This window comes from Streptomyces griseus (assembly GCF_001715295.1).
In the GTDB taxonomy this organism is placed as follows: Bacteria; Actinomycetota; Actinomycetes; order Streptomycetales; family Streptomycetaceae; genus Streptomyces; species Streptomyces griseus_G.
Genome location: NZ_MDKB01000001.1, coordinates 645,712 through 761,054 on the forward strand (window position 1 = coordinate 645,712; position 115,343 = coordinate 761,054).

Annotated in this window: 95 protein-coding genes and 3 pseudogenes (2 of these 98 only partly in view); 59 read left to right on the plus strand and 39 right to left on the minus strand. The window is 71.6% G+C overall.

Going from position 1 to position 115,343, the window contains the following annotated elements; genetic code table 11:
• Nucleotides 1-2,578 carry the 3' portion of a S8 family serine peptidase gene (locus BA175_RS02355; RefSeq protein WP_079159343.1) on the plus strand. Its footprint begins 1,175 nt before the window's first position, so only the last 2,578 of its 3,753 coding nucleotides appear in the window; its start codon lies off the left edge, out of view; its stop codon occupies nt 2,576-2,578.
• Nucleotides 2,579-2,786: 208 nt separating this feature from the next.
• Here the strand turns inward: BA175_RS02355 and BA175_RS02360 are convergent, their stop codons facing one another.
• Nucleotides 2,787-4,346 (minus strand): peptidoglycan-binding protein, encoded by a 1,560-nt coding sequence (locus BA175_RS02360; protein ID WP_069169503.1) that lies wholly within the window; start codon nt 4,344-4,346, stop codon nt 2,787-2,789.
• A 215-nt stretch (nt 4,347-4,561) separates the two neighbouring features.
• Complete coding sequence (locus tag BA175_RS02365; RefSeq protein WP_069169504.1) at nt 4,562-5,308, minus strand: nitroreductase family protein; 747 nt, start codon at nt 5,306-5,308, stop codon at nt 4,562-4,564.
• Between the two features lie 330 nt (nt 5,309-5,638).
• On the opposite strand from BA175_RS02365, the gene BA175_RS02370 reads away from it, so the two are divergent.
• From BA175_RS02370 to BA175_RS02380, 3 genes are read left to right on the plus strand one after another with little or no spacing between them, the layout of a single operon-like run.
• Nucleotides 5,639-5,872, plus strand: coding sequence for an acyl carrier protein (locus BA175_RS02370; RefSeq protein ID WP_069169505.1), 234 nt, complete (start codon nt 5,639-5,641; stop codon nt 5,870-5,872).
• A complete protein-coding gene (locus BA175_RS02375) occupies nt 5,869-7,143 on the plus strand; it encodes a beta-ketoacyl-[acyl-carrier-protein] synthase family protein (RefSeq protein ID WP_069169506.1) in 1,275 nt (424 codons plus the stop codon). The genes BA175_RS02370 and BA175_RS02375 overlap by 4 nt, the downstream gene beginning before the upstream one ends.
• A gap of 17 nt (nt 7,144-7,160) precedes the next feature.
• Nucleotides 7,161-8,066: an alpha/beta fold hydrolase gene (locus tag BA175_RS02380; protein WP_069169507.1), complete on the plus strand. Its 906-nt coding sequence runs from the start codon at nt 7,161-7,163 to the stop codon at nt 8,064-8,066.
• 13 nt (nt 8,067-8,079) lie between these two features.
• On the opposite strand, the gene BA175_RS02385 is transcribed toward BA175_RS02380, so the two are convergent.
• On the minus strand, nt 8,080-10,494 hold the full coding sequence (locus BA175_RS02385) for an endonuclease/exonuclease/phosphatase family protein (RefSeq protein ID WP_069169508.1): 2,415 nt from the start codon (nt 10,492-10,494) through the stop codon (nt 8,080-8,082).
• A gap of 637 nt (nt 10,495-11,131) precedes the next feature.
• A complete protein-coding gene (locus BA175_RS02390) occupies nt 11,132-11,578 on the minus strand; it encodes a VOC family protein (protein ID WP_069169509.1) in 447 nt (148 codons plus the stop codon).
• A gap of 391 nt (nt 11,579-11,969) precedes the next feature.
• Between BA175_RS02390 and BA175_RS02395 the strand changes: the two genes are divergently transcribed.
• Both BA175_RS02395 and BA175_RS02400 read left to right on the plus strand, forming a co-directional pair.
• Nucleotides 11,970-13,466, plus strand: a complete 1,497-nt coding sequence (locus BA175_RS02395; RefSeq protein ID WP_069169510.1) for an MFS transporter — start codon at nt 11,970-11,972, stop codon at nt 13,464-13,466.
• The gene (locus BA175_RS02400) at nt 13,463-14,506 is read left to right on the plus strand and encodes a glutathione S-transferase family protein (RefSeq protein WP_069169511.1); all 1,044 of its coding nucleotides are present in this window, start codon (nt 13,463-13,465) and stop codon (nt 14,504-14,506) included. The genes BA175_RS02395 and BA175_RS02400 overlap by 4 nt, the downstream gene beginning before the upstream one ends.
• 44 nt (nt 14,507-14,550) lie before the next feature.
• Here BA175_RS02400 and BA175_RS02405 read toward each other — a convergent pair whose 3' ends face one another.
• Nucleotides 14,551-15,423 carry a DMT family transporter gene (locus BA175_RS02405; RefSeq protein WP_069169512.1) on the minus strand — a complete coding sequence of 291 codons (873 nt, stop codon included), beginning with the start codon at nt 15,421-15,423 and terminating at the stop codon, nt 14,551-14,553.
• A 95-nt stretch (nt 15,424-15,518) separates the two neighbouring features.
• On the opposite strand from BA175_RS02405, the gene BA175_RS02410 reads away from it, so the two are divergent.
• A complete protein-coding gene (locus BA175_RS02410; RefSeq protein WP_069169513.1) occupies nt 15,519-16,646 on the plus strand; it encodes a winged helix DNA-binding domain-containing protein in 1,128 nt (375 codons plus the stop codon).
• Nucleotides 16,647-16,650: 4 nt separating this feature from the next.
• Here the strand turns inward: BA175_RS02410 and BA175_RS02415 are convergent, their stop codons facing one another.
• Entirely contained in the window at nt 16,651-17,436 is a 786-nt protein-coding gene (locus tag BA175_RS02415) for a response regulator transcription factor (RefSeq protein ID WP_438947313.1), read from the minus strand.
• Nucleotides 17,437-17,613: 177 nt separating this feature from the next.
• Here BA175_RS02415 and BA175_RS02420 point away from each other — a divergent pair, with 177 nt between their 5' ends.
• Together BA175_RS02420 and BA175_RS02425 are read left to right on the plus strand one after the other, a co-directional pair.
• Nucleotides 17,614-19,290, plus strand: a complete 1,677-nt coding sequence (locus tag BA175_RS02420; RefSeq protein ID WP_069169515.1) for an AMP-binding protein — start codon at nt 17,614-17,616, stop codon at nt 19,288-19,290.
• The gene (locus BA175_RS02425; protein ID WP_069169516.1) at nt 19,287-20,894 is read left to right on the plus strand and encodes an AMP-binding protein; all 1,608 of its coding nucleotides are present in this window, start codon (nt 19,287-19,289) and stop codon (nt 20,892-20,894) included. Before BA175_RS02420 ends, BA175_RS02425 begins: the two co-directional genes overlap by 4 nt.
• Before the next feature lie 40 nt (nt 20,895-20,934).
• Here the strand turns inward: BA175_RS02425 and BA175_RS30840 are convergent, their stop codons facing one another.
• The 3 genes from BA175_RS30840 to BA175_RS02440 all read right to left on the minus strand — a co-directional run bounded on the left by BA175_RS30840 (nt 20,935) and on the right by BA175_RS02440 (nt 22,490).
• A complete protein-coding gene (locus BA175_RS30840; protein WP_069169517.1) occupies nt 20,935-21,156 on the minus strand; it encodes a hypothetical protein in 222 nt (73 codons plus the stop codon).
• A gap of 72 nt (nt 21,157-21,228) precedes the next feature.
• Complete coding sequence (locus BA175_RS02435; protein WP_069169518.1) at nt 21,229-21,756, minus strand: GNAT family N-acetyltransferase; 528 nt, start codon at nt 21,754-21,756, stop codon at nt 21,229-21,231.
• 20 nt (nt 21,757-21,776) lie between these two features.
• Entirely contained in the window at nt 21,777-22,490 is a 714-nt protein-coding gene (locus BA175_RS02440) for a hypothetical protein (RefSeq protein ID WP_069169519.1), read from the minus strand.
• 265 nt (nt 22,491-22,755) lie between these two features.
• Between BA175_RS02440 and gcl the strand changes: the two genes are divergently transcribed.
• The gene (gene gcl, locus BA175_RS02445; protein ID WP_069169520.1) at nt 22,756-24,540 is read left to right on the plus strand and encodes a glyoxylate carboligase; all 1,785 of its coding nucleotides are present in this window, start codon (nt 22,756-22,758) and stop codon (nt 24,538-24,540) included.
• 407 nt (nt 24,541-24,947) lie between these two features.
• Here gcl and BA175_RS02450 read toward each other — a convergent pair whose 3' ends face one another.
• The 3 genes from BA175_RS02450 to BA175_RS02460 form a co-directional block, all read right to left on the minus strand.
• Nucleotides 24,948-26,405 carry a catalase gene (locus BA175_RS02450; protein WP_069169521.1) on the minus strand — a complete coding sequence of 486 codons (1,458 nt, stop codon included), beginning with the start codon at nt 26,403-26,405 and terminating at the stop codon, nt 24,948-24,950.
• A 184-nt stretch (nt 26,406-26,589) separates the two neighbouring features.
• Entirely contained in the window at nt 26,590-27,483 is an 894-nt protein-coding gene (locus BA175_RS02455; protein WP_069169522.1) for a 2-hydroxy-3-oxopropionate reductase, read from the minus strand.
• Nucleotides 27,484-27,534: 51 nt separating this feature from the next.
• A complete protein-coding gene (locus BA175_RS02460) occupies nt 27,535-28,377 on the minus strand; it encodes a TIM barrel protein (protein WP_069169523.1) in 843 nt (280 codons plus the stop codon).
• A gap of 289 nt (nt 28,378-28,666) precedes the next feature.
• On the opposite strand from BA175_RS02460, the gene BA175_RS02465 reads away from it, so the two are divergent.
• From BA175_RS02465 to BA175_RS02495, 7 genes are all read left to right on the plus strand, one after another.
• Nucleotides 28,667-28,918, plus strand: a complete 252-nt coding sequence (locus BA175_RS02465; RefSeq protein ID WP_069169524.1) for a thiamine-binding protein — start codon at nt 28,667-28,669, stop codon at nt 28,916-28,918.
• Nucleotides 28,915-29,316, plus strand: a complete 402-nt coding sequence (locus tag BA175_RS02470; RefSeq protein WP_069169525.1) for a helix-turn-helix domain-containing protein — start codon at nt 28,915-28,917, stop codon at nt 29,314-29,316. Before BA175_RS02465 ends, BA175_RS02470 begins: the two co-directional genes overlap by 4 nt.
• A 256-nt stretch (nt 29,317-29,572) precedes the next feature.
• The gene (gene uraD / locus BA175_RS02475) at nt 29,573-30,079 is read left to right on the plus strand and encodes a 2-oxo-4-hydroxy-4-carboxy-5-ureidoimidazoline decarboxylase (RefSeq protein WP_069169526.1); all 507 of its coding nucleotides are present in this window, start codon (nt 29,573-29,575) and stop codon (nt 30,077-30,079) included.
• A 93-nt stretch (nt 30,080-30,172) separates the two neighbouring features.
• Nucleotides 30,173-30,565 (plus strand): hydroxyisourate hydrolase, encoded by a 393-nt coding sequence (uraH, locus tag BA175_RS02480; RefSeq protein ID WP_069169527.1) that lies wholly within the window; start codon nt 30,173-30,175, stop codon nt 30,563-30,565.
• A gap of 6 nt (nt 30,566-30,571) precedes the next feature.
• Complete coding sequence (gene pucL / locus BA175_RS02485) at nt 30,572-31,495, plus strand: factor-independent urate hydroxylase (protein ID WP_069169528.1); 924 nt, start codon at nt 30,572-30,574, stop codon at nt 31,493-31,495.
• A gap of 246 nt (nt 31,496-31,741) precedes the next feature.
• Nucleotides 31,742-33,130 (plus strand): 8-oxoguanine deaminase, encoded by a 1,389-nt coding sequence (locus BA175_RS02490; protein WP_069169529.1) that lies wholly within the window; start codon nt 31,742-31,744, stop codon nt 33,128-33,130.
• Nucleotides 33,131-33,349: 219 nt separating this feature from the next.
• A complete protein-coding gene (locus tag BA175_RS02495; RefSeq protein WP_069169530.1) occupies nt 33,350-34,816 on the plus strand; it encodes a nucleobase:cation symporter-2 family protein in 1,467 nt (488 codons plus the stop codon).
• A gap of 63 nt (nt 34,817-34,879) precedes the next feature.
• On the opposite strand, the gene BA175_RS02500 is transcribed toward BA175_RS02495, so the two are convergent.
• Entirely contained in the window at nt 34,880-35,758 is an 879-nt protein-coding gene (locus BA175_RS02500; protein WP_069169531.1) for a chitosanase, read from the minus strand.
• 193 nt (nt 35,759-35,951) lie between these two features.
• Between BA175_RS02500 and BA175_RS02505 the strand changes: the two genes are divergently transcribed.
• Nucleotides 35,952-36,635, plus strand: coding sequence for an alpha/beta fold hydrolase (locus BA175_RS02505; protein ID WP_069169532.1), 684 nt, complete (start codon nt 35,952-35,954; stop codon nt 36,633-36,635).
• A gap of 171 nt (nt 36,636-36,806) precedes the next feature.
• On the opposite strand, the gene BA175_RS02510 is transcribed toward BA175_RS02505, so the two are convergent.
• On the minus strand, nt 36,807-37,418 hold the full coding sequence (locus tag BA175_RS02510) for a TIGR03086 family metal-binding protein (protein ID WP_069169533.1): 612 nt from the start codon (nt 37,416-37,418) through the stop codon (nt 36,807-36,809).
• A 123-nt stretch (nt 37,419-37,541) separates the two neighbouring features.
• On the opposite strand from BA175_RS02510, the gene BA175_RS02515 reads away from it, so the two are divergent.
• Nucleotides 37,542-38,534 (plus strand): fibronectin type III domain-containing protein, encoded by a 993-nt coding sequence (locus BA175_RS02515; RefSeq protein WP_069169534.1) that lies wholly within the window; start codon nt 37,542-37,544, stop codon nt 38,532-38,534.
• A 255-nt stretch (nt 38,535-38,789) separates the two neighbouring features.
• Here BA175_RS02515 and BA175_RS02520 read toward each other — a convergent pair whose 3' ends face one another.
• Nucleotides 38,790-40,079: a M48 family metallopeptidase gene (locus BA175_RS02520; protein WP_069169535.1), complete on the minus strand. Its 1,290-nt coding sequence runs from the start codon at nt 40,077-40,079 to the stop codon at nt 38,790-38,792.
• Between the two features lie 186 nt (nt 40,080-40,265).
• On the opposite strand from BA175_RS02520, the gene BA175_RS02525 reads away from it, so the two are divergent.
• On the plus strand, nt 40,266-40,700 hold the full coding sequence (locus BA175_RS02525) for a DUF2267 domain-containing protein (protein ID WP_069169536.1): 435 nt from the start codon (nt 40,266-40,268) through the stop codon (nt 40,698-40,700).
• 579 nt (nt 40,701-41,279) lie between these two features.
• On the opposite strand, the gene BA175_RS29185 is transcribed toward BA175_RS02525, so the two are convergent.
• A complete protein-coding gene (locus BA175_RS29185; protein ID WP_079159345.1) occupies nt 41,280-41,486 on the minus strand; it encodes a DUF397 domain-containing protein in 207 nt (68 codons plus the stop codon).
• Nucleotides 41,487-41,527: 41 nt separating this feature from the next.
• Nucleotides 41,528-41,914 (minus strand): annotated as a pseudogene (locus tag BA175_RS02530) (Scr1 family TA system antitoxin-like transcriptional regulator); the annotation flags it as partial.
• Nucleotides 41,915-42,634: 720 nt separating this feature from the next.
• On the opposite strand from BA175_RS02530, the gene BA175_RS02535 reads away from it, so the two are divergent.
• Nucleotides 42,635-46,102 (plus strand): DEAD/DEAH box helicase, encoded by a 3,468-nt coding sequence (locus BA175_RS02535; protein WP_069169537.1) that lies wholly within the window; start codon nt 42,635-42,637, stop codon nt 46,100-46,102.
• Between the two features lie 218 nt (nt 46,103-46,320).
• Here BA175_RS02535 and aceB read toward each other — a convergent pair whose 3' ends face one another.
• Both aceB and BA175_RS02545 read right to left on the minus strand, forming a co-directional pair.
• Complete coding sequence (gene aceB / locus BA175_RS02540; RefSeq protein ID WP_069169538.1) at nt 46,321-47,943, minus strand: malate synthase A; 1,623 nt, start codon at nt 47,941-47,943, stop codon at nt 46,321-46,323.
• 264 nt (nt 47,944-48,207) lie between these two features.
• Nucleotides 48,208-48,813: a nucleotidyltransferase family protein gene (locus BA175_RS02545; RefSeq protein ID WP_069169539.1), complete on the minus strand. Its 606-nt coding sequence runs from the start codon at nt 48,811-48,813 to the stop codon at nt 48,208-48,210.
• A 252-nt stretch (nt 48,814-49,065) separates the two neighbouring features.
• On the opposite strand from BA175_RS02545, the gene BA175_RS02550 reads away from it, so the two are divergent.
• The gene (locus tag BA175_RS02550; RefSeq protein ID WP_079159347.1) at nt 49,066-49,380 is read left to right on the plus strand and encodes a DUF5955 family protein; all 315 of its coding nucleotides are present in this window, start codon (nt 49,066-49,068) and stop codon (nt 49,378-49,380) included.
• 51 nt (nt 49,381-49,431) lie between these two features.
• Here the strand turns inward: BA175_RS02550 and BA175_RS02555 are convergent, their stop codons facing one another.
• Together BA175_RS02555 and BA175_RS02560 are read right to left on the minus strand one after the other, a co-directional pair.
• Nucleotides 49,432-50,064, minus strand: coding sequence for a response regulator (locus tag BA175_RS02555; RefSeq protein ID WP_069169541.1), 633 nt, complete (start codon nt 50,062-50,064; stop codon nt 49,432-49,434).
• Nucleotides 50,061-51,359, minus strand: a complete 1,299-nt coding sequence (locus BA175_RS02560) for a sensor histidine kinase (RefSeq protein ID WP_079159348.1) — start codon at nt 51,357-51,359, stop codon at nt 50,061-50,063. Before BA175_RS02560 ends, BA175_RS02555 begins: the two co-directional genes overlap by 4 nt.
• A gap of 110 nt (nt 51,360-51,469) precedes the next feature.
• On the opposite strand from BA175_RS02560, the gene BA175_RS02565 reads away from it, so the two are divergent.
• Both BA175_RS02565 and BA175_RS02570 read left to right on the plus strand, forming a co-directional pair.
• The gene (locus BA175_RS02565) at nt 51,470-52,552 is read left to right on the plus strand and encodes an ABC transporter permease (protein ID WP_069169542.1); all 1,083 of its coding nucleotides are present in this window, start codon (nt 51,470-51,472) and stop codon (nt 52,550-52,552) included.
• Nucleotides 52,549-53,229 carry an ABC transporter ATP-binding protein gene (locus BA175_RS02570; RefSeq protein WP_069169543.1) on the plus strand — a complete coding sequence of 227 codons (681 nt, stop codon included), beginning with the start codon at nt 52,549-52,551 and terminating at the stop codon, nt 53,227-53,229. Before BA175_RS02565 ends, BA175_RS02570 begins: the two co-directional genes overlap by 4 nt.
• Before the next feature lie 417 nt (nt 53,230-53,646).
• Here the strand turns inward: BA175_RS02570 and BA175_RS02575 are convergent, their stop codons facing one another.
• Nucleotides 53,647-54,450 carry an IclR family transcriptional regulator gene (locus BA175_RS02575; protein WP_069169544.1) on the minus strand — a complete coding sequence of 268 codons (804 nt, stop codon included), beginning with the start codon at nt 54,448-54,450 and terminating at the stop codon, nt 53,647-53,649.
• Nucleotides 54,451-54,830: 380 nt separating this feature from the next.
• Between BA175_RS02575 and allB the strand changes: the two genes are divergently transcribed.
• The 3 genes from allB to BA175_RS02590 all read left to right on the plus strand — a co-directional run bounded on the left by allB (nt 54,831) and on the right by BA175_RS02590 (nt 57,757).
• Nucleotides 54,831-56,207 carry an allantoinase AllB gene (allB, locus tag BA175_RS02580; protein ID WP_438947314.1) on the plus strand — a complete coding sequence of 459 codons (1,377 nt, stop codon included), beginning with the start codon at nt 54,831-54,833 and terminating at the stop codon, nt 56,205-56,207.
• Nucleotides 56,208-56,209: 2 nt separating this feature from the next.
• On the plus strand, nt 56,210-57,325 hold the full coding sequence (gene alc / locus BA175_RS02585; protein WP_069169545.1) for an allantoicase: 1,116 nt from the start codon (nt 56,210-56,212) through the stop codon (nt 57,323-57,325).
• A 102-nt stretch (nt 57,326-57,427) separates the two neighbouring features.
• Nucleotides 57,428-57,757: a putative quinol monooxygenase gene (locus BA175_RS02590; protein ID WP_069169546.1), complete on the plus strand. Its 330-nt coding sequence runs from the start codon at nt 57,428-57,430 to the stop codon at nt 57,755-57,757.
• Between the two features lie 52 nt (nt 57,758-57,809).
• On the opposite strand, the gene BA175_RS02595 is transcribed toward BA175_RS02590, so the two are convergent.
• From BA175_RS02595 to BA175_RS02605, 3 genes are all read right to left on the minus strand, one after another.
• A complete protein-coding gene (locus BA175_RS02595; protein ID WP_069169547.1) occupies nt 57,810-58,646 on the minus strand; it encodes an aldo/keto reductase in 837 nt (278 codons plus the stop codon).
• Nucleotides 58,647-58,726: 80 nt separating this feature from the next.
• Entirely contained in the window at nt 58,727-59,464 is a 738-nt protein-coding gene (locus tag BA175_RS02600; protein ID WP_069169548.1) for an SDR family oxidoreductase, read from the minus strand.
• A 276-nt stretch (nt 59,465-59,740) separates the two neighbouring features.
• A complete protein-coding gene (locus tag BA175_RS02605; protein WP_069169549.1) occupies nt 59,741-60,385 on the minus strand; it encodes a TetR/AcrR family transcriptional regulator in 645 nt (214 codons plus the stop codon).
• A gap of 220 nt (nt 60,386-60,605) precedes the next feature.
• On the opposite strand from BA175_RS02605, the gene BA175_RS02610 reads away from it, so the two are divergent.
• The 3 genes and pseudogenes from BA175_RS02610 to BA175_RS02620 all read left to right on the plus strand — a co-directional run bounded on the left by BA175_RS02610 (nt 60,606) and on the right by BA175_RS02620 (nt 63,494).
• Nucleotides 60,606-61,526, plus strand: coding sequence for a DMT family transporter (locus tag BA175_RS02610; protein WP_069169550.1), 921 nt, complete (start codon nt 60,606-60,608; stop codon nt 61,524-61,526).
• A 341-nt stretch (nt 61,527-61,867) separates the two neighbouring features.
• A pseudogene (locus BA175_RS02615) lies at nt 61,868-62,286 on the plus strand (PaaI family thioesterase).
• 11 nt (nt 62,287-62,297) lie between these two features.
• Nucleotides 62,298-63,494 (plus strand): cytochrome P450 family protein, encoded by a 1,197-nt coding sequence (locus tag BA175_RS02620; RefSeq protein ID WP_069169551.1) that lies wholly within the window; start codon nt 62,298-62,300, stop codon nt 63,492-63,494.
• A gap of 43 nt (nt 63,495-63,537) precedes the next feature.
• Here BA175_RS02620 and BA175_RS02625 read toward each other — a convergent pair whose 3' ends face one another.
• Nucleotides 63,538-64,542, minus strand: coding sequence for a Gfo/Idh/MocA family protein (locus BA175_RS02625; RefSeq protein ID WP_069169552.1), 1,005 nt, complete (start codon nt 64,540-64,542; stop codon nt 63,538-63,540).
• Nucleotides 64,543-64,890: 348 nt separating this feature from the next.
• Here BA175_RS02625 and BA175_RS02630 point away from each other — a divergent pair, with 348 nt between their 5' ends.
• The 6 genes from BA175_RS02630 (at nt 64,891) to BA175_RS02655 (ending at nt 71,396) form a co-directional block, all read left to right on the plus strand.
• Nucleotides 64,891-65,874: a sugar ABC transporter substrate-binding protein gene (locus BA175_RS02630; protein WP_069169553.1), complete on the plus strand. Its 984-nt coding sequence runs from the start codon at nt 64,891-64,893 to the stop codon at nt 65,872-65,874.
• Nucleotides 65,871-66,923, plus strand: a complete 1,053-nt coding sequence (locus BA175_RS02635; RefSeq protein WP_069169554.1) for an ABC transporter permease — start codon at nt 65,871-65,873, stop codon at nt 66,921-66,923. The genes BA175_RS02630 and BA175_RS02635 overlap by 4 nt, the downstream gene beginning before the upstream one ends.
• A complete protein-coding gene (locus BA175_RS02640; RefSeq protein WP_069169555.1) occupies nt 66,920-67,783 on the plus strand; it encodes an ATP-binding cassette domain-containing protein in 864 nt (287 codons plus the stop codon). Before BA175_RS02635 ends, BA175_RS02640 begins: the two co-directional genes overlap by 4 nt.
• 131 nt (nt 67,784-67,914) lie before the next feature.
• Entirely contained in the window at nt 67,915-69,081 is a 1,167-nt protein-coding gene (locus BA175_RS02645; RefSeq protein ID WP_069169556.1) for an ROK family glucokinase, read from the plus strand.
• A 71-nt stretch (nt 69,082-69,152) separates the two neighbouring features.
• Entirely contained in the window at nt 69,153-69,770 is a 618-nt protein-coding gene (locus BA175_RS02650; RefSeq protein ID WP_069169557.1) for a hypothetical protein, read from the plus strand.
• Between the two features lie 456 nt (nt 69,771-70,226).
• The gene (locus tag BA175_RS02655) at nt 70,227-71,396 is read left to right on the plus strand and encodes a PP2C family protein-serine/threonine phosphatase (RefSeq protein WP_069169558.1); all 1,170 of its coding nucleotides are present in this window, start codon (nt 70,227-70,229) and stop codon (nt 71,394-71,396) included.
• Between the two features lie 170 nt (nt 71,397-71,566).
• Here BA175_RS02655 and BA175_RS02660 read toward each other — a convergent pair whose 3' ends face one another.
• The 4 genes from BA175_RS02660 to BA175_RS02675 all read right to left on the minus strand — a co-directional run bounded on the left by BA175_RS02660 (nt 71,567) and on the right by BA175_RS02675 (nt 76,333).
• Nucleotides 71,567-73,108 carry an alpha/beta hydrolase gene (locus BA175_RS02660; RefSeq protein ID WP_069169559.1) on the minus strand — a complete coding sequence of 514 codons (1,542 nt, stop codon included), beginning with the start codon at nt 73,106-73,108 and terminating at the stop codon, nt 71,567-71,569.
• Nucleotides 73,109-74,061: 953 nt separating this feature from the next.
• On the minus strand, nt 74,062-74,217 hold the full coding sequence (locus tag BA175_RS02665; RefSeq protein ID WP_107407525.1) for a hypothetical protein: 156 nt from the start codon (nt 74,215-74,217) through the stop codon (nt 74,062-74,064).
• Between the two features lie 251 nt (nt 74,218-74,468).
• The gene (locus BA175_RS02670) at nt 74,469-75,113 is read right to left on the minus strand and encodes a pyridoxamine 5'-phosphate oxidase family protein (protein ID WP_069169561.1); all 645 of its coding nucleotides are present in this window, start codon (nt 75,111-75,113) and stop codon (nt 74,469-74,471) included.
• Between the two features lie 35 nt (nt 75,114-75,148).
• Nucleotides 75,149-76,333, minus strand: coding sequence for a globin domain-containing protein (locus BA175_RS02675; RefSeq protein WP_069169562.1), 1,185 nt, complete (start codon nt 76,331-76,333; stop codon nt 75,149-75,151).
• 1,143 nt (nt 76,334-77,476) lie between these two features.
• Between BA175_RS02675 and BA175_RS02680 the strand changes: the two genes are divergently transcribed.
• Both BA175_RS02680 and BA175_RS30995 read left to right on the plus strand, forming a co-directional pair.
• Nucleotides 77,477-83,722 carry a DNRLRE domain-containing protein gene (locus BA175_RS02680; protein WP_079159350.1) on the plus strand — a complete coding sequence of 2,082 codons (6,246 nt, stop codon included), beginning with the start codon at nt 77,477-77,479 and terminating at the stop codon, nt 83,720-83,722.
• Nucleotides 83,723-83,736: 14 nt separating this feature from the next.
• A complete protein-coding gene (locus BA175_RS30995) occupies nt 83,737-83,907 on the plus strand; it encodes a hypothetical protein (RefSeq protein ID WP_175420728.1) in 171 nt (56 codons plus the stop codon).
• A 382-nt stretch (nt 83,908-84,289) separates the two neighbouring features.
• Here the strand turns inward: BA175_RS30995 and BA175_RS02685 are convergent, their stop codons facing one another.
• A complete protein-coding gene (locus tag BA175_RS02685) occupies nt 84,290-85,117 on the minus strand; it encodes a glycoside hydrolase domain-containing protein (RefSeq protein ID WP_069169563.1) in 828 nt (275 codons plus the stop codon).
• A 469-nt stretch (nt 85,118-85,586) separates the two neighbouring features.
• Nucleotides 85,587-87,527, minus strand: coding sequence for an ATP-binding cassette domain-containing protein (locus BA175_RS02690; protein WP_069169564.1), 1,941 nt, complete (start codon nt 87,525-87,527; stop codon nt 85,587-85,589).
• Nucleotides 87,528-88,068: 541 nt separating this feature from the next.
• Between BA175_RS02690 and pcaDC the strand changes: the two genes are divergently transcribed.
• The 3 genes from pcaDC to BA175_RS02705 are packed head-to-tail and all read left to right on the plus strand — an operon-like array spanning nt 88,069 to nt 90,865.
• Nucleotides 88,069-89,370, plus strand: coding sequence for a bifunctional 3-oxoadipate enol-lactonase/4-carboxymuconolactone decarboxylase PcaDC (gene pcaDC / locus BA175_RS02695; protein WP_438947305.1), 1,302 nt, complete (start codon nt 88,069-88,071; stop codon nt 89,368-89,370).
• 12 nt (nt 89,371-89,382) lie between these two features.
• Nucleotides 89,383-90,030: an MBL fold metallo-hydrolase gene (locus tag BA175_RS02700; RefSeq protein ID WP_069169565.1), complete on the plus strand. Its 648-nt coding sequence runs from the start codon at nt 89,383-89,385 to the stop codon at nt 90,028-90,030.
• A gap of 55 nt (nt 90,031-90,085) precedes the next feature.
• Nucleotides 90,086-90,865, plus strand: a complete 780-nt coding sequence (locus BA175_RS02705; protein WP_069169566.1) for an exodeoxyribonuclease III — start codon at nt 90,086-90,088, stop codon at nt 90,863-90,865.
• 180 nt (nt 90,866-91,045) lie between these two features.
• On the opposite strand, the gene BA175_RS02710 is transcribed toward BA175_RS02705, so the two are convergent.
• The gene (locus tag BA175_RS02710; RefSeq protein ID WP_069169567.1) at nt 91,046-91,825 is read right to left on the minus strand and encodes an SDR family NAD(P)-dependent oxidoreductase; all 780 of its coding nucleotides are present in this window, start codon (nt 91,823-91,825) and stop codon (nt 91,046-91,048) included.
• Between the two features lie 104 nt (nt 91,826-91,929).
• Between BA175_RS02710 and BA175_RS02715 the strand changes: the two genes are divergently transcribed.
• The 5 genes from BA175_RS02715 (at nt 91,930) to BA175_RS02735 (ending at nt 95,688) form a co-directional block, all read left to right on the plus strand.
• Entirely contained in the window at nt 91,930-92,391 is a 462-nt protein-coding gene (locus BA175_RS02715) for a DUF6278 family protein (RefSeq protein ID WP_069169568.1), read from the plus strand.
• 101 nt (nt 92,392-92,492) lie between these two features.
• Nucleotides 92,493-93,236 carry an amino acid ABC transporter ATP-binding protein gene (locus tag BA175_RS02720; protein WP_069169569.1) on the plus strand — a complete coding sequence of 248 codons (744 nt, stop codon included), beginning with the start codon at nt 92,493-92,495 and terminating at the stop codon, nt 93,234-93,236.
• 10 nt (nt 93,237-93,246) lie between these two features.
• Nucleotides 93,247-94,161: a glutamate ABC transporter substrate-binding protein gene (locus tag BA175_RS02725; protein ID WP_079159351.1), complete on the plus strand. Its 915-nt coding sequence runs from the start codon at nt 93,247-93,249 to the stop codon at nt 94,159-94,161.
• A 13-nt stretch (nt 94,162-94,174) separates the two neighbouring features.
• Nucleotides 94,175-94,819 carry an amino acid ABC transporter permease gene (locus BA175_RS02730; protein WP_069169571.1) on the plus strand — a complete coding sequence of 215 codons (645 nt, stop codon included), beginning with the start codon at nt 94,175-94,177 and terminating at the stop codon, nt 94,817-94,819.
• The gene (locus BA175_RS02735) at nt 94,816-95,688 is read left to right on the plus strand and encodes an amino acid ABC transporter permease (RefSeq protein WP_069169572.1); all 873 of its coding nucleotides are present in this window, start codon (nt 94,816-94,818) and stop codon (nt 95,686-95,688) included. Before BA175_RS02730 ends, BA175_RS02735 begins: the two co-directional genes overlap by 4 nt.
• Before the next feature lie 142 nt (nt 95,689-95,830).
• Here the strand turns inward: BA175_RS02735 and BA175_RS31000 are convergent, their stop codons facing one another.
• The 3 genes from BA175_RS31000 to BA175_RS02745 all read right to left on the minus strand — a co-directional run bounded on the left by BA175_RS31000 (nt 95,831) and on the right by BA175_RS02745 (nt 97,708).
• Nucleotides 95,831-95,986, minus strand: coding sequence for a hypothetical protein (locus BA175_RS31000; RefSeq protein WP_175420729.1), 156 nt, complete (start codon nt 95,984-95,986; stop codon nt 95,831-95,833).
• Between the two features lie 89 nt (nt 95,987-96,075).
• Nucleotides 96,076-96,861: an SAM-dependent methyltransferase gene (locus BA175_RS02740; RefSeq protein ID WP_069169573.1), complete on the minus strand. Its 786-nt coding sequence runs from the start codon at nt 96,859-96,861 to the stop codon at nt 96,076-96,078.
• A 292-nt stretch (nt 96,862-97,153) separates the two neighbouring features.
• Complete coding sequence (locus BA175_RS02745; RefSeq protein WP_069169574.1) at nt 97,154-97,708, minus strand: M23 family metallopeptidase; 555 nt, start codon at nt 97,706-97,708, stop codon at nt 97,154-97,156.
• Nucleotides 97,709-98,030: 322 nt separating this feature from the next.
• Between BA175_RS02745 and ggt the strand changes: the two genes are divergently transcribed.
• The gene (ggt, locus tag BA175_RS02750; RefSeq protein ID WP_069169575.1) at nt 98,031-99,836 is read left to right on the plus strand and encodes a gamma-glutamyltransferase; all 1,806 of its coding nucleotides are present in this window, start codon (nt 98,031-98,033) and stop codon (nt 99,834-99,836) included.
• A 201-nt stretch (nt 99,837-100,037) separates the two neighbouring features.
• The gene (locus BA175_RS02755) at nt 100,038-100,418 is read left to right on the plus strand and encodes a PPOX class F420-dependent oxidoreductase (protein ID WP_069169576.1); all 381 of its coding nucleotides are present in this window, start codon (nt 100,038-100,040) and stop codon (nt 100,416-100,418) included.
• Nucleotides 100,419-100,508: 90 nt separating this feature from the next.
• Here BA175_RS02755 and BA175_RS02760 read toward each other — a convergent pair whose 3' ends face one another.
• On the minus strand, nt 100,509-100,922 hold the full coding sequence (locus BA175_RS02760; protein ID WP_069169577.1) for an arsenate reductase ArsC: 414 nt from the start codon (nt 100,920-100,922) through the stop codon (nt 100,509-100,511).
• A gap of 95 nt (nt 100,923-101,017) precedes the next feature.
• On the opposite strand from BA175_RS02760, the gene BA175_RS02765 reads away from it, so the two are divergent.
• From BA175_RS02765 to BA175_RS29200, 3 genes and pseudogenes are all read left to right on the plus strand, one after another.
• On the plus strand, nt 101,018-101,326 hold the full coding sequence (locus BA175_RS02765; RefSeq protein ID WP_069169578.1) for an ArsR/SmtB family transcription factor: 309 nt from the start codon (nt 101,018-101,020) through the stop codon (nt 101,324-101,326).
• Nucleotides 101,323-102,441, plus strand: coding sequence for an ACR3 family arsenite efflux transporter (gene arsB / locus BA175_RS02770; protein WP_069170296.1), 1,119 nt, complete (start codon nt 101,323-101,325; stop codon nt 102,439-102,441). Before BA175_RS02765 ends, arsB begins: the two co-directional genes overlap by 4 nt.
• Nucleotides 102,438-102,772, plus strand: a pseudogene (locus BA175_RS29200) (NAD(P)-binding domain-containing protein); the annotation flags it as partial. The gene arsB and the pseudogene BA175_RS29200, both read left to right, overlap by 4 nt.
• 8 nt (nt 102,773-102,780) lie before the next feature.
• On the opposite strand, the gene BA175_RS02780 reads toward BA175_RS29200, so the two are convergent.
• Nucleotides 102,781-103,155 carry an ArsR/SmtB family transcription factor gene (locus BA175_RS02780; protein WP_069169580.1) on the minus strand — a complete coding sequence of 125 codons (375 nt, stop codon included), beginning with the start codon at nt 103,153-103,155 and terminating at the stop codon, nt 102,781-102,783.
• 163 nt (nt 103,156-103,318) lie between these two features.
• On the opposite strand from BA175_RS02780, the gene BA175_RS02785 reads away from it, so the two are divergent.
• The 8 genes from BA175_RS02785 (at nt 103,319) to BA175_RS02820 (ending at nt 114,903) form a co-directional block, all read left to right on the plus strand.
• Entirely contained in the window at nt 103,319-104,719 is a 1,401-nt protein-coding gene (locus tag BA175_RS02785; protein WP_069169581.1) for an NAD(P)-binding domain-containing protein, read from the plus strand.
• Nucleotides 104,720-105,000: 281 nt separating this feature from the next.
• Nucleotides 105,001-105,843 carry a nitrilase-related carbon-nitrogen hydrolase gene (locus BA175_RS02790; protein ID WP_069169582.1) on the plus strand — a complete coding sequence of 281 codons (843 nt, stop codon included), beginning with the start codon at nt 105,001-105,003 and terminating at the stop codon, nt 105,841-105,843.
• Entirely contained in the window at nt 105,840-107,123 is a 1,284-nt protein-coding gene (locus BA175_RS02795; RefSeq protein WP_069169583.1) for an aspartate aminotransferase family protein, read from the plus strand. Before BA175_RS02790 ends, BA175_RS02795 begins: the two co-directional genes overlap by 4 nt.
• Before the next feature lie 64 nt (nt 107,124-107,187).
• Nucleotides 107,188-108,576 (plus strand): dihydropyrimidinase, encoded by a 1,389-nt coding sequence (hydA, locus tag BA175_RS02800; protein ID WP_069169584.1) that lies wholly within the window; start codon nt 107,188-107,190, stop codon nt 108,574-108,576.
• Nucleotides 108,577-108,769: 193 nt separating this feature from the next.
• Nucleotides 108,770-109,771, plus strand: a complete 1,002-nt coding sequence (locus tag BA175_RS02805; RefSeq protein WP_069169585.1) for a TIGR03842 family LLM class F420-dependent oxidoreductase — start codon at nt 108,770-108,772, stop codon at nt 109,769-109,771.
• Between the two features lie 481 nt (nt 109,772-110,252).
• Nucleotides 110,253-110,672, plus strand: a complete 420-nt coding sequence (locus BA175_RS02810; protein WP_438947306.1) for a hypothetical protein — start codon at nt 110,253-110,255, stop codon at nt 110,670-110,672.
• Nucleotides 110,673-110,913: 241 nt separating this feature from the next.
• A complete protein-coding gene (locus BA175_RS02815; protein WP_069169586.1) occupies nt 110,914-112,386 on the plus strand; it encodes an amidase in 1,473 nt (490 codons plus the stop codon).
• 294 nt (nt 112,387-112,680) lie between these two features.
• Nucleotides 112,681-114,903, plus strand: a complete 2,223-nt coding sequence (locus tag BA175_RS02820; RefSeq protein WP_069169587.1) for an NADP-dependent isocitrate dehydrogenase — start codon at nt 112,681-112,683, stop codon at nt 114,901-114,903.
• 133 nt (nt 114,904-115,036) lie between these two features.
• Here the strand turns inward: BA175_RS02820 and BA175_RS02825 are convergent, their stop codons facing one another.
• Nucleotides 115,037-115,343 carry the final stretch of a heavy metal translocating P-type ATPase gene (locus BA175_RS02825; protein WP_069169588.1) on the minus strand. 1,949 nt of this gene lie beyond the right edge of the window, so the window shows 307 of its 2,256 coding nt (coding positions 1,950-2,256); its start codon lies off the right edge, out of view; the stop codon is at nt 115,037-115,039.

Sequence of the window (115,343 nt, forward strand, 5' to 3'; positions counted from 1 at the left end):
CACCGTCGCCGCCGTCGACAAGCACGACGACCGCGCGGACTTCTCCTCCATGGGCCCGCTCGTCAGGTCGCAGGGACTGAAGCCCGACCTCTCCGCCCCGGGCGTCGGCATCGAGGCCGCCGCCTCCCAGGCGGTCCCCGGCATCGAGGGCATGTACCAGGCGATGTCCGGTACCTCGATGGCCACTCCGCACGTCGCGGGCGCCGCCGCCATCCTGAAGCAGCGTCACCCCGACTGGTCCGGCCGGCGCGTCAAGGACGCGCTGATGGCCTCCTCGAAGCTGCTGCCCTCCTACACACCGTACGAGCAGGGCACCGGCCGGCTCGACGTGAAGGCGGCGGTCGACACGACGGTCGAGGCCACCGGCTCCGTCGAGGTGGCGTCCTACGCCTGGCCGCACAGCGCGTCCGACCCGGTCGCCGAGCGCACCCTCACCTACCGCAACACCGGCGCGCGGGACGTCACCCTCGGCCTGGCCACCGACACGGACTCCGCGGCGTACACCCTGTCCACGTCCACGCTGACCGTCCCGGCGGGCTCCACCGCCGAGGCGGTGCTGTCGCTGGATCCCTCCCGGGTCCCGAACGGCACCCGGTTCTCCGGCCAGGTCATCGCCGAGGACGCGGCCGGCACCGTCGTCGCGCACACCGGCTTCGCCATGGACAAGGAGCGGGAGCTCCACGACCTCACGCTCCGCCTCCGCGACCGGTCCGGCGACCCGATGACCGGCAACGTCGTCATCGCCGCGCTCGGCGACCCGGAACTGAACGTCGTCGCGGTCCAGGGGGACACCACCCTGCGACTGCCGCCGGGCAACTACACCGCGTGGACCACGGTCGACGTCGACGGTGACCGCGCCGACTCCAGGGCCGTGGCCTTCCTCGCCGCCCCCGAGACCGTCCTCGACGAGCCCACCACCGTCACCCTCGACGCGTCGAAGGCCCGCAAGGTCAGCGTGCGCACGCCCCGGGAGACCGAGAACCGTCAGCTGCGCTACGACATGGCGCGCACCGCCCCGGACGGCACCGTCCAGCGTGACGCCTACCAGATCCCGGCCGTGTACGACCAGGTGTGGGCCAGCCCCACGAAGAAGGTGACCGAGGGCGGCTTCAGCTTCCTCACGCGGTGGCGGCAGGGCGAGGAGATGATCGACGTGACGGCCGGCGGCCGTGACGTCCCGGTCACCGTGCAGGGCGGATCCCCCGTCGCCGGGGACAGCCGCCGCACGCTGGCCGGCGTGTACGCCGGCAACGGCGCGGCCTCGGACTACGCGGGCCTGCGCGTCAAGGGCAGGGCCGTCGTCATCGACCGCAGCGACGCCGTGGCCCCCGCCGACCGGCTGGCCAACGCCCTCGCCGCGGGCGCGTCGGCGCTCCTCGTCGTCCACGACGGGCGGGGCGTCCTGCTGGAGGGGTACGCCCCGTACGGCACCGAGACCACCATTCCGGTCGTCTCCGCGCAGCGTCTCGCCGGGCGGCAGCTCGTGGAGACCGCCCGGCGAGGCGGCCCGATCTCCGTGGAGCAGCGCAGGTTCGCGCGCTACGTCTACGACCTCGTCGACCGCCACGACGGAGCGATCCCGGACCGCTCCCTGGCCTTCGCGCCCACCGCGCGGCAGCTGGCCGAGGTCGAGAACACCTTCTACGGCCATCGGGACACCCTCGGCGGGGGCTACCGCTACGACATCCCGGACTACGGCCCGGGTATCGGCTTCGAGGAGTACGAGAAGTTCCCCGGCACCCGCACCGAGTGGGTCACCCCCCTGCCGGGCGGTTCGTTCTGGTACGAGAACCACTCGGTCCTGAACCCGGAGACCTCCGAGACGCTCGCCGAGATGCGCAGCGGGCGCCTGGACTACACGGCGGGCCGCACCTATCGCGACGAGTGGTTCGCGCCGGTCACCCGCCCCCGGCTGGGGACCGGGTTCTGGGGCCCCTTCCGCACCGAGTACGACGACATCCAGTTCAACATCACCCCCTGGACCGACTCCGGCGCCGGACACTCCGGTTCCATGCCGGCGGACGAGTACGACACCACCTCGTACGCCTTCTACCAGGGCGACACGCTGATCAAGAAGGGCCCGGGCCGGGCCGGTTACGCGTGGGACCTGTCCGGCGAGCGGCTGCCCTACCGGCTGGTCGTCGACTCCGCGCGGGACGCGGACACCTGGAAGACCTCCACCCGCACCCACAGCTCCTGGGAGTTCGAGTCCGGAGCCCTCGACCCGAACGGCCCCGGCCAGGCGGACATCCCGCTGCTCCAGGTGGACCTCGACGTCGACACCGACCTCGCCGGTGACGTCCGGGCCGGCACGTGGACCGAGATCGCCCTGGCCTCAGGAACACAGGAGTGGCTGGAGGGGGCGGTGAGCGCCGACAGGGCCTCGTTGTCGGTCAGTTACGACGACGGGGAGAACTGGAGCGCGGTGCGGCTGCGCGCGGGACGGGACGGTACCTGGACCGCCCGCTTCAGGACGCCCGCCGAGGGGGCCTCCTTCGTCTCCCTGAGGGCGCACGCGGAGGCCGGCGGCGGACTGGCCGTCGACCAGGAGATCATCAGGGCCTTCGGCCTGAAGTGACCCCGACGGCGCGCGGACGCCACCTCCGGGGCGTGCCCCGGAGGTGGCGCCGTCCGCCCGGGAGGCAGGCCGGGCGGCGTCCGGTGCGTGCGCGCGCAGGACGTGGGGCCGCCCCGGTACGGGAAGTACCGGGGCGGCCCCACTGCGTGGCAGGCGGGACGCGGAACACGCCTGAGTGCCCGGGCCCGGCGCGCGGCCCGGGCGCGGGTCAGCGGCCGGTCTGCAGCGCCGCCCAGGTGCCGGCTCCCACGCTGCCGTCGACCGTGAGGCCGCGCGCCTTCTGGTACGCGCGGACGGCCGTGTCCGTCGCGGAGCCGAACGTCCCGTCGACGGCGACCGTCGATCCGAGCGCGGCTGTCAGCGCACGCTGCAGCCGTTTCACCGCCTCACCCGTGCTGCCCTTGGCGAGGGCCGGGGTGGTGCCCGCCGAGAGCAGGGCGGTCCACGTCCTGGGGCCGACCGTGCCGTCGGCGGTCAGCCCGCGGGCCGTTTGGAAGGCCTGTACGGCGCTCTTCGTCGCCGGACCGAAGACGCCGTCGACGGCGCCCGCCTCGTACCCCTGGGTGTCGAGCAGCTGCTGCACGGCCCTGACCTGCGTGCCCGTCGAGCCCGACTGCTGGGTCGCGTACGAGGCGAAGGTCAGACCGTCGCTCTCGCTCCCGCCGCCCCCCGTTCCGGTGCCGGTGACGAGCTGCATGTAGGCCGTCCAGTTCCAGTGGGCGCCCGGATCGGTGTGGTCGTTCCCCGGGGCCTCGCTGTGCCCGATGATGTGGGACCGGTCCTTCGGGATGCCGTACCGGTCGCAGAGGTGGGCGGTCAGCGCCGCCGAGGAGCGGTACATGGTGTCGGTGAACCACGACGGGTCGTCGATGAAGCCCTCGTGCTCGATGCCGAGCGACGAGGCGTTGGCACTCCTGGCGTGGTACGCGGTGTCCTTGTCCCGCACCATCTGGGTGATCTCACCGTCCGAGGACCGGACGACGTAGTGGGAGCTGACCTGGGACGCGGCGTTCTGGAACCAGCTGATCGTGCCGGCGTACGAGCCCTGCATGACGTGGATGACGACCTTGTCGACCGTCGCCGTCCGGCCCGTCGCGTAGTTGGCGGAGGCCGCGGGAACCCAGAGGGCCGAGGGGTAGTCGGGGCTCGGGGCGGTCACCTGGGCGATGGCCAGGTCGCCCTTCTCCGGGGCGACGGGGCGGGAGGGCACCGAGATCCGTTCGCCGCCGCGTACCGTCGTGCGCAGGCCTTCGGCCAGGAAGGCGTAGACGGTGTCCGCGTAGAGCGCGGCGACCGGCCCCCGCGCCCCGCTGTAGCGCGCGACGGCCGGATACCAGGCGTCGATGTCCCGGCGCTCGGCCCCGTCCAGGCCGAGTGCGTCGGCGTGGCTGCGCAGGACGGCCGCGCCGCCCAGGATGTTGGCCTCGGTGTCCTGACGCAGATCGGCCGCGGACTCGCCCGTCAGCTCGGCGGCCTTCTCCAGGGAGTGGTTGACCGGGTTGCTCACGAGGTGCATCACGCCGTACCCGTTCGCCTGGCTGGGGCGCCCGGCGTGTCCGTCCAGATGTGTCTCGCCGTAGCCGACGGCGGCGAGCAGATCGCGCGGGACGCCGAACCTCTCGGCCGCGCGGTCGAAGGCCTGGTTCATGGGCCGGGGGAGGGCGGGCGCGGCGGGGGCCGGCCGTCCGGCGGCGACGAGGGCGGTGACGGCGAGGGCCGTCAGGACTGCTGCGCGTCTTGCGGTGTGGCCGGCGGGGCGTCGGGGCATACCTGCTCCTGGTCCGTGGGGGGAGAGGAAGACCCCGGGCCCGGTGGGGTGGGCCGAGGGCCGTCGAGCGCGCCCAGGCTATCCAGCCCGCCCGGGTCCGACAACGGCGCCTCGCTGGCATCAACTTGCCTTCACTCCAATGGAGTTGCGGCCATCGAGGGACCCTTTCGGGCTGCCGCCGCCCTCGGTGCGGAGGGCGGCGGGTCACGCTCATGTCACCAGCGGTCCCGATGGATGACGTCGGCCACGGGCCGGCGCCGGACCGGACCGAAGTTGCCCTGCGGCCACCCCACCGGGACGGCGGCGAAGGTGTGGGTGTCGGCGGGTATGCCGAGCACCTCCTTCCACTCCTGCTCCAGCATCAGGTGCCAGATGGTGATGTTGGCGGCGAGCCCCAGGGCCCGGGCCGCGAGCAGGATGTTCTGGACGCCCGGATAGACGCAGGAGCCCTCCGCGAGTGCCTGGAAGCGCGTCTGCGTGCTCGTCATGTGCTCGATCCCCGCCGGGCCGAGGGCCTGGGCGTAGACCTGCAGGCCCTCCTCGTCGAACCGGGGCTCGGGGAACTTGTAGCAGGGGATGATCAGGGCCGGGGTGTCCGCGAAGTGGTCCCGCTGGTATTCGATGGCCGCGACCATCCGCCCGTACGCCGCGTCGTCCATGCCCTTCGGCGCGTGCTTCCCGGTCGTCGCCAGGTAGGCGTCCACGCACCGCTTCCACAGCGGGGCCAGGCGGGCCATCGTCTCGCGGCCGGTGACGACCACGTACTCGTAACACTGCATGTTGCCGCCGCTGGGTCCCCAGACGGCTGCCTGTATCAGCTGATCGAGCGTCTCCTCCGGCACGGGGTCCGGCTTGAGGCGGCGCATGGCGCGCATGGTGGACATGGTCGCGAAGAGGCCGGGCCCGTCGAGCGGGGGCCCTCCGGCCGCGGACGTGCCGGCCTGAACGGTTTCGAAGGTCATGATCGCGGAGTGTACGGCTCAAGCCCGGGCCCCGGCAGTCCCGTTGGGCGCCGGAGCACGGCGTGCGCCGACGCCGCCGGCGCCACGCCGCCGTCACGGTCCTCGCGGCACGGCGCCGGGCCACGTGCGGTACACGCCGGGTCGTCCGCCGCCAGGACCCGCCGGATTCGCACACCTGCCCGTCCCCCCTCCTCACGGGGGAACGAGGGCCCGGAATCCGGCCGCGAAGGCGTATAAAGGGTCCCTCCCGAGCAGCCGGCGTCCCCCGATGGCCATCTCACCCACCACGCGGCCGGCGTCACCGCGTACCGAGAGCGGAGGAGCGTCCCCATGAGCACCTCGGAAGAGATCAGCGCCTTGCTCGTCACCAGGTTCGGGACCGATCCCGATGCCATCCGGCCCGAGGTACCGCTCCGTCAGCTGCGGCTGGACTCACTCGCCCTGGAGGAGCTGCGGCTGCTCATCGAGGACCGGATGGACATCGACCTGGAGGACGTCGTCCTCTCCTCGCGCGACACGGTCGGCCGGCTCGTCGCGGCCGTGAGCAGCAAGGCCGGCGCGTGAGCGGCCGGGGGCCGTCCACGCGCACCCTCACGCCCCCGGGCATCGAGCCGTTCGACGCGGCGGTCACCGGGATCGGCCTGGTCACGGCGGCGGGAGTGGGAGCCCGGGCGGCCTGGGACGGGGTGTGCGACGCGACCGCCGCCCCGAGCGTCCTGCACCGGAAGGAACTGGCCGGGCTCCCCTGTGACTTCATGTACACCATCACCGGACTCGACACCGACGCCGCCCTCGGCGTCGCCGCCCTGCGTCTGATGGACCGCTTCTCGCAGCTCGCCGTGATCGCCGCCCGCGAGGCCGTCGCCGACGCCGGACTCGACCCCGCGGTCTGGGACAGCGGCCGGGTCGCCGTCGTCATCGGTTCCGCCCACGGCGGACTGCCCTTCTACGACGCCCAGCACGCCGCGCTCACCGAGCGCGGCGCCCGCCGCGTCTCCCCGAAGCTCGCCCCGCTGACCGTCGTCAACGGGGCCGCCAGCAGCGTCGCGATGGACCTGGGCGTCCACGGACCGAGCCAGGCCGTCTCCACGGCCTGCTCCTCGGGCACCGTCGCCATCGGCACCGCCCACCAGATGCTGCGCGCCGGTGCGTGCGACATCGTCGTCGCCGGCGGCGCCGAATCGGTCTGCTCCCGGCTGCTGATCGCCAGCGCCTGCCAGATGCGGGCGGTCTCCACCCGGCGCGACGACCCGCAGGCGGCCTGCCGCCCCTTCGACACGCACCGCGACGGCTTCGTCGTCGGGGAGGGCGCCGGACTCCTCGTCATGGAGCGCCCCGAGCACGCCCGCGCCCGCGGGGCCACCGTCCGTGCCCGCGTCACGGGCTACGGGGCGTCCAGCGACGCCCACTCCGCCGTAGCCCCCGACCCCGACGGCCTCGGCATCGAACGGGCGCTGCGCACCGCCCTGGCCGACGCGGGCGTCGACGGGGCGGAGGTCGGGCACGTGAACGCCCACGGCACCTCGACCGTCGCCAACGACCTCATCGAGGCGACCATGCTGCGGCGCGTCCTCGGCGAGCAGCCGCTCGTCACCTCCACCAAGGCGATGACCGGGCACACCCTCGGCGCCGCCGGCGGCATCGAGGCGGCGCTGACCGTACTGGCGCTCCAGCACCAGCTGGTACCGCCGACCGTCAACCTCGACGCGCCCGACCCCGGCATCCCCGTCGAGGTGGTCACCAAGGAGGCCAGGCGGAGCACGTTCGACCACGCGGTCAAGACCTCGCTCGGGTTCGGCGGCCACAACGCGGCACTCGTGCTCAGCAGGGCCTGAGGGGAAGCGGGAGCACGATGTCCGAGGAGATCATCCGCACCCTGACCGTGGAGGGACTGCGGTACGGCTACCGCGTCCTGCCACGCGCGAAGGACACCGGCGTACCCGGTACGGAACCCGTCCTCGTCCTCGGTGGAGCCCTGCAGGGCATGTTCGGCTGGCCGCAGATGGACGACCACCTGGGCCCGGTCGCCGACGTGGTGACCGCTGACCTGCCCGGCATGGGCACGGCGGACCCCCTGCCGCCCGGACCGAGCGCCTGCGTCCTGCGCGCCGCGGTCACCGGGATCATCGACGACCTCGGCGCCCCACGGGTCAACCTGTTCGGCTTCTCCTACGGCGCCGCCATCGCCTTCGGCTGCGCGCGGCACGACCCCGGGCGCATCGCCCGACTCGTCCTCGGCGGCGTACCCGTCCACGTCGGCGAGGAACAGCGGGACTACTGGCACCGGGCGCGTCGACGGCTCGCCGAGGGCGACACGGAGGGCTTCGCCGCGCTCGCCGCGGACGGGCTGATGTGCCTGGACCCGGAGCGGCCGGTGTACCGGGGGGAGCTGGCCAGGCGCTACGTACGGCGCTCGTTCCTGCACGCGCTCACCCACTCGGCGCACGCCGCCGACGCACTGGAGCGGGCACTGGGGGACCGGCCGGAGTTCTCCGGGGGGCTGTCGGGCGTGCCGGCCCTGGTCTTCGCCGGTGAGCACGACACGGTGACGCCTCCGGAGCGGCAGCGGGAGTTCGCCGGGACGATCGAGGGCAGCCGGTTCCTCACCCTCGCGGACTCCGACCACTGGGTCGTACTGGAGCGGTCGGAGGACGTCGCCGCACTCGTCACCCGTTTCTTCACCGACCGGCCCCTCGATCCGGCGCCGGCCCGGCTCCCCCACCAGGTCACGGCCGCGGACGGCGCGGCCGTGACCTGAGCGGGCCCGCTCGTCAGTGCTTCGGGCCGCCGCCGTTCACGTCGATCCGCACGATCTGCGGGTCGTGGTCGCTCGCCTGGTCGGCGAACTCGGCGTTGATGTGCACCACGTCGTAGTCGAAGCGCCGGACGGCGGGACTCGTCAGGATGTGGTCCAGCGTCTGCGCGTTGCCGTCGTAGACGTAGCTGTACTGCTCGTCGGCGGGGAGCGTCGTGATCAGCGGCCGCAGGACCCCGCCCGCGGTCAGTGCGTCCATCGTCGGGGAGAACGCGAAGTCGTTCAGGTCGCCGAGCGTGATCACCCGGGCAGAGCGGTCCGCCTCCAGCAGCGACGTCACGAAGGTGTTGACCTCCGCGGCCTGCTGCACCCGCTTCGTCTCCGAACTGCGCACGGGCTCCTGGTAGCGGCCGTGCAGGGGCTGGTCACCGCCCTTGGACGCGAAGTGGTTGCCGATGACGAAGACCGGCTTGCCGCGGAAGCGGAACTCGCCCACCAGCGGCTTGCGGCTGTCGTTCCAGGCGGCGCTCGTCGGGTTGATCCGGCCCGGTGAGACGGAGAGCGTGACGCCCTTCCTCGTCTTCACGGCCTCGACGGCGGTGGTCGCGTCCCCGCCCTCCCGGTCCACGAAGTCGACCCGTTCGGGGTTGTAGAGGAAGACGTTACGGATGTTCCCGCCGGGCTCGCCGCCGTCCTGGCCGTCCGCCGGGGCCACGTAGCGCCAGGCGTACCGGGGGCCGCCCGCGGCGACGATCGCGTCCGTGAAGCGCTGCAGTGTCGCCTCGGAGCCCACGGTCCCGTCCTTCACCGGGCCGTTGTCGTCCTGGATCTCCTCCAGCGACACGATGTCGGGGGAGGCGAGGGCGACGGCGACACCCGTGGCCAGGGTGTCGAACGTGGACTGCTCGTCCAGCGCGTCCAGGTTCTCCACGTTGTACGTGGCGACGGCGAGCTCCTTGTGCTTCTGCTTGCGCGTCACCTCGCGTTCGAGGCCGTTGTCCTGGAGCGCGCCCAACTCGGTCGCCTGGACGTTGTACCCGCCGTACGAGGCGTAGTCGACGACGCCCGTGGTCGTGCCGGTCAGCACGTCGCCCACGTCGGCCACCGGGACCGGCTGCGCGGCGTCCAGCGACATCACCTTGAGGCGGCCGGTGTTCGGGTCCTCGTACGACCGGTACAGGGTCCCGCCGCGCCGGGTCGGGTTCTCCTCGGGCTTGACCGTCACCCAGACCTCGCCGTACGCGGTCGTCGCACCGGTCACCCGGGTGTCGGCCATCGTGACGCGGGCGCCCTCCAGCGACTCGTACAGGTCCAGCGCGTACGTGGCCGGGTCGAGGGTCAGGGCGTCGATCGAACCGCCGCCGGCCGTCGGCACGTAGCCGTCCGGCACCGAGGCCGCGTCCAGGACGACGGGCGCGGGCAGGGCGTTGCCCGAGGACAGGACCGTGGTCAGCGGGGAGGTGATCTGGGTGAGCGACTGGGTCGCGGTGCCCGGGTAGTACTCGGCCACCTTGCCGCTGACCAGCACCGAGTCCCCGACGGCGACGGTGGGGGTGGCGGATCCGGTGTAGACGAACAGGCCCTCGCTCGTACGGGCGTCGGCGTCCGGCGCGGTGTCCTGGATCCAGAAGCCGCGCGAGCCGGAGGAACGTACGCCGGTGACGACGCCGGGCACCCCGGTCACCGGCCGGCCGGCGAACGGGGAGACGCGTGTCGTGCCCTGGATGTCGTGCACCCGCACGGTGCCGGGCTCGGTCGGGCCGCCGGGCTCGCCCGGACCGCTCCCGCCCGCGCTCTCGCCGGCCGCGTTGACCGGCGTCGGGGTGCCCGCAGTCAGGTCGGCCGCGTTGTCGTCGGTGTCCGCGAGGGACGCGCCGCGCGCCACGGAGGCGGTGGCCGAGGCGCCCGCCGCCGGACCGCTGCCCTCGCGCACGACCGCGGAGCCGTAGCCGACGAGGTCGACGATCCGGGTGTCGGCCGCACAGTCCGCGACGGTCCTGCAGGTGAGCGGGGTGGTCCCGGAGACGAGCGCGACGGTGCCGCTCGACGCGGACATCGCGACCGTGCCGGTGGCGTCCGCGGCCGGGAGCGCCACCGTGCCGCCGGTGCCCGCCGCCTGGGCGACGAGGTAGCGGCCACCGGGCGCGACGGAGCCGGTCAGCGCGGACACCTGCCACAGCGAGCCGGCGGACGGACTCCCCGGCAGGTACTGGACGCTGAGCCCGGACAGGCCGAACGTGCCCGAACCCGCGTTGGCCAGCTCGATGAAGTCACGGGTGAGCGTCGCACCGGAGTTGCCTCCGCCCCCGTACACCTCGGAGATGACGACGGTGGACGACGGCGCCGCGAACGCGGCGGGCAGCGCGGTCACCGACAGGGTCACGGCGACGGCGCCGGCCAGCAGGGCGGAACCGGGTCTGGCTGTCTGCACGGGAACTGCCCCTTACATGTGGAGTGAGAGGGCAAAAGCTATGCGCGTAGACCAGAGGTGACAAGGTATCGAAAGGTTAATTCCTGGAAACGGAAGGGTCCGTGCCCCGCCTCGGAGCTCATCGGGCCGACGCGGCGGAGGTGTTGCGCCCGACCACCTCCGGGCCGTGCCCGCCATCCGGGGCCGTGCCCACCCCGGCCCGCCGGGCGGCGCCCGGGTGTGACGCCGCGGGGCGACACGGCCGGCGTCCGCTCCACCTGGGCGCTCCCCAGGGCGTGTTGCGGAAGGAGCGTCGTCCGCCCGGAGGACGGGCCGGGCGGTCCGATGCGGGCGATCACGCGACGGAGGGGAGCCCCGGCACCGGAGGTATCGGGGCGGCCCCGGCACCACGAGTGGGGGCCGCCCTTCCGGGGCAGGACGTGCCGGACGGCGGGGACGTCCGCGACACGGCCTGAGGGAAGTCCTGGTTCCCGGTGGATCGGCGCGCGGCGTCGGATGCGGGCATCGCACGGCGGAGGGACGTCCGCATACGGGATGGAGGAGGACGTTCCGACCGCACGGCGAGGTGCCGTAGCTGTCGTCGCGCGCCCGCCGTGACGTGCGGGACTGCCCCTACGCCGCTACGCGCCGCCGCCGCTCACCGGCCGGGCGCCGCGCCGTCGTCGGGGCTGACCGGCTCCGGACCGTTCCGCGGACGCCGGGCGGGGGACACGGCCAGCGAGAACGAATGCCCGGCGGGATCGTTGTAGACGCGGACGTCGCTCGGACCGTTGTTGCTCTCGCGCGTGTCCACCGGCCGGGCGCCGAGGCTTATCGCCTCGCGCTCGGCCTCGTCCATGTCCCCCGGGTCCACCAGGATGCGCAGGTGCGCCTGCTGGGAATCCTCCGGGCGCGGCCAGCTCGGCGGCGCGTAGCCGTGGTCGCGGCGGACGGCCAGGTGCACACCGTCGTGGCCCACAATCTCGAGGAAGTCGGGGTCGTCCGCCCGGCGCGTCCCGGCGCCGAGGAGAGCCGCGTAGAACTGCGCGAGCTCGGCGGGTTCGGCACAGTCCAGAACCAGAACACTCGTTTTTGCGACAGTCATGTTCCACCGGTACCCCCGTCCGGGAGGGGCACGCCGGGACGGGGCGGCGACCTCCGCCCGGACCGGCCCGCGCGGGTCCGCCGTCCCATTCCCGGGGAACGTACGGGCGACGGCCCCGGCACGGTCCTGAGGGCCTCGGCACCGCCCGTCCGCGCGGCGTTCCGGAACGGCTTGTCCGGCCGCCCGCACCTGACGGGCCGTCGCGCGCCCCGGGGGTCGTGCCACGAGGGCTACGGCGGGGGCGCCACGACGGCTACGGCACCTCACCGCACTGCCGGGACACCTCCGGCCGGCCTCCCCTGACCCGGCACCCCCGCGCCGTCCGCTGCACCGCCTCCACCGCCGCGCGCTGATCCACCGGGAAACGCGGGACTGCCCGTAGGGTGCGGTCATGGCAGAGAGCACGGGAAACGGGGACGCGGCCTCCTCCGAGGCCGATCCCCCGGACCCCCGTCGCTGGCGGGCTCTCGCCGTCTGCCTGGTGGCGGGCTTCATGACGCTGCTGGACGTGTCCATCGTCAACGTGGCGCTGCCGTCCATCAAGACGGGCCTGCGGACCCCGGAGTCCGACCTGCAGTGGGTGCTGTCCGGGTACGCGCTCGCCTTCGGGCTCGTCCTCATCCCCGGCGGCCGGCTCGGCGACGCCCGCGGGCGCCGTGCCGTCTTCATGGCGGGGCTCGCCCTGTTCACCCTGTCCTCCGCCGCCTGCGGGGCCGCCCAGTCCAGCACCTGGCTCGTGGTCGCCCGGCTCGTCCAGGGCGCGGCGGGCGGGCTGCTCGCCCCTCAGATCTCCGCGCTGATCCAGCAGATGTTCTCCGGCCGCGAACGGGGCCGCGCCTTCGGCATGTTCGGCACCGTCGTCGGCATCTCCACCGCTGTGGGACCTCTTCTGGGCGGGCTCCTCATCCAGGTGGCCGGAGCCCGGGAGGGCTGGCGCTGGGTGTTCTACGTCAATCTGCCCATCGGACTCGTCTGCCTCCTGCTGGCCCGGCGGCTGCTCCCGGACACGCCGTCCGCGACCCGGGTCCGGCCCCGCGACCTCGACCCGCTCGGCGTGCTGCTCCTCGGCGCCGGCGTGCTCGCCCTGCTGCTGCCGTTCGTCCAGGCCCAGCAGTGGCCGGGCAACGGCAAATGGCTGCTCCTCGTGGTGGCTCTGGCGCTGCTCACCGTGTTCACCCTGTGGGAGGCGTGCTGCGCCGGACGCCATGTCCAGCCGGTCCTGAACCTCTCGCTCTTCCGGCTCCGGTCCTTCTGGCTGGGCTGCCTGATGATCCTGCTGTACTTCGCCGGCTTCACCTCGATCTTCTTCATCACCACGCTCTACTTCCAGTCCGGACTGCACTACAGCGCCCTCGAAGCGGGGCTGGCGATCACCCCCTTCGCGGTGGGCGCCGGTGCCTCCGCGGGCATCGGCGGCCGGCTGGTCCACCGCTTCGGACGGCCACTGATCGTCGTCGGACTCGCCATGGTGGCCGCCGGGCTCGGCCTCACCGCACTGGCCGCCCACCTGGTGCCCGGACGGGGCGCCGGGCTCGCCATGGCCGCGCCGCTGCTGCTGGCCGGCCTCGGCAGCGGACTCGTCATCGCCCCCAACCAGACCCTCACCCTCTCCGAGGTGCCCGTGCCGAACGCGGGCAGCGCCGGAGGAACCCTCCAGACCAGCCAGCGCGTCGGCTCGGCCATCGGGATCGCCGCCGTGGGATCGGTCTTCTTCGCCCGGCTGGGCGCGGACGGCTGGGCGGACGCCTACGACCGGGGGCTGATCGTCTCGGTGGCCTTCGTCCTCGCCGGGCTGATCGTCGCCCTGGCCGACGTCGTGGCCGGCCGGCGGGGAAGGAGGGACGGGGAGAAGGAACCCACACCCGAAGCGACAAGGAGATCACCATGACCGGCACAGCGGACCACCCGGCCGACCCGGAACCCGGCGGGAACACCTCGTACGGCCACAAGCCCTTCAAGCGGTCCCGGAGTCACTTCGCCGACCGCATCACCGCCGACGGACGCGACGGCTGGCCCGTCGAGGCGGGACGCTACCGGCTGGTCGTCAGCCGGGCCTGCCCGTGGGCGAGCCGGTCGCTGGTCTCCCGGCGGCTGCTCGGTCTGGAGAGCGCCCTGTCGCTGGCCGTCACCGACCCTCTCCAGGACGACCGCAGCTGGCGCTTCACCCTCTACGAGGGCGGCCGCGACCCGGTGCTCGGCATCCGCTACCTGAGCGAGGCCTACGACGCCCGGGAGCGCGACTACCCCGGCGGTGTCAGCGTGCCGGCGATCGTCGACGTACCGAGCGGGCGGCTTGTCACCAACGACTACCAGCAGATCACCCTCGACCTGGCCACCGAGTGGTCGGACCTGCACCGCCCCGGCGCCCCCGACCTCTACCCCGAGCGGCTGCGCGGCGAGATCGACGAGGTGATGGAGGGGATCTACCGGGACGTCAACAACGGTGTCTACCGGGCCGGGTTCGCCAGCCGGCAGGGCGAGTACGAGGCCGCCTACGTCGACGTCTTCCACCGCCTCGACGTGGTCTCCGAGCGGCTCGCCGGGCAGCGCTACCTGGTCGGGGACACCATCACCGAGGCGGACATCCGGCTGTTCACCACCCTGGTGCGGTTCGACGCCGTGTACCACGGCCACTTCAAGTGCAACCGCACGAAGCTGAGCGAGGACCCGGTCCTCTGGGCGTACGCCCGCGACCTCTACCAGACGCCCGGCTTCGGTGACACCGTCGACTTCGACCACATCAAACAGCATTACTACCGGGTGCACACCGGCATCAACCCCACCGGCATCGTGCCGCTGGGGCCCGACCTGTCCGGCTGGCTGACCCCGCACCACCGGGAGCAGCTGGGCGGCCGGCCGTTCGGCGACGGCACCCCGCCCGGCCCGGTGCCGCCCGGCGAGGAGGTACCCGCCGCGGGCCGTCCCTGACCGGAGGCCGAGGACCGGGGAGCGGGGGCGCTCCGCGCCCCGTGTCACCTCACCCGCGAGGGCGGCCCCGCGCTCCCGGAGGCCAGCGGCGAACGGGCCAGGACCACGCAGCCCACGGCGATCAGGGCGATACCGGCCAGCTGGGGCAGCAGCCACCAGCCGCTCCGCAGCTCCTCGCCGTAGAGCGTCACCCCGTACAGCACACTGATCAGCGCGTCCCCGAGCGTCAGCATCGGCTGCACGGCCACCAGCGTGCCCGCCTGCAAGGCGTTCTGGAGCAGGAACAGCGCGCCGACGCCGGCCGCGGCCGTGGCGTACAGCTGCCAGGCCGTCAGCAGGGCCGTGAGACCGCCCCCCGCCTCCAGCAGCGCCATGGCGTCCTTCATCAGCGCCGCCGTCAGGGCGTAACCGCAGGCCGCCGCCAGGCCGAGCAGGGCTGCCCGGGCGTTGTCGCGCAGCGCGAGCGCGGCGGAGATCAGGGCGGTCTCGAAGAGACCGGTGAGCACCAGGGCCGGAATCCAGGCGGTCCCTCGCACGCTCCCGCTTCCCCCGACGGGCGAGGCGGACGCCATGCCGAGCGCCAGGCCGAGTGTCACCGCCCCCACCCCGAGCCACACGGCCCGGGGCAACCGGGTCCGCATGAGGAACCCGGCGAGCAGCAGTGTCGCGGGCAGCTCGATCACGAAGATCGGCTGGACCACGGCGATCGGGCCGGTGGCCAGAGCGACGGCCTGGCAGACGGCCGCCAGGATCACCAGGGCGATGCCGCCGAGCCACACCTTCTGGCGCAGCAGGTACCCGAACAGCGACAGGCGCATCACCTCGCCGTGAGGCACGTTCAGGGCGGCGCGCCGCTGCAGGACCGACGCGGAACCGTTGCTGAGGGCGGTCAGGACGGCGAACAGGACACTGATCACGGCTCCATCATGGGGGCCGGCCGGGCCTCACCCGCGGTGCCGCGTCCCTGGGGGTGTCGGGCGCACAGGGGCGGCGCCCGCGTACCCTGCCGCCCATGGCCGTGAAGCATCCTCCCGTACTCTCCGTCCGGGCCCTCAACAGAGCCACACTGGCACGCCAGTTGCTGTTGAGCCGTGCCGCCGCACCGGTGGCGGACACCGTCCGGCACCTGCTGGGGCTGCAGGCGCAGAACACCAGGCCGCCGTACTTCCAGCTGTTCGCCCGGCTCGAGGGCTTCGCCCCGCTGGACCTCTCCGCGCTCATGGAGTCCCGCGAGGTGGTCAGGATCGTCACCCTGCGCTCGACCATCCACACCCACACCGCCGAGGACGCCCTCACCCTGCGCCCGCTGGTGCAGCCGGCCCGGCAACGGGAGCTCAACGTGTTCCGGCACGGGCTCACGGGTGTGGACCTCGACCGGCTCGCCTCCCTCAGCAGGGAACTCGTGGAGGAACGGCCCCGCACCATGAAGGAGTTGAGGCAGGAGCTGCTGGTCCACTGGCCGGAGGCCGACCCCAGGGCCCTCGCGGTCGCCGCCCGCTGCACGCTGCCGCTCGTCCAGGTCACCCCGCGTGGGCTGTGGGGGCGCAGCGGGCAGGTCGCCCTGACGACGGCCGAGCACTGGCTGGGCCGCCCGCCGAGGCCCGCGGCCTCGCCGGAGGAGACCGTACTGCGCTATCTCGGCGCGTTCGGGCCCGCGTCGGTGAAGGACATGCAGGCATGGGCCGGACTCACCCGGCTGCGCGAGGTGTTCGAACGGCTGCGACCGCGGCTGGTCACCTTCCGCGACGGGAGCGGCACGGAACTCTTCGACCTGCCGGACGCCCCGCGCCCCGACCCGGCCACCCCGGCCCCACCGCGCTTCCTGCCCGAGTTCGACAACGTACTGCTCGGTCACGCCGACCGCACCCGGGTGATCCCGCCCGTGCTCAAGGGGCGCAACGGCGTCGGCAACCAGTCCTACGGCACCGTGCTCGTCGACGGCTTCCTGGCCGCGCTCTGGCGCCTCGACGTCACGGCGGACAAGGCGACCGTCACCGTCCAGGACCTGGTCGAACTCTCCCGCGCCCAGCGTACGGAGATCGCGCAGGAAGCCGAGCACATGATGACGGTGATGTCGCCCGCGGCCGCCTACGACGTCCGGTTCGCCGCCTTCGTCGGCTTCCCCGACCTCACACCCTGACCCCTCACGGAAGGAGCCCCGCCCGGCGCGCGGCCACCACCGCCTCCAGACGGGTGTGGGCGCCCAGCTTGCGCATCGCGGAGCGCAGGTAGCCCTTCACCGTCTCCGGGCGCAGCCCCAGCCGCTCGGCCGCCGAGGCGTTCGTCGCCCCGGACGCGACGCAGGCGACCACGTCCAGCTCGCGGGGCGCCAGCCGTACGCCAGGGGCCGCGGGGGAGCCGGCCGGCCCCGCCCCCGTGTCCGCGGCCGAGGCGAGGCGCCCGCACACCGCGAGCAGTTCCCCGCGCAGGGCCGGGTCGCTGATCCGCGGGGCCAGCGCGCGCAGCTCACGGTGGGCCTCGCGGACGTCCTCCCAGGTGCCGGGGCCGGCGCCGGGGCCGCCCGGCTGCTCCCGGGTGGCCGCCAGCAGCTCCCGCACCTCGTCCCGGACGGCGAGTGCCTGTTCCACGTCACGGGCCGCCGCGACGGCCGCGTCGAACGTACGGTCCCCGAGGGTGAGCGGTGCGCGCAGGGCCCCGTACAGCACGCCGCGCACCGTGCGGCGGACGACTACGGGCACCGCGACGACCGAGCGCAGGCCCTCCGCGGCCACCGCCACGTCGTACTCGTGGCTGATGTGGCGGGAGGAGGGGTAGTCGGTCACCGCACACGGGCGTGACAGGGCGATCGCCTTGCCGCCCAGCCCGCTGCCCGCCGAGATCACGAGTCCGCGGAGCGCGGTGGTCTGCGCCCCGTTCAGCTCGGCGATCCGGGCGTGGCGGGCGTCGGAGAGCAGCCCGCCGAACACCATGGGCAGGCCGCTGGTGCGGCGCAGCCGCAACAGCGCCGTCTGCAGTTCGATCACCTCGCCCGGGTCCGGCACGCCGATGACTCTCCGTCCTGAAGATCCTCCCCCCGTTCGGGGGTGGTGAGATCTGGGTCACTGTTCACATGATGTTAAAGGACGGGTTCGTCAAGAGGAGGGCACATGCCGGCAACGAGCGCGACGCAGAGGTTCCGGGCGGCCCGGGACTTCCTGCTCGAGCACCGTGAGGACTACGAGAAGGCCTACGAGGGCTTCCGCTGGCCCCGCTCGGACCACTTCAACTGGGCGCTCGACTGGTTCGACGTCATCGCCGAAGGAAACGACCGCACCGCCCTGCACATCGTGGAGGAGGACGGCGGACGCACGGAGGTCTCCTTCGCCGCGATGGCCGCCCGGTCCAACCGGGCCGCGAACTGGATGCGGGCCCAGGGCGTCAGGGCCGGCGACCGGATCCTGGTCATGCTCGGCAACCAGGCCGAGCTGTGGGAGACCGCCCTCGCCGCGATGAAGCTGCGCGCCGTCGTCATCCCGGCCACGCCGCTGCTGGGCCCGGCCGACCTGCGCGACAGGGTCGAGCGCGGCAAGGTGCGCCATGTGCTGGTCCGGGCACAGGACGCGGCCAAGTTCGACGAGGTGCCCGGCGGCTACACCCGCATGGCGGTGGGTGGCGACCTGGAGGGCTGGCTGTCCTACGGCGAGGCCGAGGCGGCACCGGACACCTTCACGGCGGACCGGGAGACCGACGCCGACGAGCCCCTGATGCTCTACTTCACCTCCGGCACTACGGCGAGTCCCAAGCTGGTCGAGCACACCCACGTCTCGTACCCGGTCGGGCATCTGGCCACCATGTACTGGATCGGGCTCAAGCCCGGCGACGTCCATCTGAACATCTCCTCGCCCGGCTGGGCGAAGCACGCCTGGTCGAACCTCTTCGCCCCGTGGAGCGCCGAGGCCACCGTCTTCATCTTCAACTACGACCGCTTCGACGCGGCCCGGCTGATGGCGGAGATGGACCGCTCGCGCGTGACCAGCTTCTGTGCCCCGCCCACCGTCTGGCGCATGTTGATCCAGGCCGACCTCTCGCAGCTGAGGACCCCGCCGCGCGAGGTCGTCGCGGCGGGCGAACCGCTCAACCCCGAGGTCATCGAGACGGTACGGCGCGCCTGGGGCGTCACCATCAGGGACGGATTCGGCCAGACGGAGACCGCCGTCCAGGTGGCCAACACCCCGGGGCAGCCGCTGAAGGCCGGTTCCATGGGCCGCCCCAGCCCCGGCTTCACGGTGGAACTCCTCGACCCGGTGACCGGCGAGCCCGGCGCCGCCGAGGGGGAGATCTCGCTCGACCTCGCCACCGCGCCGGTGGGGCTGATGACGGGGTATCACGGTGACCCGGAGCGTACGGCCGAGGCGATGGCGGGCGGCTACTACCGCACCGGGGACATCGGATCACGTGACGCGGACGGCTACATCACGTACGTGGGCCGTGCGGACGACGTGTTCAAGGCCTCCGACTACAAGATCTCGCCGTTCGAGCTGGAGAGCGCCCTGCTGGAGCACGAGGCGGTGGCCGAGGCGGCGGTCGTGCCGGCCCCCGACCCGGTGCGGCTCGCCGTCCCGAAGGCGTACGTCGTGCTCGCGGAGGGCTGGGAGCCGGGTCCGGAGACGGCGAAGGTGCTGTTCGAGCACTCCCGGGCCGTCCTCGCCCCGTACAAGCGCCTGCGCAGGCTCGAGTTCGCCGAGCTGCCCAAGACGGTGTCCGGCAAGATCCGCCGGATCGAACTGCGCGAGCGCACCGCCCAGGGCACCGGCACCGAGTTCGACGAGGGGGACCTGCGGTGAGCGCGCCTTCCTACGCGCACGGCACCGGCACCACCCCCCTGCTCGGTGACACCATCGGCCGCAACCTGGCCCGCGCGGTGGAGACGTTCCCCCGGCGGGAGGCGCTGGTCGACGTGGTGTCCGGCCGCCGCTGGACGTACGCCGAGTTCGGCGCGGACGTGGAGGAGCTGGCCCGAGGGCTGATGGCGTCCGGAGTGGCCAAGGGCGACCGGGTCGGCATCTGGGCGGTCAACTGCCCGGAGTGGGTGCTCGTCCAGTACGCGACGGCCCGCATCGGCGCCGTCATGGTCACCATCAATCCGGCGTACCGGGCGCACGAGTTGGAGTACGTCCTCCACCAGGCCGGCATCTCCCTGCTGGTGGCCTCGCTCGCCCACCGCACCAGCGACTACCGCGCGCTCGTCGACCAGGTCCGCGCCGACTGCCCCGAGTTGCGTGCCGTCCACTACATCGGCGACCCGTCGTGGGACGAGCTGACGGCGGCGTCGCAGTCCGTCACCCGGGAACAACTGCACGCCCGTGAGGCGGAGCTGTCCTGCGACGACCCGATCAACATCCAGTACACATCGGGCACCACCGGCTTCCCGAAGGGAGCCACCCTCTCCCACCACAACATCCTCAACAACGGTTACTTCGTTGGGGAGTTGGTTGCCTACACGGAGCACGACAGGGTCTGTCTGCCGGTGCCCTTCTATCACTGCTTCGGCATGGTCATGGGAAATCTCGGCATCACCTCGCACGGCGCCTGCATCGTGATCCCGGCCCCGGCCTTCGAGCCCGCCGCCGTGCTGGCCGCCGTTCAGCAGGAGCGCTGCACCTCGCTCTACGGCGTACCGACGATGTTCATCGCGGAGCTGAACCTCCCGGACTTCGCCTCGTACGACCTCTCCTCGCTGCGCACCGGGATCATGGCCGGGTCGCCGTGCCCGGTCGAGGTGATGAAGAGGGTCGTCGCCGAGATGCACATGGCGGAGGTGTCCATCTGCTACGGCATGACGGAGACCTCGCCCGTCTCCACCCAGACCCGCCGTGACGACGACCTGGAGCGCCGCACCGGCACGGTGGGGCGGGTGATGCCGCACATCGAGGTGAAGGTGACCGACCCGGTGACGGGACTGACGCTGCCGCGCGGCGAGGCCGGTGAGCTGTGCACCCGCGGTTACAGCGTGATGCTCGGTTACTGGGACCAGCCCGAGCGGACCGCCGAGGTCGTCGACGCGGGACGGTGGATGCACACGGGGGACCTCGCGGTGATGCGGGACGACGGGTACGTCCGGATCGTCGGCCGGATCAAGGACATGATCATCCGCGGCGGCGAGAACGTGTACCCGCGTGAGATCGAGGAGTTCCTGCACGGACATCCGAAGATCGCGGACGTACAGGTGGTCGGGGTGCCCGACGACACCTACGGCGAGGAGATCCTGGCCTGCGTCATCCCGCGCGACCCCGCCGACCCGCCGACCCTGGACGAGGTGACGGCGTACTGCCGTGAGCGGCTGGCGCACTACAAGATCCCGCGCGGACTGCGTGTGCTGGAGGCCTTCCCGATGACGGTGAGCGGCAAGGTCCGGAAGATCGAACTGCGCGAGGGCTACGGCGTCTGAGGGGTCCGGCCCGGGAGCGCCGGGCCGGACCGCCGACGGGTCAGGCGGCTTCGATGATGTCGGAGCCGATGCCCTGGGTCGCCGCCGCCCACTCGATGAGCAGCACCTCGTAGGCCGCGGACTCCACGGACGACCAGTCCTGGCCGGCCCGGGCGTCCACGAGGGCGCGGATCGCCTCGTTCGCCTCGACGGCGGCCGGATGTGTCGGCTGCATCGGGAGGACGGGCGTGGAGGGAAGGGGGAGCCGATGAGTTAAGACCATGTCTTCACTCTACGTCCCCATACTGACAACAGCCCGAACATATGCGGCCTGCGGGGGCACAGGTGACCGAAATCATTGCCCCGCGCCGGCGGCGTTCTCACGGCGCATGCAGACGCGCGGCCAGCGGTCCAGGCCGCTGCGGGCCTCCTGGGCCCTGACCGCCCGCAGCCCTGCGCCGATCTCGTCCTCCGCCAGGGTCCGGAAACCGAGACGGGTGTAGTACGGCGCGTTCCACGGCACTTCGGCGAACGTGGTCAGGGTGAGGGCCCTCAGTCCCTGCTGCCCGGCCCGATCGGCGAGATGGTCGATGAGGCCCCGTCCCACGCCCTGCCGGGACGCCGTCGGGTGGACCGACACCTGCTCGATGTGGGCGGCCGAGTCGATGCGGTCGGCGATCAGGTAGCCGACCGGGCGGTCGGTGTCCTCCTCCGCGGCCACCCAGCAGCGCCCGCCGAGGAGATAGCGCTCCAGCAGCCCGAGGGAGGGTGGCTCGTCGTCCGCCACCTCCCCCATGCCGAGGGCGCGGAACGGCTCGCCCGCGGCGCGCTCGATGTCCCGGAGCAGGGGGAGTTCGGACCGGCGGGCGGGGCGGAAGCGCATGGCGGCAGTATGGCCGACCGTCACGGCCCCGTGCTGACCCAGGCGTCGGCGGGGCCGTTCACCGGCTGCGGGGTTCCCGTGAGGTCCAGGACGAAGAGCGGGACGGCGAGACCGTCGGCGCGGGAGCGGGCGTCCCGCGTGTAACCGGCGAGGGAGAAGAGGACAGCGGTCACCGAGGTGTTGAGGCCGTGGAGCCAGAGGCACTCGACATCGCGCGGGGTGGTCGCCCGCGTGGTCGAGTCGACCTGTGCGATGAGTCCGGCCGCCCGCAGGTCTATCCGGGAGGCCGGCCGCACCTCGGACTGGACGACCTCGCGGTAGCCCAGCCACGTGAGGTAGAGGGCTGCCGCGCTCACCGCGTCGCGGGCCGTGCGGATCACCAGGGGCCGGAACGCGGGGCGTGGACGCGCGGCCGTGGGCGGCGGGGGCGCGGGGGAGGGGCCGGCCGGGGCGGGGGGCGTGGTGCCCCGCGTCGCCACCGGCCGTACGGGTATGCGCAGGACGGCCCCGCAGGGGCAGCAGAGTTCGGGGTGCGGCCACTGGTCGCGGCGCCCGCAGGAGTGGCAGCGCACGCTGACCCAGTCGTCGTTCCAGGTGCGGTGGGTGATCGGTTCGGCCGGGGCGCCGCGCATCAGGGGCGGGGCGGTGGGGGAACCGCACGGGCAGGGGTAGACCGGCGTGATGTACGCGTGGTCCCGGCTGCAGACCGGGCAACGCACCGGTACGGATTCCACGTGCTCCCCCTCCCCGCCGCCGGTGCGGCGGCGACTGCGGTGCGTTCCCCATCGTCCACCAGGAACGCGCCCTCGGCAGCTACTTGGCGCACTTCCTCCGTCCTGCTCTCCCCGCGCCCCTTCCCTGCTCCCCGTCCCTTGACGGCCGCGTGGGCCCGTTCTACATTCATTCCGTATAGCAGAACAAATTTTCCATCATGCGGAATTTGTGCTCTCAGGTGGCGCGACAGAGCCCGAATCCACCACGTCCGAGCAGGAGCACTCCATGCCTCGTATGACCGCTGCCCGCGCGGCAGTCGAGATCCTCAAGCGCGAAGGCGTCAGCAACGCGTTCGGTGTGCCGGGTGCGGCGATCAACCCGTTCTACGCGGCGCTCAAGGCCGCCGGCGGGGTGCGCCACACCCTCGCCCGCCACGTCGAGGGCGCCTCCCACATGGCCGAGGGCTACACGCGAGCCCGGGCGGGGAACATCGGCGTCTGCGTCGGCACGTCGGGTCCGGCCGGCACCGACATGATCACCGGTCTGTACTCCGCCATCGCCGACTCCGTGCCGATCCTCTGCATCACCGGCCAGGCCCCGACGGCCGTGCTCCACAAGGAGGACTTCCAGGCCGTCGACATCGCGTCGATCGCCGCACCGGTCACCAAGGCCGCCACGACCGTCCTGGAGGCGGCCCAGGTCCCGGGCGTCTTCCAGCAGGCCTTCCATCTGATGCGTACCGGGCGTCCGGGCCCCGTCCTCATCGACCTGCCGATCGACGTGCAGCTCACCGAGATCGAGTTCGACCCCGACCTGTACGAGCCGCTGCCGGTGCACAGACCCGCCGCGAGCCGCAAGCAGATCGAGCGGGCCGTCGAGATGCTCAACTCCTCCGAGCGCCCGCTGCTCGTCGCGGGCGGCGGCGTCATCAACGCCGATGCCTCCGCCCTGCTGGTGGAGTTCGCCGAACTGACCGGAGTCCCGGTCGTCCCCACCCTGATGGGCTGGGGCGTCCTGCCGGACGACCACGAGCTGAACGCCGGCATGGTCGGCCTGCAGACCTCGCACCGCTACGGCAACGCGACCTTCCTGGAATCCGACTTCGTCCTCGGTATCGGCAACCGCTGGGCCAACCGCCACACCGGCAGGCTCGACGTCTACACCCGGGGCCGCACCTTCGTCCACGTCGACATCGAGCCCACCCAGCTGGGCAAGATCTTCGCCCCTGACCTGGGCATCGCCTCCGACGCCCGGGCGGCGCTGGAGCTGTTCGTCGAGGTGGCGCGCGAGCGGAAGGCCGCGGGCGAGCTGAAGGACCGCTCGCAGTGGGCGGCCTCCGCCCAGGAGCGCCGCGCGACGCTGCAGCGCCGTACGCACTTCGACGACGTCCCCCTCAAGCCGCAGCGGGTGTACGAGGAGATGAACCGGGCGTTCGGCCCCGAGACCCGCTACGTCACCACCATCGGCCTCTCGCAGATCGCGGGTGCGCAGATGCTGCACGTCTACCGGCCGCGCCACTGGATCAACTGCGGCCAGGCCGGGCCGCTCGGCTGGACGATCCCGGCGGCGCTGGGCGTCGCCACGGCCGACCCCACGGGCTCCGTCGTCGCGCTCTCCGGCGACTACGACTTCCAGTTCATGCTGGAGGAACTGGCGGTCGGAGCGCAGCACCGCATCCCGTACGTCCACGTGCTGGTGAACAACTCCTACCTGGGGCTCATCCGGCAGGCACAGCGCGCCTTCGACATCGACTTCCAGGTCAACCTGGAGTTCGAGAACCTCAACTCACCGGAGCTGGGCGTCTACGGCGTGGACCACGTCAAGGTCGTCGAAGGCCTGGGCTGCAAGGCGATCCGGGTCACCGAGCCCGACCGGCTGCTGCCGGCCTTCGAGGAGGCGAAGAAGCTGGCTGCCGAGTTCCGGGTGCCGGTGGTGGTCGAGGCCGTCCTGGAGCGGGTCACCAACATCTCGATGAGCGGTTCCGACATCGCGTCGGTCGTCGAGTTCGAGGACGTGGCCTCGGAGCCGGGACACGCGCCGACGGCGATCCGCGCGCTGACGGCCTTCTGACCGTCCCGCCCCACGGATGGGAGGACCTCGGCGGCCCGCGGGCCGCCGAGGTCCTCCTGCCGCGCCGGACCCGTCGCTCGTCTTCTCGCGTCCGCCCTGGCCGACGACCACCCCGTACCGTCCGGCGTCCGCCATGGGCGGCTCCGCCCCGGGGCGGAGCCGCGGTGTGCCGCAGTCCGCACGAAGGACGGCGCGGGGGTGCCGTGCACCCCCGCGCCGTCCCTGTGCATCACAGCGACCGCGGCGGCGGCGAGCGGGCCGGGAGCCGGCTCCTTCAGGTCCGGAGCCGGCCGCCGTGCCCTTCACCACCGCACTGGCGTCGTCCGCCGCCGCGGTCCCGTCCTGCCCGGGCCGCACGTGCCCCCTCATCCGGGTGCGCGGCGCGGGCAGGGTCCTGGGAGGGAGGGTCAGTCGTCGCGCAGGGCGCGGACGGCCTCCTCGACGCGCCTGCCGTACTCGGCGTCGGCGGCACGGAAGTGGGCCAGGTTCTTCTCGATCACGTCGTCACGGGTGACCTGCGAGAGGCCTCCGGCGATGTTGGCGACCAGCCGGCCCTTCTCCTCGTCCGACATGAGCCGGTACAGCTCGCCCGCCTGGAAGAAGTCGTCGTCCTTCGGGTGCGCGGGCGCCTCGTGCGTACCCGTCCAGCCGTTCACCGCGAGCGGGGCGGCCAGCGCCGCACCGGTCTGGGCGGGGCCGGCGTACGAGTTGGGCTCGTAGTTCCTGTCCTGGCGCGAGCCGTGGCGCGTCGCGTGCAGGCCGTCGCGGCCGTAGTTGTCGACGTGGGCCGCCTTCGGCGCGTTGACCGGGAGCTGGGTGTGGTTGATGCCCAGCCGGTAGCGCTGCGCGTCGGCGTACGCGAACAGCCGGCCCTGGAGCATCTTGTCCGGGGAGGGGCCGATGCCCGGCACGAAGTTGTTGGGGGAGAACGCCGCCTGCTCGACCTCGGCGAAGACGTTGTCCGGGTTTCGGTCCAGCACCAGGCGGCCGACGCGGCGCAGCGGGTAGTCGGCGTGCGGCCACACCTTCGTCACGTCGAACGGGTTGAAGCGGTAGTCCGCCGCCTCCGCGGCCGGCATGACCTGCACGTGCAGCGTCCACGACGGGTTCACCCCGCGCTCGATGGCCTGCAGCAGGTCGGTCTGGTGCGAGCTCGCGTCCTTGCCGACCAGCTCGGCGGCCTGCTCGGCGGAGAGGGAGCGCACTCCCTGGTTGGTCTTGAAGTGGTACTTGACGAAGAACGCCTCACCCCGCGCGTTCGTCCACTGGTAGGTGTGCGAGCCGTACCCGTTCATGTGGCGGTACGAGGCGGGGATGCCGCGGTCGCCCATCAGCCAGGTGACCTGGTGTGTCGCCTCGGGGCTGTGCGCCCAGAAGTCCCAGACGTTGTCCGGTTCCTGACGGCCCGTGAAGGGATCGCGCTTCTGCGAGTGGATGAAGTCGGGGAACTTGATCGGGTCCTTGACGAAGAACACCGGGGTGTTGTTGCCGACGAGGTCGTAATTGCCTTCGTCGGTATAGAACTTGAGCGCGAAGCCGCGGGGGTCGCGCACGGCGTCGGCCCCGCCCAGGGAGTCGGCGACCGTCGAGAAGCGGACGAACGTCTCGGTGCGGCGGCCGACCTCGGACAGGAAGTCGGCGCGGGTGAAGCCGGTGACGTCGTCCGTCACCTCGAAGTAGCCGTACGCGCCGGAGCCGCGCGCGTGGACGACGCGCTCCGGGATGCGCTCACGGTTGAAGCGGGCGAGCTTCTCCAGCAGATGCTGGTCCTGGAGAAGGACCGGTCCGCCGGCGCCGGCGGTGGCGGAGTTCTGGTTGTCGGCGATCGGGGCGCCTGACTCGGTCGTGAGCACACGCTGGGACATGGGGACCTTCCGTACGGGGGCTGCTGACGGCCTCAGGAGCGTAGATTCGCCGGGAACACAGCGTCAACAGTTTGTTGAATATGGAAGAGAGGGTTCCGGGCCGCGGCGGCGCCTGGGCGCGACAGGACAGGTGTCAGCGCCACCACGACCCGGAGTGCGGGGGGCCCGTGCGGGGCCGGATGTGTCAGGCCGGGGAGCCGGAGAGCCGTTCGACCGAACGCAGCAGAGCCGAGTGGTCGAGGCCTCCGTCGCCCTGTGCGCGCAGCGACGCGACCAATTGGGCCACGACGGCGCCGACGGGCAGCGCGGCACCGACGTTCCGGGCGGCGTCGGTCACGATGCCCATGTCCTTGTGGTGCAGGTCGACGCGGAAGCCGGGGGTGAAGTCCCGCTCGAGGAAGTTGTCCTTCTTGCGCGTCAGGACGGTCGAGCCGGCGAGCCCGCCGTTCAGTACGTCGAGCGCGGCGGCCAGGTCGACCCCGGACTTCTCCAGGAAGACCACGGCCTCGGCACACGCCTGGATGTTGACGGCGACGATCAGCTGGTTGGCGGCCTTCACCGTCTGGCCGGAGCCGTGCGGGCCGCAGAGCACGATCGTCCTGCCCAGCACCCGCAGCAGCGGCTGCGCGGCGTCGAAGTCGGCCTGCTCGCCGCCGGCCATGATGGACAGGACGGCCTCGATCGCGCCGGCCTCGCCGCCGGAGACGGGGGCGTCCAGTACGCGGATGCCCTTGCTCCTCGCGTTCTCGGCGAGGTCGACGGAGGTCTGCGGGGTGATGGAGGACATGTCGATCAGCAGGGCGCCTCGCCGGGCGTTCTCCAGGATGCCGTCGGGGCCGTACGCGACGGCCTCGACCTGCGGGGAGGCGGGAACCATGGTGATGACGACGTCGGCGTCGCGCACCGCCTCGGCGATGGAGGCCGCGCCCTTGCCGCCCGCGGCGACCAGCCGGTCGACCTTGTCCTTCTCCAGGGTGTAACCGGTCACGTCGTAACCGGCCTTGACCAGGTTCTCCGACATGGGTGAGCCCATGATGCCGAGACCGATCCAGGCGACCTTGGGGAGGTTGCTGCTCATGGGGATGCCTTCCGGGTGAGCGTGTGTACGAGGGGACGGTGGCCGGGGCCCTCAGCGGGTCGCCGCGCGGTCCTCCGCCGGGAGCCAGGTGAAGGAGTCGGCGCTGGGCCGGTCGCCCGGCTTGTACTCCAGGCCGACCCAGCCCGCGTAACCGGCCTGCGCCAGCTCGTCGAGGAGCTGTTCCAGCGGGAGCGAACCTGTACCGGGCGCTCCGCGGCCGGGATTGTCGGCGATCTGGACGTGGCCGGTCTTCGCGGCGTACGTCTTGATCACCTGGCCGAGGTCCTCGCCGTTCATCGACAGGTGGTAGAGGTCCAGCAGGAACGCGGCGTTGCCCAGGCCGGTCGCCGCGTTGACGCGGTCGACGACCTCCACGGCCGCCGGTGCGCTCACCAGGGGGTAGAGCGGCGACTCCGGCTCGTTGAGGGCCTCGATCAGGAGTGCCGCCCCGATCCGGTCGGCGGCGCGGGCCGCCAGGGTGAGGTTCTCCAGGGCGAGCTCGTCCTGGGCCGCCGGGTCCACGCCCTCGACGCGGTTGCCGTACAGGGCATTGAGCGCCTTGCAGCCGACCGAGGCGGCGAAGCCGGCCGCCACCTCGATGTTGGCACGGAAGCGGTCCGACTCCTCGCCCGGCACGGAGAGCGCGCCGCGGTCGGGGCCGGGCAGCTGCCCCGCGTAGAAGTTCAGTCCCACCAGCTGCGTGCCCGCGTCGTCGAGCGCCTTCTTCAGGGCATCGAGCTCGGCCTGCGCGGGGGTGGGGGTCCCGGTCCAGGGCCACCAGAGCTCGACCGCGGTGAAGCCCGCCGCGGCGGCTGCCGCGGGGCGCTCCAGGAGCGGGAGTTCGGTGAAGAGGAGGGAGAGGTTCACATCGAAGCGCCGGCCCGAGTGACCCATAGTGCGCTCCTTCCGTATTGCGGAAGTTAGTTTCTGCTTAACGGAAGATTGCCCGGCGGGCGGCGAGACTGTCAAGGGGCGGCCCGCATCCCGGACGCCCGGGCAGCGGGCAGTGGATGTGCGGACTCGCGCCCGTACCGCCCCGCGGGAGCGTCGGGCGCCCGGGCGGACGCTCACGCGTCCGGCGTTCGGCCCGGGGGAGCGGCCCCGCCTCGCATCGAAGGCGGTGCCTTAAGGTCGGGGCGAGCCGTGCGAGCCGACGGACGCGGCGGGACATGAGGGAGGCGCTGTGCGTCTGAGGGTGGAATTCACCACCGAGCCGTTCGATCTCGACGAGGCGCCCGCTCACGCGGTGGCGGCCCGGGAGGTCATCCGGACCGCCGACCTGGACGCGGTGGACGTGGGCCCCTTCGGGAACACGGTCGAAGGGGAGACCGGCCAGGTCCTGGCCGCGGTGGATTCCCTGCTCCGCGAGGTGCTGGCCGCAGGAGCCACCCGGGTCTCCCTCCAGCTCAACGTGATCGGGGAGGATGCCCCGTGACCGCGCCCGCCGACCACCCCCCGGCCGTGCCCGCCGACCACCCCCTGGTCGCGGCGGTGAAACCGCTGATCGACGCCATGGGTGCCGAGATGCTGGATCCGGGGCAGGCCACCGGCGAGGACGTGGTGCTCGCGTGGGAGGGGGCGGACGTCCTGGCTGTCCGGCTCCCGCAACTCTCCGCGTCGCTCGACCACATCCTGGCCGCGATGGAGCGCAGTCACGGGATGCCGCTGGCCGACCTGGACCGCAGGGCCAAGCAGCGCGTGGTGCGCACGCTCGAGGCGCGCGGCGCCTTCGCGGTGCGGCACGGGGTGGAGACGGTCGCCGGTGCCCTCGGGGTCTCCCGCTTCACCGTCTACAACTACCTGAACAGGGAAAACGCGGCCAAGGGCGAGTAAGGGCGGTCCCGTTGCCTCCGGTGGGTGCGCGGCGGGGCCGCGGTGCCTCGACGCGTCGATCGAACGGCCGCACCCCCGGTGCGAAGGTGTCGGGCGGCCCCCGATCGCGCGTGGGGGCCCGGTGCCGCCGCCCCGCAGCCGGGCGGCGGCATCATCTGTTCGTGGAATTTCAACAAACTGTTGACGTGGTGTTGTGGAGGGCGTTAGCTATCCGCAGCCCGACAACGCACAGCGAAGAACAGCCACGGAGGCTCCCGTGACTTCGAGCTCCACACCGGGCCTCGCCCGGTTCAACACCCTGACGGCCGAAGAGGCCGTGACCGCGCTGCACGAGGTGTGTGCCAGTGCGCGATGGGGAAGCACCGTTCTCGCCCACCGGCCGTACGCCGGCACGGAAGCCCTGCTCTCGGCGAGTGACGCCGCCATGGCCGAACTCGGTCCAAAGGACCTGGCGGAGGCGATGGCGGGGCACCCGCCGATCGGCCGCCCCGAGCCGGGAGACCCGGCCTCCGCCCGCGAACAGCGGGGAATGGCGGACGCGTCCGAGGAGCTCAGGGCCGAGATGCTCGCACTCAACCTGGCCTACCAGGAGCGGTTCGGGCATGTCTTCCTGATCTGCGCCACCGGAGCCACCGGTGAGCAGATGCGTGATGCCGTGAAGACCAGGATCGGCAATCCCCCCGAGCGGGAACGCGAGATCGTCCGCACCGAACTGGGAAAGATCAACCGCATCCGGCTCACCCGCCTCGTACAGCACTCATGAGGCCCCGCAACCCCTGAGGCCCCGCACCACGGCGGGCTTCGTGGCGCAGCGGGCCTCGAAACCGCACCCGTGAGAACAAGGAGCGTGACGGTCTTGAGCACCGACACCACCGCATCGGTGTCCACCCACGTCCTGGACACCAGCATCGGCCGGCCGGCCGTGGCCGTCACCGTCTCCCTGGCCGCCCGCAGCGGCGGCGCAGCGCAGTACGTGACGCTCGGCGGATCCGCGACCGACGCGGACGGGCGCTGCACAGACCTGCCGGCTCTGCCGGAAGGCACCACCCACGTACGGCTCGTCCTCGACACCGAGTCGTACTTCACCGCGAAGAAGCAAGCCGAGGCGCAGCAGGACGCCCCCCGCGTAAGGGACAGCGGCGCGTTCTTCCCGGAGGTGACGATCGCATTCGCCGTCACCCCGGGGGAGCACTATCACGTACCGCTGCTGCTCAACCCGTTCGGCTACTCCGTTTACCGAGGGAGCTAGCAGGCCATGCCCACGATTCTCGGCCAGAACCAGTACGGCAAAGCAGAGAACCGCGTCGTCAGGATCACGCGGGACGGCGACACCCACCACATCAAGGACCTCAACGTCTCCGTCGCCCTCTCCGGCGACATGGACGACGTCCACTACTCGGGATCCAACGCCAACGTCCTGCCGACCGACACCACCAAGAACACGGTGTTCGCCTTCGCCAAGGAGCACGGCGTCGAGTCCGCCGAGCAGTTCGGCATCCACCTGGCCCGCCACTTCGTCAGCTCGCAGGAGCCGATCAAGGTGGCCCGGATCAGGATCGAGGAGTACGCCTGGGAGCGGATCGCGACCTCCGACGGCAACTCCAGGTTCATCGGCGCCGACGAGGTCAGGCACTCCTTCGTCCGCAAGGGCCAGGAGACCCGCACCACCCAGATCACCTACGACGGCGAGACGTGGGAGGTCATCTCCGGCCTCAAGGACCTCACGGTCCTCAACTCCACCAACTCGGAGTTCTGGGGCTACGTCAAGGACCGGTACACGACGCTCAAGGAGGCGTACGACCGTATCCTGGCGACCGACGTCTCCGCCAGGTGGCGCTACAACTGGACCGACGACGCGCAGCCCATGCCGAGGTGGGAGAAGTCGTACGCGCAGGCGCGCACGCACATGCTCGAGGCCTTCGCCGAGACGTACTCCCTCTCGCTGCAGCAGACCCTGTACCAGATGGGCTCCCGCATCATCAACAGCCGGAGCGAGATCGACGAGATCCGCTTCTCGCTGCCGAACAACCACCACTTCCTCGTGGACCTCGAACCGTTCGGCCTCGAGAACGACAACGAGGTGTACTTCGCGGCCGACCGCCCCTACGGCCTCATCGAGGCGACGGTGCTCCGGGACGGCGTCGAGCCGAGGATCCCGGTCGACATGACCAATCTCTGACGCGGCGCCGGACCGGCCCCGTCCCCGTGCGGGCGGGGGCCGGTCGTCCCGGAGGGACATCCGTGGCACAGCCCGCACGGGGACGGCGAAATCCCCGTGTACCGCACCGACCACCGCCACCGGCGCGGCCGTTCACCCGGCGGACGGTCGCGCCCGCCGTCCGGGCGGACGACGCTCCTTCCGGCACACCCCCCGAGGGCCGTCCCGCAGTGCCCGTACCTCCCCCGGAACGAGGAAGGAAGCGCCATGGCAGCACCGGCAGACCCGCAGCGCATCGTCATCGAGGGCTGTGCCGTCGCCACCGTCGACGCCGACGACACCGAGTACGCCCGCGGGCACATCGTCGTGGCGGGCAACCGCATCGAGTCCGTCGGCCCCGGCAGGGCCCCGGAGGGCCTCGCGAACGTCGTACGGCGTATCGACGGCACGGGACACCTGGCCACGCCCGGCCTGGTCAACACCCACCACCACTTCTACCAGTGGATCACCAGGGGCCTGGCCACCGACCACAACCTCTTCGACTGGCTGGTCGCCCTGTACCCGACGTGGGCGCGCATCGACGAACCGATGGTCCGCGCCGCCGCGCAGGGGTCGCTCGCCATGATGGCCCGGGGCGGCGTCACCACCGCGACGGACCACCACTACGTCCACCCGCGGGGCTCCGGCGACCTCTCCGGCGCCGTCATCGGCGCGGCCCGTGACATGGGCGTACGGTTCACCCTCGCCCGGGGGTCCATGGACCGCGGTGAGAAGGACGGGGGGCTGCCGCCGGACTTCGCCGTCGAGTCCCTCGACGAGGCGCTCGCTGCGACCGAGGCGACCATCGACGCCCACCACGACGCCTCCTTCGACGCGATGACACAGATCGCCGTCGCGCCCTGCTCGCCCTTCTCCGTCTCCACCCGGCTCCTCACCCAGGCAGCGGAACTGGCGCGCCGCCGGGGCGTGCGTCTGCACACCCACGGCTCGGAGACCGTCGAGGAGGAGCGGTTCTGCAAGGAACTCTTCGGGTGCGGACCGACCGACTACTTCGAGTCGGCCGGCTGGCTCGGCGACGACGTGTGGATGGCGCACTGCGTCCACATGGACGACTCCGACATCGCCGCCTTCGCCCGCACCGGAACGGGCGTCGCGCACTGCCCGTCCTCCAACGCCCGCCTCGCCGCGGGCACGGCCCGGGTCCCCGACATGCTCGCCGCCGGGGTACCGGTCGGCCTCGGCGTCGACGGCACCGCCTCCAACGAGTCAGGCGAACTCCACACCGAACTGCGCAACGCCCTCCTGATCAACCGCCTCGGCGCCCACCGCGAGAAGGCCCTCGACGTACGCGGGGCGCTGCGCCTGGGGACGTACGGCGGTGCCCAGGTCCTCGGCCGCGCCGGGGAGATCGGCTCCCTCGAGGCGGGCAAGCTCGCCGACCTCGTCCTGTGGAAGCTGGACACCCTCGCCCACGCCTCCATCGCCGACCCGGTGACCGCCCTCGTCCTCGGCGCCGCGGCCCCCGTCACCCTCTCCCTCGTCGACGGCAGACCCGTCGTCGAGGCCGGCCGCCTGACCACCGTGGACGAGGACGCCGTCGCCCGCGCGACCCGCGACGAGGCACGGCGCCTGGCGCGGATCGCCGCCGGAACCTGACGGTTCCCCCCGACAGGCCGGCCGAGGGGGACGGCCCTCGGCCGGCCGCCGCGGACCCACCGGTCCGCGGCAGCCCGCGCGGGTGCGCGTACCACGCGTACGTGCCCCGCGCGGGTGCACCGAGCTGCCCGCACCAGCTGCACGACCTGCCCCAACGCACCACTCAGCACCACCTCCCTGACAACCACGTCGCCGACGTGTACCCGACCGGAGGAAGCCGTGGCAGCTACGCCCAGGTTTCGCAAGGAAGCAGTCGAAGAACCCGGCAGGCAGGACGCCGCCGGAACCGGCCGGAAGCATCCGGTCGACGAAACGCTCCCGCCCCTCAGGATGTTCACCAGCGGTCTGCAGCACGTGGCCGCGATGTACGCGGGTGTGGTGGCCCCGCCCATGATCGTGGGGCCCGCCGTGGGGCTCGGCGCGGAGGAGACCGCCTTCCTCATGGGGGCGAGCCTCTTCACCGCGGGCATAGCCACCCTGCTCCAGACCCTCGGCTTCTGGCGCGTCGGTGCCCGGCTGCCGTTCGTCAACGGCGTCTCGTTCGCCGGGGTGACCCCGATGATCGCGATCGGCAAGGACCGGGGACACGACGGCATCGCCGTCATCTTCGGTGCGATCATCGTCGCCAGCCTCCTCGGCTTCGTCCTCGCGCCGTACTTCTGCAAACTCGTACGGTTCTTCCCGCCGGTCGTCACGGGCACCGTCATCACGCTGATCGGTGTCTCGCTCCTGCCGGTCGCCTTCACCTGGTCGCAGGGCGGCAACGCGAACGCCGGCGACTACGGTTCGACGACCAACATCACCATGGCCGCCGTGACCCTCGTGATCGTGCTCGCCCTGCGCAAGCTGCTGCGCGGCTTCCTCCAGCAGATCGCGATCCTGCTCGGCCTGGCCGTCGGCACCCTGATCGCCGTACCCGTCGGCATCACGGACTTCGGGGCGCTGGGCGACGCCGACCTGGTCGGCTTCCCGACGCCGTTCCACTTCGGTGCCCCGCAGTTCGAGATCGCCGCCATCGTCTCGATGTGCATCGTGATGCTGGTCTGCATGACCGAGTCCACCGCCGACATGCTGGCCCTCGGCAGGATCGTCGGCCGGCCGGCGGACGAGCGGACCATCGAGGGCGGCCTGCGCGCGGACACCCTCGGCAGTGCCCTCAGCCCCCTCTTCAACGGCTTCATGTGCAGCGCCTTCGCGCAGAACATCGGGCTGGTCGCGATGACCAAGGTCCGCAGCCGGTTCGTGGTCGCCGTGGGCGGAGTCATCCTGGTGGTCCTCGGGCTCGTCCCCGTCGCCGCGTCCGTCATCGCCCTCGTACCGCTCCCGGTGCTCGGCGGCGCCGGGATCGTGCTGTTCGGCTCGGTCGCCGCGAGCGGCATCCAGACCCTGGCCGCCGCCGCCCTGGAGAAGGGCGAGAACGCGCTGATCGTCGCCGCCGCCGTGGGGGTCGGCCTCATCCCGATCGCCGCGCCGGACTTCTACCACGCCTTCCCCCAGGACCTGCTCGTCGTCCTGGACTCGGGCATCTCGACCGGCTGTGTCGTGGCGATCGTGCTGAACCTGGCCTTCAACCACCTGGGGCGGAAACCCGACGCGGACGGTGCCCCGGGCGGTCGGACGGCGGACGGGGAAGCCGCGGACACCGGCCGGCCGAAGGACCCGATGGCCCTGCCCGTCGTCCCTTGACCGGCCGGCGCGCGTACGGCCTTCCCGACGAGGGACGCCGTACGCGCACCGGGGCCGGCGGCGTCAGCCGATGTGGTAACTGTCGCCGTACACCCGCCAGTCGAGCGGCGGGTCGAGGTCCAGGTTGCCGTTCCGCAGGAAGACCCGCTGGGCCGTGTCGACCCGGCTGGTGTCCGAGTGGGCCTCCTCCTGCTTCATGGCCCGGACCCGGGCGTCCAGGAAAGCGTCGAGGTAGGCGACCTCGTCGCCGCCCTGCGACGGGGGCCGGGCCCGGTCCAGGGCCGCCCGCCGGATGGAGCCGAAGCTCGCGCTGTCGTCGCCCCCGCCGTGCATGACGAGGGCGTCGTAGTACGCGAACTGCCCGAGCGTGCCCAGTCCGTCGGCCTTGCCCTGGCGGACGGCCGGATCGAAGTACACCCGGTCCCGTTCGTCGTTCTGTGCCTGCTCGAACGCGGGATCGGTGGCCGCCTCGGCCCAGTCCCGGGTGAAGCCGGGGTCGAGTCCGTCGTGCGAGTCGGTGCCGTCCACCTCGCGCAGGGCGGGCAGGTACTTCTCCAGGACGTTGCCCGGAGCGCGGCGCGCGTACAGCTCCACCAGGTCGAGCATGTCACCGGTGCCGGAGCAGAAACCGATGATGCCGGCGGTGTAGCCGCGGCCGTCGCCGATGTCCTCGATGTAGCCGTACTGCGCCTTCCAGTCCAGCGAGGAGTTCTCCGCGCTGGAGACCAGCTGCATCGCGATGTCCTTCTTCGCGGGGTCGTCGAGCCCGGCCGTGGCTGCCTCCAGGTGATGAGCGGCCGGCGGCGTGGGGGCGCCGGCGTGGGCGGTGACCGGAATCGCGGTGAGGGCCAGCCCGAGGGCGACCGCGGCGAGACCGGCGGGGCGGGTGAAGCGTGCGAGACGGATGGTGCGACGTGCGGTGCCGTTGTGGGGGTGGAGCACCAGACCTCCAAAGGGAGTTCGTCGTTCCGGTGTTCTGTTAGGAAGCTTTCCTATCAGGCTCCGGGAGTGCCGTACAGACCCCCGGCACGGGTGGGCCGAAACACCTCGCAGGGAGGGGCCCGGCAGCCCGTGCCCGAGCTGCCGGGACGGGGGCCGGAACCGGTGGAGGTCCGGCGGCTGTAGCGTTCGGGGCATGGAAGATCAGTCTGTTGTGGATGTCGGCGACGTCCGGCTGGCGTACCGGGCCTGGGGCGACCCGTTCGGCTCGCCCGTCGTCCTGCTGCACGGCCTCGGTGGCTCGTCCGCGAGCTGGGAGGCGGTGGGCGGCCTGCTGGGCGAGGAGTGGCGGGTCTACGCCCTCGACCTGCGGGGGCACGGCGAGAGCGACTGGCCGGACGAGTACGGCTTCGAGCAGATGAGGGACGACGTCCTCGGTTTCCTCGATGAGCTCGACCTCGACCGGGTCGGGCTGGTCGGGCACGCCATGGGCGGGGTGGTCGCCTACCTCCTCGCCGAGGAGCACGCGGACCGGGTGGAGCGGCTCGTCCTGGTGGAGACCCCGCCGCCCTTCCCCGGGCAGCTCCCCGCCGAGGACACCTTGCCGGGGCCGGTGGACTACGACGAGAACGCCGTTCCGGCCGTCCGTGCCCAGACAGAGGAGCCCGACCCTCGGTGGGAGGAGGAGCTGGGCCAGATCGTCGCGCCCACCCTGATGATCGCGGGCGGCCCGGAGAGCGGAATGCCCCAGGGCAGGCTCCCCGACATGGCCTCGCTCGTCCCGGACTGCCGGCTCCTCACCCTGGGGGGCGGCCACCAGGTGCACATGCGCCACCCCGACCAGGTGGCCCAGCAGATCACCGAGTTCTTCACCAGCTGACCCGTGGGGGCTTCAGCGGCGAGGGGGACCGTCGCGGAGCCCAGGCCTCCGACGAGGAGGACCGTGCCCGCGGTCGGAGAACCCGCCTGGGGCGGCGCGGGCCGACCGGGCGGACCCGCCAGCTCCGCCGCTCCGGCGGGGACGGTGTGTTCGGCGGGGGGTGACCAGACGTCAGCCCCGCCCGCCCGGCCCGTCCGGCTGCCAGTCCGGGTGGCGTCCGCTCAGCCCGATGACCTGGTCCAGCAGCGGGGCGCCGGGCGGGACGGGGACCGGTGTGCCGAAGAGCGGGCCGTCGCCGTCGGCGGGCGTGAGCAGCGCCTGCGACGAGCGCAGGCTCGCCTCGTCCGCCCGGAACGGCTGGCCGGTCGCGCGGGCCAGGTCCCAGCCGTGCACGACCAGCTCGTTCAGCGCGACCATGGCGGCGACCTGGCCCGGCAGGTCCACGCCGCCGGCCCGGGTCATGCCCTCCTGGGCGCCGGGCGAGCGCCATGCCGCGACCAGCTCGTCCAGCAGCGGGGGCAGCGCCTCGCGCCAGTCGTCGGGGAGCGGGGGCAGCCCCGAGGCGGGGGAGGTGTCGGTCGCCGGCCCGAACCGCTTGCGCGCCGCGTCGCCGAAGGCGGCGGTCAGCCCGACGATGTGCGCGAGCAGATCGCGTACGGCGTAGTCGGGGCAGGGGGTCGGGCCGGTGAGCCGGCGGTCGTCGACCGCGGCGGCGAGTGCGCCCATCTCCCGGGCCGCCGGTTCCAGATCGATCACGGGTGTGGTTCCGCTGTGCGTGTCCATACCTGGGGGACCGCTCCCGGGCCCGGAACTCATCGCCGGAGCGGGACATTGCGGAACGTTCCCCACCGCCCCCTTGTCGGCACCCCCGCCCCCATGGCATATAGGTCTGGACCATTGCTCCGGATGGAAGGCACCTCCGTGCAACGCCCCCACGCGCGCACCGCGACGACCTGCTCCGCCGTCCTGCTCCTCGCCTCGCTCACCGCCTGCGCGGGCTCCGCCGAGGCGGACACCGAGAAGCCCACGACGCCCCGGGGCGTCACCGTGCAGGCGGGCAGTGCCACCTCCGTGCACGTCATGTGGGAGCAGGCCTCCGACAACAAGGGCGTCACCGGCTACGAGGTCTACCGCGAGGGCCGGAAGAGCGTCTCGGTCCCGGCGGCCAGACGGATGACGGACGTCGACGGGCTGACCGCCTCCACCGCCTACACGTTCACGGTGAGGGCCCGCGACGCCGCCGGCAACCTCTCCGCCGCGAGCACTGCCGTTCCCGTGACCACCCCCGCCGCGCCACCCGCCGACGTCGCGCCGCCGACCGCCCCCGTGACGCTGCGGGGCACGGCCGACAGCGGCCGGACGGCCACCCTGTCCTGGGGCGGCTCCACGGACGACGTCGGCGTGACCTCGTACGACGTCTACCAGGAGGACTCCCGGATCCACAGTGTCGCCGGCACCGGGACCACGGCCCGCCTCACCGGGCTGCGGCCCGGCACCGTCTACACCTTCACCGTCCGGGCCCGGGACGCGTCCGAGAAGTCCTCACCGGACAGCAACTCCCTGGACCTCACCACCCCGTCGGCCCCCGGCGCCCCCGCGAGCACCGCGCCCACGGGCCTGCGGACCACGACGAAGGCGCAAGGCGCGGAGTTCGCGGTCGACCTGTCCTGGGACCAGCCGGACACCGGCGGCGCCATTCCGGCGTACCAGCTCTTCCTGAACGGGAAGATGACCACCACGATCGTCTGGGGCGGCACACCGCCCGCCGGCCGTGCCACCTATCGGCTCACCCTCACCGACCCGCCCGGCACGCGGTACTCCCTCAAGATCCGGCCCAAGCTCCCCGACGGGACGTGGGGCGACTTCTCGGCCCAGCGCACGGTGGTCCTGGGCGGCTGACCTGGGAACCGGGCCCGGCGCCCCGCGCGCCGGGCCCATCGGGGGAGGTGTACGGTCTCCGCCCACGGCGGTGCGGGCAGGGCCGAGAGGCCGATCGGTGCGGCGACGCTCGTGCAGGAGGGGGTCCGGCGGGCGGCGCGGAGCCCTCGGCTCGTCGTCGATCCGCCCGGTTGCGGGCAGCGCCCGCGCCGGGCAACGGCCCTGCGGAGCGCCGCAGTTCCTCCGGCCGCCTGCGCCGGGAGCCCGGCGGAACAGCTACCCGGCGAAGCCGTCCCGGAGGATCTGGCGGGCCAGCCGGCTGCGGGCGTCGGCGAGTTCCCCGGTGATCCGTCGCTCCCGCTCCTCGTCCACGACCACGGCCGCCGGTACCGGCGTAGCCGACAGGAGCCGTTCGCGCCGCAGATGCGTCGGCGGGTGGGTCGAGTCGACGCGGTGTCCCCGCAGGGCGCCGGCCCGGCGCCTGCGCTCGTACTCGTGCTCGGGGATCGACCCGGCGTCCGCCGCCAGGACGTCCCACAGCCGCTCGGCCCGTTCCTCCGGCCGGTCGGTGCCCCGTCGTGCGGAGCGTGGGGCGTTCGCCTCGCGCCGCAGCGTGACCTCAGCCGAGTCCGCCACCAGGATGCGGTCCAGGAGGCCCACCGCCGCTTCGGTGGAACCGGCGCGGGCGGCCGACGAGTCGGCGAGGTACTCGGCACGCCGGCCGGCGTGCAGGGTCAGCCCGTCGAGCACCGTCAGCACGCCCTGGACCAGCGCACGCGGCACGAAGCAGACGAGGGCGACCGCCATCTCCGTGGGGGACGGGTCCTCCGCCGGCGCCAGGAAGTACCGCCACGCGGTCAGCGATCGGTACGCGGTCGCGAGGACGATCCCGCGGCGGGTGTCCCCGTTGCTGTAGTGGCCGAGTTCGTGGCCCAGCAGGGCGATGCGCTGCTGGGGAGTGAGCAGTTCCCACAGCGGCAGGCCGATGGTCAGCAGACGGCGCTCGCGCACGCCACAGGTGGTCACGCTCGCGTTCACCGCCGTATCGATCGCGATCACGTCCACGCCGCGGGTTCCGGCGACCCGGGCGATGTCGTCGACCAGCCCGTACAGCGCGGGTGCGTCGCCACGGCCCAGCACCGGGCCCTCCGTGGGCAACCGGGGCAGGCGCGGTCCGAGGGTCCACGCGAGGAAGAGGAGGAACAGGCCGAACGGCATGCCGAGACCGCCCCATCCGTACACCACGCACCAGACTCCGCCGACGACCAGGGCCAGTGTCACACCGTGCACGGCGCACGCGAGGGCATAGGCGCAGAGTGCGGGAAGGGTCCGGGCGGTGGGCGCGTGGTCGTCCCCGCCGACCTCGGCGTGCAGCCGTTCGCCGTGGCGGCGGGCGGCGACGCGACGCGCCCGGCCCAGCCGCCCCTGGACGTGCCGCTCCTCGTCCCCCTCCGGATCCACGTTCCAGTCGCACGCGGCACACCACGTGGTGAAGCGGCGGTCCGTCCGGATCTCCGTGCCGCACTCAGGACACGGCCGGGACTCTTCCTCCGTGACGACCTGCATCGAAACGTTTCCCCTCCCCTGCGGCCACTCCCCAGAAGCCGCTTGTACATGACAGGGGGCAGCTGATCACGCGGGGCGGCCGGCGTAAAGCCCGGCATCCCCTTCGTGGTAATCGTCCGATTCCGGGTACCCGGCCGGTCCGGGCCCTCCCCGGACGAGCCGCTCCGACCGAAGGGATGGAAGGCCATGCAGTACGAGGAGCTGATCGGAAAAGTGCAGGCCAGGGCCCAGCTGCCCGGCCGGGGTCCTGCCGAACGCCTGACGGGTGCGGTGCTGCGGACGCTGGCCGAGCGGGTGCCCGACGGGCTGGCCGGGCATCTGCTGGCCCAGCTGCCGTCGGCGCTGGCAGCCTCGGTGTCCGGGGAGGCGGGGGAGGCCGGGTCGCCCGCCCACGAGCCGGAGGCCGGCGGATCCGGCGAGCGCTTCGACCTCACCGCGTTCGTCGGCCGGGTCGCCTGGCGGGCCGGTGTCTCCGAGGACGTGGCGCTGCGGCAGACGGCCGCGGTTTTCGAGGTCCTGGACGCGGCCGTCGCCCCCGAGCTGATGGAGAAGCTGACGGCCGCCCTGCCGGCGGACATCGGAAAGCTGCTGCCTACCGCACGGGTCGCCGACACCGACTGATGGTTCGAGGGGGCCGGTCGACCGAGGCGCAGACGCTCGCTGTCCTCAACGGCGCGGGGTTCAGCGCGCTGGACGCCCAGGTCATCCTCAGGGGTTTGCCCTTCATCAGCATGGGGCGCGCCGATCGGCTACACGGTAGGCCCGCCACCTCCCCGTGTGAGGGCAATGGTGGCCGTAGGCATAACCCCGTACCCGCCGTCACGCGCATCAGCCTGCAGGCCCTTGGGAGAGGAAGGAGAAGGAAGCCCTCCGTCCCGAAGGAGCGGCTCATCTCCTACCCCGAGGCGTCGCCCGACTCGGACCCGCCCCCCTGCTCGGCTGGGCCGGCTGGGATCACAAGGACCAGGTGAAGGCCCTGATCAACATGGTCAACGACCGGACTGAACAGGCTGGTCGGGAGACGCCGCGCCTGACGCCGCTCATCCCCTGGACGAGCAGCGCGCCAAGCACGGGCTCTCGGCGGAGGACCTCAGGGCCTGGCGGCCGGAGAAGCCCCGTGGCAGGACGAAGAAGGCCGAGTAGCCGAAGCGCAGTGGGGCAGACCGGGGAATCCCGGCTCTCCCCACACTGCGTAGGTACTCAGTCCTGCGTAGCGAAGTCTACGAACGTGGTCCAGCTGCCTGATGCGAGAGCCAGTGCAGGCCCCGTTCTGTCCTTGGAGTCCCGGACATGGACGATGCCGGGGGAGGTGGCCACCTCGATGCATTGCCCGCCCTCACCGCTGCTGTAACTGCTCTTCACCCAGGCGCAATCGGGCAGGGACGGCACAGGCTCTTCGACGTTCATGTCTCTCCCAGCAGCTTCTCTACGAGGTTCAGCGATTCACGCACGGCCCGTGCGTACTCCTCTGTCTGCAGTAGGCCGTTGACCACATGCGTGTCGTACACATGCAGCTCGACCGCCTCCGCCTCCAGCCGCGCCGCATCCCGGAAGAACGCCGGGTACTGAGCCCGAGCCACCTCTTCCTTGCTGGCCTTCAGCACCCCGCCCGAGTCAAGCAGTTCGTCCGCCTGGTCGATGAACTTCGGCTGCGGGATGCGGCGGCCCTGCTCGAACGACACGATGGATGACGCCGCGTACCCGGTCAACGCCCCGAACTCCGCCCGCTCCAACCCTGCCCGCACCCGGAACAGCTTCAAGTGCTGGCCGAACACATGCAAGATGCCGGACCCGACCTCGTACTCCTGCTCCGGCTGCTGTCGCTGATCGTCCACGTCTCACGCCTCCCGTTACCGTGCCGCGTCGCCCTGCCTGCCTCGAACGTCCGCCTACGCATCGGCCAACGCAGTCCCCTGGGGCCGGTCATGCCTCGCACCGCGTACAGCCCGCGCGCGGACACGTACACCACGGGCCCGTCGGCGCGTCTTTCCTGGTCAACGGTAGGCACGCACCGAGATCGTTTACTGCCCGAACTGAGTAGTTCCCCCAGAAGTGCGCAGCGAGGAACGTGCGGTGCGCATCGCCCAACTTGTCCCTCGGCAAGCACGTGATCCTGGCCATCAGAGCCAAGGTGACTTCACCTCCCCGGTAGGGTCGGCATGCCGGTGCTGCGCCAGACGCAGGCCGCGATGTTGTCCGCTCCGAGCCGCCGCAGCTCCCGATGGCGGGGTTGCGCGAAGCAGCCATCGGCAGCCTGCGGAGCGCTGCCGGTGCGGACGGTGGAGGCGTCCTCGGCGGACACCACATCGCCCTACGCGGACAGCGCGGGGAAGACGACCACCGGGCCGTCCTTGTCACGGGCAATCTCAATCGCCACGTCCGTCGCCCGCCCTGGTCGAGCAGAATGGCGGTGGCCTTGTCCATGGCATCGCGGCAGCCGTCGATTTCGCTATGCTCGACCCGAGGTCGCATATGCGCCAAGGCCCTCTGCGCACCACGCGCGGGGCTGGCTATGGTGATCGTTCCTGGCGGACCGGAACGAGGGGGCGGGCCGTATGGCGGCGAGTGGCGAACGGCGGCGCAGGGCGGACATCGTGCGCTACTGGCGCGCGGTGGAGATGTTCAGCCCGCAGAAGGTGGAGAAGGCCTCGCCGCCGAAAGGCATGTATCCCGTGGAGGCCGGGCGCCCTCTGCCGTGGGAGGAGGGCCATCCCGTACGGCGCCGGAACCCGGGCCGGAACACGGTCAGACAGCACACCGTCTACTGCGGCGTGTACCCGGTCGCGTCCGTCCGCGATGTCCTGCTCGATGTCTTCGGCGGCAGTGATGAGGACCACGACGGCCGGGTGGACGGTGACAGTGCCGTGCTGGCCTTCGAGGTCACGGACGAGGGGTTGCTGGTCCAGGACTCCATCACCTTCTCCGCCTGCGCCTGGGCAACAGGGCGAAGCCGTAAGCCCGGTCCGGGGGCCCGGGACTGGCTCGACGGCTTCGAGGCGGACGCCGAGGCGTGTGAAACCGTCGTGCTGGGCATCGGAGACGGCAAGGTGACGATCGCCGACGCCGCGCCAGGGCGGCGGCAGCGGCCGTTCGCGGGGTTGCTGTGCGAGATCACGGTCGGCGCGGCCGGCGGTGCCCTGAACGCCGCACTCGGGCCGGTGCTGGGTGACCTTGCGGTCGGCGCCGTCACCGGTGCGGCCGAGGCCCTGGTCAACCGCGGCGCCAGCCGTTCCGCCGGTCGCGAGGACGAGGGGGCGGCGGACGAAAGCCCGTTGGACGAGGGCGGGGCCGATGTGGAGGACGACGAGGAGGCCCCGCCCCAGCTGGGTGAGAAGCCGCTGACCGTAAGGGACCTGTCGGCCGTCACCCGATGGGTCGCGGAACAGTTCGGCGTCACCGACGACCTGCGGCCGGAGACGATTCGCGTCCAGTGCAGGTCTGTGGCCCGGCGGAAGGCCGGCCGGACGGGCGGGTCGGACTTCCTGAACAGCTTCATCGCGGCGGACCTCGGCCTGGTCGCGTGCAGCCTCACCAAGGACGAACCGGGGCCTGCGCTGCGGGACTACCTGACCGCTTCCGCCGCGCTGCGTGGCCGTGCGCGCGTCGATCTCAAGCAGGAACCCGGAGCGGTGCTCGCCGGCGTGCAGCCGGCTGACTTCCCGCTCGGGCGCTGGCCCGCGAAGACGGAACATCCGCTGGTGCTGAGCCAGCAGTTCGCGGTGAACCGGATCGTGGAGCAACTCGGCGGCACCGACGGCCTGTACGCGGTGAACGGTCCGCCCGGTACGGGTAAGACCACACAGCTGCGGGACCTCATCGCCTCCGTGCTCGTCATGAGAGCAGAGCACCTGGCCGAACTTCGGCGGCCCGAGGACGCGTTCACCGGTCAGCCGCACCGCTGGAGCACCGGCACCTACCAGCGGTCCGTCGCCCCGCTCACACCGGAACTGGCCGGCTACGAGATGGTGATCGCGTCGGCCAACAACGGCGCCGTCGAGAACGTCTCCAAGGAGATCCCGGCACTCGCGTCCGTTGCTGAGGAGTGGCAGGAAGCAGCGTCCTTCTTTCCGGAACAGGGACGCCTCCTCCTCGACGGCGCACCGGCGTGGGGAACCCTCGCCGCGAAGCTCGGCAACAAGGGGAACCGTTCGGATTTCCGCAACACGTACTGGTTCGGCCCTCCGCGCGCGGAGCGGGCCGAGCGCGGCGAGGGCATGCGGGACGTCCTGAAGGCGGCTGCTTCGCGCGGCTTCGACCTGATGTCGTGGCGTGAGTACGTGAACCGTTTCCGGGACGCGCGGCGGACGGTGGAGGCGCTGCGGGACGAGCGTCAGCGAGCGTATGAAGCGCTCCTGCACTTCAGCGGATCGCGGGAGGCCGTGCACACCGCCCAGGAGGCGGTTGCCGGCGCCGAGCAGGATCTGGAGGCACTCCGGCAACCGGCTGCGGACGCCCGTGCGGCCCGCAACAACGCGCAGAGGGACCTTGCGGGCCCTGCGGGCCGAAGGGCGGAGCACCGCCGGCACCGTCCCGGTTTCACCGCGGGCCTCTTCACCCTCGGCTCGGCACAGCGCGACTGGCAGGCGGAGGACCAACTGCTGGCCGCCTCGGAGCAGGCAGCTCGGGCCGCGTACGAGGCACACACGCAGACTGCCGCCGCGTACGACCGGGCCGAAGCGGCCCACAGGGGCGTCCTGGACGAAGCCCGGCGGACGCTCCAGGCAGCGGAAGGTCGCTATGCCCAGCTCTCGACGACCCTGGTCGCAGGGGCGGAGCGCTGGGGCACCTTCGTGCCGGGCAACGAGGAGCCCGGCGAGCGCACAAAGGAGGATGCGCGGGAGCTGTCGTCGCCCTGGTCCGATCCGGAGTTCACCCGAGCCCGCACCCGGCTTTTCCTCGCTGCGATGGACCTGCACCGCGCCTTCATCGAGGGCGCGGCCGACCGGATGCGTAAGAACCTCGACGCTGCGATGGACGTTCTGTGCGGCGACGCTCCCAAGACCCTGAAACCGGAGGTGGTGCTGGCGGCCTGGCAGAGTCTCTTCCTCGCGGTGCCCGTCGTCTCCACCACCTTCGCCTCACTGGACCGGATGTTCACCGGACTGGGACCCCGGTCGCTGGGCTGGATGCTGATCGACGAGGCCGGCCAGGCGACCGCACAGATGCCGGTGGGCGCCCTGTGGCGGGCCCGCAGAGGCGTCATCGTGGGCGATCCGCTGCAGCTGGAACCCGTGGTGACGCTGCCGCACACGGGGCAGCAGGCACTGCGCCGCACCTTCGGCGTGGCCGAGGAGTGGGAGCCGTCCCGCACCTCCGCGCAGCGCGTCGCGGACCGGCTGAACAGCTACGGCACCTGGCTGCCGGCACCCCAGGGTTCCGAGGACGACCGGGTGTGGGTGGGCTCGCCCCTGCGCGTGCACCGGCGCTGCGACGACCCGATGTTCACGATCAGTAACGAGATCGCCTACGACGGACTCATGGTGCACGGGGTGCACCGGGACGACGACTACGCGGTGGCCCGGCGCGGTGTGTGGTGGCCGGTGAGCGGAGGGAGGGCATCGCAGGGGAAGTGGTCAGCGGAGGAGGGGGATTGCGCGAACGTCATCGTGCACCGGCTGGTCGACCAGGGACTCGACCCGGAGCGTGAGCTCTTCGTCATCAGCCCGTTCCGGGATGTCGTGGCCGGACTCCGCCGCAGCCTGTGCCAGGTCGTCCCACGCGACAGGGTGGGAACGGTGCATACGACCCAGGGGAAGGAAGCCGACGTGGTGCTGCTGGTCCTCGGTGCGGGCGGGGACAAAGCGGGCCCGCGAGCCTGGGCGGCCTCCGCGCCGAATCTGCTGAACGTCGCGGTGAGCCGTGCTCGTCGGCGGTTGTTCGTCGTGGGTGACCACGACGCATGGCGTGGACATCAGCACTTCGAGGTACTCGCACGTCAACTGCCGTGCATCTCGGAGGCCGAGCAGGAGGCCATGCGGGCACTCGCCCCGACCGCGCTTGCCGAGGGGTGCCGCTGCCGGTAGGCGAGGGCGCAAATCCAGGGGTCGTGCCCTCCGTGTTCGGCTTGCCACGCTCCGCGCTGCGTACAGCACGCAACGGGGCGCCCAGCCCACGTGCACGCGCCGTTGTGGAAGAGCCGGTCAGATCTGTCACCCTGACGCCGTCCTGACGTCGATCGCCTCGTGACGTACGCCGCCCCCGGCGCTGACGGCGCCGGGGGCGGAGGGACCGACGGGAGGGCTCAGCCGCGCAGCCGCTCGTACGCGGGCAGGGTCAGGAAGTCCGCGTAGTCCTGGTCCAGGGAGACCTGGAGCAGCAGGTCGTGGGCCTCCTGCCAGCGGCCGGCGGCGAAGGCCTCGTCGCCGATCTCCGCGCGGACGGTGGCGAGTTCCTCGGCCGCCACCTTGCGGGCCAGGTCGGCCGTGGCGTGCTCCCCGTTCTCGAAGACGACGTCCGCGTTGATCCACTGCCAGATCTGCGAGCGTGAGATCTCGGCGGTGGCCGCGTCCTCCATCAGGTTGAAGATGGCGACCGCGCCCATGCCGCGCAGCCACGCCTCGATGTACCGGATGCCGACCGCGACGGCGTTGCGCAGGCCGTCGTACGTCGGCTTCGCGTCCAGGCTGTCGACGGCGATCAGGTCCCCGGCCGCCACCGACACGTCGTCGCGCAGCCGGTCCTTCTGGTTCGGCTTCGCGCCGAGGACCGCGTCGAAGGACGCCATCGCGATCGGCACCAGGTCCGGGTGGGCCACCCACGAGCCGTCGAAGCCGTCGTTCGCCTCGCGGTCCTTGTCGGCCTTGACCTTCTCGAAGGCGATCTTGTTGACCTCGGCGTCGCGCCGGGAGGGGATGAACGCCGCCATCCCGCCGATGGCGTGCGCGCCGCGCCTGTGGCAGGTGCGGACCAGGAGCTCGGTGTACGCCCGCATGAACGGGGCGGTCATCGTGACGAGGTTGCGGTCCGGCAGGACGAACTTCGGTCCGCCGTCGCGGAAGTTCTTGACGATGGAGAAGAGGTAGTCCCAGCGCCCCGCGTTCAGCCCGGAGGCGTGGTCGCGGAGCTCGTAGAGGATCTCCTCCATCTCGTACGCGGCGGTGATCGTCTCGATGAGGACGGTCGCCCGGACGGTGCCCTGGGGAAGGCCGACGTAGTCCTGGGCGAAGACGAAGATGTCGTTCCAGAGGCGGGCCTCCAGGTGGGACTCCGTCTTCGGGAGGTAGAAGTACGGGCCCTTGCCGAGCTCGACGAGGCGCTGGGCGTTGTGGAAGAAGTAGAGGCCGAAGTCGACGAGTGCGCCGGGCACCGGCGTGCCGTCCAGCCGCAGGTGGCGCTCGTCGAGGTGCCAGCCGCGCGGGCGCATGACGACGGTCGCGAGCTCCTCGGCGGGGCGCAGGGCGTACGACTTGCCGGACTTCGGGTCGGTGAAGTCGATGGACCGGGTGTACGCGTCGATCAGATTGAGCTGGCCGAGGACCACGTTCTCCCAGGTGGGGGCGGACGCGTCCTCGAAGTCGGCGAGCCAGACCCTGGCGCCCGAGTTCAGGGCGTTGACGGTCATCTTGCGGTCGGTCGGGCCGGTGATCTCCACCCGGCGGTCCTCGAGCGCGGGCGGGGCCGGTGCGACCTTCCAGGTGTCGTCCACGCGGATCGCTTCCGTCTCCGGCAGGAAGTCCAGCGTGGAGGTGCGGGCGATCTCGGCGCGGCGCTCGCCGCGACGGGCGAGCAGTTCGTCGCGCCGCGGCGTGAACTGCCGGTGCAGCTCGGCCACGAACGCGAGGGCCGCATCGGTCAGGACCTCGCCCTGCCTCGGCAGGGGCTCGGCATCGACGATGGCCAGCGGGGACGGCGCTGGTGCGGACATGAGCTGTCACTCCTTCAGCGGGCTGCGCGGCGGCGTCCGCAGCTGCCGGGTCGCCTGGGCCGGCGCTGCGTGCCAAGGCTCCGAGATACGGCTGCGGGTGCCGTCTGGGTGCGGAAACGGCGCTGCGTACGTGCTGCGCGCTTCTGAACAGTGGATATTAGTTTCCTCATGGTGGAAGTTCAATGGTTTGTTGATGTCGAGATTCTCCGGGTCGACAGAGGTGCGGCTCGTCCGGCGCACCGTGCCACGGCGCGCTCCGCCCGTTCACGCGAGGCGCCCCAGATCCTGTGCGGTGTCGACGTCGAACGCCTCCGCCACGTCGGAGCACTCGACGAGCGCGAGCGCGTCGCGACGGGCGCGCAGATAGGCCCGTGCCCCCCGGTCGCCGACGGCGCCCGCCGCGACCTCGGCCCAGCGGTCGGCACCGATGAGGACGGGATGCCCACGCTCCCCGGCGTACGCGGCGGCCGCCAGGGTCGTCCGGGACCGGTACGCCGACCGGACCCGCGCCACCGCCTCCGCGCCGATGCCCGGCTGGTCGACCAGGAGGACGAGGGCCGCGTCGGCGCCCGAACCGGCGAGCGCCCCGATCCCCGCACGCAGGGACGAGCCGAGGCCCGTCTCCCAGGCCGGATTCACGCCGACCACGCAGCCGCGCAGGTCGGCGCGCGCCAGTACGTCGGCGGCCGCGGCGCCCAGTACCACGTGCAGGGGGCCGCACCCGCCGTCGCGCAGCGCCTCCACCGCGTGTTCGACGAGGGGGCGGCCGTGGTGCTCCAGCAGTGCCTTCGGGCGGCCGCCGAGCCGCCGGCCGCCGCCCGCGGCGAGCAGCAGCCCGGCGACCTGGGGAATCCGTCCTGTGCGCGCCATGAGCCCTGGATACCACCGTCCCGGGCGGACCGGCGACAGGGACGTCGACCGCGCGCGTCACCGGGGCGCCGCCGCCCGGGGCGGGTGCGGTGGTTTCCGGACGTGGCGCCGGGGGGGCGCGCTCGATTCGTGTCCGCGCGGTGGCGCACGCCGCCTCCCATGGCGTTAACTTGCCTGCGGCCCCGGTGGAGTTGCACACCGCCCGGGGCCGTTCGATTCACCGGCACACAAGGACGTGCGAGGGGGAGTGCTGTGTTGCGAAGTGTGGGGCAGACGCGATGGACCGGCAGTGACGAGGACCCGAGAGTGGCCGGGCTGCGCGCGGCCGTCTCCCGGCTCCGGCGCGAACTGGCCGGACATCCGGCGGAGTTCCCCGACCGGGGCATCGCCGAGGAGGAACTCGCGGCCCTGGCCGCCATGGCGGTCGGCGGGGCGCCGGAGGTTCCCCGGCTGCGCCGTTCCCTGCTGCTGGTCGCGGGGGCGATCGGCTCGGTGAGCGCCCTGGGCCCCGGCCTGCGGGAGGTACGGAGCGCCGTCGACCTCTTCGGGGAACCGCCGCGCGGATGAGGGCGGGGGCCGCGACGGGCGGAAGACCTGAGGTGGGGGGTTCCGCGCCGGTCAGCGGCGCAGCAGGCGGCGCGCGGTCGCCGCGGCCACCGCCGACGTGCGTGAGTCGACGCCGAGTTTCGCGTAGATGTGCACCAGGTGGGACTTCACCGTCGCCTGGCTCAGGAAGAGCCGCTTGCTGATCTGCTGGTTGGACAGGCCTTCGCCGACCAGTTGGAGCACCTCCAGTTCGCGCCTGGTCAACGCCTGGGCCGGTGTCCGCATCCGGTCCATCAGCCTGTGGGCGACCGCCGGGGCAAGCGCGGAGCGGCCGGCCGCCGCCGTCCGTACGGCGGCGGCCAGTTCCTCCGGCGGAGCGTCCTTCAGCAGATAGCCGCCCGCGCCCGCCTCGACGGCGGCCAGGATGTCGGCATCGGAGTCGTACGTGGTGAGGATCAGGACCCGTGGCGCGTCCGGCGCGGCGGTGATCGCCGCGGTGGCCTCGGCGCCGTGCATGCCCGAGCCGAACTGCAGGTCCATCAGGACCACGTCGCACACCCCGGCCGCCGCCAGGGCGACGGCCCGTTCGGCCGTGGAGGCCTCGGCGACGACCTCGAAGTCGGGCTCGGTGTCCAGGACGGCGCGCAGCCCGGCCCGGACCACCGGATGGTCGTCGGCGAGCAGCAGCCTGATGGGGTCGTTCACGCGGCCCGGCCTTTCACGCCGTCGGCCTCCGCCGCCGCCCAGCCCTGGGACTCGCGCGGGACCGGGTGCCCGTCCGGGGCCCGGGTGCCCCGTGGCCCCGGCGCTCCGTCGCGTCCGTCGGCGGCGGGCAGCGGCAGTGTGACGGCGACGGCCGTTCCCTGCCCCGGACCCGACTCGACGCTCAGGGTGCCGCCCAGCGAACGGGCCCGTGCCCGCATCGCGGGCAGCCCGAACCCCCCGCTGCCGGTGTCCACCGGTCCGGCGGCCGGATCGAAACCGCGGCCGTCGTCCACCACGTCCAGGGAGACCGACGTCTCCATGAAGCTGAGCGTGATCTCCGCCCGGCGCGCACCCGAGTGCCGCACCGTGTTGGCCAGGGCCGACTGCGCGGTACGCAGCAGGGCCACCTCGTACGGGGTGGGCAGCTCCACCGGACTGCCGCTGACCGCGAACCGCACGGCGAGCTCCGGGGCCGACGTTCGCGAGGAGAGGCGGGAGAGGGCCGCCGCCAGGGAGCCGTGCTCCAGGTCCGGCGGGGTCAGCGCCCGGACGAAGCGGCGGGCCTCGGCCAGATTGTCCTGGGCGGCCTCGCGGGCGCGCCGGACGTGCGCGGTCGCGGGCGCGTCGCCGGGCAGCGAGCGCTCCGCCGCCCGCAGCAGCAGCTGGATGCTGGAGAGGCCCTGGGCGAGGGTGTCGTGGATCTCCCGGGCCAGCCGCTCCCGCTCCGCCAGGGTCCCCGCGGTCCGCTCCGCGTCGGCGAGCTCCGCCCGGGTGGAGACGAGCTCGTCGATGAGCTCGCGGCGCCGCTCGCTCTCGCGGAACAGCGCGTCGTACCCCAGTACGGTCGCCACGGCCACCGCCGCACCGAGCAGGGGGCCGATGAACGTGCCCGGCGTGACCTCCTGCCCGTGCAGCAGGAACCCGGCGATCGCCGCGGCGGCCGTGACCACGACTGCGGGCAGGCCCCACCGCACCGGAAGCAGGTGCAACTGCAGGAAGTAGAGCGGGAAGGCCACCCACAGGGCGTCGGGCGACACGGCGAGCAGGGCCAGCCACACGGCTCCCAGCGCGCCGAGCCAGACGGCGGCGGCCCGGGTGTGCGGCCGGACGACGGGGGCGAGCGCGCCCGCCGCGTACAGCGCTGCCATCACGCCGGCCAGCACGACGGCGGCCGGTGCCTGGGGGGCGCCGTCGCCGGCCGTGCGCAGCGCGGCGAGCACCAGCAGCCCCACCAGCAGCGCGTGCAGGCAGAGCCGCAGCGCGGTGCTGACGTGGGTGTGCGCGGGAGTCTCCATGGTCGTTCCAGCGTAGACGCGTGGAGCGCCGGCCCGGTCAACCGAAAGGTTGATGCCCGCCCCGTCCGGGGCGCGATGTTTCCCCGCGGCCGTGGGACGAGCCTGGAGTCATGTTCGTCGCATGGAGAGATCTACGGTTCGCCAGGGGCAGATTCGCCCTCATGGGCACGGTCGTCGTGCTCATCACCCTGCTCGTGGGGCTGCTGTCCGGTCTGACGGCCGGCCTGGGCAGGGAGAACACCTCGGCCGTCACCGGGCTGGACGCGGACCACATCGCGTTCGCCGCGCCTCCGGACGGCCGGTCGGAGTCGTTCACCGACTCGGCCGTCGGGGAGGAGGCGTGGCGGACCTGGGCGGAGCAGCCGGGGGTGCGCGCTGCCCACCCCGTCGGCATCAGGACGCTGAACGCCACGGTCCCCGACGGGGAGGACCGCACGGCCGCGGTGTCGGTGTTCGGCGTGGAACCGGACAGCGGGCCGGCGCCCGCCCGCGTGGGGGCCGGCCGGGTCGTCCTCTCCGAGCAGGCCGCCGCCGGTCTCGGCGCCGGTGCCGGTGACACGGTCGCCCTCGGGGGTGCGCGGCTGACCGTCGCGGAGGTCGCGGGCGACGCCTCGTACAGCCATACGCCGGTGGTGTGGGCCTCGCTCGGCGACTGGCAGCGCATCGGCGGCGCCGGGAAGCAGGCCACCGTGATCGCGCTGACCACGACGGACGGCGCCGATCTTGCCGCGGGGGACGAGGCGGCGGGCACCAGCACGCTGACCCGGGAGGAGTCCCTCACGGCGATCGGTTCGTACCAGGCCGAGAACGGCTCGCTCCAGTTGATGCGCGGCTTCCTGTTCGCCATCTCCGCTCTCGTCATCGGCGCCTTCTTCACCGTGTGGACCATCCAGCGCAGTGGCGATGTCGCCGTACTCAAGGCGCTGGGCGCCTCCACCCCGTACCTGTTGAAGGACGCACTCGGGCAGGCCGTGGTGATGCTCGCCGCCGGTACGGGGGCGGGCACCGCGCTCGCCGTGGGCGCCGGCGCTCTGATCGGCGGGGGAGACGGTGCCGTGCCGTTCGTCCTCGACGCGTCGACCGTGCTCGTGCCGGCCGGGGTGATGATCGCCCTCGGCGCGCTCGGGGCCGCTCTGTCCATCCGGCGGATCACCGCCGTCGACCCGCTCACCGCACTCGGGAGTGCCCGATGACCCTGACCCTCACCGATGTCACCCTCACCTATCCCGACGGCGACACCCGGCTCACGGCGCTCGACCGGGTCTCACTGGACGTACCGGCGGGTACGCTCACCGCGGTGGTCGGGCCGTCCGGTTCCGGCAAGTCCAGCCTCCTGGCGGTGGCGGCCACGCTCGTCACCCCGGACCGCGGACGGGTCGTCGTGGCCGGTACGGAGACGGGTGGGCTCGGCCGGTCCGAGCAGGCGGCCCTGCGCCGGGACCGCATCGGCATCGTGTTCCAGCAGCCGAACCTGCTGCCGTCCCTCACGGCCGTGGAGCAGCTTCAGGTGATGGCCCACCTGGCAGGGCGCCCCGTCCGCGGGGCCCGGGGGCGTGCGCTGGAGCTCCTGGACGCGGTCGGCCTCGCCGACACGGCGGACCGCAGGCCCCACCAGCTGTCGGGCGGCCAGCGCCAGCGGATCAACATCGCCCGGGCCCTGATGAACGAACCGGCGGTCCTGCTCGTGGACGAACCGACCAGCGCGCTCGACCACGAGCGGGGCGCCGCTGTCCTGGAGCTGCTGCTCCGCCTGACCCGGGAACGCTCCACGGCCACGGTCATGGTCACCCACGACCGGGCGCATCTGGAACGGGTGGACGGGACGGTGACCATGGAGGACGGACGCCTGACGGCGGCCGCCCCGGTCTGATCCGGGAGGTGGTAGCGGGAAACCCGGTTCCGGTACGGAGGATCCGGGTCGGTGCCGGGCACCTGGCCGGGCCCGGGGATCCGGCCCGGTCAGGACGTGCGGGAAGCGCCGGGAGCCCGCGCGCGGGGTCCCTCGGGGCCGGGAGCGTGTCCGGGTCCGAAAACCGTGCCGGTGGGGGGCCGGGTCGCGCGGGGAGTCCGTCCGGTGCGGGATCCGTCCGGGGCCGGGCGAGTGCGTTCGGGCTCGGGGATCCGGCCCGGTCAGGGCGCGCGGGGAGCGCCGGGAGCCTGCCCGTGCGGAGTTCCTCGGGGCCCCGGGCGGCTGCCGGGGCCGGGAGCGGGGCCGGCGCCCCTCCGGGTCGGGGAGCGGGCCACCGTCCGGAGGAACTCCCCGGGCGGTGGCCCGCTCCCCGCCGGGTCAGCCGGCTGAGCCCCCGCTGCCGGCCAGTGCCTCCGAGAGCTCCCGGGCGATCTGCTGCAGGGTCGGCACGATCCGTTCCGTGGCGGCCTCGGTGACCCGGCCCGCCGGGCCCGAGATGGAGATGGCCGCCGACGTGGGGGAGTCGGGCACGGAGACCGCGAGGCAGCGGACTCCTATCTCCTGTTCGTTGTCGTCGACCGCGTAGCCCGCCCTGCGCACCTGTTCCAGCGCGTCGAGGAAGCCGTCCGGGGTGGTGATCGTCTTCTCGGTGGCCGCCGGCATGCCCGTACGGGCCAGCAGTGCCCGGACCTCGTCGGCCGGGGTGTGCGCGAGGAGCGCCTTGCCGACGCCCGTGGAGTGCGGGAGCACCCGGCGCCCCACCTCGGTGAACATGCGCATCGAGTGCTTGGACGGCACCTGGGCGACGTACACGATCTCGTCGCCGTCGAGCAGCGCCATGTTCGCCGTCTCCCCGGTCTCCTCGACCAGGCGCTGGAGGTACGGACGGGCCCAGGTGCCCAGCAGCCGGGCCGCGGACTCGCCGAGCCGGATCAGGCGCGGGCCCAGCGCGTAACGGCGGTTGGGCTGCTGGCGTACGTATCCGCACACCACCAGCGTGCGCATCAGCCGGTGGATGGTCGGCAGCGGCAGACCGCTGCTCGCGGAGAGCTCGCTGAGCCCGACCTCGCCCCCCGCATCCGCCATGCGCTCCAGTAGATCGAAGGCGCGTTCGAGGGACTGCACCCCGCCGCTGGGGCCGGCGGGCCTGGAGTCGGGAGTGCTGGCGTGGGACGGCGGCACGTCAACGGTCCTTTCGAAGCGGAGGCAAGGCAGCAGCCTACCGGGCTGTTCCCGATCGGCCCACTGCTCCCGGTGCGGCGTCCTCGCCGGTCAGGACCTGTTCCGTCCTGGTGCCGGCGGCCGGGTCCGTGGTCGGCCCGACGGCAGGTGAGCTCGCTCCTGTCCTACTCTACGTTCCGCCTGACGAAAGCGGACTTCTACTGGGCGGAAAGTGCCGCGCGGGACTTCCGACGGCCTTCCGGCTGCGCGGGCGGGTGTCCGACCGGGCGGGGCGGGTCTTGACGGCCCGCCTCCGCGAGTGAAGACTCCTTCAACAGTTCGTTGAATTCCTGGTGGGTCCGAGTGGGTCCGAGTGAGGAGCACGCGTGTCCGGTGCCGACGTGAAGGCGGACAGGAAAGCAGGGGCGACGGCGGAACCCGGGGCCGGCGTGCCGCTCGTCCTGCGCTCGACGCGGGTCGTCACCCCGGAGGGCACCCGCGCCGCGGCGGTGTTCGTCGCGGCCGGGACGATCGAGGCCGTCCTGCCGTACGACACCGAGGTGCCCGGCGGCGCACGCCTGGTGGACTTCGGTGACGACGCGCTGCTCCCCGGGCTCGTGGACACCCATGTCCATGTGAACGACCCGGGCCGCACCGAGTGGGAGGGCTTCTGGACGGCCACCCGCGCCGCCGCGGCCGGGGGCATCACGACCCTGCTCGACATGCCCCTCAACTCCCTGCCGCCCACCACCACCGTCGAGCACCTGCGCGTCAAGCAGGAGGTGGCCGCCCCCAAGGCGCACATCGACACCGGCTTCTGGGGTGGGGCGGTACCGTCCAACACGAAGGACCTGCGCCCGCTGCACGAGGCCGGGGTCTTCGGCTTCAAGTGCTTCCTCTCCCCCTCCGGGGTCGAGGAGTTCCCCGAGCTCGACCAGGAGCAGCTGGCCCGCTCGATGGCCGAGATCGCCGGCTTCGGCGGACTCCTGATCGTCCACGCGGAGGACCCTCACCATCTGTCCGCCGCGCCGCAGCGCGGCGGACCCGCGTACGCCGACTTCCTCGCCTCCCGGCCGCGCGCCGCCGAGAACACCGCCGTCGAGGGCCTCATCGCCCATGCCAGGCGGCTGAACGCCCGCATCCACGTCCTGCACCTCTCCTCCGCTGACGCCCTGCCGCTGATCGCCGCCGCCAAACGTGAGGGTGTACGCGTCACCGTCGAGTCCTGCCCGCACTTCCTCACCCTCACCGCCGAGGAGGTCCCGGACGGCGCGACCGAGTTCAAGTGCTGCCCGCCCATCCGTGAGGCCGCGAACCAGGACGCGCTCTGGGCGGGGCTCGCCGACGGCACGATCGACTGCGTCGTCTCCGACCACTCGCCCTGCACCACCGACCTCAAGACCCCCGACTTCGCCTCCGCGTGGGGCGGAATCTCCTCCCTCCAGCTGGGCCTGCCCGCCGTCTGGACCGAGGCCCGCCGCCGTGGTCACACCCTCGACGACGTCGCCCGCTGGATGTCCACCGCCCCCGCCGGGCTCGCCGGGCTCACCCGCAAGGGCGCCGTCGAGGCGGGGCGGGACGCGGACTTCGCGGTCCTCGCCCCCGAGGAGACCTTCACGGTCGACCCGGCGGAGCTCTTCCACCGCAACCAGGTCACCGCCTACGCCGGGCGGACGCTGCACGGAGTCGTCCGGTCCACCTGGCTGCGCGGCACCCGCATCGCCGCCGACGGCGTGCTCGCCGCACCCACCGGCCGTCTGCTCGAGAGGAACCACTGACCATGAGCGGGATCCCGCACTTCACCGGCGACGCGCGACCGTACGGCGGCGGCGACCCGTACGCCGACTACCGCACCGCCGACTTCCCCTTCACCCACCTCGTCGACCTCGCCGACCGGCGGCTCGGGGGCGGTGTCATCGCGGCCAACGACGAGTTCTTCGCCGAGCGCGAGAACCTGCTGAAGCCGGAGCCCGCGGCGTTCGACCCGGAACGCTTCGGGCACAAGGGCAAGATCATGGACGGCTGGGAGACCCGCCGCAGGCGCGGTAGGGCGGCCGCCGAGCCGCACCCCGCCGACGAGGACCACGACTGGGCCCTCGTACGCCTCGGCGTGCCCGGCGTCGTACGCGGACTGGTCGTCGACACCGCCCACTTCCGCGGCAACTACCCGCAGTCGGTCTCCGTCGAGGCGACCTCGCTGCCCGGTTCCCCGTCCCCCGAGGACCTCCTCGACCCCGGCGTGCGGTGGACGACCCTCGTGCCTCGTACGGCGGTCGGCGGGCACGCTGCCAACGGCTTCGCCGTCGACGCCGGCCGGCGCTTCACCCACCTCAGGGTCAACCAGCACCCGGACGGCGGTATCGCCCGGCTGCGCGTCCACGGCGAAGTGGCCCCCGATCCCGGCTGGCTGGCCGCCCTCGGTACGTTCGACCTGGTGGCCCTGGAGAACGGCGGACAGGTCGAGGACGCCTCCGACCGCTTCTACTCCCCGGCCACCCACACCATCGCGCCGGGCCGCTCCCGCAAGATGGACGACGGCTGGGAGACGCGCCGCCGGCGGGACCGGGGCAACGACTGGATCCGCTACCGGCTGCCCGAGCAGTCGGAGATCCGGGCCGTCGAGATCGACACCGCCTACCTCAAGGGCAACGCCGCCGGCTGGGCGGCGCTCTCGGTGAACGACGGGGAGAGCGGCGACTGGGCCGAACTCCTGCCCCGCACCCGGCTGCAGCCCGACACCGTCCACCGCTTCGTCCTGCCGGAGCCCGTCCGTGCCACCCGGGTCCGGATCGACATCTTCCCGGACGGCGGGATCTCCCGGCTGCGGCTCTTCGGCTCCCTGACCGAGGAGGGCGCCGGCCGGCTGGCCTCCCGGCACGGGGCACTCGGCGGGTAGGTGCCGCCCGGCCGGTGTGCCGGGCATGCCCGGGCCCGACGGCATATGGGACCCTGGTCGACGCCCGCACCACGCGGGAAGCCACGTCGACCGGGAGTCGCCATGATCTTCATCGCCGTCAAGTTCACCGTCCGCAGCGCCGAGCGTGACACCTGGCTCCCGGCCGTCGACGCCTTCACCCTCGCCACCCGGGCGGAGCCCGGCAACCTGTTCTTCGACTGGTCGTACAGCGTGGAGAACCCCGACCAGTTCATCCTGCTCGAAGCGTTCGCCTCGCAGGAGGCCGGCGTGGAACACGTGAACTCCGCGCACTTCAAGGCCGCGATCGAGACGATGTCGGAACTGGTCGCGGAGGTCCCGGAGATCATCAACGTCGAGGTGCCCGGCGACGACTGGTCCCGGATGTCGGAGGTCACCCCGCGCAACCGGTGACCGGCCGGCCCGCGCCGCCGGTGACGGGGCCGCCCCGCGCCCCGGTGCCCCGTCAGAACTCCTCGTGCGTCTCCGGATCGCCCCCGAAGCGGTGCGGGGGCCGCGAGCCGATCCGCTCCAGCTCCTGCGGCGTCAGCGCGAAGCCGAACAGGTCGAGGTTCTCCCGCTGCCGCCCCGGATCGGCCGACTTGGGGATCGGCACCGCACCGAGCTGGGTGTGCCAGCGCAGCACCACCTGACCGGGCGTCACCCCGTGGGCCTCGGCGGCGGCGACGACCTCCGGGGCCTCCAGCACCCGGCGCCCCCGGGCCAGCGGGCTCCAGCTCTCCGTGAGGATGCCCTTGGCGGCGTGCACCGCCCGCAGCTCCTCCTGGGGAAGCAGGGGGTGCATCTCGATCTGGTTCACGGCGGGCACGACTCCCGTCTCCCGCTCCAGCCGGTCCAGGTGCTCCGCCGTGAAGTTGGAGACGCCGATGGAGCGCACGAGACCGTCCTCCCGGAGCTTGATCATCGCCTTCCAGGTGTCCACGTACTTGCCCACGCCGGGCAACGGCCAGTGGATGAGGTAGAGGTCGACGTACTCCAGTCCCAGATTGCTCCGCGACTCCTCGAACGAGGCCAGCGTCTCCTCGTAACCGTGATGCCGGCCAGGCACCTTGGTCGTGACGAAGACGTCCTCGCGCGGTACGCCGCTCCGGGCGATCCCACGCCCGGTGCCCGTCTCGTTGCGGTAGTTCAGCGCGGTGTCCACGAGCCGGTAGCCGAGGCCCAGCGCCCCGGCCACCGCCTTCTCGGCCGCCTCGTCGTCCAGCGGCCAGGTGCCGAGGCCCACCGCCGGGACGGTGCGGCCGTCGGCGAGGGTGTGCACCGGTGTCGGGTTCTGGCTCATGTTCTCCCGTTTCGTTCGCGTACCGTCCCGTCCCCGCCAGCGTAGAACGGGCGGGGACGGGCCGAGCGGCGCGACGCGGGCTACGCGGCGTGACCGCCGTCCACCACCACCTCCGTCCCGGTGATGAAGGCGGCCTCCGTGCTCGCCAAGTACGCGATCAGGGAGGCCACTTCGTCGGCCGTACCGAATCTCTCCAGCGCGGTGGCGGCCCGCTGCCCGTCCGCGAACGGGCCGTCGGCCGGATTCAGGTCGGTGTCCACGGGGCCGGGCTGGACCAGGTTCACCGTGATGCCGCGCGGCCCGAGCTCCCGGGCCAGCGGCTTGGTGAGACCGGCCAGGGCGGACTTGCTCATCGCGTAGAGGGTGCCCCCGGGGCCGCCCGCGTACCTGCTGAGCGCCGTCCCGAGCGAGATGATGCGCCCGCCGTCGGCCAGTCGGTCCGCCGCGGCGCGGCAGGCGAGGAACACCGCGCGCACGTTGACGGCGAGTACCCGGTCCACCTCGGCCGGGGTGAGACCGGTGATCGGGCCGAGAACACCGATGCCCGCGTTGTTGACGAGGATGTCGAGCCGCCCGAGCGCGTCGGCCGCCTCGTGCACCGCCCCGCCGGCGGCGTCCGCGTCGGCCGCGTCGGCGCGCAGGGCGAGCGCGCGGCGCCCGTACCCTTCGATCCGGTGGACGACCGACTCGGCCGCCTCCTTGTCCCGGACGTAGGTCAGCGCCACGTCGACGCCGTCGCGGGCGAGGCGGAGAGCGGTCGCCGCGCCGATGCCGCGGCTTCCGCCGGTCACGAGCGCGGTCCTGTTGCTGCTGGTCATGCCGGTTTCCCTGTCCTAGGAGAGCCGCCGCGCCGATGCGGCGGCGACAGGGACAAGCAAAGTTCCCGTGCTCCCCGGACACCGGCGGGAATCGGACGGCAACCCCGGGACGGGCGAGGGCGGCGGCTCGCCCGCGGACCGATCGTGCCGGCCGGCGGGGAGACCGGAGCAGGAGAGAGGGCCGGCCGGCCGCCGTCACCGGTGGTCCGGCAGTGCCCCTCGGGGCTGCGGCCCCAGGGCCGTCAGGGAAGCGAGCCCACCCGCCCCCGGGTGCCCTCAGGGAGCCGGCGGCAGCAGGGAAGGGTCCGTGGCCGCGCCGCGCAGCCGTCCCAGGATCGCCCGCGCCGCCTTCGTGTAGCCCGGATTGTTGTTGTGCAGGACGGACTCCGCGTTGGCCAGTTCCATGAACGCGATCAGCTCGAAGGCCAGTTGGGAGACATCCGTGTCCTCGGCGAGCTCGCCCCGTACCCGGGCCTCCTCGACCGTCTCCTCGACGAAGGTGACCCAGCCGGTCTGCGTCGCCGCCAGCGCGTCGTGCACCCGGCCCGTGCGGGAGTCGAACTCGGCGATGGTCGCGTAGAAGAAGCAGCCCCCGCTGAACACCCGCCGCTGCGAGTACGAGAGCCAGCTCTCGCACATCCGCCAGACCCTGCCGAGTCCCGGCTCCGCCGCCCTGGTCGGGGTCAGCACGTGCTCGACGAAGAGGGTCACGGCCGCGCGCACGGTGGCGAGCTGCAACTCCTCCTTCGAGCCGAAGAGGGCGAACACGCCGCTCTTGCTCAGCTTCAGCTCCGTCGCCAGCCGGCCCAGTGACAGGCCCTCCAGCCCCTCCGTCGAGGCGACGTGGACCGCGCGTCCCAGGACCAGCTGCCTGGTGTGGTTCCCCCGCTCGACCCGGCCGTCCAGCCGCGCTCCACCCATGTGCCAACTCCGTGTGTCCGAGGGTCCCAAGACCGACATTCTAGGAGGACCCGGCCCCCCGCGAGGACCGCTTCGGCCGGCGGGCGCCCCCGGAGATCCGCGCGGGCCGGCCCGCGGACGGAGGTTCCCGAGGGGCCCGTGCGTTCGGTACGGTGATCGCTCCCCGTGTGAGCCGGCGAGGTCTCCACATCGTTCCCGCTGTGGAGAACCAGGAGCCCAGGTGTCCGCTGCCGTCCTGCCCGCGCTCGCTCCGCCCCGCCGCGCGTGGGCCACCGACCTGCCCGTGCTGCTCGTCGCCGCCGTCTGGGGCGCCAGCTACCTGGCCGCCAAGGGCATCACCACCACGCACACCGTGGTCGCCGTGCTCGTGCTCCGCTTCGCGATCGTCCTGCCCGCCCTGGTCGTCGCCGGGTGGCGCGGGCTGCGCGCCCTGAACGCGGCGCAGTGGAGGGGAGCGGCCCTGCTGGGCCTCGTGCTCAGCGTCATCTTCCTGCTGGAGACGTACGGCGTCGTCCACACGTCCGCCACCAACGCCGGACTCGTCATCAGCCTCACGATGATCTTCACGCCGCTCGCCGAGGCCCTCGTGACGCGGTCCCGACCGTCCGGTGCCTTCCTCGCCGCCGCCGGACTCTCGGTCACCGGCGTGGTCCTGCTGACCCAGGGCGGCGGCTTCACCGGCCCTTCGGTGGGTGACCTGCTGATGCTGCTCGCCGCGCTCGCGCGCACGGTCCACGTCCTGGCGATGGCCCGCATCAAGGCCGTCAAGGACGCCGACTCCCTGTCGCTCACCACCGTCCAGCTGGGCAGCGCGGTCGCCGTCTTCGCCGTCCTGGCCGCCGTCCCCGGCACCGGGCGGGCGCCCTGGGAGGCCGCGGCGGACTTCGGCCCCGCCGAATGGGCCGGGCTGGCCTTCCTCTCCGTCTTCTGCACGCTGTTCGGGTTCTTCGTCCAGATGTGGTCGGTGCGCCGCACCTCGCCGTCCCGGGTCAGCCTGCTCCTCGGTACGGAACCCCTCTGGGCCGCCGCCGTGGGCATCTCCCTCGGCGGCGAGCGGCTCGGCCTCCTGGGAGTGCTGGGCGCCGTACTCGTCCTGGCGGGTACGGCGTGGGGGCGCCGTAGCGCGGACCGCAGTCCCTGAGGGCGCCCGCCACGCCGGTCCGGGGGCTGCCCACGCCGACGCGCGGTGCGGGCCGGACCGAGGCGCTCCCCCCGTGTGCCGCGGAGACCACCGTCGTTCTCCCGTACACCGCGGTGCCCGCCGGGCGGGCCGGCCCGGCCGCCACGTCCGCCCTCCCGTTCCCGGCGGCCGTGAGCCGCGCACTCGTCGGCGTACGCGGCCGGAAGGCGCGACCGCCCTCCGCGCGCCCCTCGGCCGGTGCACCGGCCGATGACGGTGAGAGCCCTGCCGGCGCTGTCCGGCATGCCGGCCGGGGGAAGTCCGCCCTCTGCCGGCGCGCAGGGTGGGACAGTGGGCCCACCATGACCGAACTCTCCCTGCGCGCGGCACAGAAAGTCCTCAAGGACCAGCCCTTAGCAGACTCCTCGGCGCACGGCTCACCACGTTCGGGGACGGCGCGGCCACCCTCGAGATCGACGTCCGCGAGGAACTCCTGCAGCAGAACGGCTTCCTGCACGGCGGGGTGCTGTCCTACGCCGCCGACAACGCCCTCACCTTCGCCGCCGGCACCACCCTCGGGGCCGCCGTGCTCACGGGCGGCTTCTCGATCCAGTACCTGCGTCCCGCGACCGGCCGCACCCTCGCCGCCCGCGCCACCGTCGTCCACACCGGACGCAGGCAGGCCGTCGTGCGCTGCGACCTCCGGATCGTCGGCGACGACGGGACCGAGACCCTGTGCGCGGTGGCCCAGGGGACCGTACTCTCCGCTCAACCGACCTGAAGGGAACAGCCGTGACCACGGAAGTCCTGCTCGACCTCGGTGCACTCGGTGACGACTTCATCCGCGATCCCTATCCCGTCTACGCCCGGTTACGCGCCCGCGGGCCCGTGCACCGGGTCCGCATCCCGGAGGGCTCGACGGCCTGGCTCGTCGTCGGGTACGAGGCGGGGCGGGCCCTCCTCGCGGACCAGCGGCTCTCCAAGGAATGGCACAGGGCCTCACCCGCGCTCGGCGTCGGGAAGGTGTCCGCGGGGACCTCCATGCTCAGCTCCGACGCCCCGGCCCACACCCGGCTGCGCCGGCTCGTCGCCCGGGAGTTCACCCCGCGCCGGATGGAACAACTCGCCCCGCGCGTCCAGGGGATGACGGACGCCCTGCTCGATTGCATGCTGGCAGGACCCGGCCGGAGCGCCGACCTGGTCGAGGCGCTGTCGTTCCCCCTGCCGATGGCCGTCATCTGCGAACTGCTCGGGGTGCCGACACTCGACCGGCAGGCCTTCCGCGCGTGGTCCAACACGGCGGTGTCCTCCCTGGACGCGGAGGCGCGCGCCACGGCCACCGCCGCCATGACCGGTTACCTGGGCGGACTGCTCGCCGAGAAGCGCGCGGCACCCGGTGACGACCTGATGAGCGCACTGATCCACACGGCGGACGGTGACGGCGACCGGCTCTCTCCCGACGAACTCATGGGCATGGCCTGGCTGCTGCTGGTCGCCGGACACGAGACCACGGTCAACCTCGTCTCCAACTGTGTCCTGAGCCTGCTCATCCACCCCGACCAACTGGCGTCTCTGCGAGCCGACTTCGGGCTCATCGGCAACGCGGTCGAGGAGACGCTCCGTTACGAGGGCCCCGTCGAGACCCCGACGTACCGCTTCACCACCGAGCCGATCGACGTCGGGGGCACGGTGATCCCCGGTGGCGGCGAGCTCGTCCTCGTCGCGATGGCCGACTGCGACCGTGACCCCGCGCGCTACCCGGACGCCGACCGCTTCGACATCACCCGGGACGCCCGCGGGCACGTCGCCTTCGGCCACGGCATCCACTACTGCCTGGGTGCGCCGCTGGCCCGCATCGAGGCCCGGATCGCCGTCCGCTCGCTCCTGGAACGCTGCCCGGAACTGCGGCTCGACACCGACCCGGCTGCCCTGGCCTGGCGTACGGGCATGCTGATCCGGGGGCCGGTGACGCTGCCGGTGGCCTGGTAGCGGACGGAGCAGCCGGGCGCCGGGCGCGCGGGGGGCCGGGGGCTCAGGCGCCGGGGATCTCCGTCAGGCGTACGGGGCGGCGCTCGGCGCGCGACCGTTCGCAGGCTTCCGCGACGCGCAGCGCGTGCAGCGCCTCCCGGCCGTCGCAGGGGTTCGCGGCCTCCCCGCGTACCACGCGCAGGAACGCGTCCAGCTCGGCCTCGTACGCCGGAGCGAAGCGCTCCAGGAACCCCTGCCACGGCCGGGCCGGCGCCGGCGGGCCCTGGCCCTCCGCCGAGGTGAGGGGGGTGCGGTCGTCCAGCCCGACCGCGATCTGGTCCTGCTCGCCGGCCAGTTCCATGCGTACGTCGTAGCCGGCCCCGTTGCACCGGGTGGCCGTCGCCGTGGCGAGCGTGCCGTCGTCCAGGGTCAGCAGGGCCGCCGCCGTGTGCACGTCGGCCGCGGCGCGGAACATCGGGTGCCCGCCGTCCGAGCCCGTGGCGTACACCTCCGTCACCTCGCGTCCCGTCACCCATCGCACCATGTCGAAGTCGTGCACCAGGCAGTCCCTGAACAGGCCGCCGGAGAGCGGCAGATATGCGGCGGGCGGGGGAGCGGGGTCGGAGGTCACCGCGCGTACGGTGTGCAGCCGGCCGAGGGTGCCGCCGCGGACGGCCGCGCGCGCCGCCGCGTAGCCTGCGTCGAAGCGGCGCATGAAACCGAGCTGGAGCGCACTGCCGGCCCGCTCGACCTCGCGCAGCGCGCCCAGCGTCCCCGGCAGGTCCAGCGCGATCGGCTTCTCGCAGAAGGCCGGGAGCCCTGCCCGGGCCGCCCGGCCGATGAGCTCGGCGTGCGCCGCGGTGGCGGAGGCGATGACCACGGCGTCCACGCGCGCGGCGAGGACGTCCGCCGCGTCCCCGACGACCGCGGCACCGGTGCGCCCGGCGACCTGTGCGGCGCGGTCCGCGTCGGGATCGGTCACCACCAGCGAGGTGACGTGGGGGTGGCCTGCCAGGACGCCCGCGTGGAAGGAACCGATCCGGCCCGTGCCGATGAGTCCGATGCGCATGGACCCAACGTGCCGTCCACCCCGTGCGCTGTCAACTATTTGTCCTGACAAATCAGGGGGTGCGGTGCGGACCCGGAGGGCACGTCCGGCCGCGAGGGGACGGTCCGGCCGGCCCCGGGTGCGCGGACGCGGACACGAGTACGCGCCAGGGCGTTGACGTGGTCATGCGGGGTCGCTTACAACGGCGGGAGGGCACGGCCCGCGCCCCTGCCGGACGGGTCCCGATCCCGCTCGGGGATACTTGGGCGGCCGGGCCGCGAGTGAGCGCTCCCGGCACCATAGGCAGCACAGCGAGCAGCACTGGAAGGGCACGGCGTCGTGGCAAGGGTTCGGACAGGGGTACGCGCGATGGGCGCCGTGCTGGCAGCGGTGCTGGGTGCCTCCCTCATGGGATGCAGCAGCACCGGCGGCAAGCGGGCGGAGGAGCGCGCGGCCGCGCAGGCCGCGGAGGGCCGGTCCGCGGTGAACACCCCCCGCTGGACGTTCGCCATGGTCACCCACTCGGGCGACGGCGACACCTTCTGGGACATCGTCCAGAAGGGCGCCAAGCAGGCGGCCGTCAAGGACAACATCAACTTCCTCTACTCGCACAACGACGAGGGCCAGCAGCAGGCCGAGCTCGTCCAGACGGCGATCGACAAGAAGGTCGACGGCCTGATCGTCTCGCTCGCCAAGCCCGACTCGATGAAGACCGTCGTGGCCAAGGCGGTCAAGGCCGGCATTCCCGTGATCACGGTGAACTCCGGCTCCGCGGAGTCCGAGAAGTTCGGCGCCCTCACCCACATCGGGCAGGACGAGTCCATCGCGGGCGAGGCCGTCGGTGACGAGCTGACCGCCCGGGGACGGAAGAAGGCCCTCTGCGTCCTGCACGAGCAGGGCAACGTCGGCCACGAGCAGCGCTGCGCCGGGGCGAAGAAGACCTTCGGCGGCACGATGCAGAACCTCTACGTCGACGGCACCAACATGCCCGACGTCCAGGCGTCCATCGAGGCCAAGCTCGACTCCGACAAGAGCATCGACGCCGTGGTCACCCTCGGCGCCCCGTTCGCCGCCGCCGCCGTCAAGGCCAAGAAGACGGCCGGCAGCGAGGCCGAGGTCGACACCTTCGACCTCAACGCGAGTGTCGCCACCGCACTCAAGGACAAGACGCTCGGTTTCGCCGTCGACCAGCAGCCCTACCTCCAGGGGTACGAGGCCGTCGACCTGCTCTGGCTCTACCGCTACAACCGCAACGTGCTCGGCGGCGGCAGGCCCGTCCTGACCGGCCCCCAGGTCATCACCGCCGAGGACGCCGACGCGCTGGCCGAGTACACGAACCGGGGCACCCGATGACGGCGACCGGGCAACCGGCTGCACCGGCGGCACGCGACGAGCGGCTGCTGCGCACCTCCCCGCTGCGCAGGCTGCTGGGCCGCCCCGAGCTCGGTTCGGTCGTCGGGGCCGTGGCGGTCTTCCTCTTCTTCGCGGTCGTCGCCGACAGTTTCCTGCAGGCGTCCAGCCTCGGCACGGTGCTGTACGCGGCCTCCACGATCGGCATCATGGCCGCGCCGGTGGCCCTCCTGATGATCGGCGGGGAGTTCGATCTCTCCGCCGGTGTGATGGTGACCAGCTCGGCCCTGGTCTCCTCGATGTTCAGCTACCAGATGACGGCCAACGTCTGGGTCGGCGTCTTCGTGTCACTGCTGGTCACCCTGGGCTTCGGCGCGTTCAACGGCTTCATGCTGACCCGTACGAAACTGCCCAGCTTCATCATCACGCTCGGCACGTTCCTGATGCTGACCGGCCTGAACCTCGGCTTCACCAAGCTGATCAGCGGCACCGTGTCCACCAAGTCCATCGGTGACATGGAGGGCTTCGCGTCGGCCCGCAAGGTCTTCGCCTCCCACCTCACCCTCGGCGACGTGGAACTGAAGGTCACCATCCTGTGGTGGGCGGTGCTGGTCGCCGTCGCCACCTGGATCCTGCTCCGCACCCGCTTCGGCAACTGGATCTTCGCCGTGGGCGGCGAGGCCGGCGCGGCCCGCGCGGTCGGCGTCCCGGTCATCCGTACGAAGATCGGGCTCTACCTGGGCGTGGCCTTCGCCGCCTGGGTGTCCGGGCAGCACCTGCTCTTCTCGTACGACGTGGTGCAGTCCGGCGAGGGCGTCGGCAACGAGCTGACGTACATCATCGCGGCCGTCATCGGCGGCTGCCTGATCACCGGCGGCTACGGCTCCGCGATCGGCTCCGCGGTCGGCGCGATCATCTTCGGCATGACCAGCAAGGGCATCGTGTACGCGGAGTGGAACCCCGACTGGTTCAAGTTCTTCCTGGGAGCGATGCTCCTCCTGGCCACCCTGCTCAACGCATGGGTACGCAAGCGCGCGGAGGCGACGACATGACGGCCCCCCAGGCTCCCGCCCCCCGGGACACGGCCTCCCCGCCGGCGCTCGTGGAGCTCGACCACGTCAGCAAGTACTACGGCAACGTCAGAGCCCTGGAGGACGTGTCACTGGAGGTCCACGCCGGCGAGATCACCTGCGTGCTCGGGGACAACGGCGCCGGCAAGTCCACCCTCATCAAGATCATCGCAGGGCTGCACCGGCACGACTCCGGGGCTTTCCTGATCGAGGGCGGGGAAGCGGCGCTCGCCAACCCGCGCGACGCACTCGACCGCGGCATCGCCACCGTCCACCAGGACCTGGCCGTCGTGTCGCTGATGCCGGTCTGGCGCAACTTCTTCCTCGGCTCCGAGCCGACGAAGGGCCGAGGCCCCTTCAAGCGCCTCGACGTCCGGCTGATGCGCGAGACGACCCGGGCGGAGCTGCTGCGCATGGGCATCGACCTGCGCGACGTCGACCAGCCGATCGGCACCCTGTCCGGCGGCGAGCGCCAGTGCGTGGCCATCGCCCGGGCCGTGTACTTCGGCGCCAAGGTCCTCGTCCTGGACGAGCCGACCGCGGCGCTCGGCGTCAAGCAGTCCGGTGTCGTACTGAAGTACGTGGCGGCGGCCCGGGACGCCGGTCTCGGCGTGGTCCTCATCACGCACAACCCGCACCACGCGTATCTCGTGGGTGACCGCTTCGTGCTCCTCAAGCGGGGGACGATGGCGGGCAGCCACACCAAGGACGGCGTCACGCTGGACGAACTGACCCGTCAGATGGCGGGCGGCAGCGAGCTGGAGGAGCTCAGCCACGAGCTCGAGCGCCTCTCGGCGCCCGGTGGTCCCGGTACCCGTCCGGCCGGCGAGGACGCCCCGTAGGCCTGCCCCACGGTCCCCGCTCCCCGTGCCGTCCGCCGGTCACGGGGGCGGGGAAATGGCAGAATCGAGCACGGCGGGCACCGTCCGCCGCCGGAAGGACGACCGCCGGCCCCCCGACCTGCGCAGGGACGATGAGCACGTACCGCGACTTCACCCACCGCGGCTCCGCCCGCGCCACCGTCCTGCGGACCGTCGGCACGAAGGAGCGGCGCTCGCACCTCACGGCGCCCCGTGTCCCCACGGTCGGCATCGACATCGGCGGCACGAAGGTGATGGCGGGGGTCGTCGACGCCGACGGCAACATCCTGGAGACCCTGCGCACGGAGACGCCGGACAAGTCCAAGAGCCCCCAGGTCGTCGAGGACACCATCGTCGAGCTGGTCCTCGACCTCTCCGACCGCCACGACGTGCACGCCGTCGGCATCGGCGCGGCGGGATGGGTCGACGCGGACCGCTCCAAGGTGCTGTTCGCCCCGCACCTCGCCTGGCGCGACGAACCGCTCCGGGACGCCCTGGCCTCGCGGCTCGTCGTCCCCGTGATGGTCGACAACGACGCCAACACGGCGGCCTGGGCGGAGTGGCGCTTCGGCGCCGGGCGCGGCGAGGACCACCTGGTCATGATCACCCTGGGCACCGGTATCGGCGGCGCCATCCTGGAGGACGGGCACGTCAAGCGCGGCAAGTACGGCGTGGCGGGTGAGTTCGGCCACATGCAGGTGGTGCCGGGCGGGCACCGCTGCCCCTGCGGGAACCGCGGCTGCTGGGAGCAGTACAGCTCGGGCAACGCCCTGGTGCGCGAGGCCAGGGAGCTGGCGGCGGCGGACTCCCCGGTGGCGCACTTCCTCCTGGACCGCGTCAAGGGCAACATCGCCGACATCTCCGGACCGCTCATCACCGAACTCGCGCGCGAGGGTGACGCGATGTGCGTCGAACTCCTCCAGGACATCGGCCAGTGGCTCGGCGTCGGCATCGCCAATCTGGCCGCCGCGCTGGATCCCTCCTGCTTCGTCATCGGCGGCGGGGTCAGCGCGGCCGACGACCTGCTGATCGGCCCCGCCAGGGACGCCTTCAAGCGCCACCTCACGGGCCGCGGCTACCGCCCGGAGGCGCGTATCGCCAAGGCCCAGCTCGGCCCGGAGGCGGGTATGGTCGGCGCCGCGGACCTGGCCCGCCTGGTCGCCCGCAGATTCCGGCGGACCAACCGGCGGCGCGTCGAACGGTACGAGCGCTACGCACAGTTCTACGACCAGGCCGCGAGCACCATCCGCAACACGCGCAGCACCCGGACCGCGGACTGATCCGGGGCGGCCCCGCCCGCCCCTTCCGGCCACCCGAACTCCGCACCCGCAGCCCCGAGGGATCACCGACCATGACCGCAGCCGAACAGCACGTCCTGCCGCGCCAGTCCCCGTCCTCCGGTCCCTCCGGCGACGGTGACGACGAGGGCGGCGAGACGCCCGCGCAGGACCGGCGCAGGGTCGTGCGCAGGCGGCTGATCACGCTGACCATCATCGTGCTGCTCATCGGGATCCCGGCCGGCTACCTCGTGATCTCCGCCGGGCAGAGCCGGCGCTCCGGGAAGGACAAGGAAGCGGAGGCCGCCGCGCAGGGGCTGCGCGAGGACTGGCCGTCCGGGATGCAACGCCGAATCTTCGAACTGCCGATCCCGGGCAATGCGACCGGCGTCCAGTACTACGAGACGAACAACTGGAAAGCCAGCAGGATGTACGTGAAGTTCCGTACGACCTCCGCAGGGCTCGACCGGTTCCTGAGCGGGGTCGGGACGGGCCGCGCCGCCCTGGAGACCGGCAGGATCACGATCGGCGAACGCGACATCAAGATCACCGGGTGGTACTTCGGCCCTGGCGTCGACTGGGCGGGAACGGTCCACACGAACAAGAAGCCCCGCCCCACCCAGGACATCACCGTCAACATGACGGACCCGGCGGCACCGGTCGTCTACGTGGTGTCCTCGGCCACCCCCTGACGGCCCGGTCCCCGGCCCGGCCACCGCGACGCCCGGAGCGGGCAGCCCGCGTCACGCCCGATCCGGGCCGGAGGGTGGGCCGGGCTCCCGTTGCTGGGGCGGTCCCGCGGCGCTCCGCCCGGAGCGGACGCGCACGGGACGACGGACGACACCGGCCCCGGCCGTCGGCCCAGGGGCCGCCCTGCGCTCCCCGGCGCGAGCGACGACAGCTGCGGCACCTCGCTGTGTCGTCGGAACGTCCTCGTGCGTCCGATATCCGGACCTCCCTCCGCCCTGTGATGCGCCGGATCCGGCGCATCGCCTCGGCCCACCGGGAGCGGTGGACGGCCTTCCCGGCACCACTTCCGGCCCCTGATTTCTGCCGTTTCGTCCTCACTCCGCCGGCGCCCGGCCGGAAGTACCAGGTGACGAGAGCCCGACCCGGGGAAGAAGGAGCGGCAACGATAGGAGGCCGTCATGGGTGGCGGGGATCTGGAACTGGGGCAGCTTCTGGCCGCCGCAGAGGCGGCACCGCCGGGGGAGTCCGTCGAGGTACTGGCGAACGACCTGCGCAAGCGCTTCGGGGCTGAGCGCGTGTCCTTCCTGTTCGCGGACCTGGTGGGACAGCGGCTGCTGCGCCTGTCCACACAGACCGACGACGACCTGGGGGAGGCTCCCGAGCGGATCGACCTGGAGGGCAGTGTCTACGACGCGGTCCTGCGGAGCCAGCGCCAGCACGTGGAACCGGACGGCCAGGGCGGGCGGCGGGTGATCTCGCCGGTGACCAACCGCGGCGACTGCATCGGCCTGCTGGAGGCGACCATGCAGAACGCCGACGCCGCCGTCCTCGCGCAGATCGAGGACGCCGCGCACGCGCTGGCCTACATCATCGTCACGGACCGCCGCTTCACCGACCTGTACCACGCGGGCCGGCGTACCACCCGCACCAGCCTGGCCGCCGAGATCCAGCACCAGCTGCTTCCCTCGTCCTCCTGCTGCGAGGCTCCCCAGTTCACCCTCGCGGCAGGGCTGGTGCCGGCCGACGACATCGGCGGGGACACCTACGACTACACACTCGACCGCGACATACTGCACCTGTCCATCACCGACGCCATGGGCCACGACACCAACTCCGCGCTGCTGGCCACGCTCCTGGTCGGCGCGATGCGCGGCGCGCGCCGCAGCGGCTGCGACGCACTCCAGCAGGCGCAACGTGCCCACGAGGCCCTGCTGACCCACAGCCGCGCCCTGGCCACCGGTCAGCTGTTCTGCGTCGGCCTCGCGACGGGCACCTGCGAACTGGTCAACGCGGGGCACCCCCTGCCCCTGCGTCTGCGGGAGGGCGCCACCGAGGTCGAAGAGGTCAGACTCGCGGTCGACCTGCCCTTCGGCGTGACCGCCCCCACCTCCTACCGCACCCAGGAACTCCAGCTCCTCCCCGGCGACCGTCTGGTTCTGTTCACGGACGGCATGCAGGAACGCGGCGCCGGAGCCGTGGACCTGGCGTCCGTCGTGTGGGACACCCGCGCCTCACATCCCAGGGAAGCGGTCCGTGCCCTCACCGGCGCGGTGCTGGACGCCTGCCGGGGAAAGCTCAGGGACGACGCCACCGTCCTCATCCTGGACTGGCACGGCCCGCGCCCGTAGACGGGTAAGGGCGGACACGGATGTCGTCTGCGGGAGCGCCGAGCACGAGCGGCACCGTGGCCGCGATGACGGGTGTGCGGGACGCTGCCGCACGACGGCGGTGGCGGGCACGAACGGACTCCGCACCTCCTCCCGCTCACGGCTCCGGCCTCTTCGATTGCCGTCCCGGGTTACGCGCCCGGCCGGACGCTCCGTTGCTCCGCAGCGCAGGCCAGGTCCTTGGCGGGGAGCTTCCCGGTGGTCAGGTACCTGGTCACCGCGCCGTTCGCGCAGGCGTCGGAGCCGTTCGGGTAGATGCCGTGGCCACCCTGGTCGACGGTGACCATCGTGGCCCGCTTGCCGAACGCCTCCCGCAGCTTCTTCGCACCGGCCATCGGCGTGCCCGGGTCGCGCTCGTTCTGCACCATGAGGACGTTCGACGGTCCCCGGTCACCGATCTGCACCTGCGGCTCGGTGCGCCTGTCCGGCCAGAAGGCGCACGGTCCGATATTGGACATGGACCCGCCCACCAGCGGGTACTTCACGCGGTCCACTGCGGTGTAGTACTGGTAGGCAACGACCGAGCTCGGCCAGCGGCTGTCGTTGCAGCTCACGTAGTAACGGGATGCCGTGGAGTTCTCCGAGCCCGGCACCGACGGGCTCGGCGGCACCGCTTCGCCCGTGTCAAGGGCCTGCCAGATCTTCGCGATCAGGGGCATGTTCGAGTCGACGTACAGCAGGGTGAACGTGTCCGAGCGGAAGCGCGTCCCGTCGTATCCCTGAGCCGGCTGCTCGTCCAGCCGGTCCGCCAACTCGTAGAACTTCCGCTTCACGTCCTGGGCCGTGCCGCCCAGACCGTACTCCGGGTGTGCGGCGGCGTACTTCGCGAAGTCCGGGAAGCGGTCCTCCATGCCCCGGCCGAACAGCCGCATGGCTGTGACGTCGTACCCCTTCGGACCGAGGCTGCTGTCCAGCACGAACCGGTCACTCCTCTTCGGGAAGAGTGTCGTGTAGACCGCACCGAGGGAGGTGCCGTAGGAGGTGCCGAGGTACGAGATCTTCGACTCGCCGAGGGCCACCCTGATCCGGTCCATGTCGCGGGCGGTGTTGGCGGTGCTGACGTGCGGCAGCATCCACGATGTCTTCGAGTCGGCGCACTGCCGGGCGACGTCCCGCGCGTGCTCCGCCTCCTTCGTGACGTCGGCCGCGGTCCGCGCGTACACCGGCCGGTGCTCCAACTGCTCGGTCGTGAGGTCGCAGGTCACCGGCGTGCTGCGGCCGACGCCGCGCGGGTCGAAGCCGATCAGGTCGTACGCGTCCTGCACGTCCTGGGGCAGCCCCGAGACGGCGAGCGCGTAGGGGTAGCCGAGTCCGCCGACTCCTGGGCCGCCAGGGTTCACGAGCAGAGCGCCGCGGCGCTTCGAGGGGTTTTCGCTCTTGATCCGGGAGACGGCGATGCCGATCGTGCGGCCACCCGGATTCCCGTAGTCCAGGGGGACTTCGAGCGTCGCGCATTCCAGCTGGGGAGCGGGGGCCGTGCCGGACTTCTCCGGCGCCTTCGACTCTCCGGTCTCCCCGGGCTTCTTCTGCGTCGCCTTGCACGACCCCCACCGCAGGGTGTCGGTCGTTGCCTCGGCGGTGTCCGAGGTCGTCGCCAGCGACACTCCGGCGATGGCGGTCGCCGCCACGGCGGAGGTGGCGAGGCCGAGGGACAGGCCCTTCTTCCTGTGCATGTGATGGTCTCCTCAGGTGTCAGGTGTCAGGTGGCTGTCAGTCGGATTCCGGCTGTCGGACGGCACGCTTCAGGAGCAGGTACGTGGTGCTCGCACGGGCCCGGGGGCTCGACACTCCCTGTCCGTTCCGGGCCGAAGCCGTTGGGGGTCGCAGGTCCAGCACCCCGTAGATCGCCGTGGGCGCCGCCAGCGCCGTCCCGAAGGCATGTGGAGCGAGGCGGCCGCCTCTCGCCGACGCCGTACGCCGCTCCGCGTCCCGTCCGTCCGGCACGCGAACGATTCTGTTTCAGCGGGCGTGGCGATCACATCGGACCTACGGCTCGAACCTTCCTGGACCGCAGTCGAGGGGGCTCTACGACCAAGGTCGGGGGCGGGGTGGACCCCGCCCCCTGCGCAGGCCCGAAGGGCCTGGCGAGAACGATGGCGCGGAGCTCGGACGAGAAGCCCCGGCCGGGTGGGCGACAGCAGACCTGGCGAGGGGGGCAGCCGGTTCGCCGCGGTCGCCGGTGCGCTGAACGGGACGGGGTGCGCCCGCCGGGCGTGCTCAGCGGGGACGCCGCCGTGCCGATCGCCTCCCCCGCAGGCTGCGCCCCGCGGCAGGCCGCTGGGCACGACGCGAGCAGCACGCCCGAGGCACTCCGCTGTCTCGCGCGACGCGTACCTGGGGGAGTGCTGGTGACCGGTGGCGCCGCGGCGCCACCCGGGTCAGGAGTTCGCGAGGGGTGCCGCTGCCGCCGGGCCGGGTCCGTCTGCCGCCGGGCCCCGCCCAGGGCCGTCCGGCGCCGACCGAGCCCGACGGCTGACAGGAGCAGCCACGGGAGGTCTCAGGGCCCCGGCACCACGCAGACGTCCGGTGTGGTGGAGATGACCGCTCATCTCCACCACACCGGACGTCTGCGTGGTCACGGTGATCCGCGGATCACCACCCTCGGCGGCGATCGCGCTCACCGCGTCTAGAAGTAATGCTTGCGCCCACCGACCTTGCGTCCGCTCGCGCCCAGGATCCACAGGACCGCGCCGACCACGACGAGGATGCCGCCGATGGTGGTCAGCAGGGAGACGCCGACCAGCAGGCCGATGATGAGCAGAATGGCACCAAGGAGAATCATGCTGAGGTCCGATCTCGGGGTCTTCGGTGCATGCCCGTCGTGAGGGACGAGCAGCACGCACTTCCCGCTCCTCGCACCACGCTCACCGGGAATATCCGGGGCCGTCGTGCGATCGGCGGCTGCAGGGCTCTCTGCCGTGCTTCCTCCGTCTGCCCTGCTCGTCGCCGCCTATGCATGCGAATTCGCTGCCTGCCGACGAGGTGCCCGCGGACGGTTTCGACCCGGCGGAAAACCGTCCGCGGCCGCCTTGCTCAGCGGTCGTGGGAACCGATCGCACGGTGCTCGGACGGGGCTCCCCGGTCGTGCTCCTGCCAGACGTGACCGTGACCGGCACCCACGGCCTGTGTGGGGGAACCGGTGAAGTACTCGGCGTCCTTGGGGCGGGTACGCGCGAGGCCCAGGGGGCGGGGTGCCGGTTCGAGGTGCGGGATGTGCTTCGAGCAGTGCACGTAGGCCTCGTGGACGCTGATCAGCGTCCACAGCACGGGGTGCCTTCCCGGAGCGGTGTCGACGGGTATCCCGGGGTGGGCGGCCCGGAGTTCGTGGTCACCGACGAGCCGGGCCGAGCCGTTGACGTGCAGCCCGATGTGGTCGCGGGTGAAGTCCATGAAGAGCAGACCGATGTGCGGGTTCTCGGTGATGTTGCCGGCACTCGCCATCACGCCGTTGCCACGGTACTCGGGGTAGGCCAGGGTCCGGTCGTCCAGCACCGTCACGAATCCCGGAGGCCCCGCGCGGAACGTCGCGTCGCAGTGCCCGCGGGAGTCGGCGGTGGAGAGGAAGACCATGGACTGGCGGCCGATGAAGTCACCCATGTCCGCGGTGAGGTGCGGGCGTACCTGCCGGTCGTAGAACGCGTCGGCGCGTTCGCCGGTGCCGAGGTGGTTCTGCAGCATGCGCTCTCCCCGCGAGGGGGTTGCGTCGTGACTGGTCACAGCTGGTCGATCTCCTGACCGGGTCGGGGCGGTATGAGGGGAGCGGTGAGCACGGGGGTGTCGAGCGGGTCGTGATGGATGTGGGCCAGCGGTGTGCCCTGCTGCCTGAGGGTGTGCACCGCGCTGACGACCATGTCGGGCGGACCGCACAGGAAGGCTTCGTGCCGGTCCCAGGGGCCGAACTCCCGCAAAACCTGCGGGAGCGTCCCCTGCTGACCCGGAATGCTCTGGTGGGAGACGGCGGCTCTGACGGACAGCCAGTGATGACGCTGGGCCAGGCGCAGCATGTCGTCGAGGCCGTACAGCTCCTCGGCGGTCCGTGCCCCGACGAACAGGTCCACGTAGCGGCGCATCCCGGAGGCGGCGGCTTCCTCGATCAGGGCGCGGATGGGTGCCAGGCCCGTGCCGCCCGCCACGAACAGCAGGTCGCGGTCGCCTGCGGCGGCGAGGGTCATGTCACCTTGCGGCGGCCCGAGCCGAACCCTGTGGCCGGGGACTGCGTGATGTACGAGCGCGTTGCTCACCTGGCCCCGGTGGACGGCGCGCACGTGAAACGTGAGCGTGTGGTCCGCGCGCGGCAGGTGAGCGGGGGAGTAGTGGCGCCAGGTGCGGGGGTACCAGGGGGTCTCGAGGCTGACGTACTGTCCGGCGACGAAGGGGTAGGGCTGGTCGGGCAGCACGGTGATCTCGGCGATGCCGTTACCGCGGTGTTCGTGCCGGACGATCTGCGCCTCCCAGGTGGCCGGCCGCAGCCGCGTGTCGTCCGCGGCGGCGTCGATCATGACCTGTGCCGCGACGGTGTAGGCGCGGGTCCAGGCGGCGGCTACCTCGTGGTTCCACGCCGAGCCCGCGAAGCGGGTCAGAGACGCCACCAGGCATTCCCCGACCGCCGGATAGTGGGCCTCCAGGGCTCCGAACTTCCGATGGTCCCGTCCGAGACGTGAGCAGAACCGCACAAGGTTGTCGACGTCGTCCACGAGATCGATGATGCGCAGCAGGCCCCGCAGCAGACGGTCGCGCTGCACGTCCATGTTCTCCGGGAACAGTCCGCGTACATCGGGGTACCGGGCGAACAGGATGGCGTAGAAGTACACGGTCATCTCGGTGGCCTGCGGTGCCACCACGGAGAGGCTGGTGCGTACGAGGGATATCTCCCGGTCCGTCAGCGGGGACGAGGTCATCTTCTACCCCCGGCGGCCATGAGGCGGAGGCGGGTCCGCGCTCGTCGAGCGGTGAGGGCGTGAGGGGCAGCAGGTGTCGCGTCCAGCGAGGGGATCACCAGGCGTACCGGATGTGCTGACAAGAAAAAGTTCGCAATCGTAGATGAACGTTTCGTGGCCTTAAGGATCAGAACCGCGAAAGTGTGATCAGCGGACGAGTCATTGTGCACATAGAGAACCAGATCCAAACCCGTGCCCGAGATCTTTTCTTGATCCGGGAAGCCTCGCAAACCCGTACATACAGACCGTAATTACCCCGCCCGCACCCTCCTGGAGTGGGTCATCACATGCCGCGTCATCGGGCTGCCGATCCACCCGGGACCCGCCAGGAAGGATTCGGATGGCCGGGCCGCGAGCGAGATGGGGAGATCCGGTGTGCAAATGTGCGAGGTGGGGTGCTTGCCCCTGGCCGCTGTCGCAGTCCAGCCGTAGCCACGGTGACCACTACCCGGTCCGCATGTCGCGGGTACGGACTTCGACCTTGCCCGTGATGCGAGCGCCCGGGTCCGTCCATGTCAGGCCGAGCATGCTGAACGGCTTCGCGTCCTGACGGCTCGGTGACGCGGCGCTCCCGTTCTGGCTGGTCAGCACCTGTTGGGGGCACGTCTTGGCTTTGATCGGCCTGCTTTGCGTTGGTGCTGGCAGGCCCGTCCGCGCCGCCGGTCGCCCCCTGGAGGATCAGCACTCCCGTCAACCGGGTTACCACGGCCGCGGTCGTGCCCGATGCTGCCTGCACGCAGCCACACCTCTCGCTCCGTCGACCTACCCCCTGTGCCCACGCCGGCTCCTCCGGACGCGCGGGCTCGCCAGAAGGCGCACCGTCAACTGTTAACACCTCTCACCGGAAGCAAAGTTGAAGGTGTCACTCACCAAAACCTGGGTATACGAGCAGATTTGACGACGTGATCGTGACCCAGTTCACAGGGTGCCCTTCTGCTGCACTGTCGATCTTGGGCTCTCTTGTCACGCTTTCCCGTCTTTCCCTTCTCGGTACCTTCACATGTGCACCACATAAGTGATGTGCGCACGGCGATAAATCGAGGGTTGATGACGGTACATATACCCGCCCGATCAGGGCGCGGTCGGCCATGGTCCAGCAGGAGCATGCGCTTCATAGCGGGCACGCTCACGCTGGCCCTGTCGGTCACGCTGATCGACGGTGCGAGTCCGGCGGACGCCGCAGCGTCCAAGGCACCTGCGGCGCCGAAGAAGTCGGCGGCCACTCAAGCAACGGACATCCCCTCTGCTCGGGTCGCCGCGCGACTGTCCGGTAAGCGGGTGGAAGCACTCTCGGAGCGGACCGAGACGTCCACGACCTGGGCCAACAAGGACGGCTCGCTCACCACCGAGCTCGCCGCCGGCCCGATCCGGTTCGAGGACGAAACCACTGGCGGTTGGCGGGACGTCGATCTCGAACTCGTACAGGGCTCTGACGGCTCGGTCGAGCCCGCGGCCCACCCCCGCGGACTGAGGCTTGCGGGCAGGACCGGCACTCCTGCCCGGTCACTCAAGGCGGCGCAGGCGTCCACCGCTACCGAACTTGTGACGCTCGGTGAGGGCGAGCAGCAGATCACCCTGCAGTGGAAGGGCGGCCTGCCCGCGCCGAAGCTGGAGGGAACACGTGCTGAGTACGTCAACGCCGTGCCCGGCGCTGACGTGGTGGTCGAAGCCACCCGTACCGGGTTCGAGCAGTTCGTCGAGATCAAGCAGAAGCCTGCCACCGACGGGTACGCGTACACACTGCCTCTGAAGGCCAAGGGCCTGAAAGCCACGCAACAGGCCGATGGCAGCGTCCTGTTCACCGACAAGAAGAACAAGAAGCAGGCACTCATGCCTGCGCCGGTGATGTGGGACTCCACCGTCGACGAGCGCTCCGGCGAGCACACCCGCCGGGTGCCGGTCGCGATGAAGGTGGTGGCCAAGGGCTCCGGCGTCGACCTGGTGATCACCCCGGACGCGGAGTTCCTCGCCGACCCGGCCACGAAGTACCCGGTGACGGTGGACCCCTCCACCTCGTCCCTGTCCAACGTCTTCGACACCTACGTGCAGCAGGGCGAGACAGTCGACTGGTCCAGCGACGTCGAGCTCGACCTGGGCAATCCGGGAACGAAGAACGCCGACGGCACGCCGCGCACGGCGCAGTCCTTCATCTCCTGGAACACTTCCCCCATCCAGGACGCTCTGGTCCTGGACGCGAAGCTGTCCCTGTGGAACTTCCACTCGGGCAACAACGTGGACTGCAAGGCGTATCCGTGGGAGGTGTGGTCCTCGCCCGCGGCGTCCACGTCCAGCCGGTGGACCAACCGGCCGACGATGACGGCCAAGAAGGCCACCTCCACCGAGACGCGCGGCAATGCCTCGTGCACCACGCAGCCCGACGGGTGGATCAACGCCAACGTCACGACACTTGTCCAGGAGTGGGCGTCGGCCAAGGCCACCCGCGGTCACATGGGGCTGCGGGCCACCGACGAGAGCGTGATCGCCCAGTGGAAGCGGGTCAACTCCGCCAACGCGGCCTCGAACCCTCCGAAGCTGGTGGTCAACTACAACTACCGGCCGCGCACCGGCACCAAGCAGGAAGCCGGCCCGCCCTACTTCTCCTACGGCGGGGCCTACACCGTCAACACGGTCACCCCGACGCTGCGTGACACGTTCGTCGACTCCGACGGTGACAAGGTCAACGGCACCTTCCAGATCTTCGACAACGCCACCAACACCCAGGTCGGCGACGTCATCGTCTCGAAATACGTGCCCTCGGGACAGGTCGCCTCGGTGACCGTCCCTGACGGTGTTCTGGCCAACGGCAAGACGTACAAGTTCCGCACGTCTCCGTATGACGGGGCCCACTACAACGTCGGCTGGTCGGCCTGGAAGACCTTCACCGTCGACACGAAGGCGCCTTCAGCCCCCACCAAGGTGGTCTCCACGGACTACCCGTCGGACAAGTGGGTCAAGGGCGTCGGGCAGGTTGGAACGTTCACGGTCACGCCGCCCGCCACCGATCACCAGTGGCTGGAGTGGAGCCTGGACGAGTCGACCTGGACGAAGGTGGTCACGTCCGGTTCGACGGCCGGCAAGGATCTCGGCATCGCCCCGCCGAAGGATGGCAGCCATACTCTCTTCGTACGGGCGGTGGACAAGGCGGACAACAAATCCGAGGCCGTCGAGTACACCTTCCATGCGGGCCCCGGTGGCTTCGTCCAGCCGGCCGAAGGCGAACGGACGGCACGTCGTCTCCCGCTTGCCGGAGAGGCCGACGCCGCGAAATACAATGCGGTCGCCTTCTCCTGGCGCCGTTCCGAGACAGACGCGTGGACCAGGATCCCTGCCGCCGATGTGACACTCGACGGCGCAGTCCTGCCCTCTTGGCCCACCGCCCTGGCCAACGGCAGAAACAATGGTTTGGTGTGGAACGCCACGCAGACCGTCGACCCCGACGGAGCCATCCAGATCAAGGCCGACTTCACCGGCCCGAACGGTGCTGCCGGCAGCACTGAACCCCTGCCCGTGGTCATCGACCGCAATGCCGACGGTGCCGCGAGCGAGCAGATCGGTCCGGGGCACGCGAACCTTCTCACCGGCGACTACCGCCTCGCCGGCACGGAGGAGACGTACTTCGATCTGTCAGCGAACCGGACCGCCTCCTCCCGCCGCCCGTCAGCAGGCGGACAGCAGGAAGGCCAGGCGGCGATCTTCGGCAAGGAGTGGGTGTCCGGCACCGCAGCCGAGATAACGCAGCTCGGCTACACCCATATCCGCCGCACTTCGAATACCTCCCTCGACGTAGTGCTTGACGACGGCAGCACCGTCTTCTTCACCGCGAAGGCGGGCAGCGCAAACAGCTGGGTCCCTGAGCCCGGCATGGAGTCGTTGACCCTGGAGGGAAGCTTCGTCAGCACCTTCACCCTGAGTGACACCGACGGCACCGAGACTCGCTTCGCCAAGGTCGACAGCGCTGCGGAAACGTGGCAGGTCACCTCGTCAGGTCTGACCGGCATCAGTAACACGTCGACCGATATCGTGTCGGAAGCTGTCGTGGTTGACGGCAAGACGCTGGCTCGCCCCAAGCGAGTGATCGCGGCCCGCAACGCCGTTTCCAATACCGTCTGTGCCGCAACTCCTGCCACCAAGGGATGCCGCGCGCTGGAATTCGTCTACGCGAACTCAAGCACTGCCACAGCCACCACGTTCGGCGACTTCAAGGACCAGGTGAAGGAAATACGCCTGTGGTCGACGGAATCCGGGGCGTCAACCGCCACGTCCAAGGCCGTACAGACCTACTCCTACGACAACACCGGTCGACTGCGTCAGACCTGGAATCCGCAGATCAGCCCTTCGCTCAAGACCGAGTACGGCTACGACAGCGCCGGTCGGGTGAACCGTCTCGTTCCCCCAGGGCAACTGGCCTGGACATTCACCTACGGCAACGCGGGCGGCCCGGCGAGCGGAGAGGGGATGCTGCTGAAGGTCTCTCGACCTGCTCTCCAGACCGGGAGCAAGTCCACCGTTGACGGTGATGCGACGACCTCGCTGGTGTACGACGTGCCGCTGAGCGGTTCGTCCGCCCCCTACGCCATGGACAGCGCGGCGGTGAAGGCATGGGGGCAGGCGGACGCTCCCACCGATGCCACCGCCATCTTCTCGGCCGACTCGGTCCCGACGTCCCACAGAGGGGCCGACCTGACCGCCGACGGTTATGGACGAGCTCAAGTCCTCTATATGAACGCCTCTGCCAGCGAGGTCAACTCCATCGACCAGGCGGGCGGGGTGGAGACGACCCAGTACGATTCCTACGGCAACATCGTTCGTCAGCTCTCCGCCGGAAACCATGCAAGGGCTCTGGGTAAGACGGCGACCGACAAGCAGAAGCTCGAGCAGCTCGGTATCACCGCCCTGACCACGGAAGAGCGCGCGGAACTGCTCTCGGACCGCAGCGTGTTCTCCGCGGACGGCACGCGCGAACTGGAAACCTTCGGTCCCTTGAAGCAGGTGGCCCTTGCCGGCGAGCTCAAGGACGGCAGCACTCTGCTCGTTCCGTCCGGCACCACCGTCTCGGCCCGTCCTTGGACCGTGAACACATACGACGAAGGGCGTCCGACCGACGGCACCGCCACCGTCAAGCACCAGAACACCAGTGTCAGTGTCGGTGCGCAGCTCCGCGACTATCCGGAGCGCCAGGCCGACAAGCGACTGGCCGAGACACGGTTCGACTGGGTGCAAGGTGTTCCGACTTCCACGGTGGAGGATCCCGGCGGGCTCGACATCGTTCACCGAACGGAGTACGACGGCGCCGGACGCGCCGTCAAGACGTTGAGTCCCGGATCCACCGGTGCGGACGCGGCCGCAACAATCGACGAGTACTACACCGGCGAAGGCACAGGCCCCTGCCAGGGCAGGCCCGAGTGGAAGGACCAACTGTGCCGCACCCGACCTGCAGGAGCCATCACGGGCGGCGGCAGCAATCCGTCGGGACTGGTCACCAAGACCTTCGAATACGGCTTCTTCAACCAGCTGACCAAGACGACCGAAACGGCCAACGGGACCACCCGGGTCACGACCACCAGTCACGACGGCGCTGGCAGGCCCACCAAGGTGGAGTTCAGCGGAGGCGTCGGCGAACCGGTCGAAGCCACCACGGTCGAGTACGTGGCAACTACGGGCGCTGAAAGCAAGACCGTCACCGCGGGCGGCGGCACGATCACGAAGGAGTACGACGACCTCGGCCGCCTCGTGTCGTACACGGATGCCGACGGCGGCACCACCACGACGACGTACGACAAGCTCGACCGGCCGGTGAAGGTGTCCGACTCCGTCCCTTCGACCACTACGTACACCTACGACCACACCAAGGAGCCTCGTGGTCTGGCCGTCTCCATGACCGACTCGGTCGCCGGTACCTTCGCCGCCGAGTACGACGTGGACGGAGACGTAGTCAAGGAGACGCTGCCCGGCGGCTACACCATGCTGCAGGACTCCGGCCAGACCGGCCCTGCTAGCCGTTCCTACACGCGGAACTCCGACAGCACGCTGCTCATCTCCGACTCGGCGACGGAAACCATCCACGGCCAGTGGCTCGATCACTCGGGCGGAGCCGGACAGGGCGAGACCCAGGACTACGGCTACGACGCGATCGGTCGCCTCACCACTGTCGCCGACACTGCGGAGAGCACCTGCACGCGCCGCAGCTACGGGTTCGACAAGCGCACCAACCGCACCACGCTGAGCACGGCCGTGGGGACGCCCGGTACCGATTGCCCCACCAGCGGGGGAACGACCAAAACGTCCGCCTACGACTCCGCCGACCGTATCGTCGACAGCGGATACGTCTACGACTCCTTCGGCCGCACCACCTCCGCACCCGGCGGAGTCGGCGTGACCTACTACGCCAACGACCTCGTCCGTCAGCAGACCGTCGGCACCAGCCGACAGACCTGGACACTCGACCCGGCCAAGCGTTTCCGCGGGTGGACCACCGAGTCCAACTCGTCAGGCACCTGGACGCAGACCTCCACCAGAACCAACCACTACGGCAACGACTCCGACAGCCCTCGGTGGATCAGCGGCGCTACCGCTGCCGAGCTGACCCGCATGGTGCCGGGTCTGAGCGGCGGCATGTCCGCAACCACTGGCGCCTCGGGCGCGGTGATACTCCAGTTCGCCAACCTGCACGGCGACATCAACCTCGCTCTTCCGACAGCGAGCGGCGCAGCCCCGATCGTCCTGTCCTCCGACGAATACGGAAACACGCGAGGGAGCAACACCGGCTCCCGATATCAGTGGCTCGGTGCATCTCAGCGATCGGCGCAGACCCCCAGCGGCATGGTGCTGATGGGTGTGCGGCTCTACAGCCCGGCCAGCGGCCGCTTCCTGTCCGTTGACCCCGTACGCGGTGGAAGCCGCAACGCATACGAGTACGCCGCCGGCAACCCCCTCACGAACGTCGACCTCGACGGCCGGAAGGTCTACCGCTACAGTCAGCGGACGGTCTACCGGTCCTGGGGCAAGGTCGTCCTCAAGAAGTGGACGAACAAGAACAATCTGCGCCGCACCTACAGCACCACGTACAAGCTGAACAGGCTGTGGACGGGCAGGGTCGCCGATTACGGGTTCGTCCCCGCCGGCATCGCAGGTATTGTTGCGATGATCTTCCCGCACCCGGCCGTCATCGCGGTGTGCGCAATCATCGCCGGAGCGTCGATAGCCATCCAGGCGATAGCCATCTCCGCACGTAGACGCGGGCAATGCCTCAACTTCTACAGCCGGACGACCCTTGTGTACAGGAAGACGTTCGGCTGGACGCACTTCCTCTACTTCTACGGCTACGCCTACCCCTGGAGGGGAAGTTGCTAGGAGAAAAAATCTCATTGACGACGGCCACGACCGTCACGGTCATCCTGGCCGCCGCCGGGCTCCTTGCCGCGGCGTTCTGGGGCCTCCGTGAAGGTGCCGGAATCCTGCTGGTCGCTGCGATCTGGGCGGCTGTGGCCTGGCGGGCACGCCGGCGGATGAAGTCCCGGCCAACGGCCGCCGAGTGATCAGCAAACCCGGATGATTGACTGCTGAGCGAATCGGCAAGCAGTATCGTTCGCAAGGGCCCGTCAGCATGCTGACGGGCCCTTGGGGTGCACTGTGGCTGACCTATCGTCCAGCCGATACCCATCCCGGCTCCAAGGGCTGTCCCGCAATTCCCGGTGGATCAGCGTGCGGCGTCGGATGCGGGGCATCGCACAGCGGAGGGACGTCCGCATACGGGATGTATGGGGACGTCCTGACAACGCGGCGAGGTGCCGTAGCTGTCGTCGCGCGCCCGCCGGGAATTGCGGGACAGCCGTTAGCCATATGCACCAGCAGTCAAGTCGGCTGTCCCACCCGGCTGGCCTCCCCCGACCAGCCGGGGGCCTGCTTGGTCGGAGCTTCTCAGCCGATGATGGCGACCGGGGCGTCCCAGGCGTTACGGTCGACTGTGATGGTGTAACCGCCCCGCGTTTCCTTGCTGTTGACCATGTACTGGTGGCCGCGGCTGTGGTTGGTGTACTGAGCGGGGTTCCACGGCCAGTCGGTGGTGGTCGTGTTCTTCTTGTCCCACAGCGCGTACCAGAGGTTGCCTGGCAGGTCCGTCTTGTTCGGGGCGGTGGCGACGGCCTTGGCGCTGGAGCTGCTGAAGCCGTAGAGGCCGCCGCGGTAGGTTGCGTTCCGCAGCGTTTTGGTGAAGGAGCGCACGTAGGTGAGAGTGGCGTCGTTGCACGCCTTGTCGGTGATGTCGTACGACTCCATGTTCAGGTAGATCGGACTGCCGGCCTTCATCCCGAGGGCTGATGCCTTGGCAACCGCGTCCTTCGCGTTACTCGCACCGACGGAGGCCGCCGTGGAAGCGGTGAACCTTTCCGGGTTCGCGCTCTTCTGGCAGGGCGGCTGCGCGCCGACGTAAAGCGGTATGAGCTTCCAACCGGTGGAGTTGACCGACTTCACCCAGGACTTGGTCAGGTTGGGCTGGGCGCAGCCACGGTTCTTGCCGCCGATGTAGACAGCGGCGGCGCCGTAGAACTTCGTGTTCCACGCTTTCATCGCCGCGAGGGAGGGCGCAGTGCACGTATCGAACGCGCGACCGGTGTAGGTCTTCTGCGCAGGCCACACGGTGGCCGCCATGGATGTCTGTGCTGCGATCCCGGCGCCCGCAGTGACGACGACACCCGTCGCCGCCCAGGCGATGTAGCGGCCCTTTTTGGACAGTCGATGACTGGACAATCCCACCCCATTCGTATGGCAGCCGACGGCTGCCGTGAATCCGACGCATCTGCAGAGGACGGCTTGTGCTACCCCGCAACTCGCCCGCAGTACGAGTGCAGCGTCTCTGCGTGGTGGCGCCGCCTCCGTCTCGGATGCCCGAAGCGGATCGCAGAATAGCCGACGTCCGTATGGCGAGGGTGGCCAGCTTCGCGGGGGTTCGGTTGGCGGCTGCACCGACGCCGGCGCAAGTCCGTATGCAATCGACAGTCGTGATTCCGACAAGTGACCTGCCTCAGGACTGTCCCGCAATTCCCGGCGGGCGTGCGACAGGTGTCCGCCAGGGGCGAGTACCTTCCCGCTCGCCAGGTGCAGCACGTGCAGGACGCGGTCGTGCGGGTCGACGACGACCGCGCCGCAGGCAAGGGAGCATCGGGAGCGAAGCGGTGTCTGCGCCTGGCAGACCGGTGGCCTCGCGTGGGACGGGTGATCAAGGGGTGTCGCCGCTCATCCGCCGCTGCAGCTCCCACAGCGTCCGGAAGAGCCCCGGCTCCTGGGTGAGCTGGGCGTAGGTGCCTTCCTGGACGATCCGTCCCTCGTCCAGGACAACGATCCGGTCGGCGATGGCCACATTGGTGAGCCGGTGTGTGATCAGGAGGACGGAGCGGTCCTTGGCGAGTTCGCGCAGGCCGGAGAAGATCCGGTGCTCGGCACGGGCGTCGAGGGCAGCCGTGGGCTCGTCCATCACCAGGAGTGCCGCCTGCCGGTGGAAGGCGCGGGTGAGTACCAGCCGCTGCCACTGCCCGCCGGAGAGCTGCTGCCCACCGAACCACTCGCTGGTCAGGAGGGTGTTCAGGCCGGAACGGAGGCCCGGCAGCATCTCCGCGGCGCCGGATGCCTCGCACGCGGCGAGCAGAGCGGCGTCGCTGGTGTCGCCCTGGCCGAAGGTGATGTTGTCGCGCATGGTCAGCGGCAGGTAGGTGAACTTCTGCGGGACCAGAGCGACGTGCTCCCACGCCCCCCACGGGTCCAGGTCGGCTGTGGAGGCGTGGTCCCAGGCCACTTCGCCCTCGGTGGGAAGCAGCAACCCGCACAGCAGGCGGGAGAGGGTCGACTTGCCGGAGCCGTTCTCCCCGACCAGCGCCACGATCTCGCCGCGCCGCACGTGGAGGGAGACGTTGCTCAGGCTGTCCTTCGGGGCTCCGTCGTAGCGGTAGGTGACGTCGCGGACCTCGAAGCGCTCCGGAACAGCAGGGAGGGTGGCGGTGCCGCGGGAGTCGGCCATGGCCTGGCCGTGGGCGCTGTCGAGGAACCGCTGCCAGTCCTGGACGTACCAGCCGGTGCGTACCAGGCGGGCTCCTCCGTTGATGATGCCGCGTACGGATCCGGTGGCCGTCTGGAGGGCGAAGACGGCGCCACCCCCGGCGGCCAGGCTCATGCGGCCGGAGGCCAGGAGCCACAGCAGGGCCGCCCACACCGCCATCGAGGCGATCCCGCCGGCGAGAGCGCCGGCCAGTCCCATCCAGGCGCCGGTGTTCGCTGCCTTACGTTCGGCCGTGTTGACCGAGGCGGCCAGCTTCCGGTACCGGCTTGTCAGGAAGGGGCCGGCCAGGCAGGCACGCATCTCCTCGCTGGATTCCATGTAGGCCATGTGCCAGCGCAGTTTGCCCAGCATCCGGCGCCGCCCGGAGGTCTCCAGCCCGGCCAGGTAGATCACCCGCGCGGAACGGACGTACGCGGCGGCCTGCGGCAGGCACGCGAGGAAGAGCAGAGGGAGGAGAACCGGGTCCAGGACGGTGAGAACGGCTGCGCCGGCCGCGAGTGTCGCGGTCGCCGCGATGACGTCCTGGGCCTCCTCCACGAGGTCAGGGGTGACCTGCGCGCCACGGTCGGCGATGTCGTAGGCGTCGTTGTAGCCGGGCTTGTTGTTGGCGGCCAGTTCCGCGCCGAGTGCGGCCTCGATCATCGTCAGCTCCGCTGCCCGGCCGAGTACCGGGCGCAGTCGCCCGGTCAGCCAGACGACCGCGATGCCCAGCAGTGCGCGCAGCCCGGTGGCGGCGGCGATGACGGTCAGCTGCGGGGCTGCGTCCCACAGCCGCTCGGTGATGTCGCCCGAGGAGATCAGGGCGGTGATCGTGCCCGTGACGGCCAGGAGGCCGAGGGCGGCCAGGACACCCGTCCCGATCTGGCACACCAGTAGTCCGACGGTGGCGCCTCGGTCCACCCGCCAGGCCATCTCCACCGAGCGTCGTACGAGTGAGGGGAGACGTCGTGCCATGGTGCGGGAGGTCAGCTGGGATCCGGCCTGGAGCCGTGACTCGTCGCGGTAGAGGTACTCCTCTTCTCGAACACCGGTCTCTTGCGGCTCGTCGTCCGGCGCGGATCCCTTCGGTGGTTGCGGCGGCTGGTCCTGTGTAACGGCCGAGGTCATCGTTCCCCCTAGGACGGTCACTGCGGCAGAGTCGTGAGGTCCAACGACGCGGACGCGATATCGAACACACGTCATTCGGCCGTGCTGGGAAGCCCGCTGCTTCCTGCGTGAGGAACCCTGCACGTGCGGGAGCCCTGGTCCGGCTGGGAACGGCTCGGGGCGGAAAGTGGCCGAAACGCCGACACCGCCGTGCGGCGGCGCCGGACGATCCGGCAGCCGCCCCCGGCCGGTTCCGCTCCAGGCGGGAATCCGGTGCGGTCTGCAGCGCCCTTTCCAGCTCCGCACCGGAGTGCGGGACCGCGCCCGTCAGTGCCTCGTGGTGGTGGGCGGGCCGCGTCTCAGCAAGCCAGGTCAGGTGTCACCTGTCCGTGCAGCAGTCCCGTGTGCCCGACCCCTTGCCCGCTCGTCGGGCCGGGCACAGCGACGTCCGCACGACCAAGCGCTGGTACGTGAAGCCGGATGTGGAGAATCTACGGCCGGCCGCGGATACGTGGGGAGAACTGGCGAGTGCCTCGGCCCCCGCCCACGAAGCCGATGTGAGATGTGGGAGCGTGAGCGGGTGAGCGAGAAGAACCTTGAAACCATGCAATACCGCTTCGACGGGCCGGAGGACGCACCGGTCCTGATTCTGGGGCCCTCCCTCGGTACCTCCTGGCACATGTGGGACCGGCAGATACCCGAGCTCTCGAAGCACTGGAGGATCTTCCGGTACGACCTGCCGGGTCACGGCGGGGCCCCCGCCCACCCCGCCGTTTCGGTCGCCGACCTCGCCGACCGCCTGCTGGCCACGCTGGACAGCGTCGGCGTCCAGCGCTTCGGGTACGCCGGCTGCTCCATCGGCGGCGCCGTCGGTGCCGTCCTCGCCCTGCGCCACCCGCACCGGGTCGCCTCGCTGGCCCTGGTCGCGGCCTCGCCCCGCTTCGGGAGCGCCGACGAGTTCCGCCAGCGCGGCGTGGTGGTCCGCACCAACGGCCTGGAGCCCATCGCGCGCGCCGTGCCCGCACGCTGGTTCACCCCTGGTTTCGTCGCCGCCCAGCAGGCCATCGTCGAGTGGTCCGTGCAGATGGTGCGCACCACCGACCCCGGCTGCTACATCGCCGCCTGCGAGGCCCTGGCCGCCTTCGACATCCGGGCGGAGCTGCCCCGCATCGGCGTGCCGACCCTCGTCCTGGTCGGCGCGGAGGACAAGGTCACCGGGCCGGCGGAGGCCCGGACGCTCGTGGCGGGCATCCCCGACTCCCGGCTGGCCCTGGTCCCCGGCGCGTCCCACCTGTGCCCCGTCGAGCAGCCGGCGGCCGTCACCGACCTGCTCCTCATGCATTTCTCGACGTCCTGGCAGGACACCCTGGCGTCGATCCCCGTACTGCCCGCACAGGGGGGTACCGCCTCGTTCGTCCCGGTGGTGCCGGTGGCCGAGATCGCCCCCGCGCCCGTCATCCCCGAGGCCGCCCCCGCAGGAGTCCGCGACCTGTACGAGAGCGGGATGAAGGTCCGGCGCGAGGTGCTGGGCGATGCCCACGTCGACGCCGCGACGGCGGCGTCCGACGACTTCACCGACGACTTCCAGAACCTCGTCACCCGGTACGCCTGGGGTGAGGTCTGGTCCCGGGAGGGTCTCGACCGAAAGGCCCGGAGCTGCGTCACGCTGGCCGCGGTCGTCAGCTCCGGACACCTCGGAAGCCTTGCGCAGCACGTCCGGGCCGCGCTGCGCAACGGACTCACACCCCCGGAGATCAAGGAGGTGCTGCTGCAGACCGCCGTCTACTGCGGGATCCCCGCCGCCGGCGCCGCCTTCACCGTCGCGCAGTCCGTGATCCAGGAGGAAACGACCCCGCCGGCGTAGCAGGATGGACCCATGAACGCCTCGTCTCTCACACTCACCAAGAAGAAGCACTCCTGCGTCCGACTGGAGCGCAACGGGCAGTCGCTCGTCATCGACCCCGGCGGCTTCTCCGAGGAGGACGCCACGGTAGGCGCCGAGGTGATCCTGGTGACCCACGAACATCCGGACCACTTCAGCGAGGCCCGGATCCGCGCCGCGATGGAGGCCGGCCCGGCGGTGCACCTGTGGACCCTGCGGAGCGTGGCCGAACAGCTCTCGCCGGCCTTCCCGGGGCGGGTCCACACCGTCGGCCACGGTGACACGTTCTCGGCGGCAGGGTTCGACGTGCAGGTGCACGGCGAACTGCACGCGGTGATCCATCCGGACATCCCCAGGATCACCAACATCGGTTTCCTCGTGGACGGTTCGGTCTTCCACCCGGGCGACGCGCTCACCGTGCCCGACCGGCCGGTGGACACGCTGATGCTGCCGGTCATGGCCCCCTGGAACAAGATCTCCGAGGTCATCGACTACGTACGGGAGGTGAAGCCCCGGCGTGCGATCGACATCCACGACGCCCTCCTCACCGACCTCGCCCGCCCGATCTACGACGCGCAGATCGGCAGCCTCGGCGGCGCGGACCACCGCCGGATGACCCCGGGGGACGCCGCCCGGCTCTGAAGCGGTGCGCCCCCGCTCCGGGCCGGCTGTCGGTGCGAGCCGCTAGGTTTGAGCTATGCGTATCGCCACCTGGAACGTCAATTCGATCACCGCCCGGCTCCCGAGGATGCTCGCCTGGCTGGAGAGCAGCGGCACGGACGTGCTGTGCGTCCAGGAGACCAAGTGCACGCTCGAGCAGTTCCCGGCCGACGAGCTGCGGGAGCTGGGCTACGAGAGCGCGGTCAACGCCACGGGCCGGTGGAACGGCGTCGCGCTGCTCTCCCGGGTCGGTCTCGCCGACGTCGTCACCGGTCTCCCCGACGGCCCCGCTTACGAGGGCGTGCAGGAGCCCCGGGCGATCGCGGCGACCTGCGGCCCGGCCCGCGTCTGGTCGGTCTACGTGCCCAACGGCCGCGAGGTCGGGCACGACCACTACGCGTACAAGCTGCGCTGGCTGGAGGCGCTCCGCAAGGCCGTCGCCGCGGACGCCGCCGCCGAGCTGCCCTTCGCGGTCCTCGGCGACTTCAACATCGCGCCGACGGACGAGGACGTCTGGGACCCGGCGCTCTTCGAGGGCGCCACGCACGTCACCGACGCCGAGCGCGCCGCTCTGGCCGCGCTCCGGGCGGAGGGCCTGTCCGACGTGATGCCGCGCCCGCTGAAGTACGACCGGCCGTACACGTACTGGGACTACCGCCAGCTCGGCTTCCCGAAGAACCGCGGTATGCGGATCGACCTGGTCCTGGGGAACGCCCCGTTCGCGGCCGCCGTCGCGGACGGCTACGTCGATCGCGAGGAGCGCAAGGGCAAGGGTGCCTCCGACCACGCACCGGTGGTCGTGGACCTCGACCTCTGACGGCCCCGCGCCGCGCCCGGCCGGAGGCCGGCGTCCTTGCGTGGCCTCGCCTCCGTCCGCACGCGGTGACCACTCACAGCGAGCAGCGACGAGTCCGGCCGGGCGAGGGCGTCCCGGCGTTGCGGCCCGCGGGCGGCGAGGGCCGCGAGTCCCTGTGTGCGTACGTGAGCCGGGACCGGCTCAGTGCACGGAGAACCCGCCGTCCACGAAGACCGACTGTCCGGTGACGTACGACGACGCGGCGCTCGCCAGGAAGACCGCGGCTCCCGCGAAGTCCTCCGCCAGGCCGTTGCGTCCCACCATGGTGCGCGCGGCCAGCGCCGCCACCCGGTCCGGATCGGACGACAGCCGCTCGTTGAGCGGCGTCATCACGAACCCCGGCACCAGGGTGTTGCAGGTGACGCCGTGCGGCGACCACGCCTCGGCCTGCGAGCGGGCCAGCGACTCCAGCGCGCCCTTGGAGACCCCGTACGCCCCACTGTGCACGAACGCCCGGTGCGCCTGCTGCGAGGTGATGTGGATGATCCGCCCGTACCCCCGCTCGGCCATGCCCGGCCCGTACCGCTGCCCCAGGAGGTAGGGGGCCTTGAGGTTCACCGCCATGGTGGTGTCCCAGACCTCCTCGTCCAGCTCGCCCATCGGCGGACGCAGGTTGATTCCCGCACAGTTGACCAGGATGTCCGGTTCCCCGAATACCTCGGCCGCTCTGTCGCCGGCCTCCCGTGCGCCGTCGCCGCTCCCCAGGTCGGCGCTCACCCAGGCCGCCCGGCAGCCCTCGGCGGTGAGTTCGCCGGCCGCACGCGACAGCTCGGCCTCCCTGCGCGCCACGAGCACCACGCTCGCTCCCGCGTGGGCGAGCGCCCCGGCGACACCCCGGCCGATGCCGGAGCTGCCGCCGGTCACCACGGCGACCCGGCCGTCCAGCGAGAAGAGTTCGGAGAGATAGTCGCGCGACGTCATCTCCGCAGCCTACGGGCTGTTCCCGCGCACCCGGCCCCGGGTCCCGGTCCCGAACGTCGCGCGCCCTGTGGTGCGGAGGCCGCCCGGGATGGGACCCTTGTGGCATGAACATCCCTTTCCTGGACAACTGGCGCAAGCGCCAGGACGGTACACAGGGGGTGGCTCTCGCAGCCGCCGTCGAGACCGATCCGGACGGCGTGGCCGAACTGCTCGCGGAATGCGAACTCCTGCGGGCCCGCGCGGCACAGTGCGGTCTCGAACTCGACGACAGCCCGGCCTCGTTGTCCGCGCTCGACCAGCTCCCGCCGCTGTGGCGCGACGACCCCGAGGAGCTTCCCTGGCTGGGTAACGACGCCGGCCTCTACCTCGGTACCGTCCTCGTACGCACCGTTCCCGGTGCCGTGTGGGACATCCTCGCCGGGAGGAAGCTCGTGGTGCGGCTGGCCTCGGGGCGCGAGATCGATGTCGTCGCGGCCGGTCTGGACTGGGCGATGACGGGCAGCCCCGAGCTGTCCGAGATGTACGCGGAGTCGGCCGAGAGCGGGCCGAGCGGCAAAACGCGATAAGCAGCCTTATGTGCTGCCGGTGCGTGTCGGCTCCTAAGTACCGGTCCGGCCTGGATAGTTTGCGCTGACCTCGGCACAGCGAAAAGTGGGTAGGGCAGCGTATGGCAGTCGATCCGTTGATCGAGCTGCGGGACGTCAACAAGTACTTCGGGAAGTTGCACGTCCTGCAGGACATCAATCTCACCGTCGGCCGCGGGGAGGTGGTGGTGGTCATCGGCCCCTCCGGATCGGGCAAATCCACGCTCTGCCGGACGATCAACAGACTCGAGACGATCCAGTCCGGTCACATCGCCATCGACGGGAAGCCCCTCCCGGAGGAGGGGAAGGGACTCGCCCAGCTCCGGGCCGAAGTCGGCATGGTCTTCCAGTCGTTCAACCTGTTCGCGCACAAGACCGTGCTGGCCAACGTCTCGCTCGCCCAGCTCAAGGTCCGCAAGCGCGGGAAGGAGGAGGCGGACCGGCGCTCCCGCGAACTGCTGGAGCGGGTCGGACTGGCCTCCCAGGCGGACAAGCTGCCCGCACAGCTCTCCGGAGGGCAGCAGCAGCGCGTCGCCATCGCCCGCGCCCTGGCCATGGATCCGAAGGCCCTCCTCTTCGACGAGCCCACCTCGGCGCTCGACCCGGAGATGATCAACGAGGTGCTGGAGGTGATGCGCCAGCTCGCCCGCGAGGGCATGACCATGGTGGTCGTCACCCACGAGATGGGGTTCGCCAGGTCGGCCGCCAACCGCGTGGTGTTCATGGCCGACGGCCGCATCGTCGAGGACCGCACGCCGGAGGAATTCTTCACCGCTCCCGAGAGCGACCGCGCCAAGGACTTCCTGTCCAAGATCCTCAAGCACTGACAGGGGCACCGTGTTGCGTACGAGGAACATCGCGGCCCTGCTCGCGGGCCTGCTGCTCGCCGCGCTGGCCGCCGGCTGCGGCAGGGAGGGCAGCCCGCCGGTCAAGGGCCCGAAGGCCGGGCAACTGCCCCACTACACCGTCGACACGGGCTTCCGGCTGCCCGGGTCGAAGACCTGGACCCAGGCCAAGAGGCGCGGCTACCTGGTCGTCGGCGCCAAGGAGGACCAGCCCTACCTCGGCGAGAAGGACCCCGCCACCGGTGTCTACTCCGGCTTCGACATCGAGATCGCCCGCATGATGGCGGCGTCCCTGGGCTTCGAGCCCAAGACGATCCGCTTCCGCACGATCGCCTCCGCCAACCGCGAGACCGCGCTCCAGAACGGCCAGATCGACTACTACGTCGGCACGTACACGATCAACGACAAGCGCAAGAAGCTCGTGGGCTTCGCCGGCCCCTACTACATGGCCGGCCAGAGCCTGCTCGTACGCACCGACGAGAACGACATCCACGGGCCCCAGGACCTGGCGGGCAGGACCGTCTGCTCGGCCGCCGGCTCCACGCCGTACCAGCGCATCGCCGCCGACTACCCCAGGGCGAAGCTCGTCGCCTACGACACCTACTCGATCTGCGTCGACAACCTCCTGACCTACCAGGTCGACGCCGTCACCACCGACGACGCCATCCTGCTCGGCTTCGCGGCCAAGGCCCCGAAGGAGATGAAGGTCGTCGGCAAGCCCTTCTCCGAGGAGCCGTACGGCATCGGCGTGCCGCACGCGGACGACGCGCTGCGCTTCGCCCTCGACGACGCACTGGAGGCGAACGAGAAGAACGGCAACTGGAGGAAGGCGTTCGAGGCCACCCTGGGGCTCTCCGGAGTGCCCGCGCCGACACCGCCGCCCATCGACCGCTACCCGGCGAACTGAGGGGCCGGCCACCGTGTACGTACTGACAGACAACTTCTCGCTCTACGGCAAGGGCTTCCTCGGCACCCTGGAGCTCACCGTCTACTCCTCGATCCTCGCCCTGCTGCTCGGTTTCGTCATGGCGTCCTTCCGGGTCGCGCCCGTCGGCTCGCTCCGGGTGATCGGCACCGTGTGGGTCGCGGTGCTCCGCAACACCCCGCTGACGCTGCTGTTCTTCGCCGTCCTGCTCGGGCTCCCGCGGTTCGGGCTGGTGCTGCCCTTCAAGGTCTTCGCGGTCCTCGCCCTCGGCTGCTACACCTCGGCCTTCATCTGCGAGGCTCTGCGCTCCGGCATCAACACCGTGCCCACGGGCCAGGGAGAGGCGGCCCGCAGTCTCGGTCTGTCCTTCGGGCAGACACTGGGCAACGTGGTGCTTCCGCAGGCCTTCCGGTCGGTGATCCCGCCCGTCGGCTCGACCCTCATCGCCCTGGCCAAGAACTCGGCGATCGCGGGGGCCTTCAGCGTCACCGAGCTGCTCGGCACCTACAAGCCGCTCAACGAACTCGGCTACAGCATCATCTGGTCGTTCGTCTGGATCGCCGTCGGATACCTGATCATCACCCTGTCCATCAGTGCGCTCTTCAACCTGATGGAGAAGCGCTGGGGAGTCGCTCGATGACCCATTCCGCCACTGCCCTGTACGACATCCCCGGCCCCGTCACCCGCAGACGGCATCGCCTCTACGGGATCGCCGCGACGGTCCTCATCCTCGCGGCCCTCGGCTGGCTGCTGTATCTCCTCTTCGACACGGACCAGTTCACCGCGGCCAAATGGTCACCCTTCACCTACAAGGGCATCCAGGAACTGCTGCTGCGGGGCCTCGGCAACACTCTGAAGGCCTTCGCGTACGCGGCGGTGCTCTCCCTCGCGCTCGGGGCGGTGCTCGCGGTCGGGCGCCTGTCCGAGCACCGGCCGGTGCGCTGGCTCTCCACGCTCCTGGTCGAGTTCTTCCGGGCCATGCCCGTCCTGGTGATGATCTTCTTCATCTTCGTCGCACTCAAGGTGCAGCCGCTGCCCGCGCTGGTCGCCGGGCTGACCCTCTACAACGGCTCCGTACTCGCCGAGGTCTTCCGCACGGGCATCAACTCCGTGGAACGGGGCCAGCGGGAGGCGGCGTACGCGCTGGGCCTGCGCAAGACGCAGGTCACCACGTACGTCCTGGCCCCCCAGGCCGTGCGCGCGATGATGCCCACCATCATCAGTCAGCTGGTCGTGGCCCTGAAGGACACCTCTCTGGGCTTCCTGATCACCTACGAGGAGTTCCTCCACGCGGGCAAGCTGATCGCCTCGAACCTCGACTACGATCTGCCGTTCATCCCCGTGGTCATGGTGATCTCGCCCATCTACATCGGGATGTGCATGCTGCTCTCCTGGTTCGCCAACTGGGTGGGCGGACGGCAGCGGCGCAATCCGAAGACGGAGGCGGTGGGCGTCGCCCCCGCCGAACCAGGGACGCTGCTGCCGGGCAGGCAGGAGCCTCGGGTCTGATCCGCACGTCGGACCCGAGCCCGCACGGCAGCGGCCGGTGATCACCCCTCGCCCACGGGACAGCCGGTCCCGGGGGGCGGGGAGAAGGTCAGCTGCGAGCCGGGCGGAATGTGCCGGACGTACAGAAGATCGACGGCGTCGATCACCAGGGCCGGCGGTCGCCGGCCGGGACGGCGTAGGCGGCGGAGAACGCTTCCGGGTCTACGCCGCGACGGCCGGTGCGGTGACCGCCGTGGAACACGGAGGGGGCGTTGCCGACCACCATGTCGAGGCCGGGCGGACCCTCGTCGCCGAGCAAGGGTGACGAGGGTGCCGCTCTCCTCGGTACCGGTGACGTGTGCGCACCGCGTGCGGGCGACAGGCGCCCGCCGTTCCGGGGCAGGGCGCTCAGGGCTTGCGCGCGACAAGTCCCCACTGGTCGACGGCTGTCGGGTTCTCCTCGGTGGGGCGCCAGTACGCGATCGAGACGAAGCCGGGCTCGAGCAGCTCCAGCCCCTCGGCGCACCCCGTGATCTCCTGCGGCTCACGCACCAGGTAGGGCGGGTTGTCACCCGAGTCGTACGCCTCCTGCGCCGCGAGCGTCTGCGGTGTCTTGACCGTGTCGCAGAGCACCAGATAACTTCCCGGGGCCATCCGGGCCATGTACCGCTGCACCACGCTGATCCCGTCGGCCGGGGTCAGATGTCCCAGGGTCGACAGCAGGAGCACGGCCACCGGCTCGGAGAGGTCCAGCGTCTTCGCCGCCTCGTCCACCACCTCGTCGGTGTGCGACAGGTCCGCGTCGACGTACGCGGTCCGGCCCTCCGGTGCGCTGGTCAGCAGGGCGGCGGCGTGGACCAGCACGATGGGGTCGTTGTCCACGTAGACGATCCGGGAGTCCGGGGCGACGGCCTGCGCGACCTCGTGGGTGCTGTTCTCGACGGGCAGGCCCGTCCCCACGTCCAGGAACTGGCGTACGCCGAGGCCGGCGAGGTGCCGGACCGCGCGTGCCTGGAAGGCGCGCGAGGCCTGCGCGATGTCGGCCATCTGCGGATAGGCGGACGTGACCGCGTCGGCCAGCTCCCGGTCCACCGGGTAGTTGTCCTTCCCGCCCAGCCACGCGTTCCACACCCGCGCCGAATGCGGAATGTCCGACCGGATCTGCTTGCGGAACTCGGCGTCGTCAAAAGTCATCGGTTTCTCCTACTAGCCACGCACTCTGCGCAGTTGGGCCCAGAGGTCAGCGGATCGCGCTCACCATCCGACCGTACCCTTACCACGCGGGGGAGCGCCCGGTGCCGGGGCCCTGGTCGCCGACCGGATCCCCGGCCGGGGAGGCCGCTGCCCGCACTCCTCGCGCCGTTCGTCGCCGGGCGGGGTGCGCTCGAACGCCGTACGCTCACGGCCGGGCCGGGCACCGCGTCGGCCGCCGTCCTCGCAGGGCGGTCCCCTCCCGCCGGGGACCGTCGCGGGGCGGCCCGCCGGCTCAGGCGTACGCGTTCACACTGACCGGACGGGTCCCGGTGTACGGGACCCAGCCCTGGAGGGTGGCGGGCAGCCCCACACGGCTGTTGCAGTCGATCACCTGGAAGTGCAGATGCGGTGCCGTGGAGTTGCCCGTGCTGCCCGACCAGCCGACGATCCTGCCCTGCGGTACCCAGTCGCCCGGCTCGTAGAACGACCTGTTCAGGTGTGCGTAGTGGGTGCACTGGCCGTTCGAGTGACGGATGAGCACCTCGATGCCGTTCTGCCAGTACGGCGACCAGTTCGAGAAGACGATGGTGCCCGCCTGCGCCGCGGACACCTCGTAGTTGGCGGGGAGGCCGAAGTCCCAGGCGTACTCGTTGTAGGGGCCGGTGTGCGAGTACGTACCCTCCGGACCCTGGGTGACCGTGTACGCCTCACCCGCCGGGTAGGGCAGTTCGTAGTAGTAGTCCACGGCCGAGGCCGGGGAGGCCCCCGTCATCGTGATGCCCACTGCCGTCAGCAGGGCGCTCGCCGCCACCGCCGTGCGGCGCAGGCCCCTCTTCATTCTGCTCATGTGCGTCTCCGTTCGCGTTCCACCAGCACCGGTCTCCGCTTCCCGTCGGGGCGGACCAGAGCAAGGGTCGGCTGCGCGCGAACGTTCGCACAAGGGCCCCAGGGGCCTGTGGCCGGTCCCTGCCACCAGCCCGACTTCCGGGCGTGGGAACCCCTTTGAGGCGTCTGTCCGCCGATCGCGGTGCCGGGGCTGACCCGGCCGTTCCACGGCCGCGCGGACGGGCGTACGCGCCGGCGATGGCCGGACGACCGGCCGAGGCGGTCCTGACGATCCCGCCGGTGCGGCGTTACCCTGCGCGGACGATTCTCGACTGGAGGTACGGATGCGTCGTTCCGCAGGCCGGAATGTGTCGTTGCTGAGTGTCATCGCCGTCATCGGCTCGCTCGGTGCCGCGGCCCCCGTGGCCGCCTCACCCCTCGCGCCACCACCCAAGTCACCGGTGGCGGTGGGATATGGGGGAGCGGTGGCGAGCGTCGACGCGGACGCGTCGGCGGCCGGTATCGAGGTGCTCCGCAAGGGGGGCAACGCCGTCGACGCGGCCGTGGCGACGGCTGCCGCCCTGGGTGTCACCGAGCCGTACTCGGCGGGCATCGGAGGCGGAGGCTACTTCGTCTACTACGACGCCGCCGAGCGCTCCGTACAGACCATCGACGGCCGGGAGACGGCGCCCCGCAGCGCCGACTCCTCGCTGTTCCTGGAGAACGGACGGCCCATCCCGTTCAACGACGCCGTCACCAGTGGCCTCGGCGTCGGAACCCCCGGAACGCCTGCCACCTGGGCCAAGGCGCTCGACGCCTGGGGCAGCACCTCACTGGGCAAGCTGCTGAAGCCGGCCGAACGGCTGGCACGCGACGGTTTCGTCGTCGACGACACCTTCCGCTCGCAGACCGCGGGCAACCAGGCCCGGTTCGCCGACTTCCCGGCCTCCGCGAAGCTCTTCCTGCCGGGCGGCGAACTCCCGGCCGTCGGCTCCCTCTTCAAGAACCCCGACCTGGCCCGGACGTACGAGACCCTGGGCCGCGAGGGGGTCGACGAGCTGTACCGGGGCGAGCTGGCCCGGGACATCGTGTCGACGGTCCGTAAGCCCCCCGTCGCCCCGGACGCGACCCGGGTGGTGCGCCCCGGCGACCTCACGGCCACGGACCTGAAGGCCTACCGCGCCCTGCACCGGGCCCCGACGAAGGTCGGCTACCGGGGCCTGGACGTCTACGGCATGGCCCCCTCCTCCTCGGGCGGTACGAGCGTGGGCGAGGCGCTCAACATCCTCGAGTCCACCGACCTCTCGAAGGCGAGCGAGGCGCGCTACCTGCACCGGCTGATCGAGGCGAGCCGGATCGCCTTCGCCGACCGGGGGCGCTGGGTCGGCGACCCGGCGTTCGAGGACGTGCCCACCCGCGGGCTGCTCAGCCAGCGATTCGCCGACTCACGCGAGTGCCTCATCAAGGACGACGCGGTCCTCACCAGCCCGCTCGCCCCCGGTGATCCGATCCACCCCACGCCCTGCGCGGCCGGTGACGCGGCTGCCCCGACGACGTTCGAGGGCGAGAACACGACCCACCTGACCACGGCCGACAAGTGGGGCAACGTGGTCGCGTACACGCTGACCATCGAGTCGACGGGCGGCAGCGGCATCACCGTGCCGGGGCGGGGTTTCCTGCTCAACAACGAACTGACGGACTTCTCCTTCGCGCCCGCCGCCCCGGCGGTGCACGACCCGAACCTGCCCGGTCCGGGCAAGCGGCCGAGGTCGTCCATCTCGCCGACCATCGTGCTGGAGCACGGCAGGCCGGTACTGGCCCTGGGCTCGCCGGGCGGCGCGACGATCATCACCACCGTGCTGCAGTCGCTCACCGGCCACCTGGACCGCCAACTCCCGCTCGTCGAGGCGATCGCGGCGCCCCGCGCCAGCCAGCGCAACTCGGCCACCACCGAGATCGAGCCGGGGCTGTGGGACAGCCCGGTGCGCGGTCAGCTGGAGGCGCTCGGCCACGTCTTCAAGGCGAACCCGGAGATCGGGGCGGCCACCGGGGTCCAGCGGCTGCCGGACGGACGCTGGCTCGCGGCCGCCGAAAAGGTGCGCCGGGGCGGCGGTTCGGCCATGGTGGTGCGGCCGGGCGGCCGTCCGTGACCGTGCGGTCAGCGCCGTGACGCGGGGCCGGTGCGACGGGGCAGCCCGCGCACCGGCCCCGGCCTTCGGGCCGGATCCGCGAGGGGCGTCCCGGCCGGGCCTGCCCCTCTCGGGCGCCGGGGGCGCCGCTCCGGGCGCGGGCAGGGCCTCGGGTGGGAGGTCCTCCACTCCGCCGACGTGATACGGAGTAGGGTCGCGACCGTGACTCTCCAGGACTTCTCCCGCAGCGAGTACGTCAGTCTGACCACCTACCGCAAGGACGGCACGCCCGTGGCCACCCCGGTCTGGGCGGCTGCCGAGGACGGTGTGCTGTACATCTGGACCCGGACCGATTCCTGGAAGGTCAAGCGGCTGCGTCGCGACAGCCGGGTGCGTGTCACCGTCTGCGACGTCCGTGGCCGGATCGCGGAGGGCGCGCCCAGCGCCGAGGGCACGGCCCGCCTGCTCGATGCGACGGAGACCGCCGCGGTCCGCAAGGTACTCGCCCGTAAGTACAGCTGGAAGTTCTGGCTCGTGGACCGTCCGGCCGCCCTCGTACGGTTCGGCAAGCGGCCCCACACCGGGATCGCCGTCACCTTCTGAGCGGCGCGCGCCGGGGCCCGGCGCTCCTGATGTCCCGCGAACGGAAGTGTGCGCTCTTCCTGTGCCATGCAACGACGCCGCGTAGCGCGCTCACGCCGTCCTCCCCGGGGCGATCTCGGCGATCAGGTCCTCGACCAGGGCCCTGATCGCGTCGCGGATCGGGCGCACCGCCTCGACGCCCTGGCCGGCCGGGTCCTCCAGCTTCCAGTCCAGGTACCGATTGCCGGGGAAGACGGGGCAGGTGTCGCCGCAGCCCATGGTGACGCACACGTCCGAGGCGCGGACCGCTTCGGTGGTGAGGACCTTCGGCATCTCCTCGGAGATGTCGATGCCGACCTCCGCCATGGCCTCGACGGCGGCCGGATTGACCCGGTCTCCGGGGGCGGAGCCGGCGGAACGAACCTCGACGCGGTCTCCGGCCAGGTGGGTCAGCCACGCGGCGGCCATCTGGGAGCGGCCGGCGTTGTGGACGCAGACGAACAGGACGGACGGCTTGTCGGCCATGGTGAGCGTTCTCTCTCGTCGCACGGCGGAACCCGGCCGCCGATGACTTCAGTGCCCGCTGGTGTCAGCGAGTGACGGTGTGACAGTATCAGCGCATGCTGACTTCAGTCGATCCTGATGTGATCCGGGTGCTGGGTGATCCGCTCCGCCTGCGGATCGTGACCCTGCTGGCGCGCGAGACACTTTGCACGACGCATCTGGTCGAGGAGACCGGAGCCAAGCAGACCAACCTGTCCAACCACATGAAGGTGCTGCGCGAGGCCGGGCTGGTGGAGACCGAGCCGTGCGGCCGTTTCGTCTACTACAAGCTCAAGCCCGAGGTCCTGGCGGGCCTGTCCCAGCAGTTCGCCGAACTCGCCGCCTCCGCCCGCACCGCTGCCGGGAACAGGAGGGCGTGCCCGTGACCTCCACCGAGCCCACCACCGCCCCCGCCCGGGGTGCGGGCCTCGCCGGGGACGACTCGGTCGTCAGGAAGCTCTCCACCCTCGACCGCTACCTCGCGGTGTGGATCCTGCTCGCCATGGCCGTCGGCCTGGCCCTGGGTCGCCTGATCCCGGGGATGGACGACGCGCTCGCGAAGATCGAGATCGGCGGGATCTCCCTGCCGATCGCGCTCGGCCTGCTCGTCATGATGTACCCGGTCCTCGCCAAGGTCCGCTACGACCGGCTCGACCGCGTGACCGGCGACCGGAAGCTGATGATCTCCTCGCTGGTCATCAACTGGATCGTCGGGCCCGCGGTGATGTTCGCCCTCGCGTGGACCTTCCTGCCGGACCTGCCCGAGTACCGCACCGGCCTGATCATCGTGGGGCTCGCCCGCTGTATCGCCATGGTCATCATCTGGAACGACCTCGCCTGCGGTGACCGCGAGGCCGCCGCCGTCCTGGTCGCGCTGAACTCGGTGTTCCAGGTGCTCGCCTTCGGGTTCCTGGGATGGTTCTACCTCGACCTGCTGCCGCGCTGGATGAACCTCGGCGACGGCCAGGGCCTGGACGTCTCCGTGTGGCACATCGCGCTGAACGTCGTCATCTTCCTCGGCATCCCGCTGCTGGCCGGCTTCCTCACCCGCCGCGTCGGCGAGCGGAAGCTGGGCCGCTCCGGCTACGAGGCCGGGTTCCTGCCGAAGATCGGCCCGTGGGCTCTGTACGGGCTGCTCTTCACGATCGTCATCCTCTTCGCCCTGCAGGGCGGGACCATCACCTCCCGGCCGCTGGACGTCGCCCGGATCGCGCTGCCGTTGCTGGTCTACTTCGCGATCATGTTCTTCGGTACGTTCCTGCTCGGCAGGGGCCTCGGGCTCGCCTACGACCGCACCGCGACCCTCGCCTTCACCGCGGCGGGCAACAACTTCGAGCTGGCCATCGCGGTCGCCATCGCCACCTTCGGCGTCACGAGCGGGCAGGCGCTCTCCGGCGTCGTCGGCCCGCTCATCGAAGTCCCGGTGCTGATCGGCCTGGTCCACGTCGCGCTCGCCTGGCGAAGGAGGTTCGCCGCCGACGCGGTGACGACGGCCCCATGACGCGGCACACGGAAGTGGTGGTGATCGGCGGCGGCCAGGCGGGGCTCGCCGCCGGCTACCACTGAGCCGCCAGGGCCTCGACCACGTCATCCTGGACGCGGACGCGGCACCCGGCGGGGCCTGGCAGCACATGGGGGACTCCCTGCACCTGTCCTCCCCGGCCGGGTACTCCTCCCTGCCCGGCCGCCTCATGCCCGCCCAGCCCGGCGAGCCCTACCCGGACGCCCGGCACGTGGTGGACTACCTCGCCGACTACGAGCAGCGCTACGGTCTGCCCGTCCGGCACGGCACCCGCGTGCGGTCCGTACGCCGCGAGGCGGGCGCCCTCCGCCGTTGCGGTCAGGCGGTGGCCGGAGGGGTCAGCAGCTTGCCCATGGCGGCCAGGACGGACGGCTCGACCCGGTAGTAGACCCACGTGCCGCGCCGTTCGGAGGTGAGCAGCCCGGCTTCCTTGAGCTTCTTCAGGTGGTGGGACACCGTGGGCTGGGAGACGCCCACATCGCTGATGTCGCACACGCACGCCTCCCCGCCCTCGTGCGAGGCCACGGCGGAGAACAGGCGCAGCCGGACCGGGTCACCGAGCGCCTTGAACATCCGCGCGGCGGTCTCGGCCTCGCTCGCGCCCATGGGGCGCTCCGCCAAGGGCGGACAGCAGGGCGCCACCCCCTGGCCGTCGGCGGGTTCGAGCAGCAGTGGCGCCTTCACATGCGACATGCGTCTATGTTGACACACGTCGAATCAGCACGGGGAGGGCCGTCGCGGCGCTTCACCGGCGAGCTGCCACTTCGATGAATGTCTATGTTGACGCTTGTCGATGCAAGTGTCATGCTGGGCCGCGCAAGCCATCGACAGTTGTCGAAATACCCAAGGAGTCGCCGTGAATGCGTCCCCCGCCACCGAGCTGCCCGTCGTCGTGGTCGGGGCCGGACCCGCCGGGCTGGCCGCCGCCGCCCACCTGCTCGGCCACGGCCTCCAGCCCTTGGTCCTGGAAGCCGGGCCCACCGCCGGTGCCGCGGTGCGCGAGTGGTCGCACGTGCGCCTGTTCTCCACCTGGAGCGAGATCGTCGACCCGGCCGCGGAAGAGCTCCTCGCCCCCACCGGCTGGACCCGGCCCGACCCGGCTGTCTGTCCCTCCGGCGGCGACTGGGCCAACCTCTACCTGCAGCCGCTCGCCGACGTGCTCGGCGACCGCGTCCGCCTCGGTGCGACGGTCACCGGTGTCTCACGGGCCGGCCGGGACCGGATCGTCGACGCCGACCGCGACCGGCAGCCCTTCGTCGTCCACGTCGCCCTCACCGGCGGCCGCGAGGAACGCCTCGTGGCGCGCGCCGTCATCGACGCCTCCGGCACCTGGGCCACGCCGTCCCCGGCCGGCGGCAGCGGCCTTGCCGCCATCGGCGAGCGTGCGGCCGCCGACCGGATCACCTACCGCGTCCCGGACCTCGAGGACCCGGCCGTCCGCGCCCGTCACGCCGGCCGGCGCACCGCGGTGATCGGCTCCGGCGCCTCCGCGTTCACCGCACTCGCCTACCTCGCCGACCTGGCGAAGTCCGACGGAGGCGCGGGCGCGAAGGCGGTGTGGGTCCTGCGCCGCGGCATCTCGGGTTCCACCTTCGGCGGCGGAGAAGCCGACCAGCTCCCCGCGCGGGGTGCCCTGGGCCTGGCGGCGAAGGCCGCCGTCGACGCCGGTCACGCGGACGCGGTCACCGGCTTCCGCACCGAGGCGATCGAGCGCGACGCCGAGGGTGGCCTGGTCCTGGTGGGTGAGGACGGGCGCCGCCTGGACGCGGTCGACGAGGTGATCGTGCTGACGGGCTTCCGTCCGGACCTGTCCTTCCTGGCCGAGCTGCGCCTGGGCCTCGACGAACGCCTGCAGGCTCCGGCCGCCCTGGCACCGCTGATCGACCCCAACCAGCACTCCTGCGGCACCGTCTACCCGCACGGCCACCGCGAGCTCTCCCACCCCGAACAGGGCGTCTACCTGGTCGGCATGAAGTCCTACGGCCGCGCCCCGACGTTCCTGGCCATGACCGGCTACGAGCAGGTCCGCTCGGTCGCCGCCGCGATCGCCGGCGACCTCGACTCCGCCGACCGTGTGGAACTCACCCTCCCGGAGACCGGAGTGTGCGGCGGTGCCGGCCTGTTCGACGCCCCAGGGGCCGAGGAGGCCGACGCCGGCTGCTGCGCACCCGCTCCGCAACTCGTCCGGATCGCCGCACCCGTCACCGCCGGGGCGGCAGCCGATCGCAGCCCGGCGGGCGGCTGCTGCGGCTCCTGACCGTACCTCCCGTACGCGGGGCCGCGACCGGCGCGGGGGACCGGTCGCGGCCCCGGCCCCCCCCGGGCGACCGGGGGCCCGCACCGACGTCCGCGCCCGGAGCCACCCGGGCCCCCGGCGGGTGTGGACCGCTCGGGTGTGAAACATGATCGACTCCACCGGTTCACGGCGATGGTCTTGCCCCGCCGTGTGGCGGGGCTTACGTTCTCCTCCTACGCACTGTGTCTACGTGCGTAGAGCATGCGTAGAGGCTCTCTGACGCCACGTCGAAGGAGCAGCTCATGTCCCACGTCGTACGCGCCGCACTCGTCCAGGCGACCTGGACCGGCGACACCGAATCCATGATCGCCAAGCATGAGGACCATGCCCGCGAGGCCGCCCGGCAGGGTGCGAAGATCATCGGTTTCCAGGAGGTGTTCAACGCCCCCTACTTCTGCCAGGTGCAGGATCCCGAGCACTACCGGTGGGCCGAGGCGGTCCCGGACGGTCCCACCGTCCGGCGGATGCGGGACCTGGCCCGCGAGACCGGCATGGTGATCGTCGTCCCGGTCTTCGAGTTCGAGCAGTCGGGCTTCTACTACAACACCGCCGCCGTGATCGACGCCGACGGCTCCTACCTCGGCAAGTACCGCAAGCATCACATCCCCCAGGTCAAGGGCTTCTGGGAGAAGTACTACTTCAAGCCGGGCAACGCCGGCTGGCCGGTCTTCGACACGGCGGTCGGCAAGGTCGGCGTGTACATCTGCTACGACCGGCACTTCCCCGAGGGGTGGCGGCAACTCGGCCTCAACGGAGTCCAGTTGGTGTACAACCCGTCGGCCACCTCGCGCGGCCTCTCCGGCTACCTGTGGCAGCTGGAACAGCCCGCCTCCGCCGTGGCCAACGAGTACTTCATCGCCGCGATCAACCGGGTCGGGCAGGAGGAGTACGGCGACAACGACTTCTACGGCACCAGCTACTTCGTCGACCCGCGCGGACAGTTCGTCGGCGACGTCGCCAGCGACAAGGAGGAGGAACTCCTCGTACGCGACCTCGACTTCGGGATGATCGAGCAGGTCCGCCGGCAGTGGGCGTTCTACCGGGACCGTCGGCCGGACGCGTACGACGGGCTGGTGGAGCCGTGAGCGGTCTGTACGAGCGGCACCGCGCCGTCAGCCCGGACTGGCTGACCCTCTACTACCGGCAGCCCCTGGAGCTCACCCACGGCGAAGGGCGCCACGTCTGGGACGTGGACGGCAACCGCTACCTCGACTTCTTCGGTGGCATCCTCACCACCATGACCGCGCATGCCCTTCCCGAGGTGACGAAAGCCGTCTCCGAGCAGGCCGGCCGCATCATCCACTCCTCGACGCTCTACCTCAACCGCCCGATGGTCGAACTCGCCGAGCGCATCGCCCACCTCTCCGGCATCCCCGACGCACGGGTCTTCTTCACCACCTCGGGCACCGAGGCCAACGACACCGCGCTGCTGCTCGCCACGGCGTACAGCGGGTCGAACCAGATCCTGGCGATGCGCAACAGCTACCACGGACGGTCGTTCTCGGCGGTGTCCGTCACGGGCAACCGGGCCTGGTCGCCCACGAGTCTGTCTCCGCTGCAGACCATGTACGTCCACGGCGGGGTCCGGAGCCGCGGGCCGTACGCCGAACTGAGCGACGAGCGGTTCGTCCAGGCCTGCGTGGCCGATCTGGAGGACCTGCTCGGCCACACGCGGGGAGCCGCGGCGCTGATCGCCGAACCCGTCCAGGGCGTCGGCGGCTTCACGGCACCCCCCGACGGGCTCTACGCGGCCTTCCGGGAGGTCCTGGCCCGGCACGGTGTCCTCTGGATCTCGGACGAGGTGCAGACCGGCTGGGGGCGCACCGGCGAGCACTTCTGGGGCTGGCAGGCCCATGCGGAGAACGGTCCGCCGGACATCCTGACGTTCGCCAAGGGCATCGGCAACGGGATGTCCATCGGCGGCGTCGTCGCCCGCGCCGACGTCATGAACTGCCTGGACGCCAACTCCATCTCGACGTTCGGCGGTTCCCCGGTCACCATGGCGGCCGGGCTGGCCAACCTCACCTACCTGCTGGAGCACGACCTCCAGGGCAACGCCCGGCGGGTCGGCGGACTGCTCGTCGAGCGGCTCCGAGCCGTCGGCGCGGCCTCTGCGGCCGTACGTGAGGTGCGGGGACGAGGCCTCATGATCGGTATCGAGCTCGCCAGGCCGGGCACCGACGAGGCGGACCCCGAGGCCGCGGCGGCCGTGCTCGAAGCGGCCCGCGCCGGCGGGCTGCTCATCGGCAAGGGGGGCGGTCACGACACCAGCGTCCTGCGGATCGCGCCGCCGCTGTCGCTCACCGTCGCCGAGGCGGAGGAGGGCGCGGAAATCCTGTCCGAAGCACTGCGAGCGGCCGGGTGACGGCACACGCGGAACGGTCGCCGACCGGACGCGTCCCGCATCCGCCGCGAGGGGAGCAGAAGCCATGACACGTACGCTGATCACCGGCGGTCTGGTCGTCACCGCCTCGGACGAACTGCACGCCGATGTGCTCGTCGAGGGCGGCCGCGTGGTGGCCCTGGCCACGCACGACAGCCACGGGTGGACCGCCGGGCACAGGATCGACGCCAGGGGGAAGTACGTCATCCCCGGCGGGGTCGACGCCCACACGCACATGGAGATGCCCTTCGGCGGGACCTTCGCCTCCGACACCTTCGAGACGGGGACGCGGGCCGCGGCGTGGGGTGGCACGACGACCATCGTCGATTTCGCCATCCAGCCCAAGGGCGGGTCGCTCGGCGAGGGACTCGACGCGTGGCACGAGAAGGCGGACGGGCGGTGCGCCGTCGACTACGGGTTCCACATGATCATGTCCGACGTGAACCCGTCCTCGCTGAGGGAGATGGACACGCTCGTCTCGGAGGGCGTCACCTCGTTCAAACTCTTCACCGCGTACCCCGGGGTCTTCCTCTCCGACGACGGCCAGATCCTGCGGGCGATGCAGCAGGCCGCGGGGAACGGCGGGCTGGTGATGACGCACGCGGAGAACGGTCTCGCCATCGACGTACTGGTCGAACAGGCACTGGCGCGTGGCGAGAGGGACCCGCGCCACCACGGTGAGGTCCGCAAGGCCCTCCTGGAGGCGGAGGCCACGCACCGGGTGATCAAGCTGAGCCAGGTGGCGGGCGCCTCCCTGTACGTCGTGCACGTCTCGGCGCAGGAGGCACTGGCCGAACTGGCCCGGGCCCGGGACGAGGGCCTCCCCGTCTTCGGCGAGACGTGCCCGCAGTACCTGTTCCTGTCGACCGGCAACCTCGCGGAACCGGACTTCGAGGGCGCGAAGTACGTGTGCTCCACCCCGCTCCGCCCCGAGGAGCACCAGGCGGCGCTGTGGCGCGGACTGCGGACCAACGATCTGCAGGTGGTGTCCACGGACCACTGTCCCTTCTGTTTCAAGGGGCAGAAGGAGATGGGGCGCGGGGACTTCTCCAAGATCCCGAACGGCATGCCGGGTGTGGAGAACCGTATGGACCTGCTGCACCAGGCCGTGGTCGAGGGCCGGATCAGCCGGCGCCGCTGGATCGAGATCGCCTGCGCGACCCCGGCCAGGATGTTCGGCCTGTACCCGAAGAAGGGCACGATCGCGCCGGGTTCCGACGCCGACATCGTCATCTACGACCCCGGCGCGGAACAGGTCATCTCCGCCGAGACGCACCACATGAACGTCGACTACTCGGCCTACGAGGGCAAGCGGGTGACGGGCCGGGTGGAGACGGTGCTGTCCCGGGGTGTCCCCGTGATCGCGGACGGGGAGTACGTGGGCCACGCGGGCCACGGGACGTACCTGCCCCGGGGGATCAGCCAGTACGTGTGAGACACGCCCCCGCAGCTCACCGGCCGGCCGAAGCCTTCCGGCTGGCGCGGGAGCGTCCTCTCGCCCCTCCTCCGGGCCCGCACGGCCGCACACCGCCCGGTATGTCCCCCTACGGGATGATCCCCGCCGGGCACACCACCCGCGGCGCGGCACCCTCGCGCACCGACCGCCCGTTCCGCCACCAGGAGCAGCCATGGACTTCGGACTCGTCCTCCAGACCGACCCTCCCGCCTCGGCCGTCGTGGACCTCATGCGCCGTGCGGAACGCAACGGGTTCCGCTACGGGTGGACCTTCAACTCAACCGTTCTCTGGCAGGAGCCGTACGTCATCCACAGCCGCGTTCTGGAGCACACCGAGCGGCTGATCGTCGGTCCGATGGTGACCAACCCGTCCACCCGCACCTGGGAGGTCACCGCCTCCACCTTCGCCACCCTCAACGAGATGTACGGGAACCGCACCGTCTGCGGCATCGGGCGGGGCGACTCGGCGATGCGGGTGGCCGGGCGCAAGCCCAACACCCTGGCCAGGCTCGGCGAGGCCATCGACGCGATCCGCGACCTCGCCGAAGGGCGCGAGGCCTCCGTCGACGGGCAGCGGGTCCGGCTCCCCTGGGTGAAGGACGGAAGGCTGCCCGTCTGGATGGGGGCGTACGGGCCGAAGGCACTCGCCCTGGCCGGGGAGAAGGCCGACGGGTTCATCCTCCAGCTGGCCGACCCGTACCTCACCGAGTGGATGGTCAAGGCGGTGCGCGAATCGGCCGCCGCCGCGGGCAGGGACCCGGACTCGGTCACCATCTGCGTCGCCGCGCCCGCCTACGTGGGCGACGACCTGGACCACGCCCGCCGGCAGTGCCGCTGGTTCGGCGGCATGGTCGGCAACCACGTCGCCGACCTCGTCTCCCGGTACGGCGAGCACTCCGGCCTCGTACCCGAAGCGCTCACGGCGTACATCGCCGGGCGGTCCGGGTACGACTACAGCCACCACGGCCGCGCCGGGAACCCGGACACGGCCTTCGTGCCCGACGAGATCGTGGACCGCTTCTGCCTGCTGGGGCCGGCCGAGGCGCACATCGAGAAGCTGAAGGTGCTGCGCGACCTCGGGGTCGACCAGTTCGCCGTGTACGACATGCACGACGCGAAGGAGGCGACGATCGACGCCTACGGCTCCACGGTCATCCCCGCCCTGTCCACCTGACCCGCTCCGCTCCCGCCAGACCCGCACGCTCCCCGTGCGCCCGGCCCTACCGGTACGGCCCGCACCCCGTCCCGCCCGCCCGGCCACTCGTACACGCACCGGCTGTCCGCACCACCCCGCGCCCCGCACGGCACCGCTCCCGGGCGAAGGGTCCAGCCGCCATGACCGCGACCGTCCCGCCGGCGGGACAGCCCTCAGCCCCGCGCGGTGAGCCGCACCCGGCAGTGCCTGCCGCAGGACGCCACGGGGAGGGTCACCTGCCGGTCGGCGGTCACGGGTACGGAGCGAGGTGCTGTCCGGTCACGGCGCCGCTTCGGAAGCAGCGTCGTTCCGGGCCGTTTCGAGTGGGTGTCCACGCTGTCGCCCGTTCGGGCGTACGGAGGGATCGGGCACGCAGCGTGATGTCCTGTGGGGTTTTCGGCTACGGAACGTGGGGGAGGGGTGCCCTGGAAGGACCGAGGAACGGCACCGGAGGGGTGACATGAACACCAGGGAAGACAGGGGCGACGGGGGAGCCGCGACCGTGGACGTGAGGACCGGCGGGGAGGTGCACAGGCGGGCCGCGGGAAGGGCCGCCCGCGCCCTCCTGCGTGCCGCCGCCGTCGGCGCGGCCCTCGCGGTGGCCGTGCCGGTGGGCGCGGCGACCGCCGCGGCGCCCACCGCCGTACCGCCCGGCCTGTCCTGCGACACCGGCAAGCACGCCAACGACGAGTACACCGGGTACGCCCTGTGCCGGAACGACGGGAGCGCGACGCAGACGTTCTGGGTCCATCTGGTCTGCGGGTGGTCCCCGGACGTGGACGGCGAGCGCGTGACGCTCGGCCCCGGCCGGTCCGGGCAGTCGACCGCGCACTGCGCCGGCCTCGGTACGGGCATCGGTGAGATCCAGGTACGTCCGTAGCGGGTGTCCGGCACATGCCCGCGGTGCGGCGGCGCCCGGCACGCACGCGCGTCGCATCCGCACGCGCCGGACGCCGCTCCTCCTCCCGCGCTCATGTGCCGGACCCCTTGGTGGGGGGCGCCCCCCACGGCATGCTTGAGCGGACCCCATCTCCTCGTTACTCTCCAGTAGATCCACACGGGCGGTTCCGGGGGCGGCCCCGGGAGACCGGGGCTCCGGCGGACGCGAGGAGGCGGCAGCGATGTCCTCAGCAGACCCCACCGAACGGACGTGGCCGAGCGGGGCGGCCCCGCAGCCGGGGTTGGCGGCCCAGGCGCAGGAGCTCGCCGAAGGCGGATCGACCTCCCAGGCGCTCGTCGCCGCGGCGCTGGCCCGTATCGAGGCGAGCCGCCACACCCTCAACGCCTTCCGGCAGCTGCGCACCGAGGCGGCCCTGGCCGAGGCGGCCGAGGCCGACCGGCGGCTCGCCGCGGGCGAACGGCTCCCGCTGCTCGGCGTACCGGTCGCGGTCAAGGACGACACCGACGTCGCCGGTATGCCCACCTACTTCGGCTGCGACGGGCACCTGCCGGCCGCCTCCGCCGACAGCGAGGCGGTCCGCCGGCTGCGTGCCGCCGGGGCCGTGATCGTCGGCAAGACCAACTCCTGCGAACTGGGCCAGTGGGCCTTCACCGAGGGGCACGCCTTCGGCACCACCCGTAACCCGTGGAACACCGCCCACACGCCCGGCGGTTCGTCGGGCGGCTCGGCCGCGGCCGTCGCCGCCGGACTGGTCCCCGCCGCGCTCGGTTCGGACGGGGCGGGGTCCATCCGCATCCCGGCGGCCTGGACCCACCTCGTCGGCATCAAGCCGCAGCGCGGACGGATCTCCGTCCACCCCCACAGCGACGCGTTCCAGGGGCTCACCGTCAACGGACCCCTGGCCCGTACGGTTGCCGACGCGGCCCTGCTCCTGGACGCCGCCGCGGGGGCGCACCCCCACGACCCGCACCGTCCACCGGCCGTCGACGCCTCGGCGGCGGCCCGACGCGATCCCGGCCGGCTCAGGATCGGCCTCGCACTCGGCCCGCCGCTCACCCTCACCCGGAACGCGCCCCACCCGGAGGTCCTGCGCGCCGTCACCGCACTCGCCGAAGTCCTCGCACGTCTCGGCCACCACGTGGAGGAGGCCCGCCCCCGCTACGGACTGATCGGTCTCTCCTTCGTGCCCCGTGCCACCGCGGGCATCGCCGAGCTGGCCGCGCGGCACCCCGAACCAGGGCTCCTGGACCCGCGCACCCGCAGCGCCCTGCGCACCGGGACCCGCCTCGGCGGCCGGGTGGTGCGGGCGGCCCGTGCGCGGGAGGTGCGCCAGCACCGCAGGCTCGGCGCCTTCTTCGACCCGGCCGCGTCCGGCTACGACGTGCTGCTGACCCCGACCACCGCCGCCCCGCCTCCCCGCGTCGGCGCCTTCGACGGGCTGAGCGCCTGGCGTACCGATCTCGCCATGACGGCCGCGTGCCCGTACGCCTGGCCGTGGAACGTCCTCGGCTGGCCCGGAGTCAACGTCCCTGCGGGCTTCACCGGAGACGGCCTGCCGGTCGGCGCCCAGCTGCTCGGACCCTCCCGCAGCGAGGAGCGGCTCATCTCGCTCGCCGCCCAGCTGGAGGCCGACCGGCGCTGGTACGAGCACCGGCCGCCGGCCCCGGGCCCGTCCCGGACGTCCGGAAGCTGACCGGCCCGACCACCGCCGTCCCGGTGCCGGGCGTTCGCGCCGCGGCCGGGGCGCATATCGGCCGCGGCGCGGCCGGCCGCGTGCGCGGGCCCGGACGCGGCCCGTGCCCACCGCCTACGGGTCGCGGCTGGTGGGAGCGCACACGGCGCCGGATTCCCCCCGGGCCCGCCGCGCCCCGGGGCCCGGACGCCCGGCTGTTCCCGGCCGAAGAGGGGGCGGGCCCCTGTGGAGAGGGGGGCGGGCAGGAGATATCTTGATGTCAAGCAATGTTGCAGACGTGGAGCGGAGCACCCGGTGACTGACTCGACCATCATCTATACGCACACCGACGAGGCCCCTGCCCTGGCGACGTACTCGTTCCTGCCGGTCGTCGAGGCCTACGCCTCGACCGCGGGAGTCACGGTGGAGCGCCGTGACATCTCCCTGGCAGGGCGCATCATCGCCGGGTTCCCGGAGCGTCTGAAGGCCGACCAGCGTATCGATGACGCACTCGCCGAGCTCGGTGAGCTGGCCAGGACGCCCGGCGCGAACATCATCAAGCTGCCCAACATCTCGGCCTCCATCCCGCAGCTGAAGGCCGCGATCGCCGAGCTCCAGGGACAGGGCTACGCGCTTCCGGACTACCCGGACGACCCGCAGACCGACGAGGACAAGGACGTCCGGGCACGGTACGACAAGGTCAAGGGCAGCGCGGTCAACCCCGTCCTGCGCGAGGGCAACTCCGACCGCCGCGCCCCGGCGTCGGTCAAGAACTACGCCAAGGCGCACCCGCACCGCATGGGCGCCTGGTCGGCCGACTCGAAGACCAACGTCGCCACCATGGGCGTCGACGACTTCCGCTCGACGGAGAAGTCCGCGGTCATCTCCGAGGCCGGCGCGCTGCGCATCGAGCTCGCGGGCGACGACGGCACCACCACCGTGCTGCGCGAGTCCGTCCCCGTCCTGGCGGGCGAGGTCGTGGACGCGGCCGTCATGCGCGTCGCCGCGCTGCGCGAGTTCTTCACCGCGCAGGTCGCGCGCGCCAAGGCCGAGGGCGTGCTGTTCTCCGTGCACCTGAAGGCCACCATGATGAAGGTCTCCGACCCGATCATCTTCGGCCACGTGGTCCGCGCCTTCTTCCCGAACACCTTCGCCAAGTACGGCGACGTGCTGGCCGCGGCCGGTCTCACGCCCAACGACGGCCTCGGCGGCATCCTCACCGGCCTGGACTCCGTGCCGGACGTCGGCGCCGAGATCAAGGCGTCCTTCGAGGCCGAGCTCGCCGAGGGCCCGGCCCTCGCGATGGTCGACTCCGACAAGGGCATCACCAACCTCCACGTCCCCAGCGACGTCATCGTCGACGCCTCCATGCCGGCCATGATCCGCACCTCCGGCCACATGTGGGGCCCGGACGGCAACGAGGCCGACACCCTCGCGGTCCTTCCCGACAGCAGCTACGCGGGCGTCTACCAGGTCGTCATCGACGACTGCCGCGCCAACGGCGCCTTCGACCCCTCGACCATGGGCTCGGTCCCCAACGTCGGCCTGATGGCACAGAAGGCCGAGGAGTACGGCAGCCACGACAAGACCTTCGAGATCCCCACCACCGGGACGGTGCGGGTCCTCGACGGCAACGGCGACGTCGTGCTGGAGCAGGCCGTCGGCGCCGGTGACATCTTCCGGATGTGCCAGACCAAGGACGCCCCGATCCAGGACTGGGTCAAGCTCGCCGTCACCCGTGCCCGCGCGACCGGCAACCCGGCCGTCTTCTGGCTCGACGAGGGCCGTGCCCACGACGCCAACCTCATCGCCAAGGTCACCACCTACCTGGCCGACCACGACACCGACGGCCTGGACATCTCCATCCGGACGCCCGAGGAGGCGACCGCGTTCTCCCTGGAGCGCATCCGCCGCGGTGAGGACACCATCTCCGTCACCGGCAACGTCCTGCGTGACTACCTCACCGACCTGTTCCCCATCCTGGAGCTGGGTACCAGCGCGAAGATGCTCTCCGTCGTCCCGCTCATGAACGGCGGCGGCCTCTTCGAGACGGGTGCCGGCGGCTCCGCACCCAAGCACGTCCAGCAGCTCGTCAAGGAGGACTACCTCCGCTGGGACAGCCTGGGTGAGTTCCTGGCCCTCGCGGTCAGCTTCGAGCACCTGGCCACCACCACGGACAACGCGCGCGCCCAGGTGCTCGCGGACACCCTGGACCGGGCCACCGGCACGTTCCTCAACGAGGACAAGTCCCCGAGCCGCAAGCTCGGCGGCATCGACAACCGCGGCAGCCACTTCTACCTGGCGCTCTACTGGGCCCAGGAGCTGGCGAAGCAGACCGACGACGCCGCGCTCGCCGAGGCGTTCGCACCGCTCGCCAGGACGCTGGCCGAGCAGGAGCAGACCATCGTCGACGAGCTGATCGCCGTTCAGGGCAAGCCGGTCGACATCGGCGGCTACTACCAGCCCGACCCCGCGAAGGCGGAGGCCGTCATGCGTCCGTCGGCGACCTTCAACAAGGCCATCGCCTCGCTGGGCTGACCCCCGGCGCGGCGCGGCCGCCCCGCACACCGGGCCGCCCCGGCAGGCCTCCGCCTGCCGGGGCGGCCCGCGTCGTGCTCCGCCCCGCCCGTGGTGCGTCACGCGCCGCCGGGTGTTCCTCTCACGCCCGCTCTCACGCGGCCTTGAAGCCCCGCAGCCGCAGGGAGTTGCCGACCACGAAGACCGAGGAGAAGGCCATGGCCGCTCCGGCGATCATCGGGCTGAGCAGCCCGGCGGCGGCGAGCGGCAGGGCCGCGACGTTGTAGGCGAAGGCCCAGAACAGGTTGGACCTGATGGTGCCGAGCGTCCTGCGGGAGAGACGGATGGCGTCGGCGGCGGCGTTGAGGTCGCCGCGTACGAGGGTGAGGTCGCCGGCCTCGATGGCGGCGTCGGTCCCGGTGCCCATGGCCAGACCGAGGTCGGCCTGTGCCAGGGCGGCC

Bases quoted from the DNA above. Each gene is read 5' to 3' on its own strand.
- BA175_RS02815 (WP_069169586.1), top strand. From the start codon at position 110,914: ATGTCCTCAGCAGACCCCACCGAACGGACGTGGCCGAGCGGGGCGGCC.
- BA175_RS02595 (WP_069169547.1), bottom strand. From the start codon at position 58,646: ATGAGCCAGAACCCGACACCGGTGCACACCCTCGCCGACGGCCGCACC.
- BA175_RS02780 (WP_069169580.1), bottom strand. From the start codon at position 103,155: ATGTCGCATGTGAAGGCGCCACTGCTGCTCGAACCCGCCGACGGCCAG.
- gcl (WP_069169520.1), top strand. From the start codon at position 22,756: ATGCCTCGTATGACCGCTGCCCGCGCGGCAGTCGAGATCCTCAAGCGC.
- BA175_RS02515 (WP_069169534.1), top strand. From the start codon at position 37,542: ATGGAAGGCACCTCCGTGCAACGCCCCCACGCGCGCACCGCGACGACC.
- BA175_RS02625 (WP_069169552.1), bottom strand. From the start codon at position 64,542: ATGCGCATCGGACTCATCGGCACGGGCCGGATCGGTTCCTTCCACGCG.
- BA175_RS02365 (WP_069169504.1), bottom strand. From the start codon at position 5,308: ATGACCTTCGAAACCGTTCAGGCCGGCACGTCCGCGGCCGGAGGGCCC.
- BA175_RS02510 (WP_069169533.1), bottom strand. From the start codon at position 37,418: ATGGACACGCACAGCGGAACCACACCCGTGATCGATCTGGAACCGGCG.
- BA175_RS02420 (WP_069169515.1), top strand. From the start codon at position 17,614: ATGCCGGCAACGAGCGCGACGCAGAGGTTCCGGGCGGCCCGGGACTTC.
- BA175_RS02715 (WP_069169568.1), top strand. From the start codon at position 91,930: ATGAACATCCCTTTCCTGGACAACTGGCGCAAGCGCCAGGACGGTACA.
- BA175_RS02505 (WP_069169532.1), top strand. From the start codon at position 35,952: ATGGAAGATCAGTCTGTTGTGGATGTCGGCGACGTCCGGCTGGCGTAC.
- BA175_RS02410 (WP_069169513.1), top strand. From the start codon at position 15,519: ATGGCCGTGAAGCATCCTCCCGTACTCTCCGTCCGGGCCCTCAACAGA.
- BA175_RS02765 (WP_069169578.1), top strand. From the start codon at position 101,018: ATGCTGACTTCAGTCGATCCTGATGTGATCCGGGTGCTGGGTGATCCG.
- BA175_RS02645 (WP_069169556.1), top strand. From the start codon at position 67,915: ATGAGCACGTACCGCGACTTCACCCACCGCGGCTCCGCCCGCGCCACC.
- BA175_RS02460 (WP_069169523.1), bottom strand. From the start codon at position 28,377: ATGGGTCACTCGGGCCGGCGCTTCGATGTGAACCTCTCCCTCCTCTTC.
- BA175_RS02455 (WP_069169522.1), bottom strand. From the start codon at position 27,483: ATGAGCAGCAACCTCCCCAAGGTCGCCTGGATCGGTCTCGGCATCATG.
- alc (WP_069169545.1), top strand. From the start codon at position 56,210: ATGAGCGGGATCCCGCACTTCACCGGCGACGCGCGACCGTACGGCGGC.
- pucL (WP_069169528.1), top strand. From the start codon at position 30,572: ATGCCCACGATTCTCGGCCAGAACCAGTACGGCAAAGCAGAGAACCGC.
- BA175_RS02675 (WP_069169562.1), bottom strand. From the start codon at position 76,333: ATGACCTCGTCCCCGCTGACGGACCGGGAGATATCCCTCGTACGCACC.
- ggt (WP_069169575.1), top strand. From the start codon at position 98,031: ATGCGTCGTTCCGCAGGCCGGAATGTGTCGTTGCTGAGTGTCATCGCC.
- BA175_RS02760 (WP_069169577.1), bottom strand. From the start codon at position 100,922: ATGGCCGACAAGCCGTCCGTCCTGTTCGTCTGCGTCCACAACGCCGGC.
- BA175_RS30840 (WP_069169517.1), bottom strand. From the start codon at position 21,156: ATGGTCTTAACTCATCGGCTCCCCCTTCCCTCCACGCCCGTCCTCCCG.
- BA175_RS02525 (WP_069169536.1), top strand. From the start codon at position 40,266: ATGCAGTACGAGGAGCTGATCGGAAAAGTGCAGGCCAGGGCCCAGCTG.
- BA175_RS02450 (WP_069169521.1), bottom strand. From the start codon at position 26,405: ATGTCCCAGCGTGTGCTCACGACCGAGTCAGGCGCCCCGATCGCCGAC.
- BA175_RS02415 (WP_438947313.1), bottom strand. From the start codon at position 17,436: ATGGTGTTCGGCGGGCTGCTCTCCGACGCCCGCCACGCCCGGATCGCC.
- BA175_RS02570 (WP_069169543.1), top strand. From the start codon at position 52,549: ATGACCCTGACCCTCACCGATGTCACCCTCACCTATCCCGACGGCGAC.
- BA175_RS02680 (WP_079159350.1), top strand. From the start codon at position 77,477: ATGCGCTTCATAGCGGGCACGCTCACGCTGGCCCTGTCGGTCACGCTG.
- BA175_RS02395 (WP_069169510.1), top strand. From the start codon at position 11,970: ATGGCAGAGAGCACGGGAAACGGGGACGCGGCCTCCTCCGAGGCCGAT.
- BA175_RS02705 (WP_069169566.1), top strand. From the start codon at position 90,086: ATGCGTATCGCCACCTGGAACGTCAATTCGATCACCGCCCGGCTCCCG.
- BA175_RS02630 (WP_069169553.1), top strand. From the start codon at position 64,891: ATGGGCGCCGTGCTGGCAGCGGTGCTGGGTGCCTCCCTCATGGGATGC.
- aceB (WP_069169538.1), bottom strand. From the start codon at position 47,943: ATGTCCGCACCAGCGCCGTCCCCGCTGGCCATCGTCGATGCCGAGCCC.
- BA175_RS02565 (WP_069169542.1), top strand. From the start codon at position 51,470: ATGTTCGTCGCATGGAGAGATCTACGGTTCGCCAGGGGCAGATTCGCC.
- BA175_RS02605 (WP_069169549.1), bottom strand. From the start codon at position 60,385: ATGGGTGGAGCGCGGCTGGACGGCCGGGTCGAGCGGGGGAACCACACC.
- BA175_RS02545 (WP_069169539.1), bottom strand. From the start codon at position 48,813: ATGGCGCGCACAGGACGGATTCCCCAGGTCGCCGGGCTGCTGCTCGCC.
- BA175_RS02710 (WP_069169567.1), bottom strand. From the start codon at position 91,825: ATGACGTCGCGCGACTATCTCTCCGAACTCTTCTCGCTGGACGGCCGG.
- BA175_RS02635 (WP_069169554.1), top strand. From the start codon at position 65,871: ATGACGGCGACCGGGCAACCGGCTGCACCGGCGGCACGCGACGAGCGG.
- pcaDC (WP_438947305.1), top strand. From the start codon at position 88,069: ATGTGGGAGCGTGAGCGGGTGAGCGAGAAGAACCTTGAAACCATGCAA.
- BA175_RS02535 (WP_069169537.1), top strand. From the start codon at position 42,635: ATGGCGGCGAGTGGCGAACGGCGGCGCAGGGCGGACATCGTGCGCTAC.
- BA175_RS02650 (WP_069169557.1), top strand. From the start codon at position 69,153: ATGACCGCAGCCGAACAGCACGTCCTGCCGCGCCAGTCCCCGTCCTCC.
- BA175_RS02490 (WP_069169529.1), top strand. From the start codon at position 31,742: ATGGCAGCACCGGCAGACCCGCAGCGCATCGTCATCGAGGGCTGTGCC.
- BA175_RS02740 (WP_069169573.1), bottom strand. From the start codon at position 96,861: ATGACTTTTGACGACGCCGAGTTCCGCAAGCAGATCCGGTCGGACATT.
- BA175_RS02380 (WP_069169507.1), top strand. From the start codon at position 7,161: ATGTCCGAGGAGATCATCCGCACCCTGACCGTGGAGGGACTGCGGTAC.
- BA175_RS02810 (WP_438947306.1), top strand. From the start codon at position 110,253: ATGAACACCAGGGAAGACAGGGGCGACGGGGGAGCCGCGACCGTGGAC.
- BA175_RS02660 (WP_069169559.1), bottom strand. From the start codon at position 73,108: ATGCACAGGAAGAAGGGCCTGTCCCTCGGCCTCGCCACCTCCGCCGTG.
- BA175_RS02655 (WP_069169558.1), top strand. From the start codon at position 70,227: ATGGGTGGCGGGGATCTGGAACTGGGGCAGCTTCTGGCCGCCGCAGAG.
- BA175_RS02745 (WP_069169574.1), bottom strand. From the start codon at position 97,708: ATGAGCAGAATGAAGAGGGGCCTGCGCCGCACGGCGGTGGCGGCGAGC.
- BA175_RS02665 (WP_107407525.1), bottom strand. From the start codon at position 74,217: ATGATTCTCCTTGGTGCCATTCTGCTCATCATCGGCCTGCTGGTCGGC.
- BA175_RS02720 (WP_069169569.1), top strand. From the start codon at position 92,493: ATGGCAGTCGATCCGTTGATCGAGCTGCGGGACGTCAACAAGTACTTC.
- BA175_RS02435 (WP_069169518.1), bottom strand. From the start codon at position 21,756: ATGCGCTTCCGCCCCGCCCGCCGGTCCGAACTCCCCCTGCTCCGGGAC.
- BA175_RS29185 (WP_079159345.1), bottom strand. From the start codon at position 41,486: ATGAACGTCGAAGAGCCTGTGCCGTCCCTGCCCGATTGCGCCTGGGTG.
- BA175_RS02600 (WP_069169548.1), bottom strand. From the start codon at position 59,464: ATGACCAGCAGCAACAGGACCGCGCTCGTGACCGGCGGAAGCCGCGGC.
- BA175_RS02370 (WP_069169505.1), top strand. From the start codon at position 5,639: ATGAGCACCTCGGAAGAGATCAGCGCCTTGCTCGTCACCAGGTTCGGG.
- BA175_RS02790 (WP_069169582.1), top strand. From the start codon at position 105,001: ATGTCCCACGTCGTACGCGCCGCACTCGTCCAGGCGACCTGGACCGGC.
- BA175_RS02690 (WP_069169564.1), bottom strand. From the start codon at position 87,527: ATGACCTCGGCCGTTACACAGGACCAGCCGCCGCAACCACCGAAGGGA.
- BA175_RS02640 (WP_069169555.1), top strand. From the start codon at position 66,920: ATGACGGCCCCCCAGGCTCCCGCCCCCCGGGACACGGCCTCCCCGCCG.
- BA175_RS02735 (WP_069169572.1), top strand. From the start codon at position 94,816: ATGACCCATTCCGCCACTGCCCTGTACGACATCCCCGGCCCCGTCACC.
- BA175_RS02520 (WP_069169535.1), bottom strand. From the start codon at position 40,079: ATGCAGGTCGTCACGGAGGAAGAGTCCCGGCCGTGTCCTGAGTGCGGC.
- BA175_RS02805 (WP_069169585.1), top strand. From the start codon at position 108,770: ATGGACTTCGGACTCGTCCTCCAGACCGACCCTCCCGCCTCGGCCGTC.
- BA175_RS02700 (WP_069169565.1), top strand. From the start codon at position 89,383: ATGAACGCCTCGTCTCTCACACTCACCAAGAAGAAGCACTCCTGCGTC.
- BA175_RS02400 (WP_069169511.1), top strand. From the start codon at position 13,463: ATGACCGGCACAGCGGACCACCCGGCCGACCCGGAACCCGGCGGGAAC.
- BA175_RS02360 (WP_069169503.1), bottom strand. From the start codon at position 4,346: ATGCCCCGACGCCCCGCCGGCCACACCGCAAGACGCGCAGCAGTCCTG.
- BA175_RS02670 (WP_069169561.1), bottom strand. From the start codon at position 75,113: ATGCTGCAGAACCACCTCGGCACCGGCGAACGCGCCGACGCGTTCTAC.
- BA175_RS02390 (WP_069169509.1), bottom strand. From the start codon at position 11,578: ATGACTGTCGCAAAAACGAGTGTTCTGGTTCTGGACTGTGCCGAACCC.
- BA175_RS02560 (WP_079159348.1), bottom strand. From the start codon at position 51,359: ATGGAGACTCCCGCGCACACCCACGTCAGCACCGCGCTGCGGCTCTGC.
- BA175_RS02590 (WP_069169546.1), top strand. From the start codon at position 57,428: ATGATCTTCATCGCCGTCAAGTTCACCGTCCGCAGCGCCGAGCGTGAC.
- hydA (WP_069169584.1), top strand. From the start codon at position 107,188: ATGACACGTACGCTGATCACCGGCGGTCTGGTCGTCACCGCCTCGGAC.